General features: G+C 60.2%; 107 protein-coding genes, 1 tRNA gene and 10 pseudogenes (1 of these 118 running past the window's edge). 47 read left to right on the top strand and 71 right to left on the bottom strand.

Features of this window, described 5'->3' with window-relative positions; all coding sequences use genetic code 11:
* Positions 1-530, bottom strand: the 5' portion of a protein-coding gene (locus HJB83_RS17460; protein ID WP_207581360.1) for an NnrU family protein. Its footprint begins 55 nt before the window's first position; only the first 530 of its 585 coding nucleotides appear in the window; it begins with the start codon at positions 528-530; its stop codon lies off the left edge, out of view.
* A 121-nt stretch (positions 531-651) separates the two neighbouring features.
* On the opposite strand from HJB83_RS17460, the gene HJB83_RS17455 reads away from it, so the two are divergent.
* Complete coding sequence (locus HJB83_RS17455; RefSeq protein ID WP_207581361.1) at positions 652-1641, top strand: polysaccharide deacetylase; 990 nt, start codon at positions 652-654, stop codon at positions 1639-1641.
* Positions 1642-1854: 213 nt separating this feature from the next.
* Here HJB83_RS17455 and sbmA read toward each other — a convergent pair whose 3' ends face one another.
* Together sbmA and HJB83_RS17445 are read right to left on the bottom strand one after the other, a co-directional pair.
* The gene (sbmA, locus tag HJB83_RS17450) at positions 1855-3120 is read right to left on the bottom strand and encodes a peptide antibiotic transporter SbmA (protein ID WP_207581362.1); all 1266 of its coding nucleotides are present in this window, start codon (positions 3118-3120) and stop codon (positions 1855-1857) included.
* 217 nt (positions 3121-3337) lie between these two features.
* Positions 3338-4522 carry a YbfB/YjiJ family MFS transporter gene (locus HJB83_RS17445; protein WP_207584350.1) on the bottom strand — a complete coding sequence of 395 codons (1185 nt, stop codon included), beginning with the start codon at positions 4520-4522 and terminating at the stop codon, positions 3338-3340.
* Between the two features lie 166 nt (positions 4523-4688).
* Here HJB83_RS17445 and HJB83_RS17440 point away from each other — a divergent pair, with 166 nt between their 5' ends.
* Entirely contained in the window at positions 4689-5264 is a 576-nt protein-coding gene (locus HJB83_RS17440; RefSeq protein WP_221132482.1) for a PadR family transcriptional regulator, read from the top strand.
* Positions 5265-5335: 71 nt separating this feature from the next.
* Here HJB83_RS17440 and map read toward each other — a convergent pair whose 3' ends face one another.
* The 6 genes from map to glpK form a co-directional block, all read right to left on the bottom strand.
* Entirely contained in the window at positions 5336-6094 is a 759-nt protein-coding gene (map, locus tag HJB83_RS17435) for a type I methionyl aminopeptidase (RefSeq protein WP_207581364.1), read from the bottom strand.
* 39 nt (positions 6095-6133) lie between these two features.
* Positions 6134-7195 carry an LLM class flavin-dependent oxidoreductase gene (locus tag HJB83_RS17430; protein WP_221132481.1) on the bottom strand — a complete coding sequence of 354 codons (1062 nt, stop codon included), beginning with the start codon at positions 7193-7195 and terminating at the stop codon, positions 6134-6136.
* A gap of 246 nt (positions 7196-7441) precedes the next feature.
* Entirely contained in the window at positions 7442-7909 is a 468-nt protein-coding gene (locus HJB83_RS17425; protein WP_221159572.1) for an SRPBCC family protein, read from the bottom strand.
* A 94-nt stretch (positions 7910-8003) separates the two neighbouring features.
* Complete coding sequence (locus tag HJB83_RS17420) at positions 8004-9263, bottom strand: RNA polymerase sigma factor (RefSeq protein WP_207581367.1); 1260 nt, start codon at positions 9261-9263, stop codon at positions 8004-8006.
* Positions 9260-9634, bottom strand: coding sequence for a YciI family protein (locus tag HJB83_RS17415; protein WP_207581368.1), 375 nt, complete (start codon positions 9632-9634; stop codon positions 9260-9262). Before HJB83_RS17415 ends, HJB83_RS17420 begins: the two co-directional genes overlap by 4 nt.
* A gap of 158 nt (positions 9635-9792) precedes the next feature.
* Positions 9793-11286 carry a glycerol kinase GlpK gene (gene glpK / locus HJB83_RS17410; protein ID WP_207581369.1) on the bottom strand — a complete coding sequence of 498 codons (1494 nt, stop codon included), beginning with the start codon at positions 11284-11286 and terminating at the stop codon, positions 9793-9795.
* Between the two features lie 259 nt (positions 11287-11545).
* Between glpK and HJB83_RS17405 the strand changes: the two genes are divergently transcribed.
* From HJB83_RS17405 to xdhC, 4 genes are all read left to right on the top strand, one after another.
* Positions 11546-12322, top strand: coding sequence for a 3-hydroxybutyrate dehydrogenase (locus HJB83_RS17405; RefSeq protein WP_207581370.1), 777 nt, complete (start codon positions 11546-11548; stop codon positions 12320-12322).
* 28 nt (positions 12323-12350) lie between these two features.
* On the top strand, positions 12351-13817 hold the full coding sequence (gene xdhA / locus HJB83_RS17400; RefSeq protein WP_207581371.1) for a xanthine dehydrogenase small subunit: 1467 nt from the start codon (positions 12351-12353) through the stop codon (positions 13815-13817).
* A 103-nt stretch (positions 13818-13920) separates the two neighbouring features.
* Positions 13921-16260, top strand: a complete 2340-nt coding sequence (gene xdhB / locus HJB83_RS17395; protein ID WP_207581372.1) for a xanthine dehydrogenase molybdopterin binding subunit — start codon at positions 13921-13923, stop codon at positions 16258-16260.
* A 258-nt stretch (positions 16261-16518) separates the two neighbouring features.
* Positions 16519-17334 carry a xanthine dehydrogenase accessory protein XdhC gene (gene xdhC, locus HJB83_RS17390; protein ID WP_207581373.1) on the top strand — a complete coding sequence of 272 codons (816 nt, stop codon included), beginning with the start codon at positions 16519-16521 and terminating at the stop codon, positions 17332-17334.
* Here the strand turns inward: xdhC and HJB83_RS17385 are convergent.
* Entirely contained in the window at positions 17310-17513 is a 204-nt protein-coding gene (locus tag HJB83_RS17385) for a hypothetical protein (RefSeq protein WP_207581374.1), read from the bottom strand. The two genes, xdhC and HJB83_RS17385, sit on opposite strands and share 25 nt — an antisense overlap.
* 101 nt (positions 17514-17614) lie before the next feature.
* On the opposite strand from HJB83_RS17385, the gene gcvA reads away from it, so the two are divergent.
* Positions 17615-18511 (top strand): transcriptional regulator GcvA, encoded by an 897-nt coding sequence (gene gcvA / locus HJB83_RS17380; protein WP_207581375.1) that lies wholly within the window; start codon positions 17615-17617, stop codon positions 18509-18511.
* A 52-nt stretch (positions 18512-18563) separates the two neighbouring features.
* On the opposite strand, the gene HJB83_RS17375 is transcribed toward gcvA, so the two are convergent.
* Positions 18564-18896, bottom strand: coding sequence for a hypothetical protein (locus HJB83_RS17375; protein WP_085738009.1), 333 nt, complete (start codon positions 18894-18896; stop codon positions 18564-18566).
* A 288-nt stretch (positions 18897-19184) separates the two neighbouring features.
* On the opposite strand from HJB83_RS17375, the gene puuD reads away from it, so the two are divergent.
* The 3 genes from puuD (at position 19185) to HJB83_RS17360 (ending at position 22987) form a co-directional block, all read left to right on the top strand.
* Entirely contained in the window at positions 19185-20423 is a 1239-nt protein-coding gene (gene puuD, locus HJB83_RS17370; protein ID WP_221132480.1) for a urate hydroxylase PuuD, read from the top strand.
* Positions 20420-21730, top strand: coding sequence for a guanine deaminase (guaD, locus tag HJB83_RS17365; RefSeq protein ID WP_221132479.1), 1311 nt, complete (start codon positions 20420-20422; stop codon positions 21728-21730). Before puuD ends, guaD begins: the two co-directional genes overlap by 4 nt.
* Before the next feature lie 114 nt (positions 21731-21844).
* A complete protein-coding gene (locus tag HJB83_RS17360; RefSeq protein WP_221132478.1) occupies positions 21845-22987 on the top strand; it encodes an alpha-hydroxy acid oxidase in 1143 nt (380 codons plus the stop codon).
* A 126-nt stretch (positions 22988-23113) separates the two neighbouring features.
* On the opposite strand, the gene HJB83_RS17355 is transcribed toward HJB83_RS17360, so the two are convergent.
* The 3 genes from HJB83_RS17355 to HJB83_RS17345 are packed head-to-tail and all read right to left on the bottom strand — an operon-like array spanning position 23114 to position 26673.
* On the bottom strand, positions 23114-23554 hold the full coding sequence (locus HJB83_RS17355; protein ID WP_221132477.1) for a hypothetical protein: 441 nt from the start codon (positions 23552-23554) through the stop codon (positions 23114-23116).
* Positions 23551-24879, bottom strand: coding sequence for a phosphatase PAP2/dual specificity phosphatase family protein (locus HJB83_RS17350; RefSeq protein WP_221132476.1), 1329 nt, complete (start codon positions 24877-24879; stop codon positions 23551-23553). The genes HJB83_RS17355 and HJB83_RS17350 overlap by 4 nt, the downstream gene beginning before the upstream one ends.
* A gap of 9 nt (positions 24880-24888) precedes the next feature.
* The gene (locus HJB83_RS17345; protein ID WP_221132475.1) at positions 24889-26673 is read right to left on the bottom strand and encodes a bifunctional alpha/beta hydrolase/class I SAM-dependent methyltransferase; all 1785 of its coding nucleotides are present in this window, start codon (positions 26671-26673) and stop codon (positions 24889-24891) included.
* A 201-nt stretch (positions 26674-26874) separates the two neighbouring features.
* Here HJB83_RS17345 and HJB83_RS17340 point away from each other — a divergent pair, with 201 nt between their 5' ends.
* Positions 26875-27486: a CDP-alcohol phosphatidyltransferase family protein gene (locus HJB83_RS17340; RefSeq protein WP_221132474.1), complete on the top strand. Its 612-nt coding sequence runs from the start codon at positions 26875-26877 to the stop codon at positions 27484-27486.
* Between the two features lie 513 nt (positions 27487-27999).
* Positions 28000-28359 (top strand): annotated as a pseudogene (locus HJB83_RS17335) (flotillin domain-containing protein); the annotation flags it as partial.
* Positions 28360-28380: 21 nt separating this feature from the next.
* Here HJB83_RS17335 and HJB83_RS17330 read toward each other — a convergent pair.
* The 8 genes from HJB83_RS17330 to HJB83_RS17295 form a co-directional block, all read right to left on the bottom strand.
* Positions 28381-29121, bottom strand: a complete 741-nt coding sequence (locus tag HJB83_RS17330) for a metallophosphoesterase (protein WP_221132473.1) — start codon at positions 29119-29121, stop codon at positions 28381-28383.
* Positions 29122-29123: 2 nt separating this feature from the next.
* A complete protein-coding gene (gene uraH / locus HJB83_RS17325) occupies positions 29124-29480 on the bottom strand; it encodes a hydroxyisourate hydrolase (RefSeq protein WP_207581383.1) in 357 nt (118 codons plus the stop codon).
* On the bottom strand, positions 29477-29977 hold the full coding sequence (locus HJB83_RS17320) for an ureidoglycolate lyase (protein WP_207581384.1): 501 nt from the start codon (positions 29975-29977) through the stop codon (positions 29477-29479). Before HJB83_RS17320 ends, uraH begins: the two co-directional genes overlap by 4 nt.
* A 4-nt stretch (positions 29978-29981) precedes the next feature.
* A complete protein-coding gene (locus tag HJB83_RS17315) occupies positions 29982-30344 on the bottom strand; it encodes a DUF86 domain-containing protein (protein ID WP_207581385.1) in 363 nt (120 codons plus the stop codon).
* A complete protein-coding gene (uraD, locus tag HJB83_RS17310) occupies positions 30341-30841 on the bottom strand; it encodes a 2-oxo-4-hydroxy-4-carboxy-5-ureidoimidazoline decarboxylase (RefSeq protein WP_207581386.1) in 501 nt (166 codons plus the stop codon). The genes HJB83_RS17315 and uraD overlap by 4 nt, the downstream gene beginning before the upstream one ends.
* Positions 30841-31764, bottom strand: coding sequence for an allantoinase PuuE (gene puuE, locus HJB83_RS17305; RefSeq protein WP_207581387.1), 924 nt, complete (start codon positions 31762-31764; stop codon positions 30841-30843). Before puuE ends, uraD begins: the two co-directional genes overlap by 1 nt.
* 115 nt (positions 31765-31879) lie before the next feature.
* Positions 31880-32587 (bottom strand): DUF1045 domain-containing protein, encoded by a 708-nt coding sequence (locus HJB83_RS17300; protein WP_207581388.1) that lies wholly within the window; start codon positions 32585-32587, stop codon positions 31880-31882.
* A 114-nt stretch (positions 32588-32701) separates the two neighbouring features.
* Entirely contained in the window at positions 32702-33880 is a 1179-nt protein-coding gene (locus HJB83_RS17295) for an FAD-binding oxidoreductase (RefSeq protein WP_221132471.1), read from the bottom strand.
* On the opposite strand from HJB83_RS17295, the gene mnmD reads away from it, so the two are divergent.
* Positions 33879-34607 (top strand): tRNA (5-methylaminomethyl-2-thiouridine)(34)-methyltransferase MnmD, encoded by a 729-nt coding sequence (gene mnmD / locus HJB83_RS17290; RefSeq protein WP_207581390.1) that lies wholly within the window; start codon positions 33879-33881, stop codon positions 34605-34607. The two genes, HJB83_RS17295 and mnmD, sit on opposite strands and share 2 nt — an antisense overlap.
* A 37-nt stretch (positions 34608-34644) precedes the next feature.
* A complete protein-coding gene (locus tag HJB83_RS34165; RefSeq protein ID WP_311044117.1) occupies positions 34645-34884 on the top strand; it encodes a type II toxin-antitoxin system RelE/ParE family toxin in 240 nt (79 codons plus the stop codon).
* 2 nt (positions 34885-34886) lie between these two features.
* Here the strand turns inward: HJB83_RS34165 and HJB83_RS17280 are convergent, their stop codons facing one another.
* Entirely contained in the window at positions 34887-38288 is a 3402-nt protein-coding gene (locus tag HJB83_RS17280) for a response regulator (RefSeq protein WP_221132470.1), read from the bottom strand.
* Positions 38289-38628: 340 nt separating this feature from the next.
* Between HJB83_RS17280 and HJB83_RS17275 the strand changes: the two genes are divergently transcribed.
* From HJB83_RS17275 to HJB83_RS17260, 4 genes are all read left to right on the top strand, one after another.
* Positions 38629-38937 (top strand): hypothetical protein, encoded by a 309-nt coding sequence (locus HJB83_RS17275; RefSeq protein WP_221132469.1) that lies wholly within the window; start codon positions 38629-38631, stop codon positions 38935-38937.
* 298 nt (positions 38938-39235) lie between these two features.
* On the top strand, positions 39236-40159 hold the full coding sequence (locus HJB83_RS17270; protein WP_207581393.1) for a hypothetical protein: 924 nt from the start codon (positions 39236-39238) through the stop codon (positions 40157-40159).
* Between the two features lie 14 nt (positions 40160-40173).
* The gene (locus HJB83_RS17265; protein ID WP_221132468.1) at positions 40174-41313 is read left to right on the top strand and encodes a DNA alkylation repair protein; all 1140 of its coding nucleotides are present in this window, start codon (positions 40174-40176) and stop codon (positions 41311-41313) included.
* Positions 41314-41535: 222 nt separating this feature from the next.
* Entirely contained in the window at positions 41536-43215 is a 1680-nt protein-coding gene (locus HJB83_RS17260; RefSeq protein ID WP_207584351.1) for a DEAD/DEAH box helicase, read from the top strand.
* Between the two features lie 53 nt (positions 43216-43268).
* On the opposite strand, the gene HJB83_RS17255 is transcribed toward HJB83_RS17260, so the two are convergent.
* The gene (locus tag HJB83_RS17255) at positions 43269-44165 is read right to left on the bottom strand and encodes a DMT family transporter (protein WP_221117683.1); all 897 of its coding nucleotides are present in this window, start codon (positions 44163-44165) and stop codon (positions 43269-43271) included.
* Between the two features lie 402 nt (positions 44166-44567).
* Between HJB83_RS17255 and HJB83_RS17250 the strand changes: the two genes are divergently transcribed.
* From HJB83_RS17250 to HJB83_RS17240, 3 genes are read left to right on the top strand one after another with little or no spacing between them, the layout of a single operon-like run.
* A complete protein-coding gene (locus tag HJB83_RS17250) occupies positions 44568-45977 on the top strand; it encodes a circularly permuted type 2 ATP-grasp protein (protein WP_221117684.1) in 1410 nt (469 codons plus the stop codon).
* Entirely contained in the window at positions 45977-46918 is a 942-nt protein-coding gene (locus HJB83_RS17245) for an alpha-E domain-containing protein (protein ID WP_207581397.1), read from the top strand. Before HJB83_RS17250 ends, HJB83_RS17245 begins: the two co-directional genes overlap by 1 nt.
* Positions 46919-46930: 12 nt before the next feature.
* On the top strand, positions 46931-47749 hold the full coding sequence (locus tag HJB83_RS17240) for a transglutaminase family protein (RefSeq protein WP_221132467.1): 819 nt from the start codon (positions 46931-46933) through the stop codon (positions 47747-47749).
* Positions 47750-47800: 51 nt separating this feature from the next.
* Here HJB83_RS17240 and HJB83_RS17235 read toward each other — a convergent pair whose 3' ends face one another.
* A complete protein-coding gene (locus HJB83_RS17235; protein ID WP_259671347.1) occupies positions 47801-48334 on the bottom strand; it encodes a calcium-binding protein in 534 nt (177 codons plus the stop codon).
* Entirely contained in the window at positions 48331-48570 is a 240-nt protein-coding gene (locus tag HJB83_RS17230; RefSeq protein ID WP_246762680.1) for a cysteine peptidase family C39 domain-containing protein, read from the bottom strand. Before HJB83_RS17230 ends, HJB83_RS17235 begins: the two co-directional genes overlap by 4 nt.
* Before the next feature lie 235 nt (positions 48571-48805).
* Here HJB83_RS17230 and HJB83_RS34735 point away from each other — a divergent pair, with 235 nt between their 5' ends.
* Positions 48806-49042: a transposase gene (locus HJB83_RS34735; RefSeq protein WP_405049174.1), complete on the top strand. Its 237-nt coding sequence runs from the start codon at positions 48806-48808 to the stop codon at positions 49040-49042.
* Here the strand turns inward: HJB83_RS34735 and HJB83_RS34160 are convergent.
* The 7 genes from HJB83_RS34160 to chvE all read right to left on the bottom strand — a co-directional run bounded on the left by HJB83_RS34160 (position 49015) and on the right by chvE (position 57628).
* Entirely contained in the window at positions 49015-49143 is a 129-nt protein-coding gene (locus tag HJB83_RS34160; RefSeq protein ID WP_259671212.1) for a hypothetical protein, read from the bottom strand. The two genes, HJB83_RS34735 and HJB83_RS34160, sit on opposite strands and share 28 nt — an antisense overlap.
* 191 nt (positions 49144-49334) lie before the next feature.
* Entirely contained in the window at positions 49335-51074 is a 1740-nt protein-coding gene (araD, locus tag HJB83_RS17220) for an L-arabinonate dehydratase (protein WP_221117688.1), read from the bottom strand.
* A 62-nt stretch (positions 51075-51136) separates the two neighbouring features.
* On the bottom strand, positions 51137-52570 hold the full coding sequence (locus tag HJB83_RS17215) for an aldehyde dehydrogenase family protein (protein ID WP_207581401.1): 1434 nt from the start codon (positions 52568-52570) through the stop codon (positions 51137-51139).
* A 35-nt stretch (positions 52571-52605) separates the two neighbouring features.
* The gene (gene araD1, locus HJB83_RS17210; protein WP_221132466.1) at positions 52606-53601 is read right to left on the bottom strand and encodes an AraD1 family protein; all 996 of its coding nucleotides are present in this window, start codon (positions 53599-53601) and stop codon (positions 52606-52608) included.
* 116 nt (positions 53602-53717) lie between these two features.
* On the bottom strand, positions 53718-54929 hold the full coding sequence (gene mmsB / locus HJB83_RS17205; RefSeq protein WP_221117691.1) for a multiple monosaccharide ABC transporter permease: 1212 nt from the start codon (positions 54927-54929) through the stop codon (positions 53718-53720).
* Positions 54926-56464: a multiple monosaccharide ABC transporter ATP-binding protein gene (gene mmsA, locus HJB83_RS17200; protein ID WP_207581404.1), complete on the bottom strand. Its 1539-nt coding sequence runs from the start codon at positions 56462-56464 to the stop codon at positions 54926-54928. The genes mmsB and mmsA overlap by 4 nt, the downstream gene beginning before the upstream one ends.
* A 99-nt stretch (positions 56465-56563) precedes the next feature.
* Positions 56564-57628, bottom strand: a complete 1065-nt coding sequence (chvE, locus tag HJB83_RS17195) for a multiple monosaccharide ABC transporter substrate-binding protein (RefSeq protein WP_164015215.1) — start codon at positions 57626-57628, stop codon at positions 56564-56566.
* Between the two features lie 271 nt (positions 57629-57899).
* Between chvE and HJB83_RS17190 the strand changes: the two genes are divergently transcribed.
* Positions 57900-58907 (top strand): LysR family transcriptional regulator, encoded by a 1008-nt coding sequence (locus HJB83_RS17190; RefSeq protein WP_207581405.1) that lies wholly within the window; start codon positions 57900-57902, stop codon positions 58905-58907.
* Positions 58908-59064: 157 nt separating this feature from the next.
* On the top strand, positions 59065-59532 hold the full coding sequence (locus HJB83_RS17185) for a hypothetical protein (RefSeq protein WP_207581406.1): 468 nt from the start codon (positions 59065-59067) through the stop codon (positions 59530-59532).
* Here the strand turns inward: HJB83_RS17185 and HJB83_RS17180 are convergent, their stop codons facing one another.
* Complete coding sequence (locus tag HJB83_RS17180) at positions 59533-59817, bottom strand: hypothetical protein (protein ID WP_221132465.1); 285 nt, start codon at positions 59815-59817, stop codon at positions 59533-59535.
* 218 nt (positions 59818-60035) lie between these two features.
* Here HJB83_RS17180 and iolG point away from each other — a divergent pair, with 218 nt between their 5' ends.
* Positions 60036-61028, top strand: a complete 993-nt coding sequence (iolG, locus tag HJB83_RS17175) for an inositol 2-dehydrogenase (protein WP_221132464.1) — start codon at positions 60036-60038, stop codon at positions 61026-61028.
* Between the two features lie 579 nt (positions 61029-61607).
* On the opposite strand, the gene HJB83_RS17170 is transcribed toward iolG, so the two are convergent.
* On the bottom strand, positions 61608-62831 hold the full coding sequence (locus HJB83_RS17170) for an ROK family protein (protein ID WP_221132463.1): 1224 nt from the start codon (positions 62829-62831) through the stop codon (positions 61608-61610).
* A 228-nt stretch (positions 62832-63059) separates the two neighbouring features.
* Between HJB83_RS17170 and xylF the strand changes: the two genes are divergently transcribed.
* The 4 genes from xylF to HJB83_RS17150 all read left to right on the top strand — a co-directional run bounded on the left by xylF (position 63060) and on the right by HJB83_RS17150 (position 66856).
* Positions 63060-64100: a D-xylose ABC transporter substrate-binding protein gene (xylF, locus tag HJB83_RS17165; RefSeq protein ID WP_207581410.1), complete on the top strand. Its 1041-nt coding sequence runs from the start codon at positions 63060-63062 to the stop codon at positions 64098-64100.
* A gap of 259 nt (positions 64101-64359) precedes the next feature.
* The gene (locus HJB83_RS17160) at positions 64360-65673 is read left to right on the top strand and encodes a sugar ABC transporter permease (protein WP_221117694.1); all 1314 of its coding nucleotides are present in this window, start codon (positions 64360-64362) and stop codon (positions 65671-65673) included.
* A 14-nt stretch (positions 65674-65687) separates the two neighbouring features.
* Positions 65688-66470 (top strand): ATP-binding cassette domain-containing protein, encoded by a 783-nt coding sequence (locus HJB83_RS17155; RefSeq protein ID WP_007630865.1) that lies wholly within the window; start codon positions 65688-65690, stop codon positions 66468-66470.
* 309 nt (positions 66471-66779) lie between these two features.
* A tRNA-Arg gene (locus tag HJB83_RS17150) sits at positions 66780-66856 on the top strand.
* A gap of 690 nt (positions 66857-67546) precedes the next feature.
* On the opposite strand, the pseudogene HJB83_RS17145 reads toward HJB83_RS17150, so the two are convergent.
* The 4 genes and pseudogenes from HJB83_RS17145 to HJB83_RS17135 form a co-directional block, all read right to left on the bottom strand.
* A pseudogene (locus tag HJB83_RS17145) lies at positions 67547-68105 on the bottom strand (hypothetical protein); the annotation flags it as partial.
* 51 nt (positions 68106-68156) lie between these two features.
* Positions 68157-68582 (bottom strand): N-acetyltransferase, encoded by a 426-nt coding sequence (locus tag HJB83_RS17140; protein ID WP_221132462.1) that lies wholly within the window; start codon positions 68580-68582, stop codon positions 68157-68159.
* A 78-nt stretch (positions 68583-68660) separates the two neighbouring features.
* Positions 68661-68744 (bottom strand): annotated as a pseudogene (locus HJB83_RS34155) (DUF1515 domain-containing protein); the annotation flags it as partial.
* Between the two features lie 697 nt (positions 68745-69441).
* Positions 69442-69591 carry a hypothetical protein gene (locus HJB83_RS17135; protein WP_221132461.1) on the bottom strand — a complete coding sequence of 50 codons (150 nt, stop codon included), beginning with the start codon at positions 69589-69591 and terminating at the stop codon, positions 69442-69444.
* Positions 69592-69603: 12 nt separating this feature from the next.
* On the opposite strand from HJB83_RS17135, the gene HJB83_RS17130 reads away from it, so the two are divergent.
* Both HJB83_RS17130 and HJB83_RS34150 read left to right on the top strand, forming a co-directional pair.
* Positions 69604-69945 carry an NIPSNAP family protein gene (locus tag HJB83_RS17130; RefSeq protein WP_221132460.1) on the top strand — a complete coding sequence of 114 codons (342 nt, stop codon included), beginning with the start codon at positions 69604-69606 and terminating at the stop codon, positions 69943-69945.
* A gap of 23 nt (positions 69946-69968) precedes the next feature.
* Positions 69969-70100, top strand: a pseudogene (locus HJB83_RS34150) (CopG family transcriptional regulator); the annotation flags it as partial.
* 18 nt (positions 70101-70118) lie between these two features.
* Here HJB83_RS34150 and HJB83_RS17125 read toward each other — a convergent pair.
* Positions 70119-70619: a hypothetical protein gene (locus HJB83_RS17125; RefSeq protein ID WP_221117485.1), complete on the bottom strand. Its 501-nt coding sequence runs from the start codon at positions 70617-70619 to the stop codon at positions 70119-70121.
* Between the two features lie 198 nt (positions 70620-70817).
* Here HJB83_RS17125 and HJB83_RS17120 point away from each other — a divergent pair, with 198 nt between their 5' ends.
* Positions 70818-71096 carry a CopG family transcriptional regulator gene (locus HJB83_RS17120; protein ID WP_221117486.1) on the top strand — a complete coding sequence of 93 codons (279 nt, stop codon included), beginning with the start codon at positions 70818-70820 and terminating at the stop codon, positions 71094-71096.
* A 23-nt stretch (positions 71097-71119) separates the two neighbouring features.
* Here the strand turns inward: HJB83_RS17120 and HJB83_RS17115 are convergent, their stop codons facing one another.
* Together HJB83_RS17115 and HJB83_RS17110 are read right to left on the bottom strand one after the other, a co-directional pair.
* Complete coding sequence (locus HJB83_RS17115; RefSeq protein ID WP_221117487.1) at positions 71120-71593, bottom strand: hypothetical protein; 474 nt, start codon at positions 71591-71593, stop codon at positions 71120-71122.
* Positions 71594-71649: 56 nt separating this feature from the next.
* A pseudogene (locus HJB83_RS17110) lies at positions 71650-71990 on the bottom strand (ATP-dependent DNA ligase); the annotation flags it as partial.
* Here HJB83_RS17110 and HJB83_RS17105 point away from each other — a divergent pair.
* Positions 71951-72193, top strand: coding sequence for a hypothetical protein (locus tag HJB83_RS17105; protein WP_259671198.1), 243 nt, complete (start codon positions 71951-71953; stop codon positions 72191-72193). The pseudogene HJB83_RS17110 and the gene HJB83_RS17105 overlap by 40 nt on opposite strands.
* A gap of 55 nt (positions 72194-72248) precedes the next feature.
* Here HJB83_RS17105 and HJB83_RS34730 read toward each other — a convergent pair whose 3' ends face one another.
* Both HJB83_RS34730 and HJB83_RS17095 read right to left on the bottom strand, forming a co-directional pair.
* Positions 72249-72446, bottom strand: a complete 198-nt coding sequence (locus HJB83_RS34730) for a DUF2934 domain-containing protein (protein ID WP_221117488.1) — start codon at positions 72444-72446, stop codon at positions 72249-72251.
* A gap of 493 nt (positions 72447-72939) precedes the next feature.
* Positions 72940-73057, bottom strand: a pseudogene (locus tag HJB83_RS17095) (DUF1515 domain-containing protein); the annotation flags it as partial.
* A gap of 94 nt (positions 73058-73151) precedes the next feature.
* On the opposite strand from HJB83_RS17095, the gene HJB83_RS17090 reads away from it, so the two are divergent.
* The gene (locus tag HJB83_RS17090) at positions 73152-73478 is read left to right on the top strand and encodes a hypothetical protein (protein ID WP_221117489.1); all 327 of its coding nucleotides are present in this window, start codon (positions 73152-73154) and stop codon (positions 73476-73478) included.
* A gap of 191 nt (positions 73479-73669) precedes the next feature.
* Here the strand turns inward: HJB83_RS17090 and HJB83_RS17085 are convergent, their stop codons facing one another.
* Genes HJB83_RS17085 through HJB83_RS17060 form a run of 6 tightly spaced genes read right to left on the bottom strand, consistent with a single transcriptional unit; the run spans position 73670 to position 79209 of the window.
* Entirely contained in the window at positions 73670-74362 is a 693-nt protein-coding gene (locus HJB83_RS17085) for an amino acid ABC transporter permease (protein ID WP_221117490.1), read from the bottom strand.
* 19 nt (positions 74363-74381) lie between these two features.
* A complete protein-coding gene (locus HJB83_RS17080) occupies positions 74382-75089 on the bottom strand; it encodes an amino acid ABC transporter permease (RefSeq protein WP_221117491.1) in 708 nt (235 codons plus the stop codon).
* A gap of 55 nt (positions 75090-75144) precedes the next feature.
* Entirely contained in the window at positions 75145-75972 is an 828-nt protein-coding gene (locus tag HJB83_RS17075; protein ID WP_221117492.1) for an amino acid ABC transporter substrate-binding protein, read from the bottom strand.
* A 16-nt stretch (positions 75973-75988) separates the two neighbouring features.
* The gene (locus HJB83_RS17070; RefSeq protein WP_221117493.1) at positions 75989-76729 is read right to left on the bottom strand and encodes an amino acid ABC transporter ATP-binding protein; all 741 of its coding nucleotides are present in this window, start codon (positions 76727-76729) and stop codon (positions 75989-75991) included.
* 9 nt (positions 76730-76738) lie between these two features.
* Complete coding sequence (locus HJB83_RS17065; protein ID WP_221117494.1) at positions 76739-78214, bottom strand: NAD(P)-binding domain-containing protein; 1476 nt, start codon at positions 78212-78214, stop codon at positions 76739-76741.
* Positions 78211-79209, bottom strand: a complete 999-nt coding sequence (locus tag HJB83_RS17060; RefSeq protein ID WP_221117495.1) for a LysR family transcriptional regulator — start codon at positions 79207-79209, stop codon at positions 78211-78213. The genes HJB83_RS17065 and HJB83_RS17060 overlap by 4 nt, the downstream gene beginning before the upstream one ends.
* Before the next feature lie 158 nt (positions 79210-79367).
* On the opposite strand from HJB83_RS17060, the gene HJB83_RS17055 reads away from it, so the two are divergent.
* The 3 genes from HJB83_RS17055 to HJB83_RS17045 all read left to right on the top strand — a co-directional run bounded on the left by HJB83_RS17055 (position 79368) and on the right by HJB83_RS17045 (position 81966).
* The gene (locus tag HJB83_RS17055) at positions 79368-79850 is read left to right on the top strand and encodes a CMD domain-containing protein (protein ID WP_221132459.1); all 483 of its coding nucleotides are present in this window, start codon (positions 79368-79370) and stop codon (positions 79848-79850) included.
* The gene (locus HJB83_RS17050; RefSeq protein WP_221117497.1) at positions 79847-80422 is read left to right on the top strand and encodes a peroxidase-related enzyme; all 576 of its coding nucleotides are present in this window, start codon (positions 79847-79849) and stop codon (positions 80420-80422) included. The genes HJB83_RS17055 and HJB83_RS17050 overlap by 4 nt, the downstream gene beginning before the upstream one ends.
* Positions 80423-80589: 167 nt before the next feature.
* Positions 80590-81966: a DUF882 domain-containing protein gene (locus HJB83_RS17045; RefSeq protein ID WP_221132458.1), complete on the top strand. Its 1377-nt coding sequence runs from the start codon at positions 80590-80592 to the stop codon at positions 81964-81966.
* Between the two features lie 244 nt (positions 81967-82210).
* Here the strand turns inward: HJB83_RS17045 and HJB83_RS17040 are convergent, their stop codons facing one another.
* Positions 82211-83149, bottom strand: a complete 939-nt coding sequence (locus HJB83_RS17040) for a sialate O-acetylesterase (RefSeq protein WP_221117498.1) — start codon at positions 83147-83149, stop codon at positions 82211-82213.
* A 410-nt stretch (positions 83150-83559) separates the two neighbouring features.
* On the opposite strand from HJB83_RS17040, the gene HJB83_RS17035 reads away from it, so the two are divergent.
* Both HJB83_RS17035 and HJB83_RS17030 read left to right on the top strand, forming a co-directional pair.
* Positions 83560-85542 carry an acyltransferase family protein gene (locus HJB83_RS17035; RefSeq protein WP_221132457.1) on the top strand — a complete coding sequence of 661 codons (1983 nt, stop codon included), beginning with the start codon at positions 83560-83562 and terminating at the stop codon, positions 85540-85542.
* A gap of 345 nt (positions 85543-85887) precedes the next feature.
* Entirely contained in the window at positions 85888-86211 is a 324-nt protein-coding gene (locus tag HJB83_RS17030) for a hypothetical protein (protein WP_221132456.1), read from the top strand.
* 42 nt (positions 86212-86253) lie between these two features.
* On the opposite strand, the gene HJB83_RS17025 is transcribed toward HJB83_RS17030, so the two are convergent.
* The 8 genes and pseudogenes from HJB83_RS17025 to HJB83_RS16990 all read right to left on the bottom strand — a co-directional run bounded on the left by HJB83_RS17025 (position 86254) and on the right by HJB83_RS16990 (position 93028).
* Positions 86254-86949 carry a NapC/NirT family cytochrome c gene (locus HJB83_RS17025; RefSeq protein ID WP_311044297.1) on the bottom strand — a complete coding sequence of 232 codons (696 nt, stop codon included), beginning with the start codon at positions 86947-86949 and terminating at the stop codon, positions 86254-86256.
* An 8-nt stretch (positions 86950-86957) separates the two neighbouring features.
* Positions 86958-87461 (bottom strand): nitrate reductase cytochrome c-type subunit, encoded by a 504-nt coding sequence (locus tag HJB83_RS17020; protein WP_221132455.1) that lies wholly within the window; start codon positions 87459-87461, stop codon positions 86958-86960.
* Positions 87428-89935 carry a periplasmic nitrate reductase subunit alpha gene (gene napA, locus HJB83_RS17015; protein ID WP_221132454.1) on the bottom strand — a complete coding sequence of 836 codons (2508 nt, stop codon included), beginning with the start codon at positions 89933-89935 and terminating at the stop codon, positions 87428-87430. Before napA ends, HJB83_RS17020 begins: the two co-directional genes overlap by 34 nt.
* Complete coding sequence (locus HJB83_RS17010) at positions 89936-90193, bottom strand: chaperone NapD (RefSeq protein ID WP_221117503.1); 258 nt, start codon at positions 90191-90193, stop codon at positions 89936-89938.
* Positions 90186-90500 carry a 4Fe-4S dicluster domain-containing protein gene (locus HJB83_RS17005; protein WP_221117504.1) on the bottom strand — a complete coding sequence of 105 codons (315 nt, stop codon included), beginning with the start codon at positions 90498-90500 and terminating at the stop codon, positions 90186-90188. Before HJB83_RS17005 ends, HJB83_RS17010 begins: the two co-directional genes overlap by 8 nt.
* An 8-nt stretch (positions 90501-90508) precedes the next feature.
* Positions 90509-90700 (bottom strand): periplasmic nitrate reductase, NapE protein, encoded by a 192-nt coding sequence (gene napE / locus HJB83_RS17000; RefSeq protein WP_207581425.1) that lies wholly within the window; start codon positions 90698-90700, stop codon positions 90509-90511.
* A 341-nt stretch (positions 90701-91041) separates the two neighbouring features.
* Positions 91042-92040 carry an ABC transporter permease gene (locus HJB83_RS16995; protein ID WP_207581426.1) on the bottom strand — a complete coding sequence of 333 codons (999 nt, stop codon included), beginning with the start codon at positions 92038-92040 and terminating at the stop codon, positions 91042-91044.
* 68 nt (positions 92041-92108) lie between these two features.
* Positions 92109-93028: pseudogene (locus tag HJB83_RS16990) on the bottom strand (ATP-binding cassette domain-containing protein).
* An 80-nt stretch (positions 93029-93108) separates the two neighbouring features.
* Between HJB83_RS16990 and HJB83_RS16985 the strand changes: the two are divergent.
* Both HJB83_RS16985 and HJB83_RS16980 read left to right on the top strand, forming a co-directional pair.
* Positions 93109-94089, top strand: a complete 981-nt coding sequence (locus HJB83_RS16985) for an NAD(P)-dependent oxidoreductase (RefSeq protein WP_221117506.1) — start codon at positions 93109-93111, stop codon at positions 94087-94089.
* Positions 94090-94137: 48 nt separating this feature from the next.
* The gene (locus tag HJB83_RS16980) at positions 94138-95127 is read left to right on the top strand and encodes a substrate-binding domain-containing protein (RefSeq protein WP_221117507.1); all 990 of its coding nucleotides are present in this window, start codon (positions 94138-94140) and stop codon (positions 95125-95127) included.
* A gap of 59 nt (positions 95128-95186) precedes the next feature.
* Here HJB83_RS16980 and HJB83_RS16975 read toward each other — a convergent pair whose 3' ends face one another.
* Positions 95187-96065, bottom strand: coding sequence for a LysR family transcriptional regulator (locus HJB83_RS16975; RefSeq protein ID WP_207581429.1), 879 nt, complete (start codon positions 96063-96065; stop codon positions 95187-95189).
* Between the two features lie 190 nt (positions 96066-96255).
* Here HJB83_RS16975 and ampC point away from each other — a divergent pair, with 190 nt between their 5' ends.
* The 3 genes and pseudogenes from ampC to HJB83_RS16960 all read left to right on the top strand — a co-directional run.
* Positions 96256-97410, top strand: coding sequence for a class C beta-lactamase (gene ampC, locus HJB83_RS16970; protein WP_221117508.1), 1155 nt, complete (start codon positions 96256-96258; stop codon positions 97408-97410).
* Between the two features lie 338 nt (positions 97411-97748).
* Positions 97749-98705, top strand: a complete 957-nt coding sequence (locus tag HJB83_RS16965; protein WP_221132453.1) for an NAD-dependent epimerase/dehydratase family protein — start codon at positions 97749-97751, stop codon at positions 98703-98705.
* A 71-nt stretch (positions 98706-98776) separates the two neighbouring features.
* Positions 98777-99200: pseudogene (locus tag HJB83_RS16960) on the top strand (glycosyl transferase); the annotation flags it as partial.
* A 15-nt stretch (positions 99201-99215) separates the two neighbouring features.
* On the opposite strand, the gene HJB83_RS16955 reads toward HJB83_RS16960, so the two are convergent.
* The 4 genes from HJB83_RS16955 to HJB83_RS16940 are packed head-to-tail and all read right to left on the bottom strand — an operon-like array spanning position 99216 to position 103897.
* Positions 99216-100574, bottom strand: a complete 1359-nt coding sequence (locus tag HJB83_RS16955) for a glycosyltransferase (protein WP_221159571.1) — start codon at positions 100572-100574, stop codon at positions 99216-99218.
* A complete protein-coding gene (locus tag HJB83_RS16950) occupies positions 100567-101751 on the bottom strand; it encodes a glycosyltransferase family 2 protein (RefSeq protein WP_221132451.1) in 1185 nt (394 codons plus the stop codon). The genes HJB83_RS16955 and HJB83_RS16950 overlap by 8 nt, the downstream gene beginning before the upstream one ends.
* A complete protein-coding gene (locus tag HJB83_RS16945) occupies positions 101751-103052 on the bottom strand; it encodes an ABC transporter ATP-binding protein (RefSeq protein ID WP_207581435.1) in 1302 nt (433 codons plus the stop codon). The genes HJB83_RS16950 and HJB83_RS16945 overlap by 1 nt, the downstream gene beginning before the upstream one ends.
* Positions 103049-103897, bottom strand: coding sequence for an ABC transporter permease (locus tag HJB83_RS16940; protein WP_221117512.1), 849 nt, complete (start codon positions 103895-103897; stop codon positions 103049-103051). The genes HJB83_RS16945 and HJB83_RS16940 overlap by 4 nt, the downstream gene beginning before the upstream one ends.
* A 115-nt stretch (positions 103898-104012) precedes the next feature.
* Between HJB83_RS16940 and HJB83_RS16935 the strand changes: the two genes are divergently transcribed.
* Positions 104013-107063 (top strand): trifunctional glycosyltransferase/class I SAM-dependent methyltransferase/polysaccharide deacetylase, encoded by a 3051-nt coding sequence (locus HJB83_RS16935; protein ID WP_221117513.1) that lies wholly within the window; start codon positions 104013-104015, stop codon positions 107061-107063.
* Here the strand turns inward: HJB83_RS16935 and HJB83_RS16930 are convergent.
* Positions 107052-108101, bottom strand: a complete 1050-nt coding sequence (locus HJB83_RS16930; protein ID WP_221117514.1) for a glycosyltransferase family A protein — start codon at positions 108099-108101, stop codon at positions 107052-107054. The two genes, HJB83_RS16935 and HJB83_RS16930, sit on opposite strands and share 12 nt — an antisense overlap.
* A gap of 232 nt (positions 108102-108333) precedes the next feature.
* A complete protein-coding gene (locus HJB83_RS16925) occupies positions 108334-108486 on the bottom strand; it encodes a hypothetical protein (RefSeq protein WP_221117515.1) in 153 nt (50 codons plus the stop codon).
* A gap of 1265 nt (positions 108487-109751) precedes the next feature.
* Between HJB83_RS16925 and HJB83_RS16920 the strand changes: the two genes are divergently transcribed.
* The gene (locus HJB83_RS16920; protein ID WP_007630845.1) at positions 109752-109958 is read left to right on the top strand and encodes a hypothetical protein; all 207 of its coding nucleotides are present in this window, start codon (positions 109752-109754) and stop codon (positions 109956-109958) included.
* Positions 109959-110327: 369 nt separating this feature from the next.
* Here the strand turns inward: HJB83_RS16920 and HJB83_RS16915 are convergent, their stop codons facing one another.
* The 5 genes and pseudogenes from HJB83_RS16915 to HJB83_RS34145 form a co-directional block, all read right to left on the bottom strand.
* Positions 110328-110576, bottom strand: a complete 249-nt coding sequence (locus HJB83_RS16915; protein WP_207581441.1) for a hypothetical protein — start codon at positions 110574-110576, stop codon at positions 110328-110330.
* Between the two features lie 101 nt (positions 110577-110677).
* Positions 110678-111385, bottom strand: coding sequence for a TfuA-like protein (locus tag HJB83_RS16910; protein ID WP_207581442.1), 708 nt, complete (start codon positions 111383-111385; stop codon positions 110678-110680).
* On the bottom strand, positions 111382-112605 hold the full coding sequence (locus HJB83_RS16905; protein ID WP_221117516.1) for a YcaO-like family protein: 1224 nt from the start codon (positions 112603-112605) through the stop codon (positions 111382-111384). Before HJB83_RS16905 ends, HJB83_RS16910 begins: the two co-directional genes overlap by 4 nt.
* Positions 112606-112838: 233 nt before the next feature.
* On the bottom strand, positions 112839-113264 hold the full coding sequence (locus HJB83_RS16900; protein ID WP_221117517.1) for a helix-turn-helix domain-containing protein: 426 nt from the start codon (positions 113262-113264) through the stop codon (positions 112839-112841).
* 268 nt (positions 113265-113532) lie between these two features.
* A pseudogene (locus tag HJB83_RS34145) lies at positions 113533-113674 on the bottom strand (methyltransferase domain-containing protein); the annotation flags it as partial.
* Positions 113675-113780: 106 nt separating this feature from the next.
* Here HJB83_RS34145 and HJB83_RS16895 point away from each other — a divergent pair.
* Positions 113781-113996: pseudogene (locus tag HJB83_RS16895) on the top strand (DUF6030 family protein); the annotation flags it as partial.

The following is a 113996-nucleotide window of genomic DNA, read 5'->3' as shown; positions in this document are numbered from 1 at the left end:
AGCGCCCAGACGACGATGCCGATGATAACGGCATAGAGGTCGTATTTGGCCGAGACGAAGGGCCGAAGCACGATCTCGCCCGCCCGCTGCCGTCTTTTCAGCGAGATGCGCAGGATGACGCCCCAGGCGAGGAAGGCCGCAAACAACAGCACCGACGACGTTTCACCATTGGCGAGCAGATGGGCAAGCGCCCAGATTTTCACCGACAGCACCATCGGATGTTTGGTCTTGGTGGCGATATGCCCCGCCGGCAATAGCGAGGCGACGAGACAGATCATTGCGATCAGCATCAGCGTGATCGTGATATGCGCCATCCAGACCGGCGGATTGTAAAGCATTCCGGTTACTTCACGCGCCCGCCCGAAGCCGTAGATCAATAGGATCAGCGTCGCCAGACTCGCGATGGAATAGGCCGCCCGCCACCCCTTTTCGCCGAGGCTTGCGATCATCGAACGGCGGAAGCCGGGCGATACCACCCGCACCAAATGCACCCCGAGGAAAAGTATAATGCCGACGATAAGCAAAGTCATTGCGGGTCCCTTCCGTGCCGTTTGTCATGGCTTACCGGCTGGCGTGAAAAAATGCCAGTAAGACCGCAGCTTCGCCGCAATTCTATCGGAGGGAAATCGCGAACAAATTGTCGCGGTGTCCATGTCTCGTCATCTCCTCTCCACCTGTCTGGCTGTGTCGTTCCTCCTGCCGACGATGGCAGAGGCGGCCGACCGGCCGAAACAGCTGGTCATCATTTCGTTCGACGGCGCCCACGACAATGCGCTCTGGCTGAAGAGCCGCGAGATGGCCGCGAAGAACGGCGCCCACTTTACCTATTTCCTCTCCTGCACTTTCCTGATGAACGAGGCGGCGAAGAAGGCCTACCAGGCGCCGCATCAGAAGCGCGGCAAATCCAATGTCGGCTTCGCCCAGAGCGACGACGAGATCCGCGAAAGGCTCGGCAATATCTGGCACGCCCATCTCGAAGGCCACGACATATCGAGCCATGCCTGCGGCCATTTCGATGGCCGTCTCTGGAGCGAGGCCGACTGGTCGGCCGAATACGCCACCTTCCACGCGACGTTGAAAAATGCCTGGACAAGCGTCGGCCTCCAGGAGCCGGCCGGCTGGCGGGATCTGGTCGACCATGGCATCAAGGGTTTTCGCGCACCCTATCTTTCCGCAACGGCGGGCGCCGATATGATCGCCGCCGAAAAGAAGGCGGGTTTCAGCTATGACGCAAGCCTCGTCACCAAAGGTCCGGCCATGCCGGTCGAGGAAGACGGCATCATCCGCTTCGGCCTGCCGCTGATCCCCGAGGGCCCGAGCGAAAAGCCGATCATCGGCATGGACTACAATCTCTTCGTCCGCCATTCCAAGGGTGAAGAAGACAGAGTGGACAGCGCTGCCTTCGAGGAGCGCGCCTATTCGGCCTTCAAAGAAGCTTTCGACAAACAATATGCCGGCGGCCGCACCCCCCTCCAGCTCGGCTTCCACTTCGTCGAAATGAACGGCGGCGCCTACTGGCGCGCCCTCGACCGGTTGGTCGGCGACGTCTGCCATCGCGCCGACGTCGCCTGCGTCAGCTATTCCGAAGCGATCTCGCTGATCGAGGCCCGCGGGAAATTGCAGCAGTCGTCAGGGCTGTAATAAGTTATTTTTGGAATGAGGTGTGGTGCCGTGTGGGGCCCTCATCCGGCTGCCGCCACCTTCTCCCCGAGGGGAGAAGAGACAAGCAGCGGCGCCTCGACTCCCTCTTCTCCCCGGCGGGGAGAAGAGGGCCCGCAGGGTCGGATGAGGGGCCGCACGGCATGCCGTCATCGAATGCCCACGTGCCCTTCCCCATCCAGGCAACCCCACTCATCAACCGTCGGCGTGCACGACACCAGCATCACGCTCCAGATAACGCTGGTCGATATCCGGCAGCGGCTCATCGTCGATTGCTGCCTCGAAGGCCTTGAGGCGTTTGTGGATGGAGAGCAGTTCGATGATCGTTGTCCAGGAGTTGACGAGATACTGGAACGAGTTGCTGACCTGCCCGAAGGCGGTCGAGATCTGCTGGAAGATACCGTAGGTGATAGTGCCCGCCACGATCGTCGGCACCAGCATGAAGACCACGAAGAGTGCGTCGGCCTGGATATAGAAATAGCGGGCGACATTGAAATACATGTAGTGGAAATACATGCGGTAGTAGTTGCGGCGAACGTTGCCGAAGAGTTCGGTGACGGTCAGCGGCTGAGCCCGTTCCGCATGGTCCTCGCCATAGACCAGTTCTTTACGATAGGCCGCTTCGACGCGCTGGTTGCGGAAGTTCAGGCCCGGCAGCTTGACACCCGCGACCGCCAGCAAAACCGTTCCGAACGCCGACCAGAAGAGCGCCAGCCAGAAGAGCGAATTCGCCACCGGCCCAATGAACGGTAGTTCCGTCACATAATGCGACAGCGCCAGAAGGATCGGAAGGAATACCACGAGCGTCATCACCGAGTTGATGAGGCTGATGCCGAGACCTTCGAGCGTGCTCGAAAAGCGCATCGTGTCTTCCTGAACGCGCTGCGAGGCGCCTTCGATGTGCCGCAGCTTTTCCCACTTCGACATGTAGAAATTGTTCATCGCCGTGCGCCAGCGGAAGATATAGTGGCTGGTGAAAAAGTCGGTCATGATCGACACGAACATGCTGAGGAACGCGATCTGACAGAAGACCCACATTAAGCTATAAAAATTGTCGACGGAAATGCCTGGCTGCTTCGACAATGCGTTCTGCAGCAGGTCGCCGAATGGCCGGCGCCAGTTGTTGATCACGACGCTGATCTGGACGCCGAAATAGGTGACGAAAATAATCAGCGCCGAACCCCAGATCGACCACAGCTTCCAAGGGTGGTGCAGCGCCTTCAGATGCCATGCGCCGCAGAAGATCACCGCCGTAAGGAAGAAATAGCTGTAGAACCAGACATTTTCGGGCAGCAGGAAGAACGACAGGTCGATCGGCTGCTGTTCCTCGGCGACCGGCGCATAGCCGAGCGATGCACCGAGATTAGCGGCAAAGAGATACCAGCCGGCGATGGAAATCAGCGTCCAAACAACAAGCGAGGTAAAGAACGCCTTCGGCTGCGGAAAAAAGGAATGAAACACGGGGAGCTTTGCTTTCCTGAACTGTGAGTCTCGGGAGTGTCACGGAACACTGATTTTGCCGGAAACTAAGGCAGTTCGAAGGAAGCAGCAATGGGTTCGGCCCATTGTTACGGAGATGTAACGGGTTAGAGCAATTCCAGGAAAAGTGGGAAGCGGTTTTCCGTCCGGAATTGCGTAGAGACAAAATTATGGAGCAGTTCTGCGAAGCTGAATCGCTCTATGCGATTTTCTTGATCACCGGCATCACCAACGCTGCGCAGGCAACAAGGGCGATGGCGGCGATCACTGTTGGGGCGGTGAAATTGCCACTGCGCTCGGCGATCCAGCCGGCAACAACAGGCCCGACGATCTGGCCGACACCGAAGGCAGCCGTCATCATCGCCAGTATCCGCCGCGGGCTTTCCGGCGAAAGCTTGCGGCCGATCTGCAGCCCGTAAGCCGTGATCGCCAGGAAGGTCGCCCCGAACAGCGCACCGCCGACCAGCGGCGCGGCGGAATGCGGCAATGCCACAGTCGCAAGCACGCCGGCCGCCTCGATCAGAAGGGCTGCGACATAAACGCCGCCAAGCCCGAGCCGCCTGACAAGCGGCTTCCAGGCAAACAGCGCCACCGCCGACGTCAGCCCGGCGATGAACCAGCAAAGGAATTCGACCAAGGGTCCTGTCGCCGAAAGGCGCGCGATGGTGACGAGGAAGGTCGCGGTGATGACGTAGCCGAAGCCGAACAGGCCGTATGACAACGTTAGCAGCACCATCGGTCGGCTCCAGACAAGCGCCGGCTCCTTGCCCGATTGCGCCGATTGCGCCGGGGCTGACGGCAGCAACAGGAAGACGACGACGAGGCTTGCCGCGCAATAGAGCGCTCCGCCGATCCAGTCGGCCCGCCAGCCGCCCGGCCCGTCGTGATAACCAAGGCCGATGAGAAACACCATGACCGAGGATAGTGCGATACCCGCCCCCGGCCCGCCGAAATGCGCCGCCTGCACATGGTCATTACCGGCAGCAGCCCCGTGGCTGAGCACGATCGACGAGGTGAAGACCATCGCAAAGGCGCTGGCAAGGCCGGCGAGGAACCGGATGACAGCAAAGACCGCGACGGATTGGGTGGCGGCCATGGCCGCAAGCAGGATCGCGGTCGCCAGCAGCGACAAAAGCGCCACCAGTCGTTCGCGCCCCGCAGCCCAGCCATAGGCGGCAAACACAGCGCCGACGAGATAACCGAGGAAATTCGCCGACGCGATGAAGCCTGCATCCGCAGCCGAAAGCGGCACGCCGCTGATCATGCCGGGCAGGATCGGCGTGTAGGAGAAGCGCCCGAAGCCCATGGCGGCGGCCATAGCGACGGCGCCGGCAGCGGCGGTGGAAACGAGGTTCGGCGGGGAGTGACGGATGCGCTCGAGCATGCAGCGCTTATCGCGCCGCAGCATCTGCATCACAATCAAGTAATTCTGATCGATCGATCAATTTCCGGAAACATGAAAAATTCCTCGCTTCCCTTGAAAAAGACTATCTTACGATATATGTTTTACGACATAACCAACGATATATCTGCTGATGAAAGGAAAACTCATGAGAGGTTTTAAAGGCGGCATGTTCGGCGAAGCTTTCCGCATGGGCCGCAAGTTCGCTGCCGGCGATCTGCAGCTCGTCATCCTGGCGCTGCTCGCTGAGCAACCGCGCCACGGTTATGAATTGATAAAGTTGCTGGAGGAGCGCTCTGGCGGCTTCTATGTACCGAGCCCCGGCGTCATTTATCCCGCGCTCACCTATCTCGAGGAAACCGGTCTTGCCGAAGTGGAGGCCGAGGGCACCAAGAAGCTCTATCGTATCACCGAGGCCGGCCGTCGCCGCGTCGAGGAAAACCGCGACATGATCCTGCACACGCTCGCCAAGCTCGAGCGCATCGGCGAGAAGATGGCCTATGTGAAGCGTGTGTTCGAAACCGACCGCCACGGCGCCGACGAGGGTGATGACGGCGATTTCATGCAGGACGGCGGCGATATTCGCGCTGCCCGCATGCTACTGCGCTCGGCCCTGCGCATGCGTTATCCCTGGTCGAAACCCGAAGCCGCCCGCATCGCCGGCATATTGGAACGCGCCGCCACCGAAATCCTGCAGGGCGGCAAGCCGGAAACGCGCGGTTGAGGACGAGGTTGGTGCTCGGCCCGTCCGATGAATGCAAGGAGCAGCGTTGCGGCGTGCTTCGAGGCTGCGCCCTACGCCCGCCCATCCGGCAAGGTCAGCACCACCGGCCCGTTGCGCGTTGCAACCACCGTATGTTCATATTGCACCGTTGGCGCCTTTGGATCGGCATAGAGCGTCCACGCATCGTCGCCGCCTTCCGCCCATGTCGCGCCGAGCGACAGGAACGGTTCGACGGTGAAGACGAGACCTTCCGTCATCATGCGTTTTTCTGAAGGGTCCGGCCAGGTCGAGAGCTCGGCCGGCTCCTCGTGCAGCGAGCGGCCGACGCCATGGCTCGCCAGATTGGCGACCAGCGTGTAGCGGTTCTTCTGCGCGAACGCGCCGACGGCGGTGCCGATCTTTGCGAGCGGCTCGCCCGATTTCACCTGGTTGAGGCCGGCCCAGAGCGCCCGCTTGCCGTCGCGGCAGAGCCGCTCGATCTTTTGCTTGACGGGCGGCATCGCGAAGGAGGCACCGGTATCGGCGAAGAAGCCGTCCTTCTCAGCCGAAACGTCGATATTGATGAGGTCGCCGGCGCGGATGACGCGTGGGCCGGGAATGCCGTGGGCGATTTCCTCATTGATGCTGATGCAGGTGGCGCCGGGAAACTGGTAGCAGAACTCCGGCGCCGAGCGCGCGCCCGAATCCTCAAGCACCTTGCGGCCGATCCGGTCGAGTTCCAGCGTCGTCATGCCGGGCTCCATCGTCGCCGCCATCACCTGGATGGCGTTGGCGCAGATGCGGCCGATCTCCTTGAGCTTCGCCAGTTCGTCGTCGTTTGCGATAACCATTCGTCTATTCCGGCCTTGCGCAGAACGGCCACGGCCGCCTCACGCTGTGGCTTTCGCCCCTTCGCCGCTTTCAGTCAACGCCTTTCTGACGATCGGCGCGACTTTCGTCCCGTAGAGCTCGATGCCACGCATGATCTGCGCATGCGGCATCAGCCCGATCGCCATCTGCAGCAGGAAGCGGTCGTTCTTGAAGAGTGTATGATGGGCGATGATCTTTTCCGCGACCGCCTCGGCATCGCCGACGAAGAGCGCCCCGCTCGGCCCGCGCGACATGTCGAACTGCGCCCGGCTCGTTGCCCCCCAGCCGCGCTCGCGCCCGATGCGGTTCATCACTTCGGCCTGTGGCCCGTAAAACTGATCTGCCGCAGCCTCCGTCGTATCGGCGATGAAGCCGTGGACATTGATGCTGGTCTTCAGCTTCGCCTGGTCCTGCCCTGCCCGGCGCGCGGCCTCGCGATAGAGATCGAAGAGCGGCGCAAAACGGCGCGGCTCGCCGCCGATGATCGCCAGCGCCACCGGCAGGCCGAGCGCGCCCCCGCGCGCCACCGACTGCGGCGTGCCGCCGACCGCGACCCAGAGCGGCAGCGGATCCTGCAACGGCCTGGGATAGACGCCGCGCCCGTTAATCGCAGCGCGAAGCTCGCCCTTCCACTCCACCACTTCGCTATCGCGCAACGCCAGCAGCAGATCGAGCTTCTCTTCGAAAAGCTGGTCGTAGTCCTCGAGGTTGTAGCCGAATAGCGGGAAGGACTCGATGAAGGAGCCGCGCCCCGCCATGATCTCGGCCCGGCCGTTGGAAATCAGATCGAGCGTCGAAAACTGCTGGAAGACGCGCACGGAATCATCGGAAGAAAGCACGGTGACCGCACTTGTCAGCCGGATATTCCTCGTCCTGACGGCCGCCGCCGCCAGCACGACCGCGGGAGCCGACGCCGCGTAATCCGGTCGATGATGTTCGCCGAGCCCAAAGACGTCGAGCCCCACCTGATCGGCAAGCTCAATCTCCTCGATCAGATGCTTCAGCCGCTCGGCCCCTTCCGCGCCCTTGCTGCGGGACGGGTTGGGATTGACGTCGGCGAATGTATAAAGGCCCAGTTCCATTGTCGGCATCCTGTTGAATTCCGCCCGGAGATAAGGATCGCCGAGACGGAGCGCAAATACAAACTCTGGAACGGAATGTTCGAAAAATTCGATAGTGGCATGATGTCTTTGCCCTGCTTCGGCAGACATCAAGGGACAGAACCCACCCACAAATTCGAATCTGAATTCAACGACTTCGAAGCCACGGCGGAATCATTTTCCAAGCTGCTTCATGCCGCGCTTGAGTAGCGCCAACGCCCGCGCCGTTCACATCTTCGCCAACAGCTCCGCCAGTTGCTCAGCAGCCTTGCCCCATCCCTCGTGGAAGCCCATCTTCTCGTGCGTTTCCTTATCCTCGGCGCGCCAATGCAGCGCCTTCGCCGTATATTTCGTGCGCCCATTGCCGAGATCTTCGAGCAGGATGACGCCGGTGAAGAAAGGTTTCTCGGCAGGCACCCAGGCGCTGGCATAGGCATCGGTGAAGACGATCTTCTCGTTCTCGACGATCTCGAGATAGACGCCACGGTTCGGATACTGATTGCCCTCGGGATCTTGCATGACGATGACACTGGACCCGCCGGGGCGGACGTCGAGCGTCGCTTCCGCCACACCCCAGGGGCGCGGCACGAACCACTGTTTCATGAGGTCGGGATCGGTCCATGCCTTGTAGATCTTCTCGCGCGGCGCGTCGAATTCGCGAACGAGGACGAGTTCATGTTGCGTGCTGGCGGTCATTCGGCATCTCTCCAATTGAATGAAACCTGCTTCCCAGGTTGTAGCAAGGACGTATCGAAGTTTGCCTTTCCGACAGCGTGCCGATTTTTCCTGATTATTTTGCGGTCGGCTGCGTCGCCTCTTCCTGCATCTTGTCGATCTGCCGGCGGATATGAGCCGCTTCAGCCGCCGAATGGGCAAGCGCAATGGCGCGGTCGAAGGCTTCGCGCGCCTGGCAGGTCAAGCCAAGCTGCTTCAGCAGCCCGCCGCGCAGGCCGTGATAGTAGAAATAGCCGCCGAGTTTTTCGCCAAGCGGATCGATGAGATCGAGCGCATCCTGCGGTCCGCGCAGTTTGGAAACCACGACAGCGCGATTGAGCGTCACGACAGGAGACGGCTGGAGACGCTCCAGCGCGCGGTAGAGCAGATCGATCTCCACCCAGTCGGTATCCCCGGCACGTTTTGCCCGAGAATGGATCGCGGCGATGGCCGCCTGTAGCTGATAGGGGCCGGGTTGGCGGTGTCGCAGCGCCTTGTCGAGCAGCGCCAAAGCCTCGTTGATGAGGGGCTGGTTCCAGCGCGCGCGGTCCTGATCTTCGAGCAGCACGATCTCGTCCTCGGCGCTGAAGCGCGCCGGGCGGCGCGAGATCTGCAGAAGCATCAGTGCAAGCAGCCCCATCAACTCCGGTTCGGACGGGAAGATATACAGCATCAGGCGTGCCAACCGGATCGCCTCGTCGCTGAAGGCCGCAGCCTCATGCTTCGGGTCGGCCTGGCTATAGCCCTCGTTGAAGATGAGATAGATCATCGTGCTGACGATCGACAGCCGTTCGGCCCTTTCCCCAGGGCTTGGCGTTTCGAAAGGCACGCCGGCCTTCGCCACCCGTGCCTTGGCCCGGGTGATGCGCTGCTCCATGGCGCTTTCCGACACCAGGAAGGCACGGGCGATCTGCGGCACCGAAAGCCCGGAGACGATGCGCAGCGCCAGCGCGATCTGCTGGGTCGCCGGCAGATCCGGATGGCAGCAGATGAACAGCAGCCGCAGGATATCGTCGCGATAGTGGGAATCGTCCAGTCGCTCGGCGATGTCGCTTTCGGCATCCTCGGTATCGGAGATGACGTCCTCATCCGGCAAGGCCTGGAGCTTCGTCCGCTTACGCACCGCATCGATCCCGCTGTTTCGGCCGACGAAGATGAGCCAGGCCGCGGGATCACGCGGCGGCCCTTTCTCCGGCCATGTCCGGATCGCCCTCAGGCATGCCTCTTGAAACGCCTCTTCCGCAGTATCGAGAGTACGGAAATAGCGCAGCAGGGCGCCAAGGGCTTTCGGGCGGGCCGAGGCAAGTGCAAGGTCGATCCAGGCAATATCGGTCATGATGAAGCATCTCCCGGCCTGAAGACGTAGAAAGGCCGAATTTCGTAAGAGGTGGAACCTGGATTGACCGACGAAAGCTGTTTCGAGAAGGCGATCGCCTCATCGAGCGTTTCGAAGTCGACCACGTAGAAGCCGAGAAGCGCCTCTTTCGTTTCTGCAAATGGGCCGTCGATGACCAAAGCCTCGTCCTTGCCCTTGCGCACCGTCGTCGCCGCCGTCGTCGGCATCAACCTGCCGACGGGGCCGAGCTTGCCGGCTGCGGCAAGCGGCTCCTGCACGGCATAGAGCTTCTCCATGACGGCAGCCTCCTCCTCCTTGGTCCAGGCAAAGACGGTTTCCTCATGGGCGTAACAAAGGATTGCATAAAGCATCGGGTCACTCCTCTTTCCGAATGACGAAGGAGTAACCGCTTAGCCGACAGGCCGCATCAAAATTATTGGGGGAAATTCGTGATCTTGCAGAGCACGGCGATGCCGCAGCTGGGCATTTTGCCGGAGCGAACGAAGCTATATTGCGGCGCTGATTGCCCTCACCCTTCGCTCAGCGTTCGCTTGACCGCATTCTTCCAACCCTTGAGCTTTGCCGCCCGTACCTTCTCCTCCATGGCGGGTTCGAATCGCCGGTCCCGCTTCCACGTCGCCGAAAAGCCGTCTCTGTCCGGCCACACCCCTGCCCGGCTGCCGGCAAGCCATGCGGCACCCAGCGCCGTCGTCTCCAGGATCACCGGGCGGTCGACCGGGGCATCGAGCAGGTCGGCAAGACGCTGCATTGTCCAGTCGGAGGCGACCATGCCGCCGTCGACGCGCAGCACGGTGTCGTCGCCGCCATTCTTCCAGTCCTTCTGCATGGCATCGAGCAGGTCGCGGGTCTGGTAACAGACCGCTTCGAGCGCTGCCCGCGAGAGTTCCGCCGGACCGCTGTTGCGCGTCAGTCCGAAGATCGCGCCACGCGCATTGGCATCCCAATGCGGCGCGCCAAGCCCGGTGAAGGCGGGCACGAGATAGACCTCCTGGGTCGGATCGGCTCGTTCGGCAAGCCCGTTGGTCTCGGCGGCGCTGCCGATGATGCGAAGCCCGTCACGCAGCCATTGCACCGCCGCGCCAGCGATGAAGATCGACCCCTCAAGCGCATAGGTCGTCTGGCCGTTCAGGCGATAGGCGATGGTGGTCAGCAGCCGGTTTTTCGAGCGCACCATATCGGCGCCGGTGTTAAGCAGCGCGAAACAGCCGGTGCCGTAGGTCGATTTCAGCATGCCCGGCTGAAAACACGCCTGGCCGATGGTGGCCGCCTGCTGGTCGCCGGCGACACCGAGGATAGGGATTGCAGCACCGAAGATCGCGGGATCGACCGTGCCGAAATCGGCGGCACAATCCTTGACCTCCGGCAGCATGGCGGCGGGCACCCTCAGAATATCGAGCAGATCCTCGTCCCACGCGTTTTCAGCAATGTTGAACATCAGCGTGCGCGAGGCGTTGGTGGCATCGGTGACGAAACTCTTGCCATTAGTCAGCCGCCAGATCAGGAAGGTGTCGATCGTGCCGAAGCAGAGGTCGCCCCTTGCAGCACGGGCCCGTGCGCCCTTCACATTGGCGAGCATCCAGGAAAGCTTGGTGCCGGAAAAATAGGGATCGAGGATCAGGCCGGTCTTCTTCGTGAAAAGCCGCTCCAGATCCTGTCGTTTAAGATTATCGCAATAGCTTGCCGTGCGCCGGTCCTGCCAGACAATGGCATTCTGGATCGGCCGGCCCGTCTCGCGCTCCCAGACGACGACAGTCTCGCGCTGGTTGGTAATGCCGAGCGCCGAAATATCCTTGGCGGTAATCCCCGCATCGCGCAGTGCCATATTGACGGTGGAGACAACCGAATCCCAGATTTCCTCAGGATCGTGCTCGACCCAGCCGGAGCGCGGATAGATCTGGGTGAATTCCTTCTGGCCCTTGCCGGCGACATGCATGTCGCGATCGAAGACGATCGCCCGCGTCGATGTCGTTCCCTGATCGATCGCCAGTACAAATCCACCCATGAAAATCCCCCCGCTAAAGCAATTCCAGCAAAAGTGTGCAGCGGTTTTGCGTCCGGAATTGCGTGAAAAAAGAGATAGAGCATTTCCGTGATTCGAAGAAAAACGGAAATGCTCCGGCATATGATTATCGTGACAAATCAATAGGACACCGATGCGGGCGAGAAAAGCGAATAAAGCGGAATTGCCAGCCCGCCGGCTTTGGGCATAACCTCGCCACTAACGTTGCAACGCAGCATCGCGCCTTTCACGGGAGAACAGCATGAGCAGAACAGTCGTCGTCACCGGGTCCACCAGCGGCATCGGCCTTGCGATCGCCACTGCATTCGCCGACACGGGCGACAACGTCGTCATCAACGGTTTCGGAAAGACTGATGAAATCAAGGCGATCGTCGAGCGGCTTGAATCATTGTCTAAAGGCCGGGCGCTCTATCATCCGGCCGACATGACCAAGCCCGCCGAGATCGCCGACCTGATTGAAACGGCGGCGAAGTCCTTCGGCACCGTCGATATCCTCGTCAACAATGCCGGCATTCAGCATGTTGAGAAGATCGAGGATTTCCCGATCGACAAATGGGACCAGATCATCGCCATCAACCTGTCGAGTTCCTTTCATACGATGCGCGCCGCCATCCCGCTGATGAAGGCGAAAAAACACGGCCGCATCATCAACATCGCCTCGGCCCACGGCCTGGTCGCCTCTCCCTTCAAATCCGCCTATGTCGCGGCAAAACATGGTATATTGGGCCTCACCAAAACCGCGGCACTGGAGCTTGCCGAATTCGGCGTGACGGTGAACGCCATCTGCCCCGGTTACGTGCTGACGCCGCTCGTCGAAAAGCAGATACCGGATACCGCCAAGGCCCGCGGCATGACCGAGGAACAGGTGAAGAGCGAGGTCATCCTCAAGGCGCAGCCGACCCGTGAATTCGTCAAGGCCGAGGAAATCGGTGCGCTGTCGCTTTACCTCGCCAGCGACGCCGCCCGCCAAGTGACCGGAACGCACATCTCGATTGACGGTGGCTGGACGGCGGCTTAACCATTTGGAAAAAACAACCGGGAATATCATGAACGACAGCATCCGCTTCATCCTGAATGGCCAGGACATCGCACTCACCGATGTCGGGCCGACCGAGACGCTTCTCGATTTTCTGCGGGTGAGGCAACGGCTGACGGGCACCAAGGAAGGATGCGCCGAAGGCGATTGCGGCGCCTGCACCGTGCTCGTCGGGCGGCTCGCGGACGGCAAGCTCGCCTATGAATCGGTCAATGCCTGCATCCGTTTCTTAGGTTCGCTGCATGCCACACACGTGGTGACCGTCGAGCATCTGGCCGGCCGGGACGGCGCACTGCACCCGGTGCAGCAGGCGCTGGTCGACTGCCACGGCTCGCAATGCGGCTTCTGCACCCCGGGCTTTGTCATGTCGCTCTATGGTCTGTGGTTGACGAAGGAAAAGCCTGGCCGCCAGGAAATCGAAAAGGCCTTGCAAGGCAATCTCTGTCGCTGCACCGGCTACGAGCCGATCGTCAAGGCTGCCGAGCAGGTGAGCCTGATGCGGCCGAGCGCGCTCTTCGACCCGCTGGAGCGGACACGTTCGGAAATCGTCGCGCGGCTCTGGGCCATGCAGGCGAGCGGCACCATCAGGATTACCAGTGGCGAAGACCGGCTGATCGTGCCTGCTTCCATCCAGGCGCTGGCCGAAGTCCTCTCGCAGGAGCCCGACGCGATCGTCGTCGCCGGCGCGACCGATGTCGGCCTCTGGGTGACGAAGCAGATGCGACGGCTGAACCCGGTCGTCTTCATCAATCATCTGAGCGAATTGCAGTCGGTCACGGAAGGCGAGGACGGCGTCACCATCGGCGCCGGCGTTAGCTACAGCAGGGCCTTCGCGGCGATTTCCAAGAAAATCCCGGCGCTTGGGCGGCTGATCGACCGCATCGGCGGCGAGCAGGTGCGCAACATGGGGACGATCGGCGGCAATATCGCCAACGGCTCGCCGATCGGTGACAGCCCGCCGCCGCTGATCGCGCTCGGCGCGACGCTGACGCTGCGGTCGCTGCAAGGCCAGCGCAGAATGCCGCTCGAGGATTTCTTCATCGGCTATGGCAAACAGGACCGCGAGCCGGGCGAATTCGTCGAGAGCATCTTCGTGCCCTATCCGGCCGATGCGAGCCATTTTGCTGCCTACAAGATCACCAAGCGCCGCGACGAGGATATCACCGCCGTGCTCGGCGCCTTCTTGCTGACGCTCGACGAGGCCGAGATGATCACCGAGATCCGCATCGCCTTCGGCGGCATGGCGGCAACACCGAAACGCGCCAGCACGGTCGAGGCCGCGCTGATCGGTAAACCCTGGACCGAGGCGACCATCGAGGCCGCCCGCCCCGCCTTCGACACCGACTACCAACCGTTGACCGACTGGCGCGCCACGGCAGAATACCGCCAGCTGACGGCAAAGAACCTGCTGACGCGGTTCTACCTGGAAACGGTGGGCGCGCCGGCTGAGCTGAAGCGGTTCGAGGAGGTGGCGTGATGGATACACTGATTAGCACGCCCGGAATGCAAGCTTTGATGGGAACAGCCGCGATCTCCTCCCCTCCCTCATTCCGTGTGGCTACGCTTGGAGGGCTGATCTAATGGATAAGTCCACCTTCGAAGATCGAAAGGTCATCATTTCAGGCCCGATGCACGGCTCGCTGCGGCATGATTCGGCACATAAGCATGTCACCGGAACCGCCGATTATATCGACGATATCCCCGAACCCGCCGGCCTGCTGCACGGCGCCCTCGGCCTCTCGGACCGGGCGCATGCCGAAATCGCCGGCATCGATCTGTCCGCGGTCGCCGCCTATCCCGGCGTCGTCTGGGTCCTCACCGGCAAGGACGTGCCAGGCGTCAACGACGTCAGCTCCAACGGCAGCCATGACGAGCCGCTGCTCGCCGAAACCAAGGTCGAATTTCACGGCCAGCCGATCTTTGCCGTCATCGCCGAAACGCGCGAAGCTGCCCGCCGGGCCGCACGGCTGGCGAAGATAGACTATCGCGACCTGCCGCACTGGAGCGATATCGACGGCGCGCTCGCCAACGGCAGCCCGCTGGTCATCACCCCGATGACGCTCCAGCGCGGCGAGCCTGAAGTGGAAATGCCGAATGCCCCCATGCGGCTGAAGGGCCGGATGCGCATCGGCGGCCAGGAGCATTTCTACCTCGAAGGCCATATTGCCATGGCCATCCCCGGCGAAGATGATGAGGTCACCGTCTGGTCATCGACGCAGCATCCGAGCGAGATCCAGCACATCGTCGGCCACGTGCTCGATATCCCTTCCAACGCCGTAACCGTCAACGTCCGCCGCATGGGCGGCGGCTTCGGCGGCAAGGAGACGCAGGGCAATCAGTTCGCAGCGCTCGCGGCGATCGCCGCCAAGAAGCTCGGCCGCGCCATCAAATTCCGCCCCGACCGCGACGAGGACATGAGCGCCACCGGCAAGCGCCACGATTTCCTCGTCGATTATGAGGTGGGCTTCGATGCCGAAGGCCGCATCCATGCGGTTGACGCCACTTACGCGGCGCGCTGTGGTTTCTCCTCGGATCTCTCGGGACCGGTGACCGACCGCGCCCTCTTCCATGCCGATTCCAGCTATTTCTATCCGCATGTGCATCTCCAGTCGAAACCGCTGAAAACCCACACCGTCTCCAACACCGCCTTCCGCGGCTTCGGCGGACCGCAGGGCATGCTCGGCGCCGAGCGCTTCATCGAGGAGATCGCCTATGCCCTCGGCAAGGATCCGCTCGATATCCGCAAGCTGAATTTCTACGGCCAGCCGGGCTCCGGCCGCACGCTCACGCCCTACCATCAGGAGGTCGAGGACAATATCATCGCCCGCATCGTTGAGGAGTTGGAGGAAACGGCCGAATACCGGGCGCGCCGCAACGCCATCATCGCCTTCAACCGCGACAGCCGTTACATCAGAAAGGGCATCGCGCTGACGCCGGTCAAATTCGGCATCTCCTTCACCATGACCGCCTTCAACCAGGCCGGCGCCCTCGTCCATATCTATCAGGACGGCTCGATCCACTTGAACCATGGCGGCACCGAAATGGGCCAGGGCCTCTATACCAAGGTGGCGCAGGTGCTGGCCGACAGCTTCCAGGTCGACATCGACCGGGTGAAAATCACCGCGACGACGACGGCCAAGGTGCCGAACACCTCCGCCACCGCCGCCTCCTCCGGCTCGGACCTCAATGGCATGGCGGCCTTCGACGCCGCCCGTCAGATCAAGGAACGGCTGGTGGCGTTTGCCGCCGAGAAATGGGATGTTGGCCCCGCCGACGTCGTCTTCCTGCCGAACCGCGTGCGCGTCGGCGAAATCGAGATCCCCTTCCCCGATTTCATCAAGCAGGCCTATTTCGCCCGCGTCCAACTTTCCGCCGCCGGCTTCTACAAGACGCCGAAGATTCACTGGGACCGCAAGGCCGGCCGCGGCACGCCCTTTTATTATTTCGCTTACGGCGCCTCCTGCACCGAAGTCTCGATCGACACGCTGACCGGCGAATACCTGATCGACCGCACCGACATCCTCCACGATGTCGGCCGCTCACTGAACCCCGCAATCGACATGGGCCAGGTCGAGGGCGCCTTCGTGCAGGGCCTGGGCTGGCTGACGACGGAAGAGCTCTGGTGGGACGACAAGGGCCGCCTGCGCACCCATGCTCCCTCGACCTACAAGATCCCGCTCGCCTCCGACCGGCCGAAGATCTTCAACGTCCGCCTCGCCGAATGGTCGGAGAACACTGAGGCCACCATCGGCCGCTCCAAGGCCGTCGGCGAACCACCCTTCATGCTGGCGATCTCTGTGCTGGAAGCGCTGTCGATGGCGGTCGCAAGTGTGGCGAATTACAAGGTCTGCCCAAGACTCGACGCCCCGGCGACGCCAGAGCGGGTGCTGATGGCGGTGGAGCGGATGAAGCGGGTGTAGGATGAGTCCGGCTGGTTTGTTGTTTAAACAGGACGGACGGAGTCAATGTTACCCCCCTCTGTCCTGCCGGACATCTCCCCCACAAGGGGGGAGATCGGTAAAAGGTTGGAGCATCGCTCCCCATCTGCCCCGTTGGAGTAGCAGCGCTTTAGTTGTTTGGCGAAGCCGTCAACCCCATCCAATCTCCCCCCTTGTGGGGGAGATGTCCGGCAGGACAGAGGGGGGTAACACAGCCACTTACCTATCGGCCATCTCCCTATGACCGACCTCCCCACATTCCTCACCGCCCATCCCGACAGCATCCTCATCGACATCACCGGCACACAAGGCTCCACCCCGCGTGAGGCCGGCGCCTTCATGCTCGTCTCGCAAACAGCTCTATGGGGCACGATCGGCGGCGGGCAGTTCGAGTTCATGGCGATCGCGAATGCGCGGGAGATGCTGGCTGGCTCGGGCGGAAAGGCCATCATGGATATCCCGCTCGGCCCCGAGATCGGCCAATGCTGCGGCGGCCGCACGCAGTTGCGGTTTCGCAGACTGACGCAGGCGGTGAAAGGTGAGTTGGAGGCAAAACTTTTGGGCGAGATCGAGCGTCTACCCGAAGTCTATCTCTTCGGTGCCGGCCATGTCGGCCGGGCGCTGGCCGCAGCCCTTGCGCCATTGCCGTTCTCGGTCACCGTCGTCGAAACGCGGCAGGAGGAACTCGCCAACCTGCCTGCTCGGACGAAGACCCGCCTCGTCCCGATGCCGGAAGCACTGGTGAACGAGATTGCGGCTGGCGGCGCGGCCGTCATCCTGACGCATGATCATGCGCTCGACTTTCTCATCGCCCGCGAAGCGCTGGCAAGGAGCGACCTTGCCTATACCGGCATGATCGGCTCGGCGACCAAGCGCGCCACTTTCGCAGGCTGGCTTTCCCGTGAAGGCGGCGGGGAGCGCGACTGGATCGAGCGGCTGACGCTGCCGATCGGCGGCGCCGTGGTTAGGGACAAACGACCCGAAGTGATCGCCGCCATGACCGCCGCCGAGATCCTGACGGCGCTTGGCGCCTACCGCATACGCTCGTCCTCGTAGTAGGGATCGCGTCCGTCGAGGAAACCGAGGTCGCGTTTGACGCGGTCTGGCGTGGCGGAAAGATCCAGCCGGGGCAGACGGCGGAAACGGTCGGCACCACCCGCCAACCAGTCGGCAAGGCGCCGGAAAATCTGGATTCTCTGCTGCGGCCGGCGCTCTTCGATAGCATGGCAGTCCATGGCATCACCTCGGTGGATTGATGGTATGAGTTGCAGTTTGCCGCCGAAAATGCTGCAATTCCAATCGAACAACCGTCTGCCTGCATCAAGAGAACTTATCCATGAAGCTTTCGAAGCAATTTCCGTTGAATGCGCTGCGCGTCTTCGAGGCCGCGGCCCGGCTCGGGAGTTTCACCAAGGCGGGCGACGAGCTCGGCATGACGCAGACAGCCGTCAGCTACCAGATCAAGTTGCTGGAGGAGAATGTCGGCGAGCCGCTCTTCCTGCGCCGCCCCCGTCAGATCGCGCTGACGGAAACCGGCGAGCGGCTGGCGCCGAAGGTGACCGAGGCCTTCGCCATACTGCACGACGCGATGGCGACGGCACGCGACAGCGTCGAAGGCACGCTGGCCATCAGCTCAACCCACACTTTCGCCTCGAAATGGCTGGCGCCGCGCCTCGGCTCTTTCCACTTGAAACATCCGGCGATCGCGGTGCGCTTTCAGGCGAGCTCGGATATCATCGATTTCGCCCGTGAGCAGATCGATGTCGGCATCCGCTGGGGCGACGGCAACTGGCCGGGGCTGACGCTGCACCGGCTGATGGGGCTGGAGTTCACGCCGATGCTGAGCCCGAAGCTGGCGGAATCGGCAGGCGGCATCAAGGAGCCGCGTGATCTGTTGAAGCTCGATCTCTTCGACGCCGGCGACATCTGGTGGAAACAATGGTTCGAGGCAGCCGGCATCACCGAGACGGACCTCGATCGCCGCCCGCGCAACCAGCTCGGCTCCCAGGCGGTGGAAGCCGATGCGGCGATCGCCGGCCACGGTGTCGCCATCCTCCATCCGGCCTTTTATGCAGCCGAGATCGCGCTCGGCCGGCTCTATCAGCCATTCGAACTGACCCGCAGCGACGGCAAGGCCTACTGGCTCGTCTACCCCGAAAACCGCCGCAACGTGCCGAAGATCAAGGCCTTCCGCAACTGGATCCTTGAGGAAATGAAGGCGGCCGGGAATTAGTTCATCGGGTGTCCGGGCTTGGTTCCGACCTGTCCGATCTGTTAGTCCGGCTTCAATATCCCATCTCCGGCGCATAGAAACAGCGCGGCGTATCCTCGTTTGGAAACAGACAGAGATGATAGTCGTTGTCACCCGATTGCATCGCCTTCGTCATCGGCAGCAGAAAGACGTGAGCATGCGTGACCAGCCGGTGGTCGCCCGGCAGCAGCGTCACTCGATATCCGCCCGGCGTCACCGCCACGCTTTTCGAAGGGATCATCTGGCAATCGCCATTATGACTGTCGCCGTTGCAACAATAGGGGTCATAACTCCACCCCGTAGGTGCGTCGTGAGCCGTCGCCAGCGACGCATACGCAATCATCACACACGTCAGAATGCTGCGCATGGGCATCTTCTCCGTCGATGAATGCGCCGCCGATGATCTAACGGTCCTTATTTTATTCCGGCGGCCTGCAAATAACTGTAATCGAACCATCGTAGTTTCAAGGTCCGCTGAATTAGCGTATTCCGTATTAGAGACAGATAATGCACAGCCTTCTCGGCAGCTTTTAGGCACGCGACCGCAGATCTGCGATGCGACTGCGGTCGACGGCTTCGGCAAAACCGAATCTCCTCTTCCCTCCCCGCCAAAATTTCAGCAATGTCACGAGTCGGAGGAAGACAGGGGAACTCGATGTATGAATATGCCATAGCATGGGAATGGCTCGCCTTTGCGGCGCGCTGGTTCCATGTCGTCACTGCGATCGCCTGGATCGGATCGTCCTTCTATTTCATCGCGCTCGATCTCGGGCTGGTGAAACGCCCGCACCTGCCGCCCGGCGCCTATGGCGAGGAATGGCAGGTCCATGGCGGCGGCTTTTATCATATCCAGAAATATCTGGTGGCGCCCGCCCAGATGCCGGAGCACCTGACCTGGTTCAAATACGAAAGCTATTTTACCTGGATTTCCGGCTTCCTGATGCTGTGCATCGTCTATTATGGTGGCGCCGACCTCTTTCTCATCGATCGCCATGTGCTCGATATCAGCCCACTCGTCGCGATCCTGATCTCGCTGGCGTCGCTCGCCTTCGGCTGGATCGTCTACGACCTGCTCTGCAAATCGCCACTCGGGAAGAATACCTGGGGATTGATGGCGGTGCTCTATGTTGTGCTGGTCGTCATGGCGTGGGGCTATACGCAGCTTTTCACCGGCCGCGCCGCCTTCCTTCATCTCGGCGCCTTTACCGCGACGATCATGTCGGCCAACGTCTTCATGATCATCATCCCGAACCAGAAGATCGTCGTCGCCGATCTCATCGCCGGGCGGACGCCCGATCCCAAATACGGACAGATCGCCAAGCAGCGTTCGCTGCACAACAACTACCTGACCCTGCCGGTCATCTTCTTCATGCTGTCGAACCACTATCCGCTGGCCTTCGGAACGCAATTCAACTGGGTGATCGCGGCCTTGGTGTTCCTGATGGGCGTCACCATCCGCCATTGGTTCAACACCACGCATGCCAGGAAGGGCCGGCCGACCTGGACTTGGATCGTCACCGTCATCCTTTTCATCCTCATCATGTGGCTTTCCACAGTGCCGAAACTGCTGACCGGCAAAACGGATGCGGCAGCCGTAGCACCGGCCTTCCAGCAATTCGCCGGTGATCCGCATTTCCCCGCCGTCAAGCAGCTGGTTTCGACGCGCTGCTCGATGTGCCACGCGGCCGAGCCCGTCTATGAGGGCATCGTCCGGCCGCCAAAGGGTGTGGTGCTCGAAAACGACGCAGAAATCGCCGCCCATGCCCGCGAAATCTATATACAGGCGGGCCGCAGCCATGCCATGCCGCCCGGCAACATCACCGACGTCACGCCGGACGAACGCAAGCTGCTCGTCGCCTGGTTCGAGAGCGCAGTCGAAGGCAAGAAACAATGACGACGACACTCCTGCGCGGCCGCCTGCTTTCCTTCCATCGTGCGCCGCTAAGCCTCGCCGACAGCCAAAGCTATCGCTACGAGGAGGACGGCGGCCTGCTGATCGAAGACGGGCTGATCGCTGCGGTCGGCTCCTATGCCGACGTCAAGGCAAAAGCAGCCGAGGGCACGGCCGAGATCGACCACCGCCCGCATCTGATCCTGCCCGGCTTCATCGACATGCACCTGCATTTTCCACAGATGCAGGTGATCGCCTCATATGCCGCCAACCTGCTCGAATGGTTGAACACCTATACCTTCCCTGAGGAATGCCGCTTCGTCGAAAGCGCGCATGCTGAAAGGATCGCCACGCATTTCTACGACGAGCTGATCCGCCATGGCACGACGACGGCGGTCGCCTATTGCTCCGTGCACAAGACCTCGGCCGACGCCTTCTTCGCCGAGGCGATGAAGCGCAATATGCGCATGGTCGGCGGCAAGGTGATGATGGACCGCAATGCCCCCCAGGGCCTGCTTGATACGCCCGAGATGGGCTATGACGAGACCCGCCAGGTAATATCGGACTGGCACGGCAAGGGCCGCAACCACGTCGCCATCACCCCGCGCTTCGCCATCACCTCGACGCCGGCGCAGATGGAAGCAACCTCAGCCCTTGCCCGCGAATTTCCCGACCTGCACATCCAGACGCATCTTTCGGAAAACCACGACGAGATCAAATTCACCTGCGAACTCTATCCCGATGCGATTGACTATACCGACATCTATGCCCGTTACGGCCTGCTCGGGCCGAAAAGCCTCTTCGGCCATGCCATTCACCTGTCCGATCGCGAAGCCGATGTCATGAGCGAAGCGGGGGCCGTTGCCGTCCACTGCCCGACCTCGAACCTCTTCCTAGGCTCCGGCCTGTTTCCCCTCAAGGCGCTTGTCCGGCGGGAAAAGCCGGTCCGCATCGGCGTCGCGACCGATATTGGCGGCGGCTCCAGCTATTCGATGCTGAAGACGATGGACGAGGCCTACAAGATCCAGCAATTGCTCGGCGAGCGGCTGAACCCGCTCGAAAGTTACTACCTGATGACCCGCGGCAATGCCGAAGCCCTGTCCCTAACCGACAGGATCGGCACGCTGGAACCCGGCACCGAAGCCGATCTCGTCGTGCTCGATGCGGCGGCAACACCGGCGATGGCGCTGAAGTTGGAGGTGGTAAAGACACTGCCCGAGGAACTCTTCCTGCTGCAGACGATGGGCGACGACCGGGCGATTGCCGAGACCTATGTTGCAGGTGTCGCCCTGAAGGCGGCGCTTCGCTGACACGCCCATTACTCCAATCGGCCGTGCGAAGCTGCCTCACCCGCCCATTTCCCGCAATACTGCTGCGAAACCATGTTACCACCGACAGCTGGAATCAGATTGAAGGTTCAATTCATGGCCACTCCGCTCACCATCGCCGACCTGAAGAAACTCGCACGGCGCCGTGTGCCGAAGATGTTTTTCGATTACGCGGATTCGGGCGCCTGGACGGAATCCACATATCAGGCGAATGAGAGCGACTTCAGCCAGATCAAGCTGCGCCAGCGGGTGATGGTCGACATGACCGACCGCACGCTGGAAACGACGATGATCGGTCAGAAAGTGTCGATGCCGGTGGCACTCGCCCCAACCGGCCTGACCGGCATGCAGCATGCCGATGGTGAGATGCTGGCGGCGCGCGCGGCGGAAGAATTCGGCGTTCCCTTCACGCTCTCGACGATGAGCATCTGCTCGATCGAGGACGTTGCGTCGGTGACGACGCGCCCCTTCTGGTTCCAGCTCTATGTGATGAGGGACAAGGATTTCGTCCTCGACCTCATCAACCGCGCCAAGGCCGCCAAATGCTCGGCGCTGGTGCTGACGGCGGATCTGCAGATCCTCGGCCAGCGCCACAAGGACCTGCGCAACGGCCTGTCGGCGCCGCCGAGATTCACCCCGAAGCACATCTGGCAGCTGGCGACCCGGCCCTTCTGGTGCCTGGATATGCTGCAGACCAGGCGCCGCACGTTCGGCAACATCGTTGGCCATGCGAAAAATGTCTCCAACATCACCTCGCTGGCCGCATGGACGCACGAGCAGTTCGACCCCCGGCTCTCTTGGGCCGATGTCGCCTGGATCAAGGAGCAATGGGGCGGCCCGCTGATCATCAAGGGCGTGCTCGATCCGGAGGATGCGAAGGCCGCCGCCGACACCGGCGCCGATGCGATCGTCGTTTCCAACCACGGCGGCCGCCAGCTTGACGGCGCCCCCTCCTCGATCAGCATGCTGCCGAGGATCCTCGATGCCGTCGGCGACCGCATCGAGATCCATCTCGACGGCGGCATCCGCTCCGGCCAGGACGTGCTGAAGGCGGTGGCACTCGGCGCCAAGGGCACCTATATCGGCCGCCCCTTCCTTTACGGCCTCGGCGCCATGGGCAAGGAAGGCGTGACGCTGGCGCTCGGCATCATCCGCAAGGAGATGGACCTCACCATGGCGCTCTGCGGCAGGCGCGATATCAACGATGTGAATTCGTCGATTATATCGGGGCGGCAGTGACCTGCTTGAGAAGCCAGCTTAGAAGACACGAATCCCGGAATTGCCGTCGCGATTGCTGAGTCATTGAGTACAAGACCTGCCAGACACGTGCCGGAGAGCGTTTGCATCAATCGCCTGCGGTCGTATTCAGCAGAGCGGCTGCCCATCGGTCGCATCGAGCAGAAGGATCGCGAAAATCGCGAGACAGATGGCGAGCGCAAAACGCTGCTGCCAGACGATGCGACGCGATCCGGCAATCCGCCTCTCGAGGCCAGGCGGTGTCCTGTCAAGCTTGCGAAGCTGCATGCGGGACAACAGGTCGTCGACGGCTGCAAGACCGGCCGTCTCGGTGTCGTGGGTCGATGCGAGGCGAAACAACAGCGCATCGAAAAGGAGATGGATCGCCAGCGCAAGAACAATGACGCAGAAAACGAGCATCAAGAGCCAGCCAAGCGGTGGAGCGAAGCCCCGATATTCCGCGGTGATCGGGCCGACAATCAGTGGCAACAGCGCTGTCAGCCCGCAGAAGATTGAATTGCGGCCGAGATTTCGCGCAGCCGCCGAGGCTTTGGCATTCCATTGCGTCATTGTAAGCCCTCCGCCACGGAATGGAGACTTTCCACGGGCAGATAAACACGCCACCCCGCCCGTTCGATCAGCCGCAGCGCTTCAGCTGGATTTTCACACCGTCGGCTGATGAGCAGCCAGCGCACGATGACGCCGGCGCTCCGCTGGAAACCTAACGCACAGCAGACGAGGACCGGTCCCCGCTGGCGCGCAACCTCGATAAGGTTCGCCGCAGCTCGGGTCTGGATCTTGTTGAGGCCGGTCAGATCAAGGGTTGGAAAGCTGGACCAGCCCGCCAGCGTCCCTTTCGGCCGCTGAAGTTCGCCGGTGATGTCGATCACCGTGGCAAAACGGTTGGCCTCGTGGCAACGCGGAAAACGACCAAGATGGACACCATCAGCGATCGCCACGGATGCCGGCATTCTGCGGGTCCAGAGCCAAACGTTGATGACAGCGCCGAGCCGGTAGGGCGCCAGTAGCCAGCGACTGGCAAGCGTGGCCCGGCCATCGACGCGTTTCTGGAATATCTGCGGGCCGGCGCCGAAATATCCGACTGCGACGATCGCCAGCGCAACAGCCGGCCAGAGCAACAGAAGCGCTGCGGCCGATAGAGGAGTGCAGAGCGCTCCAAGGCCGAGAAATGCGACGGCACCGCACAGATAATAGATGCCGAGACGGCGCGACCTTGGGTCGCCGCTCATCGCAAAGTTCGCGAGAGGCGAACCGGCATCGCGCGGAAAAAGCCAGGCGGCAAACAAACCGAGCAGCATGCCGGTCGGTATGTCCATGATCTGATGCTGCCACGTCGTCAGCACGGAGGCTCCAATCAGGAAGCACCAGAAGTGCCAGATAAGCCGTGCCTTCCGTGGCAGCCGGCCGCGCAGATGATCCCAGATCACCACCAGGAGCGCGATATGCAGCGACGGCGCCTGGTTGAACGGCTTATCGAAGCCACCGAGGACGGCGAACATGAAACCAGGCAGGCCGCTCGTTGCCGGCCGCACGAAGATCGCTTCGAGCGGAAACACGACGAAGCAGGCGACGGCTACTATCTGGATCGTCAGATAACGTCTCGCGAGCATATCCACATCGCGCGGCGTCGTGTTGATGAACAGGCAGAGCGCATAGAACAGATTGATCGACCAATATGGAATGATGGTCCATCCGAGGAACGGAATGGCGCTTTCCCATGCGAAGGCAACGTTTGGCACATGAGCGCGTTGCGATGCCAGCCAATTGGCGCCGCCATAGCTCAGATAGAAGAACGGCGCCAGGAAGACGAGCCAGAGCGCCGCCCGCTTCGGGACCGGTGCTGCCCGGGAAAAAGTAGAACGTGCCTTGTCCACGGTTTGCCCTCAGACTCTCTCGGCCAGCGAGACGGTGAAAATGCCCCACTGATCGATGCGCTGTTCGATCTTGCGGAAACCGGCTGCGGCGACCAGCTGGTCCATTTCCTCTTGCGTCCGCCGCCGCATCACCCACGCCTCGCCGCCGCGGTGGGAGGTCAATGCGCGGGCGATCATCTCCAGTTGTGGATGCCATGGCTGGTTGGTGTAGACAAGCAGACCACCGGGCCGCATCGCCCGGGCGATCCCGTTGAGCGATGCGGCGATCATCGCATTGTCGGAAAACAGCTCGTAAAGGCCGGAGACGATCGCGAGATCCGGGGCCGGCGTGATTGCAGCCAGCCCCTCGCCGTCAAAGGCATCCTGCTGGCGGAAGCTCACGAAATCACTCAGTCCCCGCGCGGCAATGCTGTTGCGGCCGGCATCGACGTTGATGGAGGAATAGTCCTGCAACCGCGCACTATCGGGACGCACGGCAGCCGTCTCGATCGCATCAAGGACATAACGGCCGTGCCCGGCCGCTATGTCGAGCAGGTGGGTATTGCGGCCGGCTGCTTTCAGGCGCTGCAGCGCGCGGTCGATCAGATCCTGCAAGTGCAGCTTGCGCTGCCTGATGCCGCGCCAACCGATCGCCTCGAGGAACACCTTGTCGATCAAACGCCCGCCGGGACCGAGCCCGCGCGGCATGTTCTCGTAGACGTAATCGAGCGTCGAGCCGGAATCAAAACCGGTCTTGACCCCCGTCTTTATGCCTTCGGACACCAGGGCGCCAATCTTGATGTTGAGGCGGCTGAGCGCCCAGTAGATGCCGCGTGGGGATGTGGCGTCCAACGGGCTCGCGAGCCGGTCGGCCTCGTCCTTTGTATAGCCCTGGATATGGGCGGTGCGAAGGTCGGCAGGCGCCCGGGGCTCGGCAAAACGCGCGTCTATAAAACGGCGAACCTCGGCGAGGGCAATCGCGCGGTCCTTTTCGCCAAGCGTGTCATGGTAGAAGCCGGCAAGCACATGCCGTTCCTTGATACGGCTGCCGAGGTTTTCGTAAAACCGGTGCTGCGGGGCGTGTCGCACCACCCAGTCGCTGCCGGACATAAGCAGTTGGGTCGGGACGGTGATGGCGCGGGCGTCACCGACGACGCGGGCTGCCGCCTCATAAAGCTGCAACAGGATGTTGGAGGCAATTGGCCGGGTGATCAATGGGTCGGATTCGTAGGAGGCGATGCGCTCGGGGTCATGCGTCAGGAACCTCGCCTTGACATAGGAATTGACGAAGAATGTCCCCTTAAGCTTTTCCCAGAGCGCAATGCCTTCTTTGGCAAAAGGCACGTAGAGCTTGACGCTGAAGGCCGGCGAGGCAAGCACGAGCGCACGGATCGGCGGCGCATAGTCGTGCACCCAGGTGGTGGCGAGGACCGCGCCGACGCTCTGCGCAATGACGGCGATGTCTTCGACGGCAGTACCGCTTGTCTCGCTGACATGGCGCACGAAGCAATCGAGATCATGCGCCGAGGCAGCAAAGGATGGCGAATAGCCGCGCTCTCCCGGTGAACGCCCGTGGCCGCGTGCGTCCCAGGCGTAGAAGGAAAAATCATCGAGGCCGAGTTCGGTGGCGAGATGGGCGACACGGCCGCTATGCTCGTGGCCGCGATGGAGAAGAATGATTACGCCCTTCGGTGCAGCCCCCGTCGCAGGCCACGCCCGATAAAAAAGCCGTGTGCCATCATGCGATGCGAATTCGGATTCATGCATTGGTCTGGCCGTCGAGGACGGTTGCCCGCTATCGGCAGTTTGCAGCACGGTCTTCTCCAATTCTGATTGGTGGGTGGATTGCAACCACTGGCGGGAACAGTGATTTGTCTTCATTGCAAAAGTCTAGTCGCAAATGTAAGCCCTTTGCGAGAACCGATATGAAGTGTGGCCTTCCTCAAAAATACAACGATCTGCACCGCCAAAGCCGGGATAGACCTTTCCGATGCCACGAAATTCCACTGAGGTAGCATGTCTGTCTATCAATTGAAGTCCCGATTTCAGAATATTCTCCGCCCTCTGGTGCGCTCCCTCGCCGCGCGAGGCGTCACCGCCAATCAGGTGACTTCAGTTGCCGCCGCCGTCTCGGTTGCATTGGGCGTTTTTCTGAGCGTTGTTCCGCTTCCGCATTGGTTCCTGGTGGTGCCCGTATGGTTTCTCCTGCGCATGGGCCTCAACGCCATCGACGGCATGCTCGCGCGCGAACATGGGCAGAAGAGCATTTTAGGCGCGTATCTGAACGAGATCGGTGATGTCGTGTCGGATACCGCCTTGTATTTGCCGTTTGCGCTCATCGATCCGAACGGCTTGGTGCCGGCGATGGCCGTCATATTCCTCTCGGCGCTGACGGAATTTACCGGCGTTCTGGGTCAAACGGTCGGGGCAAACCGGCGTTACGACGGGCCGCTGGGCAAGAGCGACCGCGCGGTGCTTTTTGGCGCGCTCGGCACCTTTGTCGCGGTTGGTGGTACGTTTGCAGCATGGACTTCGTGGCTTTGGGCGGTGGTGGCTCTACTTCTCATATGGACCATCATCAACCGTATCAACGCCGGTATTCGCGAGGCGCACACGGCCGCCCGATAGGGAGCGGAGCCGATCTGTCGCCTATGCTTCCATCGGCAAATGTGATCCGACAATCGACGCTGCCTCCGTCCTCCTAACGGTATGTTAAGCTTATACCGCTCCCCATGATTAGTGCTCATCTGCCCACTTCAGGCTGCGGGTCCAGTAGCTTCAGAAAGCCGTCGGCGGCTCTCGACCGCGAGCGGCGGCGGGTCCGCTTTGCGCACACGCCTAAGACGGCCCGCGCCGGTTCCATTGGGATGGGAGGCCCGGAACTTGTCAGCCGGGCGGCGGCCGAGTCTTTTCAGGCGGGAATCAGGCCGTGCCGCAGCATGATCTCTGTAAGCCGCGCCGGATCAGGCTCGCCAGGACCGCTCACAGCCTTCGCGATTTCCTCGAAATAGGCGCGGCCAATCGAACCTGGGTTCAACACGATTAGGGCGCGCGGCCTCGCTGTGCAGATTTTCGGCGTGATGGGCGGCGCTCGATGACACGATAGTCGCCTATCGCAGGATGATCGACATCCTGATCGAGCTCGCCGAGGCGGTCAAGCCGATCGAGAAAATCTCTGACATCAGGATCTTCGACACCGGCGGCATGCTGGGCCGCGGGGGCGCGAACGGCGAAAGCGGCATCGGCCTCGGCGAAGGCTTGGCCGGCCAGCTCCTCTCCTATCAGGCAAACAAGCCGATCCTCGACAAATTGCTGAAAGAGGCCGGCTTCGACGGCGACAACGCCATCTCATCCCTCCTTGGAAATCTCGATGGCGCGAAACCGGCAAAGCTGGTTCCGGCTCCGGTAAAGCCGGCAATACCGGCCGCGCCTCCGGTAGCGCCGGCAGCGGCCGCAGCCCCGGCAAAGACGATCGCCCCTGCGGCGCCGAAGAAGGAATGATCGCGTGCAGGCGGGTCTGGGCTATCTCACCCAACCCGCCGCCAGCGCGCTCTCCCAGTCGCCACGGCCCCTTTCGGCGGCCAGTGCCGACATCGCCATATGGTCGTAGGCGACATTCCTGAACTGCCACGTCCATCCCGCCGCCGTCTTTTCCAGAATGGCATAGCCGGCCAGCGGATGGCCGGCTTCGATCTTGTGGTAATAGGGCCGGTCGTCGTCATAGGCGGGGCAGCCGACGCTGCCGGGATTAACGATCAGGCGGCCGTCGGAGAGACGGACGGCGCGGGGAAGGTGGCTGTGGCCGCAGAGGATCAGCGGCAGGTCTATGCCCTCGGCCAGCGCCTCGATCGCTTCGATCGGCTTCAGGAAGACGACGCCATCCGCCGAGACCGATTCCAGCCAATAGAGATTATCGTCCTTCGGCGTCGCATGGCAGAGATACACCTCGCCGCGATAGACGGTGTTGAACGGCAGGCTGCGAATCCAGTCGAGATGGGACGACGTCAATTGCCGATGGGCTGAAGCATCCGAGGCATGCATGGAGGCCGGATCCTGCTCGATCAGATAGCGATCGTGATTGCCGCGAACCGAGGTCAGGCCAAGCGGCATCAGCAAATCAGCGGTCCGACCGGCTTCCAGCGGCCCGCTGAAGAAATCGCCGAGATTGACGATGTCCTCGATGCCCTCAGCGCGAATATCCGTAAGCACGGCTTCAAGCGCCAGATGGTTGCCGTGAATGTCGGCGATCGCGGCAAAACGCATTTCTAACTCCCTCGATAGGTGGAATAGCCGTAGGGCGAAATCAGCAGTGGCACATGATAATGCGCCGTGACATCGGCAATGCCGAAGCGGATCGGCACCAGATCGAGAAAGGACGGATGCGGCAGCGGCGTGCCGCTGGCCCTCAGATAATCGCCGGCGTGGAAGACCAGTTCATAGGTGCCGGCTCGGAAATGTTCGCCAGCGAGGATGGGACCGCCGTCGACTCGGCCGTCGGCATTGGTCTCGACCGTCTTCAGATGCCTGCGGATCTCGCCGTCGAGCTGGAAAAGATCGATCCTAAGGCGTTCGGCCGGCTTGCCGAGGGCGGTGTCGAGAACATGGGTGGTCAGTCCGGTCATGGGGCTGGCTCTTTGATGATGTAGGGGGTTTCGAAGAAGAACTCTTCCAGATTGTTGCCCGGCCCGTCGCGGTCGACGACCAGGAAATCGGAGACTTGGCCAAGCGCCATCAGCGGATGATGCCAGACATTTTGGCGGTAGTTCACTCCCTGGTCCCCGCGCGCGCAAAACACTTGCGGTCTGCCCGGGCGTCCGCCCTCGTCCTCGGAGACGACGACGAGGAAGGGACGGCCGGAGACTGGCGAGAAGCTCTGGCTGCCGAAGGGATGGCGCTCCATCATGTCGATGTCATAGGGAAAGCTGCGCGGCTGGCCGCGAAAGAGATTGATGATGACGCGTGCGCCTTCGCCCGTCGCTTGCGCCGCGGCCAGCGCATGGAAACGCTCCGTCGTGCCGCCATTGATGAGCCGCATCGCGGCCGGATCGGCTTCGATCACCTCACCGAAGAGAGCGAAGGCGGAGTTGGTGAGAGGACGAATGTCGAGAAACCGAGACATCGCGTCACTCGCCTTGGGCATGCCAGTATCGGACGGCATCGATCTCCCGAAGCAGCTCCGGCAGCGTCCGATACGTCGCCTCCCAGATTTCGGAGGGATCGAGATCGAAGACGTCGTCGAGGATGCGATTACCGGTGCCGCAGATCCTGGTCCACGGCAGATTGGGATGCTCGGTGGCAAATTCCGGATGGGACACCAGCAGACGGGATGCCGCAGCACCGATGGTGAAGTGGCAAAAGGCAACGGCCTTGAAGGTAAGCTGGTCCTCGGCGAAAGCCGCCTCATCCATTCCGCCGATGAAGGACAACGCTTGGGATGCCGCCTTTTGCATGTCATTGAGATAGTCGATAGCGCGCCTCTCCTTCATTCAGCCTCCGGCAACATCGATGTCAGACGCAGCAGCGCGATCTTTTCGACCTGTGCCGTCGCGGTCGAAAACTCCTCGTCCCGGCCGTTGCCGATCCGTGTTTCGAAAGCTTCCAGGATATCCTCCTTGCCGAGCCCCTTGACGGCGATGATGAAGGGAAAGCCATATTTTTCGACATAGGCCGAATTGAGTTCTGTGAAGCGGGCGTGCTCGGCAGGGCTCAGGCGGTCGAGACCGGCGCCGGACTGCTCCTTGCGGCTGTCTTCGGTAAGTTCACCCGATATGGCGAGGCGCCCGGCAAGGTCGGGGTGGGCGCTGAGCACGCCCAGACGCTCCTGTCGGCTTGCCGCGCGGAAGACGGCGGCAAGCGCCGCATGTACGCCGGCCGCCGTCAGAGGCTCGTTCACGCTGCCGGCGTCATAGGCGCGCTCGGCGATGAAAGGCGAATGTTCGAAGACGCCGCCGAAGCGGGAAACGAAATCCTCGCGCGACAGCATCAGATCGCGTCCGGCTGATGGTGCTTGTGCCAGTGCTCGGCAATCTCGATGCGGCGCGGAATCCAGACCTTGTCATGCTTCAGCACATATTCGATGAAGCGCTTCAGCGCCGCCGCCCGGCCCGGGCGCCCGACGAGGCGGCAATGCAGGCCGACCGACATCATCTTCGGGCTGCCCGCCTTGCCTTCCTCATAGAGCGTATCGAAGGCATCCTTCAGATAGGTGAAGAACTGATCGCCGGTATTGAAGCCCTGCGGTGTGGCAAAGCGCATGTCGTTGGTTTCGAGCGTATAGGGGATGATCAGGAAGGGTTTCCCATCGACGCCCTTCACCCAGTAAGGCAGATCGTCGGCATAGGAATCGGAGGAATAGAGGAAGCCGCCCTCCTCCTGCACCAGCCGAAGCGTCTTGTCGGAAGGCTTGCCCTGATACATGCCGTATGGCCGCTCGCCGGTAAGCTCGGCGTGCAGGCGCACCGCTTCGAGGATGTGCTTGCGCTCCAGATCTTCCGGAAAATCCTTGTATTCCAGCCAGCGGTAACCGTGGCTGGCGATCTCCCAGCCGGCATCCTTCATCGCAGCGACCGCTTCAGGATTGCGCGCCATCGCTAGCGTTACGCCGTAGACGGTCGCCTGCACCTTGAGATCGGTGAACATCCGCCAGAGCCGCCAGAAGCCCGCGCGCGAACCGTATTCGTAGATCGATTCCATGTTGAGATTGCGCTGTCCGGGCCAGGCGGCCGCGCCAACGATCTCCGACAGCAGATTTTCAGAAGCCGGATCGCCGTCGAGGATCGAGCTTTCGCCGCCCTCCTCATAATTGATGACGAACTGCACGGCGACGCGCGCCTCGCCCGGCCACTTCGGATCGGGCGTCTGTCGCCCGTAGCCGACGAGATTGCGCGGATAAGTCTCGGATACCATCAAATCACCTTCTGAAAAGACGGCGAACGGTAGCATCCGCAGCCGGAATGTCGAGAAGGAAACTGCTCAATCCGATTTTGCCTTTGCAGTACAATGGCTTAGCCCATCGGCACGCTCAGGCGATCTTGCGCGCGCTGACCTTGCCCATCGGGTGCAGCGAATGAACGCGGAAAGGACCGCCCGTGCCCTCCTCGATCATGAGCGCCACGTTTGAAACCGTCACCGGGTCACTGAGGGCAGGCGCGAAAATCGTCCGCAGGGCCGGCTCGATGCGCGCCATGTCGATCGCGTTGACGGGTCCTGTCACCGGCATATGAAAGCGGAACTCTTCCATCACATAAGGATTGCCCCAGCGATGCAGGTTTGAAAACTGCGCTGCCGACAGCCCGTCCGGATCGCTGCGCTCGATCTCGGCTTCGCTGAGCGGCGCGCGGAAACGATCGAATTCCTGGACGATCGCCGAAGCGAGATACTGGATCCGCTCGCAGGGGGCGCTCGGCAGCAAGCTGTAGAAATTGCCGAGCCGTGCGACTTCGATGCGCGGAATCTGGAAGGGGACGAAGGTCCCGGAAAAACGCATCAGATCGCGCAGGAGTTGCGCTTCGGACATATTGTGACCCAGGTGAAACGGCGCCTTCAGAACGCCGTGAAAACCATAGCGCCGCGGCACGGCGGTATGGAAGGCGATCTCGTGAATGCCAAGGCCACGAACTGCCGGCGGCTCCACCATATCGCCCGAAAACACGTTTCGGCCAAGCCAACTGGCAGCCACAAGCGACAGCGGGTCGCTCGCCGGAGGCGTGAAGCAAATGGCATAGCGCATGCAATTTCCTCCATCAAGGAACTGAGCGCCGATCAAATCCGGCGCTGTCGATGCGCAAGCAGATAGGTGATTTGCATGACAGAATAACGAAACGAAGCGGCGTCGAATTCACGTTTAACGTGAAGCTGCCGCGATATGGCTTGAAATTGCGAAGCTTTCCGGCAGCAAAAATCCGCAATCCGTATCGCCTGCGATACATATCGCCGCTTCCGCCAGCCGGTGGGCCAGGCCGAAGCTGACCTTAAAGCCGCCGGTCAGCGCGATCAGGCGCGGATGATCGGGGTGGCGGCCGATCATCGGATCGCGGTCGATCGCCTTCGGGCGAAGCCCCGCCCAGCGCTCGACGATAGGGGCGTCGCGCAGCGCCGGCACGATCTCCCGCGCCGCGGCGATCAGCGTATCGAGCTGAGCGTCGGTCGATGTGGAATCGTCGAAGCGGTTTTCGCTGGTGCTGCCGATCGCCACATGCCCGCCCTCGTGCGCGACGACATAGAGCCCGTCGAGGAAGATCGTCGGCAGCGCGGGGTCGAGATCGGCTTTCAACAGCGCCGCCTGCCCCTTGACCGGTTGACCGAGCGGTCGCTTCAGCCCGGCGGTCAGCGCCTGCAGCAACGGAAAAGACTGGTGACCGGCGGCCAGGATGCAGTCGCTGAAAGTGATGGTTTCGCCCCCTATGTCGGCCGTGCCGCAGTCGGGATCGACACCGGTCACCGCCGCGTGTTCCATGATCCGCACATGTTTTGCCTGTCGCAAGAAGGCAATGAGCCCCGCAGTCAGTGAGCGGGGCGCAACGCGGGCGGCGAGCGTATCATGCACGAAACCGCTCTCGCCGGCGGATGCCTCGATCCAGCCGTCGACCGGCGGGCTGTCGAGCACGTGCCAATGGAAGCGGCGCTCGCCTGCGCACCAGTGGCGCTCGGCATCCTCGGAGTGAGCGCGCGCTATCTTGTTGAGATGCGGCTTCGGCAGCGGGATCAGCCGCCCGGAACGGCGGTAACCGGCCGAAAGCCCGGTTTCGGCTTCCAGCATGGCGATCTCGGCTTCGAGCGAGACCAGCGCATCGAACTGGAACTGCTTTTTCTCAGACCACCGATCCGGCATATGCGGCATCAGCGCGCCGAGCAGGCCGCCGCTCGCACCTCCACCCAATTTGCCGGCGTCGACGATAAGGGTAGCGACACCACGGCGCTCGGCATGGACGGCCGCCCAGAGACCCATGATGCCGCCGCCGACGATCAGCAATTCGCAGGACGATTGACCTGAGACCGGCTGAGGATTATCGGCTTTTTCCATGACAGACGTGAACCCCGATCAGATTGGCGCGGGCGCGCCGCAGCCGCTCGAATGGCGCGACGGCGATATGCCCTATTCCCTCGCCTTTGGCGACCATTTTTATTGCCAGACCGATGGGCGGCTGGAATGCGGCCATGTCTTTCTCGCCGGCAACGGCCTGCCGGAGCGTTGGAACGGGCGGCAGGAATTCGTGATCGGCGAACTCGGCTTCGGCACCGGCCTGAACTTCGCCGAGACCTGGCGGCGATGGAAGCTGTACAGCGTGCCCGGCCAGCAGCTGCATTTCATCTCCTTCGAGCTCCACCCGATGCGCGGCGAAGAAATCAGCCGTGCGCTCTCCCACTGGCCGGAGATCGATGCCGAACGCGAGGCGCTGACGGCGGCCTGGCCGCCAACGCCTGCCGATACCGTCTCGCTCGACCTCGACGACCAGATGAGGCTCAGCGTCGTCTGCGGCGCAGCACTCGACGGCGTCGCAGCCGCAAAGCCCGGCTTCGACGCCTGGTATCTCGACGGCTTCGCCCCTTCGCGCAACGGCGATATGTGGTCGGAAGAACTGATGCGCCGCGTCAACGAAAAAACCGCGCCCGGCGGCACTTTCGCCACCTATGCCGCGGCCGGTTTCGTACGCCGCAACCTCATCGCGGCGGGCTTTACCGTCGAGCGCCGCCAGGGCTTCGCCGGCAAACGCGAAATGCTCTGCGGCATCAAGGCGCCCGACAGGTAACGTTTGCTGCTTCCAGTCCACTGTTGCTAACGATTATATCGCAAAGTACAATCCGCAGCGGGCGGTAAGCTTTATTCATGAACTGATGGAACGATGTGAACGTCTGGCGGAAACGCCGAACGGTTTTTTACTGGTCCCGCGCGGTGAACACGCCGGCGTCCGTCGCCGCCCTTACGGCAATTATTTGATCTTTAATCGGGTTGGCAAGGATCGCATCCAGGTCCTGCATATCTTGAACGGAGTTCAGGATTTCGAGAGCATCCTGTTTTCCGACTGAGATCAGTAGCTGGTGCGCCCCGGCTGCTGCTCGTCCTTGAGGAGCCATTGCCGAATCTTCTCTTCCAACAATTCGGGGCTGATCGGTTTCGACATATAGTCGTCCATGCCGGCGTCGAGACAGAGGTCGCGGTCGCTTTCGAGCGCATGGGCGGTGACACCGATGATCGGCACGCGATGCCCCTGCCCTTTTTCGCGCGCGCGGATCGTCCGGGTCGCCTCATGGCCGTTCATGACGGGCATCGAGACGTCCATCATGATGATGCGCGGCGTGTGTCGCTCCCAGGCGGCAACCGCCTGCTCGCCATTGTCGACGACGAGGAAGGAGAGGCCCGTTCCTTGCAGGATCTGGGTGAAGACGATCTGGTTGACCTCGTTGTCCTCGGCGACGAGCACATCGACGAATTCAGGCGCCCGCTGCTGCGGCATCGGCTCAGGCGGCGGTGCCGGCACCACCGCCTGCGCCTGCAGCCGGGCGATCTCGGCTTCTGAAACCTGCTTCACGCGGCCGGCGCGGACGACCTCGACGACGGTATTGCGCAGCACGTTGGCGCGCGCCGGCTTCATCAGATGCGCATGACCGTTCAGTGCCGCGAATTCCTTTTCTGTGCCTGAAATATCCATCGACGTCAGAAAGATGATCGGAAGCTCGACGAAGCGGGGATCGGCGCGCAGCCGGCGCGCGACATCGGCGCCGTTCATATCGGGCATGTGATAATCAAGCACGACGGCATCGACGGTAATGCCGAGATCCGCCGCCGCCTCCAGGATCGCAAGACCGGTGCCCCCGCCCTCGGCGGCCACGCCGTCAAAGCCCCAGAGCGAAAGCTGCTCGGTGAGGATGCACCGGTTCACATCATTGTCGTCGACCACGAGGACGCGCGCGCCCTGCACATTGATTGGCAGCGGTTTCGGCTCGAGGCGGGCTGCAGCCACCGCAAAGGGGAGATTGACGGTGAAGACCGAGCCCTTGCCCCATTCGCTCTCGACATTGAGATACCCGCCGAAGAGATCGACAAGGCCGGCGGTGATCGCAAGCCCGAGACCCGTTCCCTCATGCCGCCGGGTCGAGGAGGCGTCGACCTGCGAGAACTTGTCGAAGACCGATTCGAGCTTTTCGCGCGGGATGCCGATACCGGTATCCTCGATGCGGACGCTCGCCAGGATCTCGCCGCCGGCAACCGTCTGAAAGCCGACATCGACGAAGACGTGGCCGCGCTCGGTGAATTTGACGGCATTGCCGACGAGATTGGTGACGATCTGGCGAAAACGCCCGGCATCGCCGATCACCGCGGCGGGCAGATCCGGTGCGGCCCGCACCAGGAGCTCGATGTTCTTCTCGGCAGCATGCGAGGATAGGAGTGTCGCCACGTCCTCCACCGCTTCGGTGATGTCGAAGGCGGCTTTGCGCAGTTTCATCTGCCCCGCATCGATCTTCGAGAAGTCGAGGATGTCGTTGATGATCGTCAACAGCGCATTGCCCGACTTGACGATGATGTCGATGAAGGTTTTCTGGCGCGTGTCGAGATTGGTCTTGGCAAGCAGTTCCGCCATGCCGAGCACACCGTTCATCGGCGTGCGGATCTCGTGGCTCATATTGGCGAGGAATTCGGATTTGGCCCGGTCGGCGGCTTCGGCGCGCGACAAGAGCTGGCGCAGGTCCTCCTCGCGGCTCTTGAGCTCGGTGACGTCGGTGAAAAGCGCCACCCAATGCTGCCCCTCGCTGACCGTCGCCTCCATGTTCACCCAGCGTTCGCCTGCTACATGGAAGACCGTGGAGATCGGTTGCTTCGATGCGATGTTGGCGCGCCAACCCTGCAGGATCTCGGCGGCTGCATCATGGAAATCGCCGCGCGCCGCGCAGAAATCGAAGAGCCCGATCCAGCCCTCGCCTGGCTCGATATGGGAAGCTGGAATGCGCAGTATCTCTGAAAGCGACTCGTTGGACAGCTTGATGATGCCATCCTGGACGATGGCGAGCCCTTGCGACATGGCATGCGTCGCATCGCGCATCATCTCGCCGAGCCGCTCCAGCGCGGCGCGGGCCTCGTGGATTTCCTTCTCCCGCTCGCGAACAGCCGTGATGTCGGCATAGGAGAGCAAGATACGGTCGTTGGAAATACGGCGACTGTCGAAGATGACGGATTTACCGCCTGCCCAATCGAGCTCGATCGGCTCGGGGGCATCGGTCTCGAACAGGTGCTTGCGGAAAGCGTAGATCTCATCCGGCGTCTGCGTGCCGTCGTAGCGGCCGAGCTCGGAATTGCGGCGGATGACGTCGATGAAGGGGCGGCCGTCGAAGGGATCGTCGGGTGGCAGATCCCAAATGCTGTAGAATTCGTCGTTGACGTAGAGAATCCGATGGTCGTTGTCGAGGATCAGCACGCCGACCGGCAGCGAGCGAAGGATGCTTTCGATATCCCGATGCAGCACCTCTTCCTGCTTCTTCGCCTCGATCAGTGCCGTCTCCCGCTCCTTGAGCGGCGAGATATCGGAAAAGGAGCCGACGACATAGGTGCGCCCATCCGGCGTCACGACGCGGTTGACCCGCGAGATGAGCGGATGAATGCGGCCATCCTTGCTCGGCATCTGGCTTTCGATCTCTTTCGACAGGCCGTCTTCCAACGCCAGGCGGTTTTCCTGGTAGATCGCCTCGCCGTCCTCTGGCCCGAACATTTCGTGCTCGGTCATCCCCAGCACCTGCGAGCGGTCATAGCCACCGAAGGTCTCGTAATACTGATTGGCATAGACGAGGCGGTGCCTATCGTCGCGCACGAAAACCGCGACCGGCAGGTCCTCCATGATGATGCGCAACAGATCGCGTTCGTTGACGCTTTCGTGCCAGCCCGTATCGCTGGGAGCAGCCGGCTTTGCGCTGTTGCGATAGGCGGCGTTGACGATCAGGGGTCGCCCATCCCCGGCAAAGATGCCGATCGGATGGTCGAGCTTTTCCAGCGCCTCGCGCACGCGGGCAAAATCGGCCGAAATCCCAGGATCGCCAGCGATCCTGGGATCGCTAGCAACCCGCCCGCCGTCAACCGCGCGACGCGCCGTCTCGCGCACTTCGAAGATACCGAGCACATAGGCCCGCTCAGGCGACGGTGAGAAGCTTTCGATCTGGATGCGCTCATGGCCGAGACCGGCTGCATCGAAGCAGATGGCGTTTTCCTCGCTACCGAACACCAACGCGCGGCGTTCCCTATCCTCGCGCTCCTCTTCCTCGGGACGGTCGAACAGCTCGCGGCTGCGCCGGCCGATGAAATCGGAAATCTCGCGGCCCAGGAAATCGGCATAGGCCTCGTTGACGGCGACATAGCGCAGCTCGCTGTTCTTGACATAGGCCGGGGTGTCCAGATCAGCGATCCGGCGGCAAGCCAATTCCAATAGATCCCCGGCTGATTTCAAGAAATTGTCGCTCCCGCAATGAATGAAATATCAACTACAAAGACTGTAACACCAAGGCTTTTAACAAGGTTTTAACCATAAATTTTAGCGGGGGAATTTTACGAGCCCGCTCACCAGGCTGAAACTGCCTCACATTGGGAGCCCGGACTTGCACGAGACTGAAAAGCGGCGATATCGGCGGCAATGCCACCCTATGCATCATTCCACCCCCTGCCGGGACCCGTTGGAATCATGACGAAAATTTAATGCGGGAAGCGCTTGCGCGGCCATTTCGCCGCCGCGATCCGGGCGGAGTCTGGACATGGCTTTATCGAAGCCAGTCTAAATCAAGGAAAACAGCATGTCCGTTCTTCATAAGACCATGGCGACGGGCCTGATCGCGCTGACCCTTGTCAGCGCCTCGCTCGCCACCGCCACCACCGCCGATGCCCGTCCACGCGATGCCTTCTGGGGCGGGCTTGCCGCCGGCGTCGTCGGCGGCGCTCTGCTGTCCGAGGCCGCACGCCCGGCCTATCCTGCCTACCCCGCCTATCCCGCTTATCGCCCCTATCCGGTCTACCGGACCTACTACCGGCCGTCGTATTGCCACCTCGAATGGCGGCGCGACGATTGGGGCGATCCCTACCGCGTCAAAGTCTGCACCGAATAGCTGAAACCGCAACCGGCGCCACTTGACCTCCCGGCGGCGCCGGGCCAACAGCAGCTTCGGCATCAATGCCGATGGCGCAGTGTCCGCAACATCGCTCGATCCGATGAAGCGCTTTGGCTCCACAGTATCGGAGCACCAATTGCGCGCTGCATCCTCGATAAGCGATCTATTCGTCACTCTGTTAAATATCGCAAAAGGCAGCTAGTAATCCCCTCGAAGCGTTCGTGCTTTTCGCTTTCGCTATCGATCGAATTTCGAGCATCAGCCGGATATTTAACATGCGGAGGGCAGAGGCGGAATGGCCTTGAAAATCCCGGCTGCCGGTTGGGCGGCAGACGTAGTCGGCTTCCTATCCCGAAACATCCCGCGCGGCGATGGGGAAGAGGGCTGGAACCATATGTTCCTGACGGCCTATCAGATCGGTTGCGAAGCTCTGGTGGCACTCGGACAGGCCGATGAAACCCGCGGGGGCACAATCCCGCGTAAGAATGCTCAGCTACCTCTCGAACTGCCACGCTGGGACGATCTGTGCGTCTCGGTGCTTCGGCTGGCGGCACAACAGAGGCTGCTATCTTATCGCCTGCCTGATGGCAGCGTGCCTCTATCGACGGGCGGCTTTCTCGTTTACCGGTTAGGCGCACCACCTCCGCCTCCGCCGAATATCGCGGCTGCAAACGGTCTTGGTCCTGCGTTCGCAACATCCGAGGTCTTGCCTGTCATTCGGGCATTGGGGCTGCTTGCCGAAGGCCGTTGGACGGAGATTGCTGAAACCGTGTTCTGGCGGGACTGGCCAGAGGAATGGGAAATGAGTTTCACCTCCGATCCCCGTTTCTCTAACGCATTGGAGCAAGCTCTTGTCAGGATACCGGCTGATATCCGCGCCGAAATGGACAAACTTGTCACCATCACCGATGCGCAGGTGACAGCCGAGATGCAACGAAGTGCGGCAGCTTTAGAGGAGTCACGCGCCAAATATGGGCCGAACGCCAACATGATAAGTTCATCCGACACTCCGGAACGGGCACGAAGTAGCTTGGAGTTTATATCCCGGCACGAGCTTGACTGGCTGTTCTTCCGTCGCTGGCGCCTGACTGACGGGTGGCTCACGCCGAAAGACGCAGGCAAAGCGCTCGAAATCTTTCACGACGATCTCGCTATCGCCATGCGGTGCGCCGTCATTGAACGGCTCTATCCGAACTTGGTGTTTGCGGCCACCAGATAGGTAGGAGGATCAGCATGCCGGAACCGCTCAAGAACCTGCTGCATCAGGCGCTGGTCGGCGACATGGCCGATCGCATCGCCGCCCATGCGCCCGCCTTCGACAAGGGCCGTTTCGTGACGCTGGCGACCGATGGCCTCGGGGCGATGGAGTTGATGGAACGCTCGGCCCTGATCCGCGACGCGCTGTTTGCCACGCTTCCCGATGATTTTCCTGGGGCGGCCGCTATCCTGAAGGCGAGCCTCCCTGCATCAGGCAGGCCCGGTCTATCAGGCTGGATGCTGCTGCCGGTCAACCAGTTCATCGCCACACGCGGCCTTGATCATTTCGAACTCGGTCTCGATCTCCTGAAGGCGCTGACGCCGTATTTCACCGCCGAATTCGGCATCCGCCCGTTCATCCACCGCGACCAGCAGCGTGCGCTTGCCATCATTTCCGGCTGGGTCGACGATCCCGATCGGCATGTGCGCCGGCTGGCGAGCGAGGGAACGCGGCCACGTCTGCCTTGGGCGATGCGCCTGTCGCAACTCGTGAAGGATCCGGCGCCGATCCTGCCGATCCTGACCGAATTGATCGACGATCCGGAGGATTATGTTCGCCGCTCCGTCGCCAACAGCCTGAACGATATCGCCAAGGATCATCCGGACATGGTCGCCGCCTTCATCGCCGGCCACATCGAAAACGCCACCCGCGAACGCCGTTGGCTGCTGAAGCACGCCTCCCGCACGCTTTTGAAGAAGGGCCATACGCAGGCGCTCGCCAATTTCGGCTTCGGCGCGGCTGCCTCGCTCGCATGCGAATTGCGGCTCGCAAACAGCGAGGTGCTCTTCGGCGAAGGGCTGGATTTCGAAATCCGCGTGACGAATGCCGGCGAGACCCCGCAATCGCTGATGATCGACTACGCCATCCACCACGTGAAGGGTGACGGTTCGCTCTCGCCCAAGGTCTTCAAGTGCAAGACGATCATGCTCGCGCCGGGCCAAAGCCACGCGATCGAGCGCCGCCACGCCATGCGGCCGATTACCACGCGGCGCTATTATCCCGGTAAACATCGCATCGCCATCCTCGTCAACGGCGCGGAGACCGCATCGGAAAGCTTCGTCCTCGTCATGCCTTCTCTTGAGCCTGGCGGAGGCTTTCTTGTGCACTGCACTTGACTTTGTGAGAGAACTAGCCCAAATGCGGCTCAGCTTTCACCCTTCCGGCCGCCGCGTGAGCGTGCCCCTGCTAGAAAATACGGACGCAGGAAGAAGGGACAAAAGCGCATTTCGATAGAGCGCCGCACTCCCATGAGCGGCCAGAAGCGCTGGAAAGCTTTTTCCAACTCACAAGTTCCCACTTCACGCGGGGTTCTTGACGCCAGAATGAAACCGGATCGCATGGTGCGTTCCGGCGATAGTCGTTGTGGCGCCCCGAAAGGTTATGCCTTGACTAATTTTGAATCGCTTGGTGTCTCCAAGCCGATCGTCGCTACTTTGTTCCAGCTCGGCATCGAAACGCCGACGCCGATCCAGGAACATGCCATTCCCCTCCTTCTCGAAGGCCGCGACCTGATCGGTCTTGCCCAGACCGGCACCGGCAAGACGGCCGCTTTCGGCCTGCCGCTCATCGAGAAGCTGCTTGCCGACGAACGTCGCCCCGACAACCGCACGACGCGGACGCTGATCCTGGCGCCGACCCGCGAACTGGTGAACCAGATCGCCGAGAGCCTGAAGAAGTTCATCCGCAAGTCGCATCTGCGCATCAACGTCGTCGTCGGCGGGGTTTCGATCAACAAGCAGCAGCTTCAGCTCGAAAAGGGCACCGATATCCTCGTCGCCACGCCCGGCCGCCTGCTCGACCTCATCAATCGCCGGGCGATCTCGCTGACCACAGTCCGCTATCTCGTGCTTGATGAAGCCGATCAGATGCTCGACCTCGGCTTCGTTCACGATCTGCGCAAGATCGCCAAGATGGTGCCGAAGAAGCGCCAGACCATGCTTTTCTCGGCCACCATGCCGAAGGCAATCGCCGATCTCGCCGGTGACTACCTCGTCGATCCCGTCAAGGTCGAAGTCACACCGCCCGGCAAGGCTGCCGACAAGGTCGAGCAATACGTCCATTTCGTCGGCGGCAAGAACGACAAGACGGAACTGCTCCGCAAGTCGCTGACCGAAAACCCCGATGGCCGCGCCATCGTCTTCCTGCGCACCAAGCACGGTGCGGAGAAGCTGATGAAGCATCTCGAAAACATCGGCTATTCCGTCGCCTCGATCCACGGCAACAAGAGCCAGGGGCAACGTGAGCGAGCGCTGAAGGCCTTCCGCGACGGCAGCATCAAGACACTGATCGCCACCGACGTTGCCGCCCGCGGCATCGACATCCCGGCCGTCAGCCATGTCTACAACTACGACCTGCCCGAAGTGCCCGACGCCTACGTTCACCGCATCGGCCGCACGGCGCGCGCCGGTCGCGACGGCATCGCGATTGCCTTCTGCGCCCCCGACGAAGCCAAGTTGCTGCGTGACATCGAGCGCCTGATGGGCATCGACATCGCAGTCGCAAGCGGCGAGCCGCCGGCAAATATCAGTGGCGGCCCCCGCCGCGCTAACGGCAATGGCAACAACCGCAATCGTGGTGGCGGCCAAGGTCAGGCGCGCGAAGGTCAGGGTCGTGGCGAAGGCCGTGGCGATCAGAACCGTTCGGAGCATCGCGGCAGCCACCAGGAGCGCCGTCCGCGTCCCGAACGCACCGCTCGCAACGAGGATTTCCGCGGCCAGCGCCGCGGCGAAGCCACCCCGAATCTTGGTCCCGACAACGATCTGGCCTCGACCTCCGACTTCCGCCCCTCGGCAAAGCCGCAGCGTCCCGCCCATGGCGGCCATGCCAATGGCGAGCCGAGCGGTCATCATCGTGGCAACGGCCGCCACGCCCACGGCCGCCCGGCTCGCAAGCACGGTGAAGACCGCGGCCCACAGCAGGCCCAGGGCGGGGAACCACGTCGCGACGGCAACGGCGGCGACCGTCGCGGTGGCTCCGGCTCCCGCAATGGCGGCGGCCAGCGCCGCGAACGCGCCTAAGCATCGATAGACTGAAAAGCAGAAAGGCCGGGATTTCCCGGCCTTTCTGCTATCTACGCTTCCGCAGGCTCGCTGAATGCCCTGCGGTTCGTCAGGTAGACCCCCATCACGACCACCACGGTGCCGACGATCAACGGCAGCGTCAGCGGTTCCCCAAAAGCGATGAAGGCCTCAAGGGCGACGGCCGGCGGCATCAGGTAGATCAGCGAGGCAGCTCGTGAAACCTGGCCGCGGCGGATCAGATGAAGCAGCAACCCGACGCCACCCATCGACAGCCCGAAGACCGACCAGGCGAGCGCGCCATAGGCCTGCGCGGAGCCATCGAAATGCTGTTGCTCGAAAATGAGCGAAAGCGGCAGCGTGAGCATCAGCGCGCCGATATATTGCAGCGTCGCGATGGTCCTGAGGTCGCCCGATTGCAGGTGCTTCTTCTGGTAAAGCGTGCCGTAGGTAACGGACCCCATGGCAATGAGGTTGATCGCCAGCGGCAGAGCGGCATGTGTGAGATCGGCGGTTGCCGGATCGAGGAGCTTCGGCGAAATGGCGATGGCAATGCCGATGAAGCCGAGGCCAAGCCCGAATTTCTGTGCCTGTTGCAGCCGCTCGCCGACCAAGAAGGGAGCTGCCATTGCCGTCAAAAGCGGCTGCAGCGCCGCGATGATTCCCGATATGCCGGCCGGCACGCCGTTGGCAATCGCCCACCAGAGGCCGGCGAGATAGAAACCATGCAGGAAGAAACCGGAATAGATGGCGCGTAGCCACGTCGCCCGGCTTGTCGGCCATCGCGCCCGCGCCGCCAGGCAGAGCCCCAGGAAGGCCGCCGCCGACAGCGCGTAGCGGATCGAAAGAAAGGTGAAGGGCTCGGAATGCAGCGAGGCGTATTTCGCCACCACCCAGCCCGTTGACCAGAGCAGGACGAAAACGGCGGGGGCAAGGCGATCGAGGGACATGGGGATGCTCGCGAGAGAAGGGCTGGTCGCGCTGATAGCCGCACCCGGCCGTTCAGTCAAAGTCGAAGCGTTGATGCTTATTTGTAATTGCGCTGATGGTTGGGATTGCAGGACGAATCTGCCGGCTTTCCCCACTCTTCTCATCCCAGTGACAGGCACAGGATGAGGAGAGTGGGGTTCTGTCGGCACCCAACAAACCACGGCGACCGAACGAAAAACGATCAAATGCTCAGATTTTGCGCAAGCCTGCAGATCGATTATCCGGCATGCCGCACCGCACCACTTTAAATGCCCGGATTTTCACCCGTTTCCCGCAGCGCAAAATCTTTTCCTCGAACTGCGCATGGTTCTTGCATTGCCATTTGCGTTGTATTCAAATGAACGAAAAGGGGAGCTGCACTTTTGGCATTTGATGAAATGATTATCGGGGACGAAAATCCTCGCCCGCCTTATGAAAAATACTTCGAGTGGTACAACAGCCAAGACCGGGCGCATCTGATTGCCAAGTCCCGCGATGCGGAAAACATTTTCCGGAAGACCGGCATCACCTTCGCGGTCTATGGCCATGCCGATAGCTCCGAAAAGCTCATCCCCTTCGATATCATTCCCCGCATCATCTCCGCCCGCGAATGGCGCAGGCTCGCCCAGGGCATCGAGCAGCGGGTGATCGCACTCAACGCCTTTCTCGACGATATCTACCATAAGCAGGAGATTATTCGCGCCGGCCGCATCCCGCGCGAGCTGATCGAGAACAACGTTACCTTCATCCCCGAGATGGTCGGCTTCCGCCCGCCCGGCGGCGTCTACACCCACATCGTCGGCACCGACATCGTGCGCACCGGCGAGGACCAGTTCTACGTGCTCGAGGACAATGCGCGTACGCCTTCCGGCGTCAGCTACATGCTGGAAAACCGGGAAACCATGATGCAGATGTTCCCCGAGCTCTTTCATGAGAACAAGGTACAGCGCGTCGAGGACTATCCCTACCTGCTGCGCCAGAGCCTCGCGTCCCTCGCTCCTCCCGGCTGCGCCGGCAAGCCGCGCGTCGCGGTACTGACGCCCGGCATCTACAATTCGGCCTATTACGAGCATTCCTTCCTCGCCGACATGATGGGCGTCGAACTGGTCGAGGGCTCGGATTTGCGCGTCATCGACGGCAAGGTGAAGATGCGGACGACCCGCGGTTACGAGGCGATCGACGTGCTCTACCGCCGCGTCGACGACGACTTCCTCGACCCCCTCACCTTCCGAGCTGATTCCGCGCTCGGCATTCCCGGCATCATGGACGTCTACCGCTCCGGCAATATCACCATCGCCAACGCACCTGGTACCGGCATTTGCGACGACAAGGCGATCTATTCCTATATGCCGGAGATCGTCGAATTCTACACCGGCAGCAAGGCGCTGCTGGAAAACGTGCCGACCTGGCGCTGTTCGGAGGCGAGCAGCCTGAAATACGTGCTGGAGCATCTGGAAGAGTTGGTGGTCAAGGAAGTGCACGGCTCGGGCGGCTACGGCATGCTGGTCGGCCCGACGGCTTCGAAGAAGGAGCGCGCCGATTTCGCTGAGAAGCTGAAGGCCAAGCCGAACAACTACATCGCCCAGCCGACGCTGTCGCTCTCCACCGTGCCAATCCTCGTCAACAAAGGGATTGCGCCGCGCCATGTCGACCTTCGCCCCTATGTGCTCGTATCTGACAAGGTTCAGATCATTCCGGGCGGGCTCACCCGCGTGGCGTTGAAGCAGGGATCGCTGGTGGTCAATTCCAGCCAGGGCGGCGGCACCAAAGACACCTGGGTATTGGAGGACTGATGCTCGGAAGAACCGCAAACGGCCTCTACTGGATGTTCCGCTACATCGAGCGCGCCGAAAATATCGCCCGCCTTGTCGATGCCGGGCTACGCATGTCGCTGACCCGCAGCAGCGCCGGCGACGACAACTGGGATGGCGTGCTGCAAAGTGCCGGCGTACGCGAGGCCTATGACGAGGGCCATGCGAAGCTGACCAACGCCGACGCGATCGACTATCTCCTGCGCGATCGCGCCAACCCGTCGAGCGTCATGTCCTGCATCGACTCCGGCCGCAACAACGCCCGCATGGTGCGCACCGCGCTGACGCGGGAGACTTGGGAAGCGACCAACGAATGCTGGATCGACCTGAAGTCGCTCCTCGAAAAACGCGTCAAGCCGGCCGAAATGCCGGAGGTGATCGACGCCATCAAGCGCCGCGCCGGCCTGATCCGCGGCGCTTTCCATGGTTCGACGCTACGCAACGAACTCTATAATTTCGCCCGCATCGGCACCTTCATCGAGCGGGCCGACAATACCAGCCGTATCCTCGACGTGAAATATTACGTGCTGCTGCCCTCGGTCTCGGCCGTCGGCTCCTCTCTCGACAACGTGCAATGGGAATCGATCCTGCGCTCGGTCTCCGCCCACCGCGCCTATAGCTGGGCCTATGACGGCGAATACCGCGCCATGAACATTGCCGACTTCCTGACCCTGAACGTCCAGATGCCGCGCTCACTCGCCTATTGTTACGAGAAGATCGTCAGCAATCTCGGCTATCTCGCCCAGGATTACGAGGAGCGGCTGCCTGCCCACGATACCGCCGATGCGATCCGCACCACGCTGCAGACGCGGGCGATCCGCGATATCATGGATCAGGGCCTGCATGAGTTCCTGGAGGATTTCGTCTCGCGCAACAATCAGCTCGGCGCCGAGATTTCCAACGGCTACCGGTTCTACGTTTAAGCGGATCAGAACATGAGACTGAAAATCAGCCACCTCACCGAATATCGCTACGACGAACCGGCGCAGTTCTCGCTGCAGCGGCTCAGACTGACGCCGCCGACGAGCCCCGCCCAGAAGGTGCTCGGCTGGTCGCTGAACGTCGAGGGCGCCACCCCCGAGGTGGAATATGACGACCAGTACGGCAATCACGTCAACCTGGTCTCGCTGGAAGGCGAGCAGGACGTGACGCGCATTCTGGCCGAAGGTGAGGTCGAGACGGCGGATAACAACGGTGTCACCGGCCCGCATACCGGCTTCTGCCCACTTTGGCTTTTCCTGCGCGAAACGCCGCTGACCAAGGGCGGCAAGCTGGTCAAGGAACTGATCAAGGACGTCGGCGGCGATAATGCGCTGGCCCGCATGCATGCGCTCATGGAAGCAATCCACCAGACGGTCGATTATAAGCCCGGCACCAGCAACACCGAGACGACGGCCGAACAGGCCCTTGAGAAAAAGAGCGGCGTCTGCCAGGACCATGCCCACATCTTCATCGCCGCCGCCCGCGCCCTGCAGGTGCCGGCGCGTTATATCTCGGGCTATCTTATGATGGCGGAAAAGGTCGAACAGGCGGCGACCCATGCCTGGGCCGAGGCCCATATCCCCGGCCTCGGCTGGGTCGGTTTCGATCCAGCCAACGAAATCTGCCCGGATACGCGTTATGTCCGCGTCGCCTCCGGCCTCTGCTACCGCGACGCCGCGCCGATTTCAGGCATGCGCATCGGCACGCCGGGCGAAACGCTGTCGGTCACCGTGAAGGTCGAGAACGGCGGCCAGATGCAAAGCCAGAGCTGAGCGGCATCAGCCCACCCCGGCAGAATTTGTGCCGCAAGGCCCAAGCGAAGGTCACGCAAACAAGAAGTCCCACGACTGAAGGCTTGAAACAGCAACATTCTTCAGCGTTATGGTGTTGTCGGAATCGGCTGTAATAATTGCATCACTCCCAGACTGCTGGGTTGCCGCAAAAAGCGATGCCCAGTCGGCGAAAATGCTGTCATCGATCCAGATCGCGTCATGTGCGGAGCCGATTGCCACGAAGTTTGTGATCGTATCGTGGCCCCAGTTCGGCGAATAAACGAAGACGTCGGCTGCCGCTCCACCAGTGAGGATATCGTTGCCGGCGCCACCCGTTAGCGTATTGGAACCACTGCCGCCGACGATAACGTTGTTCAGCGCATTCCCTGTTCCGGCAAACACCCCAGTGCCGGCAAAGCTCAGGTTCTCGACATTGTCGGCAAGCGTATAGCTCGCCAGGTTCGTCCGAACCGTGTCGATCCCATTATCGGCGGCTTCGGTGACGAGGTCGCCGGCATTGTCGACGATATAAGTGTCGTTGCCCGCACCACCGATCAAGGTGTCAGCACCTGCCCCGCCATTCAGCGTGTCAGTGCCGCGGGCATGACACGAAGGCGTTGCTCCGTGACGTTCTCCACAACACGCGCCTTCAGGCCGATGATTTTGGCTGCTCGCTGAATATCGGCGGCCTGGGAGGTCCGTCCTTTCAACGCCAAGTCGTGCTGCAGCTGGGCCGGGTCGGCGGCAATTCGATAGAACCCAGCAATGCCGCACAGCGCACGAAGACCGGAGTCCAGATGCTGCGAAAGGATGCCATCCATGCGCGGGAACTTTCCCCCTCAAGTTGCGGATTGTCGCAATTGCCGAACTCGTTCCGGCTGTTTGCCGACATGTAGCTCACGCAGAAGTTTGGCACCATCGGGATTTTTGTACTCGGTGTATTTTCGAAGTAGTGTGACTAATAAGTAGCAAATCCATGCTCCCGTGAGCGATGCATCGATCGTGAAGACGACACGGCTCGAAGCTGATTCAACATCATTCACAGCGAAGAGGTGGATGATGTCGCCTAGCCTTCAAGCGGGTGATGCCGTGGTCATCGACAACCTACCGACCCACAAGGCAGCAGGGATGCGAGATGCCATCGAGCGTGTAGGCGCCTACCCGATGGTCCTGCCGCCAGGTAGCCCTTACTTTAATACCATCGAGAACACATTCCCGACTTTGGAAACCATGATGCGAGCGCGGCCGAACAAAAGAGCGATGCTCTATGCCGGGGACAGCGGATCGTCATAACGCAGGGCATTGCCCTTCATCGCACCGAGAATACTCTTGCGTTCGTTTGTCCCGAGTGTCGGCGAAAGCACGGTAACTGCTCTGCCGCGCTTGGTGATCACGATGGATCCATTGTCGCTCTGCATTTGATCGATAAGGTTCAGGGACCTTGCCTCGAACTCGGCTGCGCCAACCGTCTTGGCATGACCACATATCCTCAACACTTGTAGGAATATCGGGCCATCTCTTCATCGTATAAGGGCAAGAAAAAGGCGGGGTAATGCCCCGCCTTTCAATCTTGAAATTCGCCTTGTTAGTGGCTGTCCTTGCCGACAGCGTTTCCGCGACATCCCTTGAGAAAGTCGAGGTCGGCGCCGGTATCGGCCCCTTCGACATGCTGCTGATGCAGGAAGGCATAGCCTGATGTGGGCAGATCATGGTTCGGCTGCCATTCGGCCAGCCGCCGCGCCAATTCCTCGTCGGAAATGTCGAGATGCAGACGACGGTTCGGCACATCGAGCTCGATCATGTCACCGTTTTGCACGACCGCGAGCGGCCCGCCGACCGCCGCTTCCGGCGAGGTGTGCAGCACCACGGTACCATAGGCCGTTCCGGACATGCGGGCGTCGGAAATGCGCACCATGTCGAGGATGCCCTTCTTCAGCACCTTGGGCGGCAGCCCCATGTTGCCGACCTCGGCCATGCCTGGATAGCCCTTCGGCCCACAGTTCTTCATGACCATGATGCAGGTCTCGTCGATGTCGAGGTTGTCGTCGTTGATCTTCGCCTTGTAGTCGTCGATATCCTCGAACACCACAGCCCTGCCGCGATGCACTAACAGATGCGGCGAAGCGGCCGAAGGCTTCAACACGGCGCCCTTCGGTGCTAGATTGCCGCGCAGCACAACGATGCCGCCCGAAGAGGTCAGCGCCTTCTCAGCCGGCAGGATGACGTCCTCGTTCCAGTTGACGACGTCCTTGACCTCGTCCCAGACGGTTTCGCCGGAGACCGTCAGCGCATCCTTGTGCAGCAGGCCCGCCTCGCCGAGCCGCTTCAGCACCACCGGCAGGCCGCCGGCATAGAAGAACTCTTCCATCAGGTACTTGCCCGACGGCATCAGGTTGACGATGGTCGGGACGCCGCGGCCGCAGCGGTCCCAGTCGTCGAGCGAAAGATCGATGCCGACACGGCCGGCAATGGCGAGCAAGTGGATGACGGCGTTGGTCGATCCGCCGATCGCCGCATTGGTGCGGATGGCATTCTCGAAAGCTTCTTTCGTCATGATCTCGGAAGGCTTCAGGTCATCCTTGACCATCTGCACGATCCGACGGCCGGTCAGCTGCGCCATGACCTTGCGGCGGGAATCGACACCCGGGATCGCGGCATTTCCGGACAGCGCCATGCCGAGCGCCTCGGCCATGGAAGCCATGGTGGAGGCGGTACCCATCGTGTTGCAAGTGCCCGACGAACGGCTCATCGAGGCTTCCGCCTCAAGGAATTCGGCCTGCGTCATCTCGCCGGCCTTCACCATTTCGGAAAATTTCCACAGATGCGTGCCGGAGCCGACGCGTTCACCGCGGAAATAGCCGTTCAGCATCGGCCCGCCGGTGACGACGATCGAAGGCAGGTCGCAGGACGCAGCCCCCATGATAAGCGACGGTGTGGTCTTGTCGCAGCCGACCAGCAACACGCAGCCATCCATCGGCTGACCGCGGATTGCCTCCTCCACCGCCAGCGCGGCAAGGTTGCGGTACATCATCGCGGTCGGGCGGAAGGTATTTTCGGATGCCGAGAACACCGGCACCTCGAGCGGGAAGCCGCCGGCCTCCCAGACGCCCGCCTTCACCTTCTCGGCGAGCTCTCTCAGATGGCCGTTGCACGGTGTCATATCCGACCATGTGTTGAGGATGCCGATCACCGGCCGGCCGTCGAACAGGTCGTGCGGGTAACCCTGGTTCTTAAGCCAGCCGCGGTGGTAAATCACGTCGCGGCTCGTGCCGCCGTACCATTCCTGCGACCTCAGCCTGCGCGGCCATTCGGCTTTCTTCTTCATTGTCTCTGTCCTTCAGGTGATTGCCGGGCCGCCTCGTACGGCCCGGATCATCGCGCTTTGTTTTAAGCCAGCGTGTAGGCGGTTTTGACGGTTGTGTAGAATTCGCTCGCGTACTTGCCCTGCTCACGCGGGCCATAGGACGAGCCCTTGCGGCCGCCGAACGGCACATGGAAATCGACACCCGCCGTCGGCAGGTTGACCATCACCATGCCGGCCTCGGCATTGCGCTTGAAGTGCGTCGCATGTTTCAGGCTGGTCGTGGCGATGCCGGCCGAAAGGCCGAACGGCGTGTCGTTCGATGTTGCCAGGGCCTCATCGTAATCCTTGACCCGGATCACCGAGACCACAGGTCCGAAGATCTCTTCGCGCGAAATGCGCATCTGGTTGGTCGCTTCGGTAAACAGCGTCGGCTGCAGGTAGAAGCCGGGCGTGTCGCGGGAAACCACTTCACCGCCGAAGGCGAGTTTGGCGCCTTCCTTCTTGCCGATCTCGATATAGTCGGTATCGGTCTTCAGCTGCCGCTCATCGACGACTGGGCCGATATGAGTGCCTGCCTTCAGCGCATTGTCGACGACCAGCGTCTTCAGCTTGTCGGTCAAAGCAGCAACGAACTTGTCGTGGATGCCTTCGGTGACGATCAGGCGCGAGGATGCCGTGCAGCGCTGGCCTGTGGAGAAGAAGCCGGAATTGGCGGCGGCCTCGACGGCGACGGAAAGATCGGCATCATCGAGCACGACCATCGGGTTCTTGCCGCCCATCTCCAGCTGGAACTTGCGGTTATGCTCGATGGAAGCGGCGGCCACGCGGCGGCCGGTGCCGGTGGAACCGGTGAAGGTGATGCCGTGAACGTCCGGGCTTTCGAGCATGGCCTGGCCGACGACCGAGCCCTTGCCCATGACCAGGTTCAAGACGCCCTTCGGCAGGCCGGCGCGATTGAGAATGTCGACGATCGCCCAGGAACAGGCGGGCACCAGTTCGGCCGGCTTGAAGACGACAGTGTTGCCGTAGCAGAGTGCCGGCGCGATCTTCCAGGCGGGAATGGCGATCGGGAAGTTCCACGGCGTGATGATGCCGATGACCCCGAGCGCCTCGCGGGTGATCTCGACACCGATGTTCGGGCGCACCGACGGGATGACCTCGCCGGCCAGCCGCAGGGCTTCGCCTGCGAAGAATTCGAAGATCTGCGAAGCGCGGATGACTTCGCCGGTGGCTTCCGGCAGCGTCTTGCCTTCCTCGCGGGCAAGCAGCGCGCCCAGCTCGTCCTTGCGCGCCATGATCTCGTCGCCGGCCTTCTTCAGGATGACGTGGCGTTCCCAGATGCCGGAGCGCGACCAAGCCGGGAAAGCGGCCTTGGCGGCGGCGATGGCGTTCTTGGTGTCTTCGGCGCTGCCGTCGGCATAAAGGCCGACGACTTCGTTGGTATCCGACGGGTTGATGTTCTTCGTCGCGTTCGAGCCGACCCATTCGCCGGCGATCAGATTTTGATAAATGGTCATGGGCTTAACAAGCCTCCTTTACCGTCTATGAGAAATCAGAGTTGCTTGACGGCGATCTCTTCTTCGGCGGCCACCTTCAGCGGATTGCGCAGCGGCAGACCGAATTCGGCGACTTCGATTTCGAAGACATCGCCCTCTTCCGCCTTGATGCCGTCGGCAAAAGACAGCGTCGCCGTGCCGAACATATGGACATGGACATCGCCCGGTGCACGGAAGAGGCCGTATTTGAAGTGGTGATATTCCAGATTGGCGAAGGTGTGCGACATGTTCGCTTCACCCGACAGGAAGGGCTTTTCGAAGATCACCTTGTCGCCGCGCTTGATGCGCGAGGTGCCGCGAATATCGTCGGGTACGGGCCCGATGCGGATTTCCGGACCATAGGCGGCCGGGCGCAGTTTGGAGTGGGCCAGATAGAGATAGTTGATCCGTTCGGTGACGTGGTCCGAAAACTCGTTCGACAGGGCAAAGCCGATGCGGAACGGCGAGCCGTCGGTGGCGATGACGTAAATGCCAGCCATTTCAGGCTCTTCACCGCCGTCGAGCGCGAAGGACGGCGAGATCAGCGGCGCGCCGGGGGCAGCAGCGCCGTAGCCGTTGCCCTTGTAGAACCATTCCGGCTGCACGCCCTTTTCGCCGGATTTCGGCTTGCCATTCTCGAGGCCCATCTTGAACATCTTCATCGAGTCGGTCAGCGTTTCCTCGGCCGCCTCGGTGGTCTTCTTGTGCATGGAATCGCGGGTGGCCGCCGATCCGAGATGCGTTAGGCCGGTGCCGGTCAGATGCAGATGGGCGGCGTCGGGATGGGTGATCGGCGGCAGGAAGCGGCCGTCCGCATAGGCCTTTTCAAGATCGACGGCATCGCCGTAACCATGGGCCTCGATAACCGCGGCAAGCGACTTGCCGCCGTCGGCGGCTTCCATCGCCAGCGCATAGACGCTGCCGGCATTGTTGACGGACTTGGCCGCGCCGCCCTGCTCGCGCACGGCGACGACGATCTCTCCGTTGGCACCCTTGATCTGGGAAATAAGCACGACTTCGATCCTTCTCGTTCCGGCGAAGACTAAGAAAAGCTCCGCCTGTCCGGCTCCATCAGGAGCCGGAATCCATCTTTCTTATGACTGCGAATGCCTGGGCTGCGCTCTGGCGCTCAGCCCTTGTTCTTGTTGTAGACGTCGAAGAACACGGCAGCGAGAAGCACCGCGCCCTTGACCATCTGCTGCGAGTCGGTGCCGAGGCCGTGGATCGACATGCCATTGTTCATGATGCCCATGATCAAGGCGCCGATGACCGCACCGGTCACCTTGCCGACGCCGCCCTGGGCCGATGCACCGCCGATGAAGCAGGCGGCGATCACGTCCAGCTCAAGGCCGAAGCCGCCCTTGGCCGTCGCCGAATTGAGGCGCAGCGCGACGATCAGCCCGGCGAGGCCGGCAAGCAGGCCCATGTTGGCGAAGGTCAGGAAGGTCAGCCGCTCGGTGTTGATACCGGAAAGCTTGGTCGCCTTCTCATTGCCGCCCATGGCGTAGATGCGGCGGCCGATCGTCGTGCGACGGGTAATGAAGGCGTAGGCGACAACCAGCGCGAGCATGATGACCAGCACGTTCGGGAAGCCGCGATAGATCGACAACTGCCAGCCGAGCCCGAGAATGGCAAGACTGACGAGGGCGTTCTGGGCGAGGAAGAAGCCCAAAGGTTCGACGTCATTGCCGTGCATCTCGTTCGACAGCCGCTTGCGCCACGCCAGATAGAACAGCGCGACGGCGCCGACGACGGTCAGAATGATCGAGGTCGAATTGATGCCGCCCAGTGCGACAAGGTTCGGCAGGAAGCCGATGCTGATCAACTGGAACTCCGGCGGGAAAGGACCGATGCTGGTGCCGGTCCCCGAAGCCGTCATTACGAACAGCGTCAGGCCGCGGAAGACCAGCATGCCGGCGAGCGTGACGATGAAGGCCGGGATCTTGTGATAAGCGACGAAATAGCCCTGGATGCCGCCGACAAGCGCGCCCATGGCAAGACAGACGATCGCCGCGACGACATAGTTGACGTGCCATTGCACCGTCATCACGCCGGCGATGGCGCCGATGAAACCGACGACGGAGCCGACCGAAAGATCGATATGGCCGGCGACGATGATGAGCAGCATGCCGAGCGCCATGATGACGATGAACGAGTTCTGCAGAATGATGTTGGTCAGGTTGAGCGGCCTGAAGAGAACGCCGCCGGTCGAAATCTGGAAGAACACCATGATCGCGATCAGCGCGATGAACATGCCGTATTCCCGGATGTTGCCGCGAACGTAGTCTCCGATCGAGACGACACGCCCTTGCTCAGCGATGGGTTGGTTGATCGGCGTCATTGTTTCTTCTCTCCTGAGCGCATGATGGCGCGCATGATGGTTTCCTGGCTCGCTTCTCCCTTCGGCAGTTCCGCAACGATACGCCCTTCATTCATGACGTAGATGCGGTCGCAGGTGCCAAGAAGTTCCGGCATTTCCGACGAGATCATCAGAACGGCTTTGCCGTCAGCCGCGAGCTGATTGATGATAGTATAGATTTCGTATTTTGCACCCACATCGATGCCGCGCGTCGGCTCGTCAAGGATCAAAACATCGGGATTGGAGAACAGCCACTTCGACAGCACCACCTTCTGCTGGTTGCCGCCGGACAGATTGACCGCTTCCTGGAAGATGCTGGAAGAGCGGATGCGCAACTTCGAGCGATAGTCGGACGCGACCTTGGATTCCTTGACGCTGTCGATGACCGACGCATTCGACACGGCCTTCAGATTGACCAGCGTCGTGTTGTGCAGGATCGTGTCGTTGAGCACGAGGCCGAGCTGTTTGCGGTCTTCGGTGACATAGGCAAGACCTGCGTCGATCGCCTTGCGCACGGTGCTGACGTCGACCGGCTTGCCGTGCATCAGCACGTCGCCCGAAACTTTGTGCCCATAGGCCTTGCCGAACAGGCTCATGGCGAATTCGGTGCGCCCTGCACCCATCAGACCGGCGATACCGACGACTTCGCCCTTGCGGACGGTGACGTTGATATCGTGCAGGACCTGACGGTCGCGGTGCTGCTGATGATAGCAATTCCAGTTCTTCACTTCGAGGATGGTTTCGCCGATCGGCACCGAACGCGGGGGATAGCGATCCTCGAGATCGCGGCCGACCATGTTGCGGATGATGATGTCTTCGCTGATTTCGTCCGCGTGACAGTCGAGAGTCTTGACGGTCATGCCGTCGCGGAGCACGGTGATCTGGTCGGCGACCTTGCGGATTTCGTTCAGCTTGTGGGAAATGATGATCGACGTGATGCCCTGATTGCGGAATTCCATCAGCAGCGTGAGCAGCGCGTCGGAATCGCTTTCGTTGAGCGAGGCGGTGGGTTCGTCGAGGATGAGCAGCTTGACGCTCTTCGACAGCGCCTTGGCGATCTCGACGAGCTGCTGCTTGCCGACGCCGATGTCGGTGACCAGCGTGTTCGGAGATTCCGAGAGGCCTACCTTCTTGAGCAGCTGCTTGGTGCGGTTGAACGTCTCGTCCCAGCTAATGACGCCGCTCTTGGCATTCTCGTTGCCGAGGAAGATGTTCTCGCCGATCGACAGCAACGGCACGAGCGCCAGTTCCTGGTGGATGATGACGATGCCGATTTCTTCGGAATTCTTCAGGACCTTGAAGTTGCGCGTCTCGCCTTCATAGACGATGTCGCCTTCATAGCTTCCTGTCGGATAGACGCCTGATAGCACTTTCATCAGGGTCGATTTGCCGGCCCCGTTTTCGCCTACCAACGCGTGAATTTCACCCTTGCGAACCTTGAGGTTCACATTCTCCAGCGCCTTGACGCCTGGGAACGTCTTGGTGATGCTCCGCATTTCGAGGATGGTATTGTCCATAGTCAAAGTTCCAGCGTCTTGAGCCGCCAAGCGGTTTGGCGATCATAAAATCGAAGACCGGAACCCGCAAGCGCGGGCTCCGGTCTCCTGCTTAACTGATTACTTCAGCTTGTCTTCAGAGTAGTAACCGCTGTCGACGAGGATCTGCTTGTAGTTGGTCTTGTCGACGGCAACCGGCTTCAGCAGATAGGACGGAACGACCTTGACGCCGTTGTCGTAGGTCTTCGTGTCGTTGACCTCAGGCTCCTTGCCGGACATGACGGCATCGACCATGGCAACAGTGACCTTGGCGAGTTCGCGGGTGTCCTTGAAGATCGTCGAATGCTGTTCGCCAGCGATGATCGACTTGACCGACGGGATTTCAGCGTCCTGACCGGTGACGATCGGCAGCGGCTGGGCAGCCGTACCATAACCAACGCCCTTCAGCGAGGAGATGATACCGATCGACAGACCGTCGTAAGGCGACAGAACGGCGTCGACCTTGGCGTCGGTGTAGTTAGCCGAGAGCAGGTTGTCCATGCGGGCCTGGGCCGTTGCCGGATCCCAACGCAGCGTGCCGACCTTATCCATGCCGGTCTGGCCGGACTTCACGACGAGCTTGCCGCTGTCGATGTAAGGCTGCAGGACGGACATTGCGCCATCATAGAAGAAGAAGGCGTTGTTATCATCCGGCGAACCGCCGAACAGTTCGATGTTGAACGGGCCCTTGCCATCCTTGAGGCCGAGGCCGTCAACGATGGAGCCAGCCTGCAGAACGCCGACCTGGAAGTTGTCGAAGGTCGCGTAGTAGTCGACGTTGCCCGAATCGCGGATCAGGCGGTCATAAGCGATGACCTTGATGCCGGCGTCATGAGCCTTCTGGAGAACGTCGGAAAGCGTCGTGCCATCGATCGAAGCAATGACGAGAACCTTGGCACCCTTGGTGACCATGTTTTCGATCTGCGAAAGCTGGTTCGGAATATCGTCGTCGCCATACTGCAGGTCGGTCTGGTAGCCGGCAGCCTGGAGCTGCTTGACGATGTTGTTGCCGTCGTCGATCCAGCGAGCCGAAGCCTTGGTCGGCATGGCAATGCCGACGGTGCCCTTGTCGGCAGCCATTGCCGGTGCAACGAACGAAGCGACGCCGAAGGCAGCCGCAGCCATCAATGAGATAATGGACTTCATTTCTCTCTCCCTTTGTTAATAAGCAGCGGACGAAAAATCGCCCGCCCCGAAACTGTGGCAGGTTCCGTATTGGATAGATACTTCAGATGGTGAGAAACGAAGTAGGTCTCCTCCACGATCTCACACGTGTTGAGTGCCAACCAGCACACGGCGGCAAACTGGTATGGATTCCTATAACTGTCAAATAGAATAAGTGGTAACGTGCATAACAATTTTGGTATATCGTTAAAAAGTATTACTTTTGATGGAGCGCAGCGAGGAGGCTGCAACCATGACGATTATTTCAGAGCCCATTTTGATGGATCACGTCGATATCCACAGCGATAGTTTCGGCGATGACAACCTTTTACGTGCAGGACTTAAGCTGAATCACCTGCGCATGATCGTCGCAATCGAAGATAGCGGACAGATTTCCGCAGCTGCGGAAGTCTTAAACATCTCGCAGCCCGCCGCATCGCGCATGTTGTCCGAAATGGAATCAATCATCAAGACGCCGCTCTATGAGCGCGTCGCCCGCGGCGTGGTGCTGACGACCTTCGGCGCAGCCCTTGCCAGACGGGCGCGAAAGATCCTCTTGGAGCTGCGCGAGGCAAGCCGCGAGATCGGCGAATTGAAGAGCGGCAAGGGCGGCCCAGTGTTCATCGGCGCGGTGACGGCGCCGGCCATGAGCCTCGTCGTGCCAGCGATCAACAGGGTGCGCAAGGCCTATCCCGGCATCGAGATCAATATCCAGGTGGAGACCAGCAACGTGCTGGCCCGCGAGCTGCTCGCCGCCCGCCACGACTTCATCATCAGCCGCATTCCCGACGATCTCAATCCGCGCCTGTTCGAGGTGACCGAGATCGGCATCGAGCGGGCCTGCCTGATCGTGCGCAACCGCCATCCGCTGCTGAAAAAGAAAAAGACCAGCAGCCTTTCCGACATCAGGGATTACGACTGGGTGTTCCAGCCGCCGGGCACGCTGCTGCGCCGGACGATTGAGGACATTTTCCTGTCGCGCGGCGTGGCGCTGCCGGAAAATATCGTCAACACCTCTTCGCTGCTTTTGACCTGCGCCATCGTCTGCGGAACCGACGCGATCGCTCCTGTTGCCACCGACGTCGCCCAGTTCCTGGCGAGCCAAAGCGCCAAGGCCTCGGACGTGCGCATGCTGCCAATCGACTTCGATATCAACGTCAAACCCTATAGCCTGATCACGGCGAGGGAACGGGCGCTGCCGCCGAGCGCAAGGCTGCTCTACGACATCATCCTCGAGGAGAGCCTGAAGCAAGCGGGCTGACGCGGCCCGCAAGCCCTGCGCCATCTTGCCCGCCTTTAATGGGTGCTGGAGCAATTCCAGCAAAAGTGGACGGCGGTTTTTGCGTCCGGAATTGCGTTTGAAAAGATAGAGCACTTCCGTGTTTCGTAGAAAAACGGAGGGCACTTAAGGAAGGCGGATGCTGTTCGGACAATCAGTATTTCAATCAGTCCTCGAGCGGCTGAAGGCGGAGGACGAGACGGATGAAGACGCTGAGGCGCCCGCTGCCCATCGCGTGGCCGGCCTCGGCACCGGGCTTGCCTTCGATGTCATGGAGGGTGTCTCGGTCGCCTCGCAGCGCGTCGGCCAGGCCTATTTCGACAATCTGGAACACGAAGCGGCCGCTGAGATCGTGGACAAACCAACGCCTTTGCCGGAACCTGAGCCCGTCATGCCGGATCATCTGACTCGGACAACACCGCAGGAGGTTGCCGCCGAGCTGGCGATCTCGGCTGCCGACACGCCGCTGACGCTCAGCGAGAAGCGCCGCGCCTTCGCCCGCGCCAATCACCCCGACGGCGTCGCCCTGCCCTTTCGCGACAATGCGACGAAGCGGATGATGCTCGCCAATCTGCTGATCGACGAGGCGCTGCGGCGATTGCGCTGATTACTCGGCCTTACCGTCCTTCGAAGGATTTTCGGTGGATATCTCCGCCGGCTCCTCCTCTTCACCAACGTCAGGCTCCGCGGTCGTCTCGGCGACCTCTGGCTGCGGCTTGAAGGTCCAGAATAGCATATAGAAGGAATAGGCGCCGGCCGCAGCCGAGAGCACCGCCCAAAAGGGATCACCGCCGACAATCTCGAACGCCGCCCAGCCGAAGCAGACGGCAACGATGGCAACACGCACCCAAAGGCGCCGGTATGCCGGATGGTTCGGATCAATCAGTTGCATCTCTACCCCGCGGTCGCATATGTCACACTGCGCTTAGCATGTGTCGCACTGCTCTTTGTATGTGTCACACTGCCGGTGGCATGTGTGGCGCTTGTCTTTAGTTTGAATCTTGCAAATGTGAAAGAGCCGCGGGCTTGACGCCGCGCACAGATAATGGAATGAAAATTCCAGATTTTTGGCAATTCGGTTTGTTTGTTCCGAATTCAAGGGAGGTTGCTATGACAGTGAGATTTGGTCTTCTCGGCGCCGGCCGCATCGGCAAGGTTCATGCGAAAGCCGTCAGCGGCGACGCCAATGCAAAGCTCGTCGCCGTCGCCGACGCCTTTCCGCAGGCGGCCGACGCCATTGCTTCGGCCTATGGCTGCGAGGTCCGCACCATCGAGGCGATCGAGGCCGCCAAGGATATCGACGCCATCGTCATCTGCACGCCGACCGACACCCATGCCGACCTGATCGAGCGCTTCGCCCGCGCCGGCAAGGCGATCTTCTGCGAAAAGCCGATCGATCTCGACGTTGCCCGCGTCAAGGCCTGCATGAAGGTGGTGGAAGAGACCGGCGCCAAGCTGATGGTCGGCTTCAACCGCCGCTTCGATCCGCATTTCATGGCCGTGCGCAAGGTCATCGACGAGGGCAAGATCGGCGATGTCGAGATGGTGACGATCACCTCACGCGACCCCGGCGCCCCGCCGGTGGATTATATCAAGCGCTCGGGCGGCATCTTCCGCGACATGACCATCCACGATTTCGACATGGCCCGCTTCCTGCTCGGCGAAGAGCCGGTCTCGGTGCTGGCGACCGCCGCCGTGCTGGTCGACAAGGCGATCGGCGAGGCCGGCGACTATGACAGCGTCTCGGTGATCCTGCAGACGAAATCCGGCAAGCAGGCGATCATCTCCAATTCCCGCCGCGCCACCTATGGCTACGACCAGCGCATCGAAGTGCATGGCGCAAAGGGCATGGCCGCGGCCGAAAACCAGCGCCCGGTCTCGATCGAAGTCGCAAACGGCGACGGCTACACCCGCCCGCCGCTGCATGATTTCTTCATGACCCGCTACACCGAAGCCTACGCCAACGAAATCGCCGCCTTCATCGCCGCGATCCAAAAGGGCACGAAGATCTCGCCCTCGGGCGCCGATGGTTTGGCAGCACTAGCGCTTGCCGATGCGGCGGTGCAGTCGGTGAAGGAAAGCAAGCTGGTCAAGGTTGGGTGACGGCTCGCTTTCGATCGGGTGATATGTGTGGGATGGCCGGGTGTTTGCCCGGCCGTTTTGCGTTTGGGGGTAAATGCGCCTAGACCGGCCTGTCATCCCGACTGCCACAACGCACCGGGATCGAGCCGCGACCTCTCCCTCCCTCATTCCTGTGCTCGTCACAGGAATTCATTCACCGCGCGTCTGCGCGGTGAATGAACCCATCGGCCTTGAAGAGCGTCTCCCGCGCCCAAAGACTTGGGCGCACTGGATTCCTGTGACAAGCACAGGAATGAGGGAACAAGAGGAAATGCGACCCTGCCCATCCTCGCCGGAGGCTGCGGCATGGGTCCTCGGCTCAAGGCCGAGGATGACGGAGAGTGGGAGGACGCGACTGGCAGGAGGCGAGATGCTGAGGCAATTCAGCAGCGTGCGGGTGCGGTGAGGTTGGGTGGGGTGACCTCCGCAGCAGAACAGCGATGGATGGCCAGATACGAATGCAGCGGCGCTCCTGCCAGTCCGCGCCTCCTGCCGTTCCCTCTCCTCAACCTCCGTCATTCCAATCCACGGCCGCAGCCGAAGCGCCAGCAGGATCTCTCACTAATCTCCACCCTGTCCCCCCGAAATTACAATATCCTGGTCGATCACCGACAGTGCCCGGTTGAGATGGCCTTCGAAGACGAGGATCTGCTCATCGGCGACCACCCGGATTTCCGGCATGCCCTCCATGCGCACGATATGCGACTGGCCGAGACCCTCTTCGATCCCCTGGCGCAGAAGGTCGTAATAGCGCGTACCGGGGCCGGTGATGGCGATGGGCATGCGCTCGGTCAGGCTGAGCATGCGCGACAGGCCGTTGCCAAGCGCTAGGCCCGCCTGGCGGAAGGCGAAGGCGGGGATGCGGTGGCCTTGGCGGGCCTTGGCGGCGATTTTGTCGAGTTCGGCGACGGGCACGAATTTTGCGGGAATGGTATCGAGCGGCACTTCGAAGGCGCCGCGCAGGATGGCGTAGAAGCCGGCATAGGCCTCGATGCAGCCGCGTGTGCCGCAACGGCAGAGGCCGCCACCCGCCATGTGCAGCATGTGCCCGAAATTCGGCGCCGAGATCTCCTGGCCGGTCTGGTTGCCGCGCCGGACGATGCCGAGCCCGACGCTGTGGCCGAGCGAGAGGGCGGCGAGCGAGCGGAAATCGGCGCCCTTGACGATCTCCTCGCGCGCGCCGAGGGCGGCGGCGACCAGCAGCGTCTCGTTGTCGAGGATCACCTTGGCCTGCCATTCCGGCCGCAGCGCTGATTCGAAATCGATCTGCTCGCTGCCGAAGATCGGCGACCAGACGAGCACCGGCTCTGTGGAATTGACCAGCCCCTTGCTGCTGATCGAGATCAACAGCACTTTTTCCTGTGTGATCCTCGAACGATCGAGAATTCGCAACAGCCCGGCGCGCACCGCCTGAACGAAGCGGGCCGCGCCCGAGGGATCATGCGAGCGTTCCTCGCTGAAACGATCGATCAGCTTGCCCGCATAATCGACAAGCGAATATTGCACCGCATCCGATGAGATGATGACGACGATGAGATAGCCGCAATCGCGCCGCTGGCGCAAAAGCACGCGCGGCCGGCCGCGGCCGCTGGCTGCCTGCTGCTCGGATTTTTCGATAATCTGGGCGCGTTCCAGATCGGCGGTGATCGCCGAGATGGTGGCCGAGGAAAGTCCGGTGGAATCGGCTATTTCTGTATGGGCGAGCGCGCCGTGGCGACGCAGCACGGACAGCACGAGCACGCTGTTTCTCTGCCGGACCAGCTCCGTGCTCGACTTGGTCAGCATGAATGCCGCCCTCTCCCCCTGCTAGTTCCGCCCGCGGTTCTCACTGCATCTCCGGCCGCCGTTCCGCAAGGGAAATTAAGCCGGCAGTGCAGTGTTGACAGTTGAAAAAATCTCTGACACTAAATTTCTCGACTGTCGAGAAAATAATCCGAATTTTTCTGGACAGCTTTTCGCGGTGGCCGGAGGAAGCATGGGCTGGGCCGGTCGCAACTCACTCGGGAGGATATTATGAAGTCTATTTTGAAGCTGATGGCCGGGGCGGCCATTCTCGTTTCCGTGCATACCGTTGCCATGGCTGCCGATCTCGTCGTCGGCGTTTCCTGGTCGAATTTCCAGGAAGAGCGCTGGAAGACCGACGAAGCCGCGATCAAGAAGGCTCTCGAAGCCAAGGGCGCCAAGTACATTTCCGCTGACGCGCAGTCCTCAGCCGCAAAGCAGCTGACTGACGTCGAATCGCTGATCTCGCAGGGCGCCAACGCGCTGATCATTCTCGCCCAGGATTCCGACGCCATCGGCCCGGCGATCGAAAAGGCCGCTGCTGAAGGCATCCCGGTTGTCGGCTATGACCGTCTGATCGAAAACCCGGCTGCCTTCTACATCACCTTCGACAACAAGGAAGTCGGCCGCCTGCAGGCCCAGGGCGTCTTCAAGGCCAAGCCGGAAGGCAATTACGTCTTCATCAAGGGCTCGTCTTCCGACCCGAATGCTGACTTCCTGTTCTCGGGCCAGCAGGAAGTGCTGAAGGCCGCGATCGACGCCGGCAAGATCAAGAATGTCGGCGAAGCCTATACCGACGGCTGGCTGCCTGAGAATGCTCAGCGCAACATGGAGCAGTTCCTGACCGCCAACAACAACAAGGTTGACGCCGTTGTTGCTTCGAACGACGGCACCGCCGGCGGCGCGATCGCAGCTCTCGACGCCCAGGGCCTTGCCGGCTCCGTTCCGGTTTCCGGCCAGGATGGCGACAAGGCAGCGCTGAACCGCATCGCTCTCGGCACGCAGACGGTTTCCGTCTGGAAGGACAGCCGCGAACTCGGCACCCGCGCTGCCGAAATCGCTCTCGACCTCGCCGGCGGCAAGGACATGAGCAAGATCGACGGCGCCCAGACCTTCAAGGGCGGCCCGAAGGGCGTGGAAATGCACTCTGTCTTCCTGAAGCCGCAGGCAATCACCAAGGAAAACCTCAACGTCGTCATCGACGCCGGCTGGATTTCCAAGGCTGAAGCCTGCCAGGGCGTCAAGGCCGGCGCTGTCGCTGCCTGCAAGTAAGCACGCTTCGAACGAAATGCCGGCGCCGCAGCGGAGACACCGTTGCGGCGCCGGATGCGGATGAGAGCTCCAACCACGAAGTTTTCTCCGCCCGCCGCACCATCGCGGACTTGCATTCCCTGCCGGAAGGGTGTCGCGACGCCACGCCACGGTTTCCGGAAGCATCGCGATGGTCAGTTGAAGAACAGACGAATGACGCCGCCAACGGTTTTGGGCACGCCGGCGCACCGTCCAAACATAATGGGGGAACGGCAAACCCATGGCCGAAATGGTAAAATCAACGACATCGAGCGGACCGCGAGCGGCGGAAGCCAGTCCGGTGACCCGCTTCTTCCGGGCGACCGAGATCGACACACGCCTGCTCGGCATGATCGGCGCGCTTGTTATCATCTGGATCGGTTTCCACATCATCACCGGCGGCCTGTTCCTGACCCCGCGCAATCTCTGGAACCTTTCGGTCCAGACGACCGACATCGCCGTCATGACCACCGGCATGGTGCTGATCATCGTCACCCGCAACATCGATCTTTCGGTCGGTTCCGTGCTCGGCCTCTGCGGCATGATCATGGGCGTGACCCAGGCGAAAATCCTGCCGGAGTATATCGGTTTCGACAGCCCCTTCACCTGGGCGATCACGCTGCTGGTCGGCATTGCGGCAGGCTGCCTGATCGGCGCCTTCCAGGGCATCATCATCGCCTTCCTGAACGTTCCCTCCTTCATCGTCACCCTCGGCGGCCTGCTCGTCTGGCGCGGCGCGACCTGGCTTGTGACCAGCGGCCAGACGGTTGCGCCGATGGACCAGACCTTCCGCATCATGGGCGGCGGCGCAGAGGGCTCGATCGGCGCCACCTGGAGCTGGATCGTCGGCATCGCCGCCTGCCTCTTCGTCGTGGCCAGCATTATCGGCTCGCGCCGGCAGCGCCGCCGCTTCGGCTTTCCGCGCCGGCCGATATGGGCTGAATATTTCCTCGCCACCCTCAGCTGCGTGCTGATCCTCGGCGCCGTCTCTATCGCCAACAGCTATTACTGGCCGATCAACATCGCCAAGAAATATGCCGAGGCCAACAATATTCCCTGGCCCGAAACCGGCCTGGATATTCCCTACGGCATCGCCGTGCCGGTGCTGATCGCCATCGTCGTCGGCATCATCATGACCTTCATCGCCACACGGCTGCGCTTCGGCCGCTATGTCTTTGCGATCGGCGGCAACCCCGAGGCGGCGGAGCTCGCCGGCATCAAGACCCGCTGGGTGACCGTGCGCATCTTCGCGCTGATGGGCATTTTGGCGGCAATCGCAGCCGCGATTTCCACCGCCCGCCTCAACGCCGCAACCAACTCGCAGGGCACGCTCGACGAGCTTTACACCATCGCCGCCGCCGTTATCGGCGGGACGTCGCTGGCGGGCGGCACCGGCACGATTGCCGGCGCCATGCTCGGCGCGCTCGTCATGCAATCGCTGCAATCCGGCATGGTTCTCGCGCATGTCGACACACCGCTGCAGAGCGTCGTCGTCGGCACCGTCCTCGTCGTGGCGGTCTGGCTCGACACCGTCTATCGCTCCCGTGCCAAGTGAGAGGAGCCCTAAACATGGCTGATCAACGCACTCCCCTCGTGGAACTGAAAAACATCTCGATCTCCTTCGGCGGCATCCATGCCGTGGACAATGCCTCGGTCGATCTCTACCCCGGCGAAGTCGTGGCCCTTCTCGGCCACAACGGCGCCGGCAAATCGACGCTGATCAAGATCCTCTCCGGCGCCTACAAGCGCGACAGCGGCGATATCCTGATCAACGGCGAGCCGGCCGATATCCGCAATCCGCGCGATGCCAAGAAATACGGCATCGAGACGATCTACCAGACGCTTGCCGTCGCCGACAATGTCGACGCCGCTGCCAACCTCTATCTCGGCCGCGAGCTGAAAACCCGCTGGGGCACACTCGACGACGTGGCGATGGAAGCCTCGGCGCGCGAGGTGATGGGGCGGCTCAACCCCAACTTCAAGCGCTTCAAGGAGCCGGTGAAGGCGCTTTCGGGCGGCCAGCGGCAATCGGTGGCGATCGCCCGCGCCATCCTCTTCAACGCCCGCATCCTGATCATGGACGAGCCGACGGCGGCGCTCGGCCCCCAGGAGACGGCGCAGGTGGGCGAGCTGATCAAGCAGCTGAAGAAGGAAGGCATCGGCATCTTCCTGATCAGCCACGACATCCACGACGTCTTCGACCTCGCCGACCGCGTCTCGGTGATGAAGAACGGCCAGCTCGTGGGCCACGCCCGCACCGAAGATGTGACCAAGGACGAAGTGCTGGGCATGATCATCCTCGGCAAGGTGCCGCCCAAGGCAATCCCCGGCCCCGGCGCCATGCAGATCTGAGCGCCGCTAAAGCGCGTCGCGTCGAATTTGATTGATGCGACGCGCTTTAGCCTTTTGTTTGATGCATGTCGTTCTCCCGGAACCGCTGCACACTTCCGGGCGACATGCATGAAGGCGCCCTGCCCCCGACAACCCCGCTCCGCCGCCCGCAAGGCCGGCGGAGTTTTTATATCAGCTCCCATAGGTGACGAATAAAAACACCCTGCAAATCGCAAGCATCGGTATTTCTGAGAATTTCGCGATTGAAGCCGGCCGCAAGCTAGGCTAAGAACCACCCATCGGACAGGCGATTCAAACCGCCTTCGGCATGCACCCGTAGCTCAGCTGGATAGAGTGTTGGATTCCGATTCCAAAGGTCACAGGTTCGAATCCTGTCGGGTGCGCCATTCTTCTTAGGGTCCATTCTGGACACATAGTTACGGTTTATTCCTGAGACACAGGTAACACTTTCGAGCCGAAAGGGTTCGGCAGCGGTTCGAGCCTGCATGTCTCGTCATCGAAGTGTCCCAGGTCGTAATCCATGAAGCTTGCGAGCCAGATACGGTCTTCGACCTGTTTGATGCCGACGGCCTGCCCGGCAAAGACCAGGCTGAGGTTGATCTTCTTTCGCTTATAGCAGATGCGGCCGCATGTTGTGACGGTAACGGTCTATCGTGGAACGGATAGTCGAGCTCCGGCAGGCTGCGATGCGGGTAGCCGGAGGGCGGCAAATCGTCGGCGTTGGGTCTCATGGAAGGAGCACGGGGGGAAACTCGCCGCCGCTGCCACGTGGATGGCCTCTGAGATATGTGCCCCCGGTGTACTTGGGGATTGCGTTAGCTTCCTCTTGCTCGCTCGCAGCCCGGAATAGTAGAATTAAGCATCTTTCATACCGGATCTTCGGACATCATTATGGATAACAGCGCGCTTACAGCTGGTATTGGTACGTTATGTCCATTATTTTCTACAGCAAGAACGGTTTCGATTTCAGCCAGGATTTCGGATTCGATGTTTATTTTTCAAGCTTCGCCCATAGGCGGTTTTTAGCGACGCCGAAAAAGCTCTACTTCGCTATGCCTGTCGTGCTGGCTGTCACCTCATTCATGTCGATCTTTATCGTTTTGGGCCTGTTGGGAAGCATCAAAGTCATGCATTGATTGCTTACAGTACGTTTTGCCAATTGAGTCCAACTGATAGCCCCCGACTTTATCCCGCTCCTCCCGAAGGCACTTATAGGAGGCGTGGCGCAGTTTCCAATCGTGCGTACAGGCTCGATATTCGATCTCGGCAACGAGGCGCGGGTTAACGAAGACCGCGTTTCGCTTCCGCCCAGTATCGACCGTGGCCTTGCCGATGATCAGCTTGTCCATCTTCTCATGGAGCTGGCTCGCGGAGCGCTCTTTGAAGCCGCTTCCCACTCCCCCGACATAGACAAGCTCGTTTCCTTTGCGCGCGGCGAGGAGTAGCCGTTCGATGCCGCCGAACGATGCCGTCGACTTCTCACAGCCGATGATCGCGAAGGCATCGCTCTGGATGCATTTGATCTTCAGCCACTCGTTTCGTCTTTGCGATGATGCCTTCGAGCCCATGCGCGCAAGCGATGCGCAGGATCATTTCTCCATCCGCTTCGCTGTGGGCGCCAGCCCTGATAACTCCCACCAGCCTATGAGTGGACGGTTTGGTGCGGAAAGCGAACGCGGCGGCAGATCAGAGTTTATAAGAGAACATCACGATCGGCTCGGCTGCGGCCCCACGACTTTCGTAGAGGGCGCGAGCGGCATTGTTCTCGGTGTCTGTAACGATCCACGCCTGGTGACATTCCAGCGTTCTGCCCCACGCCAAGACCTCGTCGACGAGGCGTCGCGCAACACCACGCCGCTGGAAAGGCGGAGCCACACCCAGATTGTCGATGTAGACATCCGATGCTCGATCGGGGTGGCTGTGAACGTAGGCCGCGATCTGGCCGATAACCTGCTTTCCGCAAACCGCGATGATCATCAGGTGCCCCGGCGACTTCAAATAGGTTGCAAGCCGCTGGGCGTTAATCTCCTCGTCGAAAACATCGTCCGCGATATTTTCAAGCAGAACAGCAGTATCTCGCGTGAGCCGACACGTTGTGATCACTTCCGGCATCGCTCATTGAATCCAGATACAGAGGGCAGCAAGAGGTTAAACAATATCGCCTGATCGAGTTAGTTGGCAACGTGGAGTTCAGTTGATCTTCAGCCGATGCCGCAGCCACGCCACAGCGCCATCGCTCGCATAGGCCATGATACCGCCCACTGTGAGACCGGCCGACGTTTTCTGGAGCGTTATACGGCTTTTCCCAAGTCGATTCCCGACAGTTTTTCGCGATTCGCCGAACGATCTCTCGGAAATATCCGGTGGCGCTGGAGAAGCGATACGGGCCGGTTGTCGACAAGATGGCGAGGACGCTGAGGGTGCCGAAGAATGCGAGTGACGCGGCGAGACCACTACTTCCGTCGAATTTTAGCATCGCGAGCGGCATGAAGTTGCTCGCGCGGGGGTCTGACATTTCCACAATGGCAGCTCCGACGCGAGGTTCTCCATTTGCACGACATGACCAACCGAAGAGGTTCCTGAACCCCAGGGCAAAGTCTTATCCACCGATGAACCGCGTTTGCCGTTTTTCGATACGTACGAGCAGGCCAAGAAGGACTCCCGCGACCGGATTGCCCTTTAGCTGTAAGCGCAAAAGCCGCCCACGGCGCATAAGCCATCCACCATTTGAATTCGATCGTCACTCAATTAAGCTTCTCCGGACGGACTTCACCGGTTTTTCTCGGCAAGAGGCTGCCCTGAGCCGAAAGCGAAGTTCTACGTCGCCATGCCTTTTGTGCTGGTAGTGACCTCCTTCATATCGATCTTCATAATTTTGAGTCTGGTGGGAATTATCAAGCCTTGCATCGGCTGCGGGCGGTAAGCGCCAGGAAATTAATCCAGATCATAAACTGCGGTGTCATCCTGCTCATCACGTCAGCTCATAAACCTCGGCCATATCCTGCTCCTCCCGCAGCCCGCTGAAGGTCGCCGCCGGACTATTGATTACCTTATGGAATTTTATAAGCTGCCCCCTCATTTCCGAGAGCGGTTTGAGGACGCTCCAAAGGGCATCCAGCATGAGGAGCATCCGATGATCCACGAATTGCGCATCTATACATGTCTGCCAGAGAGGCTGCCGGCACTGCAACAGCGTTTCGAGACCGCGACGCTGGCGATCTGGGAACGTCTCGGCATTCGCTCACTCGGCTTCTGGACGACGATGATCGGTTCTTCCAGCAACGATCTGACCTACCTGCTCGAATGGCGGTCGCTGGCGGAGCGCGGGCAAAAATGGGCCGAGTTCATCGCCGATCGTGAGTGGAAAGAAGCGAAGGCGAAGAGCGAGGCGGATGGGCCGATCGTGGCCAACATCGTCAGCTCGCTGCTGCAGCCGACACGCTTCTACCGCGGCTTCTCCAAACCGTCGGAATGACGGTTACGGCCGCCCGAGACCCCATGACCATGCCCGACACCGTCACCCTCCTTGAAGACGCCGCCAGCCGGATCGCACATATTTCGCGAGCTGATTTGCAGATCATGCTCCGCCGCGCCGCTCTTCTGTTGCGCAACTCGGGATCGATCGCGATCGGGCGATATCGAGAACCGCTATTCAAACACTTTTTTAGATGCGGGCTGTTTTTTGATGCCGGCCGCGGCGATTAACCAGAACAGTCCACCGGCGGCAATTCCGAATACAGCTATTTCTGTGAGCAATTCGATTGCTTCCAGCAATCCCCACCACGTCATCATCCCGTTTTGGTAGGTCATGTGATCATTCGTGTAAGCCTCGTCCGGGCCGAAAAATATAGCTAGGCAAAACCACGGGAAGGTCGCAATGGAGGCACCGACCATCGCACAATTTGCAAGGGATGCCCGTATTCGTCCCTTGAAATAGAGTATCAATGGTATTCCCAATACAACAGTTGGCGGATACGCACCGAAGAACGCGACCACTGCAGTTGTTTGGACAACGCGCTCCATCATATCCGGCAGGCCCTGATAGGCGGGGCTGTAAACCGCATATGCCAAGGATGCCACCAAAGGCACCACAATTAGTGCAACTGCAATTCTCCACCAGGGTGGAGATGCGAATGTTGTTACCGCCATGTACACCTTGCCTAAACAGCCTACGCGACAGAATTGCACGCGGAGGTGCGTAATGACAACGGTCCGGCTCCCACCTCTTCCTCGGATTAACGACGTGTACGCTTTTGACGACAGGCAGTAGGTTAGCATATTCTGTAGGTGCCTTCGCCACTCTGATATGCTAATCGGCTCAGAAGGACCACAGGCGGCCGAGAAACCATGACCATGCACGATAGGCCCGCCCTCCTCGATGACGCCGCCGATCGCATCGCCGAGATTTCCCGGGCAGATCAGATTATGCTCGCCCTGTTGGTGCGGAATGCCGGGTCGCTCGTCATCGACGACGATATGGAAGAAGCCCTTCGCAATGTCTCGAGTGAGCTGGTGCTGACTCGGGAGGACGCCATCAGGTATATCGTCCGGGAGTGGATGGAGAAGAACACCTATCTGCCGGTGCATGACCTGGACAAAGACGGCGATGTGAAAGGGAATGCATGAATGCAGACCGGGTGATCCATCGATCAACGGGGACCGACGTCCAGTTCCGGGAACTTGTGATAGATGCAGTCATTCATCCTGAAAAATGCCATTCCTGCACCCATGTCAAAACGCGCAAGTTCCCATTCGAACGTGTCACGACCCTCGAAACCGTAGATTAGTGCCATCGCGGCCAACTTATCGAATGGCCCAGGAGGAAACGCGGTGCCGTATACTATCGCCTCCTTTTCAGCGAACCTTCCTTTGATGACTTTCTTGATCTCCAAATCCGCTCTAACCAGCTGGCCCGGGAAATCTTTGTCAGCCGCTATCAAACCAGAAGGGCCGATAGATAGTGATTTGACCCGAGCCTCCACCACGACCTCCGCCTTCGCAAGCAGTTCCTTTTGGCCGGGGCATGGCGCCATTGCAGCAGCCTGCCGCAGACCATTAACTGACAGAACCAAAACTGCTGCGCAAAACAATCGCGCGGGCGCGTTAAGCAACGCTTTCAGCATACTATTCCTCACACCGGTGTAGGCGTCTTCGATCAGACGAGGATAAACGCAAATCCTCATTTTACCGTATACACCGCTGCGTTATCTTGCTCTTCGCGTAGCCCCTTAAACGACGCATGGCGCAGCTTGCCGTCATGCGTCCAGGCCCGATATTCGGTCTCAGCGACAAGCTTCGGATCGACGAAGACTGCGTTCCGCTTCCTTCCGGTATCGACCGCGGGCTTGCCGATGGTCAGCTTGTCCATCTGCGTCCGGAGCTCATTCGCGGAACGTTCGTTAAAGCCGGTTCCCACTCCCCCGACATAGACGGGCCCGTTCCTTTGCGCGCTGCGAGCAGAAGCCGGCCGATGCCCCCGAATGCCGCGCTGGACTTCTCATACCCAAAGATCACGAAGCCACCGCACGCTGACGGCGGTCGACGGCGACACGGTCAAACGCGACGGGCAGAATATGCGACTGCTGAGGGAAGGTGTTCCGTTCGTCTCGGGCATCGATACGCCGGAGATCGGATCGCACGCGAAGTGCATCAAGGAACGGAAGCTGGCGCTGATCGCCAAAGGCAGGCTGAAAGAGCTTTGGCTGAAAAGGCATTGCGGGTGATGTTCAGCGGCGCGGTGGACAAGATACAAACGCACCGGCCGCTGCCCCTCCCGCGCTAGCCTTTCGGGTTTTGCGGACGGTATTCTTCCTGTGGTCTGGGAAACGGCGCTTCGGGGACCTGTGGCGGTGCTTGGCCGCTCATCTCCTTCACCGCCAAGTCCCAAATCTCGATGTCTTTCCCGTTGGGACAACCTTGGCGTTCCCAAATGGCATAGGCGCGACGGCGCAGTTGCTCTTCATTACTAAGTTGCACGTTTGATTACTCCACGGATCGGGGCTACTGGCCGAGGAGCCAGTTCCTATAAATGCGGCGGGCGTCGGCTGGTTAGGCGCCGATGAACATGTGAACTACGATCGCTATCGACACCGCCATTCCCACCAATACGGCTATCTTGATCACCCAGGATTTGAGAGGGTATTCGGAGACGGAGCGAATGAAGTGTGCCGGATAAAAGCGACGACGTAAGTAGACGACATGACGTCCTCCTGTTGTCAGGCGGCAATTAGTCGTTTGCGACGCCTGACTTGCGGCTGCAAGGCCAAAGGCACTGCGCGCTTTATCTTGGAGAATGTCAAACTAACAGGAAAAAAATACTTCAAAGAATCTACGGAACATTATCGGAGAAGCGAGTTTGCTTGCCGATGTAAAGAGGCTTATTCACCCCCTGAAGTCCATTGCTAGAAATTTGCCCAGTTAATACGGGTTTTTTCGGTTGAGGCAAAGCAGCGAGTCGAGTGGCGAGAGTTCAGTTGATCGTCAGCTGATGCCGCAGCCACGCCACAGCGCCATCGCTCGCATAGGCCATGATACCGCCCACTGTGAGACCGGCGAATAACGACCAGCCCTGATATGCCGTAGCCGATGACGATGCCTGGTGTGGCCGGTCACCCTTATGGATAGATATTCGCCGTGCTCTAACGCGGTTACAATCTTCGCTTTGGAAGAAGGGAGTGAACGATGAAAGCGATCACGGTTTCTGGCCTCATTATGCTAGCCTTCGCATCTGGTGCATATGCCGCATCCATGACGGCGGAGCAGTTGAAAAGCGAGTTGGTGGGCCACCCAATTCACTGGAAGTCAAAGACGCAATCGGGCGTCACAACTTACAAACCAGACGGAACGATTGAAGCGACTGTCGACGGGGACAAGGCCACCTACAATGGCACATGGAGCATCAAAGACAACAAGATGTGCGAGAAGTTCGATAAGGAAAAATGTGCAACGATCAAGTCGCTTGGAGGTAAGAAATACTCCAAAGGGGCCGGAACATTTACGGTGGAATAGCGCCTGTTTTGGTTTTCGTCACCAGGCGGCGCGTAAGCCGCCTCGCTTCTCAGTTTGGCCGCCGGCATTCTGAGCGTCCTCGTATTTGCCGCTTTGCTTCTTCGCCTCGGACCTGACCTCGTGATCCTGGCCTGCCGCCACGCGAGCACGATCCTGTGGGCAGCCCCGTCTCCGCAGTCATCCTTCGCAAGTCATGTCCGCACTCGGAGCGCACGCTCCGATCTGTCAGCGATCTGGGTGACGACATAGGCGATTACCATGTAGATCACGACGGCGACGAGAAAGGCTTCGAGGTAGTAGAAGTTCAGCGCGGCGGTCAATTGAGACTGAGCGAAGATATCCACGACCTCGATCGCGAACCCAAGCGACAGCGCTTTCATGATCACCATGAACGAGTTCGCCAGATCCGGGATTGCCGCCACGATCACCTGAGGAAGCATCACCCGCCTGAAGAGCTGGCTCTTCTTGTAGCCGAGCGAATACGCGGCCTCGGCCTGCCCGGTGTCGAACGAGTTCAAGGCGCCCTTGACGACTTCTGCCTGGAATGCCGCGACGCAAGCCGTCAGGGCAACGATCAGCGTCACCCAGTTCGGCATCGAATGACCGTTGTACTCGACACCGACAAGCGAGGTGAGGAATTGAAGCGTCGACGGGAGACCGTAATATGCGAGGAAGATGACGACGACCATCGGGACGCCCTTGAAGGCGATCTTGTAGGCGACGACGAGCTGGCGGAGTACCGGGATCCGGCGATATTCGACCATCGCGAACAGGCTGCCGATGATCGTCGAGAAGGCGAAGATCACCAGCGCCATCGCAAGGGTCAGTGGAACCGCTCCCAGGATGTCCCAGAGATCGGGAAGAAGAACTTCGATATCGAACATTTTGCGGTCTCCCCTTCGATCAGACGCTCGCCATCAGCGGCGCTTTGACGGGCGTGCCGCTTGGCGCGAACGTCGCCGAACGAAGTTCGAAGAAGCGGACGACGAGCCATGCGGCCAGGCACAGAACGGAGTAGAGCACCGCCAGAACCAGATAGGTTTCGAACTGGTACTGATTGTAGTCCCGCTCCATGACGAGGTGGGCGGTCGCCATCACGTCTGCCGCGCCGATGTACATGACGAGGGCAACGTTGTGGATGAGGTAGATGATGGAGTTGCCGTAGCCGGGCAGCGCGATGTGAACCGCCTGCGGCGCAACGACGCGCGCCAGCTTCTGGCGGAACGTATATCCCAGGCTGTCGGCGGCGTCGTGCTGACCGCGCTCGACGGCGAGATATGCCGGCCGCATGACTTCGGACAAGTAACCGCCGTGGTAAAGGCTGAGGCCAAGCATGGCGGCGATCGTCGGAGAGACGAAATCCTCGATGCCGAATACGCCGACGAGCACCGGAAGTCCGTAGAAGGCGACGAACAACTGGAGCACGACGGGGACGCTCCGCGCGTAGGACACGTATAGATCGGCCAGCTGGCTGATCACCGGGATCCTGCGCACCCGGAACGTCGTCGCAATCAACGCCAGCACGAAGCCGGCGACCATGGCCGTGAACGTGATCGCGAGCGTCAGCGGCAACGCCGAGAGCAGCTCGGGGATCAGTATGGATAGGTCCACTTGGGAACACTCCTTCTTTCAGTCCTGGGCATGGTCGCCGGCATCGAAGCCGGCGTCACTTCATGTAGGTGGTGATGTCTTCGCCGAACCACTTCTGTGACAGCTTGGCGAGCGTGCCGTCGGCCTTGAGCTCCTTCAGGGCCTTGTCGATGCCATCGGCGAGCGCCTTGTTCTCCTCTGAACGATGGATGAGGACGAAAGTGTTGTTGATCGCGACCGGCTCGCTCGCCTGGACGTTCAGCTTCTGCTGGTCGATCACCGTCTGCTCGCCGAGATTGGATGGCAGGACCAGTGCGTCGTACTTGCCGTTCTCGACTTCCTTCAGGCGGTCCGGATACGGGATGCCTGCGCTGGAAGCCGTGATTTCGATCTTGGAGTCGGGATTCTGCTCCTGCCACGCGGTGGCGAACTTGTAGATGCCGCCGCCTGCCGTGACCGGGACGATCTTCTTGCCGACGAGGTCCTTCATCTCCTTGATGCCGCTGTCCTTGCGGCTGTAGATCTTGATCAGGCTGGCGCCGATTGGAGCTTCCGGAATGAGGAACTGCTTTTCGCGTGCGGGCGCTCGGTAATAGCCGCCGGTCGCGATGTCGTACTTGCCGGTCGCAAGACCCGTCTCCTGCGCGATGTCGGCAGCACCTTCCATCACGAACTTGTACTGAGGCAGCTTGGCGTCGATTGCCTTCAGGACATCCGGCTCGTAGCCCTGCGGCTCCACGCCGATGGCGCCCCAAGAGAGCGGTTTCGATTCCGCCGCGGTGGCGATCTTGATCGTCCGGACGGCGTCCTCGGCGAAGGATGCGCCTGCGCTCGCGAGTGCAATGGAAACGCCGGCAAGGGCGGCGGCGAAGCTGCGGCGGGAAAGTGAACTCGAAGACGTCATTTCTGGTATCCTTTCTCTATTGGATTGCACGTTCAGAATTGAGGAACTGGGCAAGTCGTGGGTTGGAAGGCGTGTCGAAAATCTCGGCCGGACTGCCGTCGGCTGCGACGACGCCGCGATCCATGAAGACGATGCGGTTCGAGATGTTCTTCGCGAACTGCATCTCGTGGGTGACGAGCAGCGAGGTGATCCCCGATGACGTGACGTCCTTGATCACCTTCAGAACCTCGTTCACGAGCTCGGGATCGAGCGACGACGTCGGCTCGTCGAAGAGCATCACGTCCGGCTTGACCGCCAGCGCACGCGCGATGCCCGTTCTCTGGAGCTGGCCGCCGGAGAGCTGGGACGGATAGTTGTCAAGCTTGTCTGAAAGGCCCACCTTTTCGAGTTCCTGCAGGGCGATGCTGCGGGCCTCGTCCTTCGACTTGCCCTGCACGACGACGAGCGGATCCATGACGTTCTGGATCACCGTCATGTTCTTGAAGACGTTGAACTGCTGGAACACCATCGCGGTGCGCAGGCGGATTGCCTGGACTGCAGCCTTGTCCGGGCGCGCGAAATCCATCCTGATATCGTCGAAGGCGATCGTTCCGGATGCCGGCTTCACCAGATGGTTGATGCACTTCAACAGCGTCGTCTTTCCTGTCCCGCTCGGGCCGATGATGGACACCACGTCGCCTCGCTTCACCGAGAGGTCGACGCCGTTCAGGATCCGGGTGCTTCCGTACGACAGCTTCAGGTTCTTGATCTCAAGCATTTTCGGGTCTCAGGTCCTTTCGGTGGAAAGTGCAGGCAGCGCTTCGGTCTCGGGGTCGGCCCACTCGTCGCCGAGAAGTTCGGGCGTGTCGAAGGCCTGGAGGTTTGCGAAGTGCGTCTCGCGGTCTTCGACGAAGAGCGATCTGACAATGCCGCGCGCCAGGCGGTCTGCCCCTTCGCTGATTGCCGGGATATCGCCCGTGAGCTTGCCGTGACTGAGCGTCGCCGGGAAATTGAAGCAATGAATCTTCGAGAGCGTCGGGCACGAGCCCGGCGCCCTTTCGAGGAACTCGAACGCGTTGCCGAGATCCGGCGATCCCTCGAGTTCACCGTTCGCCATTCCGGGGGGCGTCGGGAAGCGGTCGCGCCAGAGACGGATGTGCGGTTCGAAGGCGGCGAGTTCCGGCCGATTGGCAAGATCGATCCTGAAACCCGTACCGAAGATCAGGAAGTCGACCGGATAGCTGCGGCGCGGTGTGGCCACGACGACATGGTCGCCGTCCTGCCGCAGGATGTTGATCGGGCTCTCCAGATGAAGGTGAGCGTGCTCGAACGAGCTGACGCGCAGGACGCTCGGCCGCGGTGGCGGGGTCTGCTGGCCCATCGCATAGTTCAGGAAGCGCCATTTCCATTCGTCGGGCAGCCCAGCAAAGCCATGGACGACGCCCTGGCTGCCGATGCCGGTGAACTTGTTGATCCGAGGCAATTCCTTGCGGCGGACGAACAGGTCAAGCCTTGCGACGCCTGCTTCGAGAGCGGTTGCCGCATTGTCCATCGCCGACGCGCCCGCACCGATCACTCCGACTCGCTTGCCGCGCAACGCCGAAAAGTCGATCTCGTCGGAGGTGTGCGCCCAGAACCTGCGGTCAATGCTGCTCGCAATATCAGGAACGAAAGGACCGCCGAGACCATCGCGTCCGGTTGCCAACACCACATGGCGGGCGACGATAGTTTCCTTGGAGCCACCCTGCGTACACACCAGATCGAGCATACCGTCTTCTCGCGGGAGCAGCGCGTCGACGGAGATGCCGTTGCGAACGGGAAGCTCGAGTACCTTCCGATACCAGACGAGGTACTCCATCCAGGTCTGGCGGGGCGCGCGGTCGAGCGCCGCCCATTCCTCGCGGCCGAAGCGCGCCTCATAATAGGCCCGGAAGGTGAGTGCCGGAAGACCCATGGCCGGGCCTGTGAGCTGCTTTGGAGAACGAAGGGTGCGCATCCGGGCGAAAGTGACCCATGGTCCTTCCCGTCCCGCAGGGGCCTTGTCGAGCACGATATGGTTGGAGACCCCGAGGCGCTTGAGCATCCCGGAGGCGACAAGACCCGCCATGCCGCCACCGATAATGACGACGTCCACGACAGGCTGGCCATCGACAACACGTAGCGGAACCCACGATTTGGCGGGCAGCTCCAGCCACGCAAGATCCTGACGCAGGCGGACTTCGAGGGCGTCGAGACCATCCGGGAAGGTGGAAAGGCCGCTCATGCGGACGCCCCCTCGGAAATGACGACTTGCCCGTAGACGCTGTCTGCCAGCGCGTCCGTCCCATTTGCCTCGAGAAGGCGGCAGCCCGGAATAGCCAAGGCCTCCGTGCGTGCCGCCTCGATTACGGCCGAGACTGTCGGCGTAAGGGGCAGCGCGGCAGCAGAGATGGCGCCAAACAGGAAGGGAATTGCCTGGTCGACGCTGCGCATCACAATGCCATCCAATGGAACACCATAGACAGTGGCGGGTTCGACGATGGCGACGCCCAACCCGGCGCGGACCAGCGAGAGAGCCGTTAGCGAAGCATTCACATCGATGATCCACTGAGGAGCAACGCCTTCCCGCTCCAGAGCCTCGTTGATCCGATGGCGGAGACGATATGGATTGGCGAGCGTGATGATGCGTCGGCCGGCGAGCTCGGTCAGGCGCACAACTTCGCTTGCCGCCAGAGGATCGTCAGCGGCAATAGCGACAACGCAGGGCGCTTCCGCGATCCAATGAATTTCGAGGCCGGGATGTTCGAGTGGAAGGCTCGATATTCCGAGATCCGCCGAACGGGCGACCACCGCCTGCACCACATTCTCCGCCGCGAGCGCCTGGATGTGGAGATGACGGGGAATGAGATCCCCCGGGATGGCCGCCAATGCCTGCGGCAGTATCCCTGCAGCAAGGGACGGCGTCGCGGCAACTGTCAGCGTCGCCGGCTCTTCACGACCGATCGCCTCCGCCCGCTCGCGAATATGGAGGAGGCTGGCGAGGTGACGTTCGACCTCGGCATGGAAGCGCAGACCGCGCGAGGTCGGCTGGATGCGTCCGCTGCTTCGATGAAGAAGCGCGTAACCCAGTTCTGCCTCCAGGTCCTGTATCAGCCGGGTGACCGCGGGTTGCGACCGTCCGAGCAGGCGGGCCGCTCCGGTTACGCTCCCTGCGGACATCACCGCCGCGAAGGCTTCAAGCTGTCGAATGTCGATCGAATTGCTATGCATATATGACATCAACCATTGTCCTTCATGTTATTAAAGCATGAGTTTTCTATAAAATCACTGGAGAATAGATAATTATTTCGCATGAATTCCGCGACCCCATGCTAATTTAACATAGATTACCACGAGACCTACCTGGTGCTCTCCAGCGAAATGCAAAGGAGCTTCTCTTGACACTCATCGAAACTCTTGCCGCCGTGAAGCCGGGCTCGGCGCTCGCCGAAGCCATGGAGAAGCGTGCGGAGATCCTGCGCCTGAGCGAGGCCGCGCACGACGCTGTGCTCCTTCCCCGTGATCCGGGCGGCCTGTCGCATGGCCTGCGAGCAGCTCTCGCCGCGCGCATGGCGCGACACAACGGCAACGAAGCGCTGGCTGGCCACTACGACGGACTGGTGCTACGCGCCGCGGAAAATGCGACGGCATTGCTCGCTCAACCCGGCACGAACGTGGACGACGAGCGTACCGCAGAGATCGTTCGTCACGCCGATCGACTGACGGTGGCCCCGCGCGAGTCTACCCGTGGCCATATCGAAGCATTGCGAAGCGTCGGTGCCACCGATGCCGACATCGTCCGGCTCTCGGAGCTTGCGGCCTTCGTGAACTATCAGGTGCGTGTCATCGCAGGTTTGGCACTGATCGGAGCAAGACAATGAGCGAAGTCGTCCACAGCTTCACCACCACCGTTCCGCGCTGGCAGCCTTACGTCGTTCCGGTCGACCTTGAGACCGCGACCGAGGAACAGCGCGAAGCGATGCAGGTCACGCCGTCCAACAAGGGCATATCGACATACGTCCTGACGCTCGCACACGACCCGGAATCGCTTGCGGTCCGCTCTCCCCTGTTCAACCTGATCATGTACGGGAAGGACGGGCTTTCATTGGGCGAACGCGAACTGGGCGCCACAGCGGCATCGGTCGTCAACCGCTGCGTCTACTGTGCCGCCGTTCATGCGTCCCGGTTTATCAACTATACAAAGAGGACTGACGTCATCGACGCGATCTTCGCCGATGGGCTCGACGCGGAACTCGACGAGCACCTGCAGGCGATCTTTGACTTCTCCGCACATCTGTCAACGACGCCTCCGCAAGCAACCCGGGCGGATGCCCGGGATCTGGCCGACGTCGGTCTTTCCGAGCTTGAATCCCTGGATCTTGTTCTGTCTTCCGCAATCTTCGGCTGGGCCAACCGCCTGATGCATACGCTCGGCGAACCCGTCAAGGACTGAAGCCCGACGGGCAAGGCTTCGCATACCGTGCAGTCGTCATCGACCACATCTTCAACTCACGGAGCTGCCGCATCCGCTCGTTAGCAATTTGTTGACCATAAGCTGGCTTTACTGAGCGCGATGGATGCGGAGGTACCGCCCGTCGTCGAGTGTTTGTGTGGGCGGGATTGTTCGTGTTGAAGTATTCACTGCAAGGTCTGTCGGCCGGAGCCTTGGGCGGAATTGCCACTCTCCTCTCACGTGCGGAACGCTTCGCAGCGCAGACCATTCTGCCGGCTCTGTTTGCGCTGCCGGCACTTGTCGGTTCTGCATCATTTGCCTCGGCGGAAGATCGGGCGCTCAAGCTGTTCTTTACCCATACGGGCGAGAAGGCGACGATTACCTACAAGCGGGATGGAAAGTTCGATCCAAAGGGCCTTGCCCAGATCAATCGGTTTCTGCGCGACTGGCGACGGAACGAGCCGACCCGGATGGATCCCCGGCTGCTCGACCTAGTCTGGGAGGTGTACAAGAAGAGCGGCGGCAAGGACTATATCCACATCGTCTCCGCCTATCGCTCCCCAACGACCAACAACATGCTCCGCAACCGCTCGCGCAGCACGGGTGTCGCCAAGAAGAGCCAGCATATGCTGGGCAAGGCGATGGATTTCTACGTGCCCGGCGTGAAGCTTTCGACGCTGCGTGCGCTTGCCATGCAGATGCAGGTCGGCGGCGTCGGATATTACCCGACCTCGGGATCGCCCTTCGTGCATCTCGACGTCGGCAATGTCAGGGCCTGGCCACGCATGTCCCGGCAGGAACTCGCGCGAATATTCCCGAATGGGCAGACGATGCATCTACCGGCCGATGGCAGGCCGCTGCCGGGATACAATCAGGCGGTTGCGAACTACAAGAAACGCGGCGGCCCCACCTCGATCCAGATTGCCAGCACCGCTGGAGAAGACGAAGACGCGGGAGCGCCGACCGCGCCTGGCGGCGATACCACAGACGGCAAACTCGTGACGGCGCTTCTGCCGACGCCGAAAAGCCGAGCGTTGAATGCGCTCGCGCTGCAGACCGGCGCGGCCGGGCGGGATGACAAAGGCTCCGCTGGGGATGTTTCATCCTTGCCGATTCCGATACCGGCGATGCGCCCGCCCGCCTTTGCGCACGACGCCGGCGCGGACGACAAACTGGAGACTGCATCGATCGGCCCGATTGCCGCCCTTCCGGAGAGACAGACGCCAGCATTGCCGGCCCACGCCCGCTTCCATCCCCTCGTTGTTGCACGGGAGACCTCCAGGCAGGGCGCTGATATGATCGCCTCTCTGCCGATGACCGCCTCCTGGGAAGAGGCAGATTTCCTCGGATCGACCTCCGAAGCGGCGCTGATGAAATGGGCGCTGCATTCTCCCGGCGAGGCGATGGGATTGAGCGCGCCTCGTCTTTCCCCCCGCACGGTTCATCGTGAGGCTGGTGTCAGGGCATCCGATGAGGATTTCATCCCGGTCGCCGCCAGAGGCCCGTTCGAGGCCAGCCGGTTTGCGTCTCCCCCGGAGGGTTGACCTCGATCATCAAGGCTTGATTCCGACGGCAATCGCGGCCGAGATCCGCAATGCAATCCTCTGCTTCCTTTTCAGTCATAGCGTGTCTGGTGGCGGATAGATGGCGCGCTGGACGACGTCATCTTCGTCACCGTCCACCCCGCCAGGGAGCGAGGTGAAATCAATGACAAGTGATAAGGGGCCGAATACCGGACGGGAGCCGAGGCCGAAGCGTGCGAAGGTGCGAAAACCGGTTCAGCGATGACTATCCCGAGGTTTCCAGCCGGCTATCGCCGCGCAGAAGGCTCAGCCAGGCTCGCGACACTTTCTCCGCGCCTGTGCCCCCGATATGGCAATCGTCGTAGCGGTCATCCCCATCGAGTAATGCGTCAGAATTTACGCCTTCTCGGATACCGTGGCCGCTTTTTGACAGGGCCAGTTGCGCCCGTACGATCGCATTGTCTGGAATATGCTCCTTGAAGCCGCCGTTGCTCGGTTCGAGGCATTTCGATGCGATCGAAATGTAAACCGGTGCTTCGACGCCGTGCTGACGCAATGTGTCAACCATCGACATGAAATGATCCCGATAGGCCTCCGCGGTGGTGCCGATAACGAGGTCCTTCTCTCCCTGGACCCAGAGGACGCCCGTTATCCGATAACCGGAATCCTGAAGCTGTTTCATTGTATCGACCAGCACAGGATTGAGGTCACCGCCGGTCGCCCAGCGCGCGACCTCAGATCCGGAATATGCGAGAGGCGCGAGGATGACGCTGTCATACTGTCCCGATGCAATCAAATAATTGCCAAGCAGCGTCCAGTACTCTCCCTTGGTATCGGTCGATCCAAGAAGTGGCGACGCCGCGATGAAGCACCGTTTGTCAAAGGCGTTGACAACGCGAGCGCCATAATTTGACCGGTGCCGTTGTCCTCCGTCGTTGGCCGCGTTCGATTGGCCAAGAATGAGTAAGACAGCCGTTCGAGCAGTTTGAGTCGGGCAGGTCACAGGCGATTTCGATTCATCCCCGATGAGTCGTTCCTTGTCGTCGAAACTATATCGGCTTGGGGCCGCTGCCTTCTCGCCGCCAACCATTTTTCTCAGCGCGGAAAGTTGTGGCCAAGGAAAGATCTCATGTCTCGCGCTCATGCCGCCGAGAAAGTACATGGCAATCAAGACGGCCCCGCCGACTGCTAGCGTTTTACGCATGGCGTCACCTTTAATCATCACCCGATGACATGGCCTATTGGACCAATCGAGGCTGCTGCAGCCACGAAGGTTCCTTTACACCAGCCACATCGGCTTGCTCGGGCATGATCTTTAGAAAGAGTTCGTCGTGAAGATCGAGCCCTGTCGCTGGTCTCAACTATAGACCGGACCGGTGATTACAATCATCCGGTTGGGTGAGAGATCGTGCCTGCTCGTAATCCCGTCGCTCGTCCACGGAAGGATATCCCAGATTCGGCCGGCGAGGACGACGTGGGAGCGGAGCACGGGCTCCTCCTTTTCGCTGACCGGATCATTTGGATCGACGGGCGCAGGATCTCTGTGTTAGGGAGCCCAAAAGCGCCGCTCTTGCGCGCGACAACGTTACGCTCTCGATATCGAAGGCAGGCGCATTGAAGGCTTATAGACCAGAGATCGATGGCTTGAGGGCCATCTCGGTGATAGGCGTTATTCTCTATCACGCCGAGTTCACGGTTGCCGGCCACACGCTGCTTCAGGGCGGATACATTGGCGTCGACGTATTTTTTGTGATCAGCGGCTTTCTGATTTCCCAAATCTTGTTGACGGAAATCGAAGCAACGGGGCGTATTGATTTCCTTAGATTCTACGCGCGGCGCGCGCGAAGAATTCTGCCTGCGTTGTTCGCAGTCATTTTCGCGACAATACCCGTAGCCTATTATCTTTTATTGCCAGCTGAACTCATAGACTACGCGAACTCCCTAGGTTCGTCGCTGCTCTTTGGATCGAATATCTATTTCTATTTCACTGCGGCTCAGTACGGGGAGCCGAATGCCCTTCTCAAGCCTTTTCTGCACACCTGGTCATTGAGCGTCGAAGAGCAATTTTATATCGGGTTTCCGTTCCTGCTGCTGATCGTGCGCCGGTACTTGAAATCAAGATTTCTGCCATGCGTGTTGGTCGTGGCAGCCCTCAGCTTTATCTGGTGTGTGATAATCGTACGGCATGATCAGCAACAGGCCTTCTACTCGCCGCTCACCCGGGCCTGGGAACTGCTGGCCGGAACACTTCTCGCCTATTACGAGGTGCGGCGTGGACGGCCTCGCCCCCAGCCGTTCCTTGCGGCGGCCGGGCTTGTCCTCGTTCTTGGTTCACTGATCCTGTTTAAAAAGAACACGGTTCATCCTGGCCTGCTCACTATGATCCCTGTCATTGGGACCTGCCTGGTGCTCGCATTCGCCAGCCGTGAGAACGCAATCGGGCGCCTGTTGGCGTCGCGGCCTGCGGCGCTCACCGGAATAGTCTCCTACTCCTTGTATTTGTGGCATTATCCGGTCTTCGCCTTCTGGCGGTCGACAAGCCTGAATTTCGACAACAGCGACAAGTTTCTCGCCATCGCTGCGACGGTCCTGGTCGCGGTCGTCAGCTTTGTCGTCATCGAAAAGCCCCTTCGCCACACCAGGAGAAGCCGCGCTCTCTGGATCACCCTCAGCTCATCCGTTGTCACCATCACGGCTGCTGTCCTTTCAGCAATCACTATGGCCGGTTTTCCTCACAGATTGGATGAAGTCTATCCACCTCTCGCGCAGGCGAACGAGGCGCAGCTCGAAAGCACTTTTCTAGGCTTGAACGACAACATTCAAGCTGGGAAACCGATTATCTTCATCATTGGGGATTCGCACGCCAGAAACTGGTCAATCGCGCTCAAAAATTACATCGATACCGACCGATATCAAGTCGTGGCGCTCAGCTACTTGAACTGCATGGTGGAGATCAAGAACGATAGTGTGAAGGCCCCCTCTCGCGCCAGCATTTACGATAAATACTGCATTCCCTTTGAAAAATATATCAACGACAAATCATTGCTCAGCCGAACGAAAGCGATCTTCCTCACGAGCCTTCGGCCTTTTGAGTACTCCGTCAACCCCTTCCGGTTCGAACTTCTTTCCTGGATGAAAAGCCACTCGGATGACGCGCGCATTTTCGTTTTCGGGAATTATTTCCAGCTCGACGAATTGCACTCGTGCCTGGGGCTGATGTTTCAGAGAAAATCCGATGCCTCCATATGCCTGCGGGAAGCGGCCTATCCGCCGGCCAACCAGCCTTTAGCGCAACTGCCATTTTTCCCATCCGATCTTGCGTTCACCTACGTCGATATCGTCAAGCTTCACTGCGATTACGACAAGGAGAAATGCCTCACGAGCAGCAGGGGTGTTCCGTTCATCACAGACTGGAACCATATGACAGCAGAATTTCTGACGACCTTGATCGGTGACATTCTGGAAAAGCGAACCGCCGATCTACGGAGCGACGGTCTCCTCGATTTCCTGGTACCGCCGCACGCCACGCAAGCCGAACGAACGGCAAGTTCTCAGCCGAACGCTGGTCCCACGCCTTCCGCTTCTCCATCAAATTAAGCGGCCAGACGCCGGGAACGACGATGAACCTGGTGTTCAGGTCCGGACTTTCTGCACGCCCCATCGTCTCGACGAGTTGGTTCTCATCACGCATCGCAAAAGTTCCAGCGCAGCCATATTATCGAACGGCTTGATCCACCTGCGCCACCGCTGCCAGAGCATTTCCGTTTTCTCCGCCTGGCAGCGTACGGGGCGACATCATCTCGTTGCCGCTGGAGCCGCGTTAGCACCATGTTAGCGCGCACCATCTACTGTGGTGACAACAAGGGAAACCCGGTTATCCATTGCAACCGGGACAAGTCGAGTAGCACGAGCCCTGAGACGCCGACGGCTGACGGAGGATACATGAAACTGGTTCTAGGCAGCTCGATAGTGTCGTGTGCCATCCTGCTATCCAGCGTATCGGGATTCGCCGCCTCTGGCGGATGGCAGTCGGATGGCCAAGGCACGAGATACTGGCACATCACTCCACGGCCCGGACAATGCAACGTAAGCCAGGCAAAAAACCTGGCGCTCCGGGCCGGCATCTATCGCAGCGAGATTATACAGCAGGATGACAATGTCATCGTGCTCAGAGGTCTGGATCAATCGGGCGACCGGCGGGTGATCGGCTTCGGCAACATCAGGGGATGCCCTGAGTTGGATGGCTATGAGGATGCGCATCCCTGAGGGCATGGTCAGCGCGTCCAGCGCCACCTTCAGACGCCTCATTCAGAACTGCTGCGTATGGATTTCGGCCATAGCGCGCCTGAGGTCGTCGATGGGGTCGCCGACCGACGTCTGCGTCCCTTCAAGCTCCTTTGGCATCTTCCAGCCGGGATCAATTCCCTGCATGTTGGGCAGCTCGTGCGCAATGCCCTTATGGCAGTCGATGCAGGTCGCCTTCCCCGGAAGCAGATATTGCGTGTGGATCGCCGCGGCTCTCGGCGTCTGTTTCTGCAGGTCCATTGCGACTGCCGAATGGCAATTGCGGCATTCGAGGCTGTCATTGGCCTTCATCCGGGCCCACTCGTTCTGCGCCAGGCCGAGACGGTGCTCAAGAAACTCCGACCGGGTGTCGATGGTGCCGAAGATTTTGCCCCACACTTCCTTCGAAGCCTGCATCTTGCGAGCAATCTTGTCCGTCCAGTCATGAGGAACATGGCAATCCGGACAACTGGCGCGCACGCCCGAGCGGTTGGAGAAATGGATTGTCCGGGTCAGCTCCTCATACGGATTGTCTTTCATCTCGTGGCACGACACGCAGAAATTCTCGGTGTTCGTCAGTTCCAGGGCGGTGTTGAATGCACCCCAGAACATGACGCCGCCGATAAAGCCGCCGAGCGTCAGCACGCCCAACCCGATCGTCGCGGCCGGTCTCGTCAAGACTGACCATGCCCACAGAATGAGGCGCTTCACCCAAGCGATCATCGTCGTCACTCGCTTCCCGCAGGCTTGAAACCAAGTTCGCTCATATCCTTGAACATGCTTGGCACCAGCGGTTTGATATCAGCCTGGGGAACGTGGCAGGCCGTGCAGAAATAGCGCCGGGGCGAGACATCAGCGATCATCTGGCCGTCCCGCGTCATGTAGTGGGTCACGCTGATCATCGGAGCGCCGGAGCCCTGCGTGAACTCCCGCTTGTGACAGGAGAGGCACCGGTTCGCGTTGACCGAAAGCTCATAGCCCTCGATCGAATGCGGGATGACAGGGGGCTGGTCGGGATAGGCGCGCATCTGGCGGCGGTCATCGACCACCCATCTCGGGAGGACGGCGGCAGGCTCGGACTGCATGGCCTCAGGCGGCCCCTGAAGCTGGGGGACATTCTGGGTGAGTACCTCGGCGATCGATGCCGTCGTGACGAACACCAGCAAACCCGCTGCAATGGCTGTCCATTCGGGTCGCCTCAACCGACGACGGGGAGAATCTTGACCGCGCATTTCTTGAAATCCGTCTGTTTCGAGATGGGATCGGTGGCGTCGAGCGTGACCTTGTTGATCAATTGGCTGGCGTCGAACCACGGGACGAAGATGACGCCGGATGGCATCCGGTTCCTGCCGCGGGTGTCGATCCGGGTGCGGATTTCACCACGCCGCGAGACGATACGGACCTCGGCCCCCTGGTTGATGCCGCGTTTTCGCGCGTCGTCGGCATTCATGAAACAGCGCGCGCCGGGAAACGCCTTGTAGAGCTCGGGAACCCGCATCGTCATCGAACCGGAATGCCAATGTTCAAGCACCCGTCCCGTCACCAGCCAGACATCGAACTCGTCGTCGGGCGATTCTGCGGGAGGCTCGTAGGGCGCCGCCAGGATGACGGCCTTGCCGTCCGCCTGGCCGTAGAAATTCAAACCCTCGCCGGGTTTCACATAAGGATCGTATCCTTCGCGGTATCGCCACTTGGTTTCCTGCCCGTTGACGACGGGCCAACGCAGGCCTCGAACCTCGTGGTAGACGTCGTAGGGCGCCAGATCGTGGCCATGTCCGCGTCCGAATGCGGCGTACTCTTCGAAAAGTCCCTTCTGGACATAGAAGCCGAAGGCCTTTGCCTCGTTATTGTCGTAGTCGGCGCTGATTTCCTCGACAGGGTACCGATCAACCTCGCCGTTGCGAAACAACACGTCGAAAAGCGTCTTGCCGCGATAGGTCGGATTGGCGTCCAACAGCTCCGCCGGCCAAACCTCGTCGGTGGTGAAGCGCTTCGAGAACTCCATCATCTGCCAGAGGTCGGAGCGAGCCTCGCCGGAAGCCTGCACAAGCTGGTGCCACACATGCGTCCGGCGTTCGGCGTTGCCGTAAGCGCCTTCCTTTTCCACCCACATGGCGGCGGGCAAAATCAGGTCCGCACTCATCGCGGTAATCGTCGGATAGGCGTCCGAGACGACGATGAAGTTTTCAGGATTGCGATAGCCGTTATAGGTCTCGTTGGCTGTATTCGGCGCAGCCTGAACGTTGTTGTTGACCTGCACCCAGTAGAAATTCAGCTTGCCATCCTTCAGCATCCGGTCCTGCTGCACCGCGTGATAGCCGGGTTTCTCCGGGATCAGGCCGTGAGGGACACGCCAGATCTCCTCGGCGTGTTTGCGATGCTCGGGATTGGTGACGACCATGTCGGCAGGCAGGCGATGGGCGAAGGTTCCGACCTCGCGCGCCGTGCCGCAAGCCGAAGGCTGACCGGTGAGCGAAAACGGACTATTGCCCGGCTCGGAGATCTTGCCTGTGAGAAGATGGAGATTGTAGACCATCTGATTGGCCCAGACGCCTCTGACGTGCTGGTTGAAGCCCATGGTCCAGAGCGACATGACCTTCCGGGCGGGATCGGCATAAAGCTCGGCCAACTGCTCGAGAAACTCCGGATCGACGCCGGTCATCGCAGCCGTCTTCTTCAGCGTGTAGTCCGAGACGAAGTCCTTGAAAGCCTCGAAATTCATCGGCTCGGTCTTGCCCGGATCGGCCGAGTTTGCGGCCTTGACCTCGATCGGATCATCGGGGCGCAGGCCGTAGCCGATATCGGTCGCGGCGCGGGCAAATTTGGTATGCTTCTGGACGAATGCCTCGTTGACCCGCCCGGTTTGAATGATGTGGTTGGCAATGTAGTTCAGGATCACCAGGTCCGTGCCGGGCTTGAAGACGATGGGTATGTCGGCCAGATCCATGCTGCGATGGGTGAAGGTGGACAACACCGCGACCCGGACATGCGGTTGGCCGAGGCGACGATCGGCGACACGCGTCCACAAGATCGGATGCATCTCCGCCATGTTGGAACCCCAAAGCACGAAGGCGTCGGCATTCTCGAAATCGTCGTAGCATCCCATCGGCTCGTCCATGCCGAAGGTTCGCATGAAGGCGACGGCGGCAGACGCCATGCAATGGCGGGCGTTTGGATCGAGATTGTTCGACCGGAAGCCGGCGCGCATCAGTTTCGTCGCGGCGTATCCCTCGAAGATCGTCCACTGGCCGGAGCCGAACATGCCGATGGCGGTCGGCCCCTTTTCCTTCAGTACGCGTTTGCACTGCGCGGCCATCACGTCGAAGGCCTCATCCCAGCTCACCGGCTCGAACTCGCCTTCCTTGGCGTAGACGCCGTTCTGCTTGCGAAGCAGCGGCGTCTTCAACCGGTCCTGGCCGTACATGATCTTCGAAAGAAAGTAGCCCTTGATGCAGTTCAGGCCCCGGTTCACTTCTGCCTGCATGTCGCCGTGGGTGGCGACGACCTGGCCCTGCTTGACCCCAACCATGACGCCACAGCCGGTCCCACAAAACCTGCAGGGCGCTTTCGACCACTTTATCTCAAGCGCGTCGATGCCTCCAGGCACCTGCTGCGCGGCGGCGGGAAGCGCAATGCCCGCGGTCGCCGCGGCTATCGCTGCTGCGTGCGCCTTCAGGATGTCACGACGGGTCAGTTCACCGGTCATCTACGCCCCCTCCGTTTCGACATGTTCGAAAACCATATTCGCGGAGATGACCCCATCGAACAGCGATATGCGCGACAGGCATTCGCCCATCATGCCTGTGCTTGTCCCTTCGATGACGATGACAATCTTGCCGCCGCCATCGCCGTGGACTTCAACGTTTTTCATCATCGCAAGCTGGCTGAGAACGCTAAGCGTCGCGGTAGGCAGCGTCGCGACGACCGCGCTCGATATGTGATAGAGCGATGGAGTTTCAGGCATTGCGACCCTCCAGTTCATTTGTGCGGGTCGCGATTGCGCCGACCGGACAGACCGCAAGGCAGGCGTCGCATCCGGTGCAGAGTTTTTCGTCGATTTCGGGAAAGAACGGCCCGCCGATCCGCGGCCGGAATCGAATTGCGTTGTCGGGACAGTTTTCGTCGCACGACCGGCAGGCGACGCCCAGCTTGGACAGGCAGGCTTCCGTCACCATGGCCGTATGAGGCACTGATGTTGACGCGTCCGCTTCGGATGCCGGGTCGGGACAGCCAAGGAACAGTTGTCGGCGCGAAAGCGCTTTTGTCTGCATGGAGCGCCTCAATGACCTGGAGGCCCGGGAGGTCCAAAGACGATCTGCCACATCCAGACGGCGAACCCGTAGCTACCGACGACGCCGACGGCGATCACCGGCCAGATGCCGAAGGCAAGTGCGAAGAACGTCACAAGCTCGATCTTCCTTCTGTTCGGAGGCTGCGCGCCCGCAGAGCCGCCTTGGACCGGCTGCAACATCTCACTTCCTCTCCGCATGTCATCGCCGGCATTTTGATGCTGGCACTGCCGTGCTGAGAGTTGCATACACCGTGCCTTTGGGCACGTATGTTACGGTAACCAACGGAGCGGGTTGCCAATATGTGGCAAGTCGGGAACTGGGGCTTCGATGGACAGAGAACGCGAGCATGACGACCTGACCGCCGGGATTGACCGACCGATCGTTATTATTCTCCCCAAAGGTGGGTATATCGGCGTCTTCACGGGAGACCCATGAGGCTCATGCAGAGGGATCCATATCTCAGCAAGTTTGGACCACCCGCACCCTTCGGTGCGCCGCGGACTCCTTGTCCAGCCCAACCCTACTCGCTCTGCCGCAGATTCCGTATCCGATCAAACAGCACCGCCAGCACGATCGCCCCGCCAATAAACGTCCCCTGCCAGAACGCATTGATGCCGAGCAGGCCGAGGCTGTTGCGGATCACTTCGATCAGGGCCGCGCCAACCAGAGCGCCGAAGGCGGTGCCGATGCCGCCGGCGAGGTTGGCGCCGCCGATGACGGCGGCGGCGATGACCTGCAGTTCCATGCCGGCGCCGATATTTGTGGTGACGGCGCCGAGCCAGCCGGTCTGGACGATGCCGGCAATGCCGGCCGACAGCGCCGAGATCATGTAGACGGCGACCTTGATGCGGCGGACGGGAACGCCGGTCAGCGTGGCGGCATGTTCATTGCCGCCGATCGCGAAAATATAGCGGCCGAAGCGCGTCCAGCGCAGCACGAAACCAGTGATGAGCGCCAGGATGACCATATAGAGAACCGGATTGGCGATCCCGAAAAACCAGGCGCCGCCGCCAAGCGCCAGCAGCTTGTCATGATCGGGGCCGAACTGAAAGACGACCGTGTTGTTCGAGGCGACCATCGCCAAGCTCCGCGCAATCGACAGCATGCCGAGCGTCACCACGAAGGGCGGGAAATTGAGATAGGCGATCAGCACGCCGTTGAAGGCGCCGATCGCCAGCGCCGTAACGATCGCGGCCGTTATGCCGACCTCGATGGAATAACCGGCGTTCATGGTGACCGCCAGCACCATGCTGCAGAGGCAGAGCACCGAGCCCACCGACAGATCGATGCCGCCGGTGATGATCACCAGCGTCATGCCGAGCGCGATGATGGCGACGAAGGTGACGTTGCGGGTGATGTTGTAGAGGTTCTTCGTCGTCGCAAAGGAATCGGTGGCGAAGGACAGGAAGAGGCAGGCGAGAAGCACGGCGATCAGCACCCAGAATGTCTGGCCGCCGACAAACTCCGCAAGCCGGCTGCGCTGCTTCTGTGCAATCGTCTGGTCCAATGTTACTGCCATTTCGACCTCTCACTCCAGATGGGGCATTCCCGTCAGCGGTATTTCTCCCGCGGGATAAGCGGCGCGGCTCAAACCTGTTCGATGGCGCCGGTGATCAGACCCGTGACTTCTTCAGGCGAACTTGCCTCGATTGCCTTGTCGGCGACTTTCCGGCCGCGGCGCATGACGATCACCCGGTCGGCCACGGTGAAAACATCGGGCATGCGGTGGCTGATCAGCACGACCGCAATGCCGCGGTCGCGCAGCTCGCGGATCAGATTGAGGACCTCGGCCACCTGTCGGACCGAGATGGCGGCGGTCGGCTCGTCCATCAGCACGATCTTTGCCTCCGACAGCATGGTGCGCCCGATCGCCACCGCCTGCCGCTGGCCGCCCGACATCTGCTTGACGAGATCGCGCGGGCGGGTTTCCGATTTCAACTCCCTGAAGATCTCGCCGGCGCGCCGATACATCGTCCCGTAATCGAGGATGCGAAACGGACCGACGCCGCGGCGCAGCTCGCGCCCGAGGAAGACGTTTGCCGCCGCCGTCAGATTGTTGCAGAGCGCCAGATCCTGGTGCACGATCTCGATGCCGTGCTGGCGCGCCTCGATCGGGCGATGCATGACGATCTCCCGGCCCTCGAGACGCATGATGCCCTCGCTCGGCCGAAAGTTGCCGGCGATCATCTTGACCAGCGTGCTCTTGCCGGCGCCGTTATCGCCCATCAGGCCGACGACCTGGCCGGCTTCGAGCGCGAACGACACGTCGTTGACCGCCTGGATGGCGCCGAAATGTTTTGAAATATTGGTGAGCTCGAGAACCGCGACCAGCCGACTACCCTCCCCTTAACTGCAGGCCTGCCTTCGCCGCCGGTTGCCGATACCCGGTTGCCAGTCAGACGCCTACGATCTCGCTCAGCCGATCTCCTCCCGGAAAAGCGATTGCGCTCATTAATGCAAAAGCGCCAGGAATCGTCAATCAATAGTCCGCTAAAACGTCCCCTCATCACAAAAATCTATTTTGTACGATAAATACAGATTGACGCCGGAAACGCATAGATATTAGCTGTTACTGGGGGAGAGAAGTATGCTGATCCTTGTCACCGGGGCTACGGGCAAGGTCGGGCGGCGCTTTATTACTGGGCTGCTTGACGAGCCACAATTTTCCAACGCACGCATTCGCGCGCTTTGCCATAATCGTGTGCTTGGTGAAACCGGCCGGGTCAGTGTGATCAAGGGCTCGATCGCCGATAGCGATGTCGTTGCAGCGGCGATGGACGGCGTCACCCATGTCGTGCATCTCGCCACCTGCAAGGAAATCCCCGCCGATGTGATGGATATCACCGTCAAGGGCCTGTTCTGGCTGCTCGAGGCGTTCCGCGCCAGCCCCACGGCAAAGCAGTTCATCCTCATCGGCGGCGATGCCGGCATCGGGCATTTCTTCTATCGCCATGACGGGCCGGTGACCGAAAAGACGCCGCATCGCGCCTATCCCGGCTGTTACGCGCTGTCCAAGGTGCTGGAAGAGGTAATGCTCGAGCAATTCGCCATCCAATACGGCATCAACACCTGCTGTCTGCGCGCGCCGTGGATCATGGAGAAGGACGATTTCAAGTTCACGCTGTCCTTCGGCGAGGATGTCTTCGGCGGGCCGGACTGGAAGACGCTGGTGCCGGCAGCCGATGCCGAGCGTTATTTCCGCGATGGCACGGTGCCGCTGCTGCGCGACGCCGATGGCCGGCCGCTGAAACGCAATTTCGTCCATGTCGACGATCTCGTCTCGGCGATCCTCGCGGCAATCGACAATCCGCGCGCCAAGGGGCAGCTTTTCAACATCTCGATGGATCGGCCCGTCGATTATGGCGAGGTTGCCGCTTATCTCGCCCGCACGCGCGGGCTCGGCTCGGTCAATATCGAAAGCCAGTTTCACTCGAACTGGATGGACAATAGCAAGGCCAGATATCTGCTGGACTGGAACCCCGTCTACGATCTGGAAAAGCTTATCAATTCGGCTTGGGAATACCAGCGATCGAAGGAGGAGCCTCGGGTCGTCTGGTATCCAGGTTGATGACGCGGCGGGTGCAGAAGCGTCCGTCTTTTTCAATGGGAGGAAGCTATGAGGAAGGCATTATTGCTTACAGCTGCAGTCCTGGCGCTGACGGCCGGACAGGCCCTGGCCGCCAAGAAGCAGCTGGTTATCGTCGTCAAAGGCCTCGACAACCCGTTCTTCGAGGCGATCAACCAGGGTTGCCAGAAGTGGAACAAGGAAAACGCATCCGCCGAATATGAATGCTTCTACACCGGCCCGGCATCGACCTCCGATGAAGCCGGCGAAGCGCAGATCGTCCAGGATATGCTTGGCAAAGCCGATACCGCCGCCATCGCCATCTCGCCGTCGAACGCCAAGCTGATCGCCCAGACGCTGAAGACGGCCAATCCGAGCGTTCCCGTGATGACGCTCGATGCCGATCTTTCGGCAGATGACGCCGCTCTCCGCAAGACCTATCTCGGCACCGACAACTATCTGATGGGCGCCAAGATCGGCGAATACATCAAGAAGGCCAAGCCGAAGGGCGGCAAGATCTGCACGATCGAAGGCAATCCCGGCGCCGACAACATCCTGCGCCGCGCCCAGGGCATGCGCGATACGCTGAGCGGAAAGAAGGGTCTCGCGGCCTTGAAGGGCGAAGGCGGCTGGACGGAAGTTGCCGGCTGCCCGGTCTTCACCAATGACGATGGCGCCAAGGGCGTTCAGGCGATGACCGACATTCTCGCCGCCAATACCGACCTCGATGCCTTCGGCATCATGGGCGGCTGGCCGCTGTTTGGCGCACCGCAGCCCTACCGCGACCTGTTCAAGCCGCTGGCCGACAAGATCGGCAAGAACGAATTCGTCATCGGCGCCGCCGACACGATCGGCGACGAGGTGGCGATCGCCAAGGAAGGCCTGGTCACCGCGCTCGTCGGCCAGCGGCCGTTCGAAATGGGCTACAAGGCGCCAACCGTGATGATGAACATGATATCCGGTAAGAAGGTCGAGGATCCGGTGTTTACCGGCCTTGACGAATGCACCAAGGACACCGTCGACACTTGCATTCAAAAGTGATCTTGGCATTCCAAAATTGATGCGGCTCGGAGCGCCCACGTCCGTGGGCGCTCCGATGTTTATGCAGCGCTCAGCTGCGCACCGATCCAATCCGAGAATGCCTGCATGGCCGCCGTGACCGGCCGCGATTGCAGGCGCGTCAGCCAATAGCTGCCGAGCGATATGGCGGTGGCGAAGGGCTGGACGATCGCGCCTGAGGAGAGGTGCCTTGTGAACATCGATGGCGGCGCGAGCGCGACTCCGAGCCCCTGAAGGGCCGCCTCCATCATGCCGACGGAGGAATCGAAGACGATGCCGGCATGGACCTGCGCTGTGGGGGGAACGCCGGCGGCCTGAAACCAGGTGCTCCATTCATCCGTCCGGTAACTGCGCAGCAGCACCGCCCCGGCAAGATCCTCAGGCGATTGCAGATGTTCCGCCAGTTTGGGGATGCAGAGAGGCGAGAGCGGCGCTTCGAACAGGCGTTGCGCCTGCGTTCCGTGCCATGAACCGCTGCCGAAGCGGATGGCGAAATCCAGCCCTTCGGCGGCCGGATCGACGCGGTTATTGTTGGTGGACATGCGGAGATCGATAAAGGGATGCCGGCGCTGGAAATCCGAGAGCCTCGGCAGCAGCCAGCCGACCGCAAATGTCCCGACAACGCCGAGAAACAGCAATTCGCGCACCTGCCCGGCTTCGATCCTGTCCAGCGTCGTCGCCATCTGGTCGAAGGAGGCCGTCACCGTCGGCAGCAGCGCCTCGCCTTCCGCAGTGATTTTCAAGCCGCGGGGAAGACGCTGGAACAGCGCCACGCCCAATCGGGTCTCGAGCCCTTTGACCTGCTGGCTGACGGCCGCCTGGGTGACGCAGAGCTCGATCGCGGCGCGGGTGAAGCTCAGATGCCGTGCAGAGGCTTCAAAGGCGCGCAGGCCGTTCAAGGGGAGGAATTGCCGAACCATTTGAGCCCTTTGTTTTGATGCATGTCGTTCTCCCGGAACCGCCGCCCACTTCCGGGCGACATGCATTAGATTTTCTTGTGGCTGCTGCGAGATATCATCATTTGTGATTGCAAAATAGCGCGAGTAAACGTCGTCCCCATGCGCTTTTGCGCTTGTTTTGGTTGCCCTGCCGATGTGGAGGATGACGGTTATGAAAAGCATTGGGATAAGAATTTTATCGGCCGTCTTGCTCTCGGCCTGCGCTGCCACAAGTGCTTTTGCCGCCGACGAGACCAAGTTGAAGGCGATCACGGATGCCGCGATCACGCCGATCATGGAAAAATACGCCATCCCCGGCGTTGCCGTCGCCATCACTGCCGACGGCCGGGACCACATCTTCACCTATGGCGTCGAATCCAAGGACAGCGGCAGGCCGGTGGCGCCGACGACGCTGTTCGAACTCGGATCGATCAGCAAGACCTTCACGGTGACGCTGGCATCCTACGCCGAAGCAAACGGACAACTCTCGCTGTCGGACAAGGTCGGCAAATTTCTGCCGGCGATGAAGGGAAAGCCGTTCGGCGATATCGCCCTGATGAATCTGGCCACCCACACGGCGGGCGGATTTCCCTTGCAGCTTCCCGATGAGATCAAAACCGAAAAACAGCTGCTCGGATATTTCAAAGCCTGGCAGCCCTCCTATGCGGCCGGGACTGAGAGAAGTTATGCCAATCCCAGCATCGGCATGCTCGGCTATATCGTGGCAAAAGCCATGCACGGCAATTTTACGGCCTTGATGGAGGGCAAGCTGTTTGCCGGGCTCGGATTGAAAAGCACTTATATCGATGTGCCGAAAGCGCGGCTGGCCGACTATGCTCAAGGCTATAAGCGCAGCGGCGAGCCGGCCCGGATGACGCCGGCCGTTCTCTCATCCGAAGCCTATGCCGTCAAATCCACCGCAGGCGACATGATCCGCTTTGTCGACGCCAATATGGGCCTGATCAAGCTGGACGAAAAACTGCAGCAGGCTATCACCAACACCCACATCGGATATTTCAAAGCAGGGGTGATGACCCAGGATCTCATCTGGGAGCAATATGCCTATCCTATAAGTTTGAACGACGTGTTGGAGGGCAATTCGCCCGCGATGCTGAAGACCATGCCGGTTTCGGAACTGCGGCCAGCGATGCAACCGCGCGACGATGTGTGGATCAACAAGACTGGCTCGACCAATGGCTTCGGCGCCTATCTCGCCTTCATCCCCAGACAGCGGCTCGGCATCGTCATCCTGGCCAATAAGAACTACCCCAACGAGGATCGTGTCGCTGCAGCCTATCAGATATTGACCGCGCTCTCGGCCGACTGATCGGAAAACAGGCCTGGCCGGGCGTGAGTGCACGCCGGACCGGGGGGCGTCAACGGCAAACGGCATCACTTGAATTCTGCTTCGTGCTTCCGAAAATCGGGTCAGACTTTAGCCCGATGCCGGACTGGCGTCCTCGTGATACAAACCGGTGCGATCGACGGACGCGCCGCGCCCGCAGTCGTTCCGATGCCGAATCCGGCGACACTACTTTAAGTAAGACATATGAATAATTAAGATTAATAAGGGAGTATTTTCTAGAATACTTCTAATGAATTGCCACGCCTTAAAGGTGATGCTAATAAACAAACCACATTCTCAAAGTCACAAGGCGCAATCCAATGAAAAGCGTATTGATTTCTGGCGGAGCTGGATTTATCGGATCGCATTTGTGCGACCGGCTTTTACTTAGATCCGACGTCCAGAAGCTGGTTGTTGTTGACAATCTCTGGACCGGACTTTTCGACAATATCGCCCACATCAGGGATCCCCGCTTTCACTTCGTGAAGTCGGACGTCGAGACGCTGCAGACGTCGGAGAAGTTCGATGAAATCTACCATCTCGCCTCCCCGGCATCACCGCCATGGTATATGAAGGAACCGAAAAGGACGATTTCCGCCAATCTTCTCGGGGCATTCCGGCTGCTGGAGCTCTTGAAGAAGGGTGGGCGTTTCGGTTTCACCTCGACCTCCGAAGTCTATGGCGACCCGCTGGTGTCGCCGCAGCCGGAGACCTACAAGGGCCAGGTGGATTGCACCGGACCGCGCTCGTCCTACGACGAGAGCAAGAGGTGCACGGAATCGCTGCTGTTCGAAATGCAGCGCACCGAGGGGCTCGACCTCAAGGTCGTCCGTCCCTTCAACATTTACGGCCCCCGCACACGGCCCGATGACGGCCGCGCCGTCTCCAACTTCATCACCCAGGCGCTGGCGGGACGGCCGATCACCGTGTTCGGCGACGGCAAGCAGTCGCGCAGCTGGGGTTATGTCGATGACGTCGTCGACGGTTTCGCACGCTATTTCTGGATAAATGAAACCGACTATAAGGGACCTCTGAACGTCGGCAACGATCGCGAGATTTCGGTGCTCGAGGTCGCGCAATATGTGTCCAAGCTGGTCGGCGGCGTGCCGATCGTCTTCGAGCCGTCACCGCCGCAGGACCCGACCAACAGACGGCCGGACCTGACCAACGCCAATTACGTCATGCCCGAGTGGTCGTGCAAGGTCAGCTACGAACAGGGCGTCGCCATGACGCTCGACTGGTTCAGGGACCAAATGAAGGCGCATGCTGCAGAGTAAACCATCTCAGCTTTCGAGACTCGTGTCCTGAGTGCAGGTGGCGTATTCACGGTGCGATTGAGAGAGTGACGATGCGAGAACCAATTCCGTCCGATCTGAAGGATATAGGTTTTCCCGTACCGATTCATTATCTCGATCTCGCCACCTCTCACCTCGATGCCGTTTCGCCCCTGATCTCTGATGGGATGGTCTTCCCGTAGGATAATCCTATATCGAAAGGCCCGAGACGGGCGCCGCCCTGGCCGAGGGTGTCGTGCGACCTGAGGCCATCGAGCATGCGCGTCATGTCGCGCAAACCGCTGTGCGCAACCGCGACGCCAGCATTTTGATTTGCACCAAGGACCGCCGGAGGAACTATGCCGTTGCCTGGCCTCGATGCCCAAACAGTCGCTCAGCCCGTCGAGATCATCGTGGTTGGATAATGGCTCTGCAGGCGAGGCAACGCGCCGCGTGGTAGAGGAATCGGGTGCAACCTATGGTGCTTCTCCGCGGCTGCAGCAGCGTCGGCCGCTACGATTTCCTCGTATTGTCATAGAGTGCTGAACGCAGTTTCGCCTGCATCCACTGGACGTGCTGTTCGATCATATGCGCGTGGAAACTGGGGTTATTAAGAGTATTCAATGTGAAGTCGGACAAACGCGGGGGGACGTTGATCGGCTGCCCCTGCCATTCGGCAAGCGCCACAGGAAGATATCTATGTATTGCCTGGCGGTTCAACCACGGACGGAAATGCCGTGCGTCCCACGGTTCGGCGCCGATCCGGTGACACATGTCGCCGATGTGTACGGTCCCATTCACGATACGAGCAGCGAGGGGTCGGCGTTCCGCCAGCATAGCTTCGGCTGCGTCAAGGCCTTGGTCCAGATTGATCTCGAGCACGTCGATTTCATCAGTGGAAGCTGTCGGAAGCCGCCAATCCTTACCCAACACTTCCGCGGCGCCGCGAAGATAATGATATCCATTGAGCTGTCGCTCTACCTTCTCATAGAGCCTGCGAAGGCCAGCCTTTTCCAACATTTGGAGGACGCGAGGGCCAGCCTTGACGAGGGGGTCAAGGACAGAACCGGCGCGGGTAGCGATGGCCCTTTGCAGACGCCTCTTCCGCCCCTTTCTTCCGGCAAACCGATGGATCGCAAGCAGCCGCTGTATGTCGGGGTGCTTACGAGCCATCAAGGCATCGGAGCGTCCCTCTTGATGCCTGCGCACCATCTTTCCGGTGAGTGTCGTCGTTTGATGTTCGAGATGATAGCCCAATGCGTCAGGAGCAAAACGAATTGGAACTCCTCTTTTGATCAGACGCAGACCAAATTCGAAGTCTTCTCGTGCACGGGCGAATTGAGGATCGAGCCCGCCCATTGCGTGAAATAGTTCTGCATCCAGCGAAAGGTTTCCTGTCAGCACATCGGTAAAGGCGAACTGATGTCCAGGGCGGGACACACGCTCGAAGTGCCTCGTCCACCACGCGCGCGCGCTGAGGCGGAAGCGATCCTTTGCGATGTGCGGAAGTGGCGGGTAGGGCCCCATCACTACGCCCCCAGGGTGGCGCTGATGTTCAACGACGTGCGCCCGAACGAAGTTTTCCCCGGGCTCAATATCGTCATCAAGGAAGATCAATAAACGGCCGCTCGCGACCTGCGACCCAGCATTGCGGGCGAGTGCCGGACCGACGCCCGGCAACGTCAGGGTACGAAGCGGAACGCGGGTACCAAGCGACGAGAGCATTGTCGACGTGTCGTCCTCACACCCGTCCGCCACAACCAGGACTTCGAACGCTGGGGTCCCATCTCGCTGAGCGTCAAGCTTGCTTAAAAGCGATCTCAGCATGGCAGCACGATTATGCGTTGGTATGATAACGCTGATGTCAACCACGCTTATGCCCTGCCTCCCCTGCTCGCGCCCGCGCCCTCAGATAACGAACCGGGCCGCTCACAGCACCTCTGACCTGCGTTAAGGCGTCGTTGTAAGGCAGGCTGAATTGGTGTCTCCGTCGAGGTTGAAACAACCGCCGAAGAAGCCTGAGATACGAACGAACCATGCGAGGGAGCGCACGCGGGTTTCCCTCGAACAGGAGGGCCTTCGTCAGGATGGCGAACGATGCAACCTCGTAGCCATACATCTGCTGCTGCAGTTCCTTGCTTGAGCGACGATGGCGGTGCCAGTTCAGAGCCTCGGGATCGTAGATGATCCGATATCCGGCTTCGAGCACACGCCGGAACATGTCTGTGTCACCACCAGCCAGACTTAGCGTTCCAGCGTCAAGAGCCTCGTCGAACCACCCCACCGCATCAACGATCGTTCGGCGCAACGCCATGTTGACACCGGCACCCGCATGCCATCCCATGAATGGGTCCAGGTTATGGGCATCATAGACCTGACGCCTGAAACCACGGCAAAAACCGCCAAAATGCTGAAAGGCGATCTGCGAGTCCGTTTCCAGCTCTGCCGCCATGGTAAGGCCGGTTACGGCCAGCACTAGGGGGTCCTCGAAATTGCGAAGCAAGGTTCTAAGCCATAGCGGGTCGGGGACCGCATCGTCGTCGATGAAGGCGACGACGTCTGCTTCTGTGTTGCGAAGGGCAGTATTGCGCGCGACGTCAAGACCAGGACGCGGTTCGCGCAGATATCTCACAGTGTCGAAGCGCCCGACTAAATCGCGCGTGGCCTCGTTCGATGGGGCATTGTCGACGACGAGAATATCGGCCTTATCGGGCATAGCCAAAAGCCCGGTGAGGCAGCGCTCCAGATCTTCGGTACGATCGCGCGTGCAAATCACCACGGAAGCTTTCGGCAGCTGACTTGGAGTCGGCGACGGGTCAGGGAGGGCCAGCCGATGCCTCAGCCAAGCCTCGAACACCGACGAACTGGCCGCAGACAGAATCCGGTCTTTAATTGGCGTCTTGCCGCCATCGGTGTCGAAGGCGATCACAGCTTGGCCGCACGGACGACCGGCGACCCGGATCAGCACAAGTGCACCCTGATAGTCATCGGTCGGTTCAAAATCTGGCGGAAGGTAAAGAATGTCGATGTCTCGAACCGCAAGGCGCATCAGGAGTTCCGATCCAAGCTGCGCTGACCCAATGAGCCGTGGTCCGGCGAGGTCGCGGTGGGGCGCGACTGCACCTGCTCCCACTGTGTCGGAGGATTCAGCATACCCTTTCTTGGGCCGGGGCCGGTCACGGCGAGAGGATAGACTTCGGCGTGATAATCGTAAACCTGCTGCCAGTCTGCCGAAAAAAGGCCTACAGTAACGCGATAGTCGCCGGGCGCCAGGTCGATACGATTGAGTGATGTTTCGATGCGCACCGTGTCCGTGTCTACGACAGGGGCGAATTCGGCCAACTTGCTGTCGGTCTCGAAGCAGCACGTATCGTCCGCCGCGTAGATGCCGATGACGATAACGGCGTTGCGATCTCTAGTGGCGCCAACATAGGTCAGTGAAATCGACAGCCGGTCGCCCGCAACGATGGTACTTGTCGGCGTGCTTTGCTCGTTCAGCAACACTACGGCTGTGATCTGGAGTTCGCCATTGCCGAACCGGCTGACCTGCGGCACAAGTTCGACGGGCAGTTTTGTAACGGCGAACGGTTCGTGCGGAACGCTGGCGACCTTCGCCTCGACAGCCGAGGTATAAAGCGGGAGCATTTCGTCGATTGGTCCGTAGCCCACGACGCGTCCGCCTCTCAGGAACAGCACGTGATCGCAGATTTCTCTTACCTGCGAGACGTCGTGTGACACGAAAAAGATAGTGGCGCCGTCCTTCAGTATCTCCTTCACTCTTGCAATGCACTTCTGCTGGAAGGCTTGGTCGCCTACGGCGAGGGCCTCATCGATAAGCAAGATGTCCGGGCGCACATGAACTGCCACGGCGAATGCCAGGCGCATACGCATCCCGGTGCTATAACTGCGAACCGGATTCTCAACGGCCGCCTCCAGCTCGGCGAAGGCTACAATCTCGTCAAACCGCTCGGCAACCTCGGTCCGCCGCATTCCCGCGATAACACCCAGCAGGAAGATGTTCTCGCGCCCCGTCAAATCGTCGGTCAGGCCCGCCCCGATGTCGAGCAAGGCGCCAATTCGACCCATCACCTTGATCTGCCCTTCGTCCGGACGACCAACACCGCCGATCAGACGCAGCAAAGTGGACTTCCCGGCCCCGTTTAGCCCGACCACGCCGACAGCTTGCCCTGGCGCAACCGCGAAGCTGATGTGGCGCAGGCCCCAAAAGCTTGTCGACTGTACCACGGACCGTCCGGACAAAAGGTAACCCTTCAGGGTGGTAGAGCGTGCACCCCCTTGCGCACGGTAGCGCTTGCCGACATCGTGGACGGTGATGGCGCCTTGTCTCATAGGTCGTCCACTAGGCGTGCGCTGCCACGCTCGACCAGCCAAATGCCAGCAAATAGCATCGGCAAAGAAATCAGCGCAGTCTTCCAATAGATATCAACGGGAGGCCACGCGTGTTCGACGAAAATGGCGCGGTACCCCTCGAGAATCCAGGCCATCGGGTTCCAGGTGTGAATTAAGGCCATCGGCTCACTCGCCTTGAGTGGGCTGTAGAACACGGGTGTCAGGTAGAAACCCAGCATCAAAACTACGCCTACCAAATGTTGAGTATCCCGGAAGTGGACATGCGCAACCGCAACAAGATAGGACAGGCCCATCGTGAACAGCGCCTGCGCAAGGAAGACGAGTGGAAGTGCGACGACGCTCAAAGTCGGGCCCCCGGTCTCGATAAACGAGATGATGAAGAGGAGTGGCAGAGCGAGCAGAAGGTGAACTGCCTGTGTGATGACTGCGACAACAGGAAGTATCCCGATCGGAAAGCCCGGCCGGCGCACCAGTTCGCTGCTGCCGGTTATGGAAGTCGTCGCTGCGGGCACCGCAGTGCTGAGCCAACCCCAGGCCAACACGCCGGAAAAGACGAAAGTGGTGTAATGGGGAATATCTAGGGGCAGGACCTTACGAAAGATCAGCGAAAAAACCAACAGCTGGCTCAATGGCCGCATCAAGGACCAGCCGAGGCCAATTGCGGACCGTTGATATCTCATCTTCAGATCGCGTGCCAGAAGTTCTAACAGCAAATCGTTCCATTGCAGACAGACGTGGATCAAGGGCTTCCACTGATCACGACGCCAGCATTGGTCCCGTCGCTTCGCGCGATCAAGCGCATCATCCTTGAGATGTTCAGGCATTTCGGCTCACTTCTGCCACCGGTTAAATACACCTTGCCTCAAAGTAGTAAAGATCATCATACTCGCGAACTGACCCGGTACACTAGCGTGATCGTTATCGTAGGAAGCAACAATTATGCCGATGGTTTCCATCATTACACCGGCGCATGGAGCGGAAACAACGATTTCTTCGACTTTGGAAAGCCTGATAGCGCAAAGTCATGCCGACTGGGAATGCTTCATCATTGATGATGGTTCAACCGATCGGACCGCTGAGATCGCGGACCGTTTCGCGGCTCGGGATACGCGCTTCCGTGTGCTGCGGCAGGAGCAGCGCGGCGTTTCAGCTGCTCGCAATGCGGGACTGGCACAGGCGAAAGGCGACTGGGTCGTCTTTCTCGACTCAGACGACGCGCTGGCACCCTTCCATCTCGAAACCATGCTGAATCACACTCGAACTTTGCCGCAGGCCGACATTCTGCATTGCGGTTGGCGCCGTCTGAAAAATGGTGCTCCCTGGTGGCAGTCTCACCCGGCAGTGAAAATGGACAATCCGTTTGCCGAAGCAGCGCGCTATTGCCCCTTCGCGATCCACGCCGCCTTGCTTCGCCGGTCCCGGCTTGCAGAACTCGGCGGCTTCGATCCGGAGATGGCAATGTGCGAGGACTGGGACCTGTGGCAGCGCCTCGCTCGAGTTGGCGCCGAATTTGCGCCGGTCGAAGGCCTGATGGCCGACGTTAGCGTAGAGGCCGGTTCGCTGTCGTCAAACAGGGTTAAGCATCTCGATTTTGGTCTTAAGGTGATCCGGCGCGGCCACCATTCCGATCCGCGCATCGCCTATCCGGTGCCGGCGCTCGCCCAGGGAATAACAAAAGCTGCGTTGGGAACGGCGTGCTGGTATCTCGCGATCTGGCTTGTCGGCGCCTCAATAGGTCAGGGCGACAATCCTGGCGAACTGCTTGAGCGGGTGGCGGAGCCTATCCCACCTGACGCTGACGCCTACGCGCTCAGTGCAATAATAATGGACGGGATTGTGGTCGGCGCCTTCCCCGACGAGCCGATTTGGCCCGGACTTTGGTCGAAGATCCAGGGCAAGCTTCCGGACCTAGAGGCTTGGTTTAATCGGCATGGTCCCCAAGAAGCTTTTGGTTCCCTGTTGATTCGTTCACTGGAGCGAAAGGTCGCGGACCAGCTGCCGACCGACGTGCCCAGCACGATCGGAACAACAAAAATAGAGCCAATTGATTTGGATCGACCTATCGTTGACCTTATCTTGCCCGGCATTGAGCGGTTGCGCTGTTGCATCTGGCGAGGTTCGACGCTGCTGGGGCAACTGGAGTTTGTTGTCTTCGGAGCAATCGAAGCGGATGCTATCCGAAGTCGACTTAGGACGGTATTCGGCCCGGAGTTCGACGATCTGAAGCACCCAACAGCGGTTTTGTTGGCAGAAGATGGCTTCGTCAATCTTCCTGATCAGGATGACGGGCGCGCCGCCTCCGCCAGCATGGCAGCGCCAAGCTACAGCGGAGTAGCTCAACAGGTGCTGAAGCTCATGGCGAAAATATCAAATTGGGCCGAAGCCAAGACAGTAACGGGTTGGTGGAGCAAGAAGGAGCCGACACCAACACGTGTCGACTCGATATCAGGCATGGCGCATACCGGGCGCGCTGAATTCGATCGAATCGTTGAAGAGGAAACCCAGCGGGCGGTTGCAGCCTCAACGCAGATGTCCAAGGAGACGCCGTCGAAAAAAACCGGCCCAGCGGGCGATGAGGTGCCGAGATACGATACGGAGGCGTACTGGGAGGAGCTGTTTTCCCAGGTCGACCCTTGGGACTACCGAAACAACTATGAGACCGTGAAATATCTTCAAACACTCTCGTTGTTGGACGATCGGCGCTTTTCAAACGGCCTTGAGCTGGCCTGCGCGGAAGGAACCTTTACACGGATGTTGGCCTCCCGCGTCGACAACCTGCTGGCGACCGACATTTCGGCGTCGGCAGTCGCTCGAGCGGCCTCGCTTCAGGACCATGATTCCGCGGTAACCTATCGGCAGTTGGATCTTTTGAGCGACGAGCTAGAAGGGCCTTACGATCTCATTGTCTGCAGTGAAGTTCTGTACTATTTCGAGAACAGAGAAAAACTCCAGCAGATAGTCGATAAGATTGCGGGCAGTCTTCGCATTGGTGGTTGGTTCGTTACTGCCCACGCCAACCTCCTGATTGATATGCCGCATGAGACAGGATTTGGGTGGCCGCATGAATTCGGTGCGGTCGGCATAGGTGAGATGTTTGACCGGCATCCGGATTTAACTCTCTCGGTCGAAGCCAAGAGTCCGCTCTATAGAATCCAAAGGTTCGAGAAGGTGGAGCACGGGGGTTTCCTTGAGCCGACACGCGTGGAAGTAAACACGGCGCAGCCTTTGCCTCTTCAGGTCGCTAGCCAAGTACGCTGGAGAGGGGGGCAAGTTGTGGAAGCGGCCGCCGACTGGAACGATGTCCCGATCTTGATGTATCATCAGATTTCGGACGACGGTGTGGAACAGCTTGCTCGATACCGCCAATCTCCGGAGGCCTTCGAAACTCAACTGGCCTTCCTGCGCGACGCCGGATGGCGCGGGATGACTTTGGACCGGCTGCTTGCTTGTTTCGATGAAGGTGCCAAACCGCCAGAAAAGACATTAGTCCTGACCTTCGACGACGCTACGCGCGATTTCATGACGCATGCCCTCCCACTGCTACATCGATACGGCTTCCCATCCTCACTCTTTGTCCCAACCGATAGGGTCGGCGGCTCCGCAATATGGGATTCGGCCTATGGATCGCCGGCTCCACTGCTAACTTGGGAGGAACTTGCGGCAGTCGCGAACAGCGACGTGACGCTGGGCGCCCACGGTGTCCGGCACGTGCGTTTACCTGCCCTGGCACCGGAGAGCCTATTGCGAGAGCTTGCTGGCTCCAAAGCTATGCTTGAAAAACGCCTAGGTCGAGAAGTGCTGGCGGTCGCTTATCCGTACGGCGACTTCGACCCCGCTATCCGGGACATAGCCGAACAATGTGGTTACCGGATCGGGTTAAGCTGCGTCGGCGGCACGGTGCGGGCGGATGCCGATAAGCTCGCATTGAAAAGACAGGAGGTTTTTCGCGGGATCACCCAGTCAGAGTTCGCAAATCTGCTATTTGGCTGAGACAAGAATGGGGGGGTCCACCGTCCAACCCGCATCGTACTTTGTTCCTAGAGCAAAGCGATGATTGGGATTTGGAGAGAAATTAGGTTCCTGCTTCAGCCATGATCGGGCCTTTTTTTTGAGGCTCGTCATTGCCTTTGATCTCGCGTCAACCACAAGCATCTCGGCGGCAATTGGCTTGTTATGTCGCGACATGGTAGCCACAAGTCCGATGAGCGCGCGATATTGGCCTTGTTCAACAGCCCTCTGGGCGAGCCACCGGCCACAGCGGCGTAGGCCGGCCCGGATTGCAAAACCCTTTTCCGGGTGTCTCGTTAGCATTTCATCCGCGACCAGAATCCAGGACCGAAGCATTCGCGTCAGATTGGCTGACATGTTGTCGGGGGTTTGGCGATAGCCGACAAGATGATCCGGCACCACTACAAAATGCGAGAGTTCAGCGGCCAGGCAGTAGAAGAAATAATCTTCACATCCCTGCGCCTCGCGCTGTTGGAGTGAGGAGTCAAATCCTCCGGTCGCCTCGAGGACATTCCGCCGTACGAGTGGCGAGCTTCCATTTCCAATGAAGTTTTTGGCAAGTACTTCGTCGAGCACATCTCCCTCGACGGAAATCTCATTGCTCCGGTAAATGACGTAATTCTTATGGTCGATCATCGCATACCAAGTGTAGACTAGCCCGACTTGTGGGCCGCCTGTCTCCAATGCCACCAATTGTCGCTCAATTTTATCAGGTGACCAAAGGTCATCAGCATCTAGGAATGCCACTAGGTCGGCAGGGGTAGAGCGCCAACCCGCATTTCGAGCAGCAGCGACGCCTGAATTTCTTTGCTTCAATACTCGCACGCGCGGATCAATTTTAACGATTTCTTGCGCAATGGCCAGGGTATCGTCCTTGGAACCGTCGTCCACCACGACGATATCGAGCGCATGATGCGTTTGATTGCGAACGCTGCTGATTGTTTCAGCCAGAGTTCGTTCCGCGTTGTAGGCCGGGATTACAACAGCAACAGTTGCTTCACTTCTTGCCGATTTCTTCAAGCTCTCAACTCCACACGATCGCAAAGAAGTTACACCAAGATGGACGTTTGAGTTTCAATAGATGGAGTAATGGTTATTCGACAAGATATTTCTAGCCAGCAGCTGTTCGTAGTCGACAGATTGCCGGTGCAAAAGCGACGCGCGCCGCCAAAAAGACGGTCACCATCTACCTATGAGGAAGCTGATCTGTATCCATCCCGCCTTGCGCTTCAGCACCGTGGCGGGAAGGAGATTATTGCTCGTCATTGCTCGCCTCCTTCGCCGCGACGCCGGCCGCGGCCATCAGAAGGTTTGCCAGCTTGGCGGCAACGGTACTCCGTTTCGCATCGCTCAGGCCTCGCATCTGCGGTGGATCGAACGGTATGCTCAATTGCTTGATCGGCATTCTCGCCGGCTGCGGCCGCCCGACCGCGCGCAGCTAAGACACAGTCGCCGCCTGGTCCTAAAAATTATAGATGGTTGAAAATGCTCGTCGGAGTGAGCTCTCCATTCGGCGACCCTTGAAGGATACTACGCCGGAGAACCATAGCTAAAGTAATAATTTACATAAATTATAATAACCCCAATAATAATCTTGGACAAGATCGAATTTAACTGCAATCATACCTACGCACTGTGCAAGCGTTTCCTACCGGAGGACCCGTCACCCACCCCGACGGGTCCTCAACTTTGCTTGCGGAAGATTGTCGCAAGCGATTGCTGTTGCCTCTATGTCGGCATCGCAAAATATTGCATCGGACAGTGATGTCGCGCGGAAGAGATACGCTCAATGAGACAACCTCACATTTTCGAATGAGGATGGCAGGTGCGTCGCTCGTCAACCCGCATCAGAAGCTATACTTTCTGTCGGTAACCGAATTATTTACGCATGAACGTAACTTCCTCAATCCGATCATGTAACATGGTCGACATAGGCGCATGATAGAAACTAATAAAATTATTGAGACTATTAATAGATATGCCATGCGATTATTGCATTTTAGAATTTAATTCGCCTTTTGATTGATGCTTAAATACAACCTCTGTCTGAAACTTATTATTTAACCTTTTGATAAAAATTTACTTGATAACTACGATGACCAGTCGCAGTTTGTTTTATCCGTCGGCCTCGGTTTCGGTTTCCCAGAGAGCAGAAAATCGACCGAAACCGTTCCCCCGCAGCCGCCCGACAACCTGCCGGGCATACCGACGGCAGGATCACAATTGACGGCCCTGACGGTCATGGAGATGATGACGCGCCCGAGAGGTGCCGGTGCAGTTTAGGACCGCCGGATGAAGGCAGCGGAGATGTACGATGGTTCAATATATCGCAGAATCAGGCGGTTACACAGCACGACATGGAACAATTGCGCCGCTCAAGCCGGCAACAACCGATCCGTTGATTTCGCAATCCGGTGCAGGGATTCCGGCACAGCTGATTGAGATACCGGTGCCAGGCCGATGCGTCGGCCTCGTGCGGGATCCTTTCGACACGACACGCCCGGCATCCCTAGACCCGTCTCGTTTCAACACGCCGGAAGGTCTGATGGTATGCCAAACCTGTGTCGAAATGGCCGCACCTCGAGAGGGAATTAACCCTTCATAAAGCATTTGCTTGCTCAACTTGTAATTTGTGTCATGGTCACTGTAAGTAGTGAGGGAGCCGACCTGATGAGTGATATGGCATCGCATATTCCGGAATTTGGTTACGATGAACGCGTGATGATCTGCCGGAAGCAGATCGAGAAGGCGGTTTATCAGTTCATTGCAAATACGAGGGTCGAGGGGTGCGATCCGGCGGAAGTCGCGATGGCCATCGCAGACATTGCCGACGATTACATTTTACTGCTGGCCCAGAAGCGCAATCTGACCCATTGAGATCAGGGACCGGCCCTCGATCGGCCGGTCGCGCAGTAGACATGTAAACGCGAATTCGCGCCGCTTCCCTACCCGGAAGCAACGTCAAGAAGATCGTTTGTCGTTCGCTTGAAACTACCCATGTGACGGGAACCGGCAAATCCTAACGCGCCGACCATCAGCGACCTGCAACTAGCCGGGCTTTCTCTTAGCCGCAATTGGTCGATTGCCAACGCGCGGGTTCGGCTTCAATCCGCTATTTCCCCCGCGACGGGATCGAAGGGCTCTGCTTCGATCGACGAGTGCTCACATACGCATAACCGCGAAAATCGATGTTGATTTTCGCGGTTATGCGTGGGTTCGAAGGTGTGAAGTCGCGTGATCGACGCGTTAATGACATCTCACGCTTACTTGCGGGACCGGCGAACTCAATTCGGCCAATTCCTTGGTCAACCCCTCCCCCACCTCCTGCTTCACGGCCTCGAGCGCCAGATCGAGGCAGTTCGTCGCGAGCTGCAGTTTGACATCCTGAGCGACCTGCCGTGCATAGGCGATCATTCGCGCCAGCGCGATGAGTTCGTCGGGACCGTCTTCCGCCGCGCGGTCTGCGTCTCTCTTGGCAGCCAATGTCACGCCCATGTGCATTTCTCCCTTCAATTGAAGGAATGATACGCGCGCTGACGTGATCCAGCCCGTGAAAAAAGCGTGACACAACCCCCGGTGACATTGCCGCCTTCGATTCACGGGGCAGGTCGAGTCCGGAATGAGGTCTCATGCAGTGTCCAAGGCAGATCGGCATTCGAGCGAATGTCGCGGGCGTCCTGCACGGCCTTCAGCAATTCCAGCGCGTCGATACGTTTTTGATCGACGGAATTCGAAGCAAGGGCCGCCAGCAGTTGCGGACGGCCGGGCTCGGCCATGTCAGCACATTGCTCGACGATCGCCCGCCAGGTCCGCTTCTTGAAAAAGATCGCGCTTGCGGCATCTTCGAGCTTTTGGCGCAACCCGGCTGCCAACAGCCCGCGATCCTCCATCGCATCGAGCGTGGCGCTGACATTGACAAGCGGGATCGTCAGTGGCTTGCTGCTCAGTGCGCTCGGCGCGTGGATGAGTGCGACGGCGGCATCGTCGACCAGCCGGCCGGAGCGATAGTCCTCGAAAATGCGGCCGATCCCGATCATCCCAAACGGATGACATTCCGCGGCCCGCAAGGCGCCCATGCTTGCTGCCCCAAGGACGGCCACGCCAAGCGAGAGTGCATGGAGAATTTCCTTGTGCCAAACCGGTGCGGCATATTCGAAGCAGCCGTCGATCAAGCCGATGACATTGGCGCCCTGCTCCACCTGAGCCAGGACATCGCCTTGCATGGCAGGCGACAGGACGCGGATCGCCTCGCCGGCAAGCAACGCCGCATCGGGAAGACTGGGACCTGCGAAAATGATCTTCAAAGCCCTATCGCCTTGGCCAGTGCCCTAGTCCCAAATCGCCGGGCGCGTTCCCCCTCTGGATTTTCGAGTTCAGGGATAACGACTTTGACGACGCTGAAGGGAAGCGTGTCGTCGCTGAGGCGCACTGTGATGACCGAAGCAATCCCTCTGCTGCGCAGCGCGTCAAGCACATGTTGCAGCAGATGCGTCAGATCCTGTTGCTGGCCTGCCGCACCGTCACGATGGAGGGTGGCAGGCGGTGCGGCAACCGCATCGAAGGCTCGCCGCATCAGCGGCGGGAGGGATCTCGAGAAAGTTGCAGGCGAAATATCGTCCCTGGCGCCGCTAATATGGGTCAGCCGGGATTGCACGGCTTCCGTCACCGCGCGAATGGCCGCGCGCACCGGGAACGGATGCGCCCCGGTGCCGCCGGTTACCTCGACAAGGCGAATGTCCCTCTTACGGCGAAGATCCCTGCCACCGCGAAGATCACTCCTGACGTGAAGATGCCTGGGGGCCGGAACAAGCTCCCCGGGGGCCAGCATGGCGGTGAAGCAGGGGATTGCGATGTCGCTGGTAATATCGAACAGCCTGAGCGCCAATCCCGATGCTTCGATTTTGTCGATCAGCCCGTTGAGGGCGCCATCCCCAAAACCGCGGGGATCGACGCAGCGGGCATAAAGATCGGCTTCCCCGCCGACCTGCCACAACACATGGGCGTCGCGCTCGATACGCTCCAGTACGCCATGAAAGATTGCCTCCTCGGCATTGTTTCCCGAAGCCAAGCCATCCGACGACATCCAGTATCGCGCATTACGCGTCCGGTCGAGCACCACCGCTTCGAAGGGAATGTGGATCTCGCCGCCGCTGAGGATATTGACGCCGGCAACCCATTCCGTCTCGTCGTCCGGCCCGAGATCGGGTTTATGGACGGCGGTCAGGCAGCTCAACCTGTCGACCTCGCAGCCCATCGCCTGCAAGCGAGAAGAGGAACCGTGAACGAGCTTGACGAACGGCTCGCCGGCGACCGCCCGTTCGAGGGCTTCCATGACAGTGGATACCTTGGCGTCCAGATCGGTCAGGCCCTTTCCCTGCGCAATCACGATCGACCGCGAATTCGGGGTATATGCGCACCAGACAGGGATTCCGATGTCGTCCAATCCGGTATGTCGTGCAACCCTGGTAATGCCGAATCTGGCCAAAAGAGGTTCGACGCGGGAAAGAGTTTCCCCCGGCGACATGATCCTGTCGGAATAGTGGGCGCGGTGTGTCAGGACACCGCCTCAGCCATCGACGTAGCCGAAGGCACCTGCGCCGACGAACGACGGCGCCTGCCTCGCCAGGTATGCCTATAATGGCCGGCAAAAATACAGGCTGTCGTCAACAGCCCTTTGATCCGGTAGCGAACCAAGTCGCCACTCGTCTCGATCAACCGCAGATCGCCGAATGCCTGCAGATGAAGCACGATCCGTCCTTAGCCGTTTACAACCGGATCATGCAACTCACCGTCGATCTCAGAGAATCCCGCGACCGCCAGACTTTTGGCCAATGCCACCAGTTTTTGCCTGATATTCGGATCCTCGATGGCGATGAATGCCTTGTTGAGCGCCAGCCCCTCCTTCGAGGACAAAAACTTGTTCAATTCGCTAGTCTCGCCTTCGATCGGTCCAGAACCGCCGTTCTCGAAGAAAAAGCCGATGGGCACGCGAAGAATCTCGGATATGCGCTGAAGACGGCTGGCGCCTATTCGGTTCGTGCCTTTTTCGTATTTCTGGATCTGCTGGAAGGTAATGCCCAGAAGTTCGGCCAGACCATGCTGGGTCATCCCGAGCGTCTTTCGCCGGATCCTCACGCGGTTGCCAACATAGACGTCGATCGAATTCGGGGATTTAGCCTTCATGTGAATAAGTCTCCCACCTCATCAGCACGCCCAGCTGTATAATGGAGAGTTTAAGCAAAAATGCAACTAAAAGTAAATATTTGGTAAGGACTTTTTTTCAGCACTGCACCCAGTAAAAAAACAACCTGTGGATTATTGCAGCGGATGCCCTGGAGAGGCTGCATAAAGCGCTCTCTCTCGCTCTGCCGCACCCCTCGAAATTGACGAATGCTGTTCGAAATCGGCGCCACTTCGACGCCGTCTCTAAAGAGGCTTTTGAGCGACGAGCGTCATAGGCCGAGCCGATATTCCGCGGGAGGTTGGGATAGTTGATATTGGCCTTGGCAATACCATCGCCGGAAGATCGACGCCGACGACATAATAACCCTTGTCCGCGGGAGCAGCGGCTGCCCGCCAGTACCACATCCCAAAGGCGTCCAATTGCCGACACGAAGCCAAAGATATTTAACGGATAAATGTATACTGCTGGATTTAGACAGCCCGATCGAAACCCTTCTCGCACCGGAGAAGACAAGCTTGCCTGAGAATTCATCGTCCGCAAATGCGAAACTGCCGGTGGGAAAACGGAAGATTCCCGTGGTCTTCTGGTTGCTGCTGACGATTTCCCTCTCGCTGGTCATGGGAACGGTGCTTCTTTCCAACGATATGAAACACTTGAAGACGGTGGGCCATTACTTTGGCTTCGATCTCTTTCCTGCTGACGTTAAGCCGCCTCCCCCCAAACCCCTGCCC

Origin of the sequence: Rhizobium sp. NZLR11 (assembly GCF_019685115.1) — a bacterium.
In the GTDB taxonomy this organism is placed as follows: Bacteria; Pseudomonadota; Alphaproteobacteria; order Rhizobiales; family Rhizobiaceae; genus Rhizobium.
This window is presented reverse-complemented; position numbering and strand designations above follow the sequence as displayed.

Coding starts and splice junctions, on each gene's coding strand:
- HJB83_RS16915 (WP_207581441.1), bottom strand. CDS start 110,576: ATGGGCGTGACATTGGCTGCCAAGAGAGACGCAGACCGCGCGGCGGAA.
- gcvA (WP_207581375.1), top strand. CDS start 17,615: ATGAAGCTTTCGAAGCAATTTCCGTTGAATGCGCTGCGCGTCTTCGAG.
- xdhB (WP_207581372.1), top strand. CDS start 13,921: ATGGATAAGTCCACCTTCGAAGATCGAAAGGTCATCATTTCAGGCCCG.
- HJB83_RS34735 (WP_405049174.1), top strand. CDS start 48,806: ATGATGTCGCCTAGCCTTCAAGCGGGTGATGCCGTGGTCATCGACAAC.
- HJB83_RS17425 (WP_221159572.1), bottom strand. CDS start 7,909: ATGACCGCCAGCACGCAACATGAACTCGTCCTCGTTCGCGAATTCGAC.
- HJB83_RS17260 (WP_207584351.1), top strand. CDS start 41,536: ATGGTGCGTTCCGGCGATAGTCGTTGTGGCGCCCCGAAAGGTTATGCC.
- HJB83_RS17075 (WP_221117492.1), bottom strand. CDS start 75,972: ATGACGTCTTCGAGTTCACTTTCCCGCCGCAGCTTCGCCGCCGCCCTT.
- HJB83_RS17155 (WP_007630865.1), top strand. CDS start 65,688: ATGGCTGATCAACGCACTCCCCTCGTGGAACTGAAAAACATCTCGATC.
- HJB83_RS17275 (WP_221132469.1), top strand. CDS start 38,629: ATGTCCGTTCTTCATAAGACCATGGCGACGGGCCTGATCGCGCTGACC.
- HJB83_RS17375 (WP_085738009.1), bottom strand. CDS start 18,896: ATGCGCAGCATTCTGACGTGTGTGATGATTGCGTATGCGTCGCTGGCG.
- HJB83_RS16945 (WP_207581435.1), bottom strand. CDS start 103,052: ATGAGACAAGGCGCCATCACCGTCCACGATGTCGGCAAGCGCTACCGT.
- HJB83_RS17085 (WP_221117490.1), bottom strand. CDS start 74,362: ATGTTCGATATCGAAGTTCTTCTTCCCGATCTCTGGGACATCCTGGGA.
- xdhA (WP_207581371.1), top strand. CDS start 12,351: ATGAACGACAGCATCCGCTTCATCCTGAATGGCCAGGACATCGCACTC.
- HJB83_RS16985 (WP_221117506.1), top strand. CDS start 93,109: ATGCTGATCCTTGTCACCGGGGCTACGGGCAAGGTCGGGCGGCGCTTT.
- HJB83_RS17455 (WP_207581361.1), top strand. CDS start 652: ATGTCTCGTCATCTCCTCTCCACCTGTCTGGCTGTGTCGTTCCTCCTG.
- HJB83_RS17360 (WP_221132478.1), top strand. CDS start 21,845: ATGGCCACTCCGCTCACCATCGCCGACCTGAAGAAACTCGCACGGCGC.
- HJB83_RS17420 (WP_207581367.1), bottom strand. CDS start 9,263: ATGACCGATATTGCCTGGATCGACCTTGCACTTGCCTCGGCCCGCCCG.
- guaD (WP_221132479.1), top strand. CDS start 20,420: ATGACGACGACACTCCTGCGCGGCCGCCTGCTTTCCTTCCATCGTGCG.
- HJB83_RS17065 (WP_221117494.1), bottom strand. CDS start 78,214: ATGAGCGGCCTTTCCACCTTCCCGGATGGTCTCGACGCCCTCGAAGTC.
- HJB83_RS17070 (WP_221117493.1), bottom strand. CDS start 76,729: ATGCTTGAGATCAAGAACCTGAAGCTGTCGTACGGAAGCACCCGGATC.
- xylF (WP_207581410.1), top strand. CDS start 63,060: ATGAAGTCTATTTTGAAGCTGATGGCCGGGGCGGCCATTCTCGTTTCC.
- napA (WP_221132454.1), bottom strand. CDS start 89,935: ATGACCGGTGAACTGACCCGTCGTGACATCCTGAAGGCGCACGCAGCA.
- HJB83_RS17295 (WP_221132471.1), bottom strand. CDS start 33,880: ATGGAAAAAGCCGATAATCCTCAGCCGGTCTCAGGTCAATCGTCCTGC.
- HJB83_RS17120 (WP_221117486.1), top strand. CDS start 70,818: ATGACCATGCACGATAGGCCCGCCCTCCTCGATGACGCCGCCGATCGC.
- HJB83_RS17020 (WP_221132455.1), bottom strand. CDS start 87,461: ATGCGCGGTCAAGATTCTCCCCGTCGTCGGTTGAGGCGACCCGAATGG.
- HJB83_RS17040 (WP_221117498.1), bottom strand. CDS start 83,149: ATGCGTAAAACGCTAGCAGTCGGCGGGGCCGTCTTGATTGCCATGTAC.
- napE (WP_207581425.1), bottom strand. CDS start 90,700: ATGTTGCAGCCGGTCCAAGGCGGCTCTGCGGGCGCGCAGCCTCCGAAC.
- HJB83_RS17105 (WP_259671198.1), top strand. CDS start 71,951: ATGCCGCGCTGGACTTCTCATACCCAAAGATCACGAAGCCACCGCACG.
- chvE (WP_164015215.1), bottom strand. CDS start 57,628: ATGAAGTCCATTATCTCATTGATGGCTGCGGCTGCCTTCGGCGTCGCT.
- HJB83_RS17190 (WP_207581405.1), top strand. CDS start 57,900: ATGACGATTATTTCAGAGCCCATTTTGATGGATCACGTCGATATCCAC.
- HJB83_RS17180 (WP_221132465.1), bottom strand. CDS start 59,817: ATGCAACTGATTGATCCGAACCATCCGGCATACCGGCGCCTTTGGGTG.
- xdhC (WP_207581373.1), top strand. CDS start 16,519: ATGACCGACCTCCCCACATTCCTCACCGCCCATCCCGACAGCATCCTC.
- HJB83_RS17215 (WP_207581401.1), bottom strand. CDS start 52,570: ATGACCATTTATCAAAATCTGATCGCCGGCGAATGGGTCGGCTCGAAC.
- HJB83_RS17355 (WP_221132477.1), bottom strand. CDS start 23,554: ATGACGCAATGGAATGCCAAAGCCTCGGCGGCTGCGCGAAATCTCGGC.
- HJB83_RS17330 (WP_221132473.1), bottom strand. CDS start 29,121: ATGCGTTTTGCCGCGATCGCCGACATTCACGGCAACCATCTGGCGCTT.
- HJB83_RS17245 (WP_207581397.1), top strand. CDS start 45,977: ATGCTCGGAAGAACCGCAAACGGCCTCTACTGGATGTTCCGCTACATC.
- mmsB (WP_221117691.1), bottom strand. CDS start 54,929: ATGACGCCGATCAACCAACCCATCGCTGAGCAAGGGCGTGTCGTCTCG.
- HJB83_RS17440 (WP_221132482.1), top strand. CDS start 4,689: ATGAGAGGTTTTAAAGGCGGCATGTTCGGCGAAGCTTTCCGCATGGGC.
- HJB83_RS17385 (WP_207581374.1), bottom strand. CDS start 17,513: ATGGACTGCCATGCTATCGAAGAGCGCCGGCCGCAGCAGAGAATCCAG.
- HJB83_RS17050 (WP_221117497.1), top strand. CDS start 79,847: ATGAGCGAAGTCGTCCACAGCTTCACCACCACCGTTCCGCGCTGGCAG.
- HJB83_RS17300 (WP_207581388.1), bottom strand. CDS start 32,587: ATGCGCTATGCCATTTGCTTCACGCCTCCGGCGAGCGACCCGCTGTCG.
- HJB83_RS16905 (WP_221117516.1), bottom strand. CDS start 112,605: ATGTCGCCGGGGGAAACTCTTTCCCGCGTCGAACCTCTTTTGGCCAGA.
- puuE (WP_207581387.1), bottom strand. CDS start 31,764: ATGGTATCCGAGACTTATCCGCGCAATCTCGTCGGCTACGGGCGACAG.
- araD (WP_221117688.1), bottom strand. CDS start 51,074: ATGAAGAAGAAAGCCGAATGGCCGCGCAGGCTGAGGTCGCAGGAATGG.
- HJB83_RS17415 (WP_207581368.1), bottom strand. CDS start 9,634: ATGCTTTATGCAATCCTTTGTTACGCCCATGAGGAAACCGTCTTTGCC.
- mmsA (WP_207581404.1), bottom strand. CDS start 56,464: ATGGACAATACCATCCTCGAAATGCGGAGCATCACCAAGACGTTCCCA.
- HJB83_RS17005 (WP_221117504.1), bottom strand. CDS start 90,500: ATGCAGACAAAAGCGCTTTCGCGCCGACAACTGTTCCTTGGCTGTCCC.
- HJB83_RS16925 (WP_221117515.1), bottom strand. CDS start 108,486: ATGCCGATCAAGCAATTGAGCATACCGTTCGATCCACCGCAGATGCGA.
- HJB83_RS17135 (WP_221132461.1), bottom strand. CDS start 69,591: ATGCTGGATGCCCTTTGGAGCGTCCTCAAACCGCTCTCGGAAATGAGG.
- HJB83_RS16900 (WP_221117517.1), bottom strand. CDS start 113,264: ATGAAGGCTAAATCCCCGAATTCGATCGACGTCTATGTTGGCAACCGC.
- HJB83_RS17430 (WP_221132481.1), bottom strand. CDS start 7,195: ATGGAACTGGGCCTTTATACATTCGCCGACGTCAATCCCAACCCGTCC.
- mnmD (WP_207581390.1), top strand. CDS start 33,879: ATGACAGACGTGAACCCCGATCAGATTGGCGCGGGCGCGCCGCAGCCG.
- HJB83_RS17125 (WP_221117485.1), bottom strand. CDS start 70,619: ATGGCGGTAACAACATTCGCATCTCCACCCTGGTGGAGAATTGCAGTT.
- HJB83_RS17320 (WP_207581384.1), bottom strand. CDS start 29,977: ATGTCTCGGTTTCTCGACATTCGTCCTCTCACCAACTCCGCCTTCGCT.
- HJB83_RS17405 (WP_207581370.1), top strand. CDS start 11,546: ATGAGCAGAACAGTCGTCGTCACCGGGTCCACCAGCGGCATCGGCCTT.
- HJB83_RS16950 (WP_221132451.1), bottom strand. CDS start 101,751: ATGCGCCTTGCGGTTCGAGACATCGACATTCTTTACCTTCCGCCAGAT.
- iolG (WP_221132464.1), top strand. CDS start 60,036: ATGACAGTGAGATTTGGTCTTCTCGGCGCCGGCCGCATCGGCAAGGTT.
- HJB83_RS17160 (WP_221117694.1), top strand. CDS start 64,360: ATGGCCGAAATGGTAAAATCAACGACATCGAGCGGACCGCGAGCGGCG.
- HJB83_RS17340 (WP_221132474.1), top strand. CDS start 26,875: ATGTCTGTCTATCAATTGAAGTCCCGATTTCAGAATATTCTCCGCCCT.
- HJB83_RS16980 (WP_221117507.1), top strand. CDS start 94,138: ATGAGGAAGGCATTATTGCTTACAGCTGCAGTCCTGGCGCTGACGGCC.
- HJB83_RS16920 (WP_007630845.1), top strand. CDS start 109,752: ATGAGTGATATGGCATCGCATATTCCGGAATTTGGTTACGATGAACGC.
- HJB83_RS17255 (WP_221117683.1), bottom strand. CDS start 44,165: ATGTCCCTCGATCGCCTTGCCCCCGCCGTTTTCGTCCTGCTCTGGTCA.
- ampC (WP_221117508.1), top strand. CDS start 96,256: ATGAAAAGCATTGGGATAAGAATTTTATCGGCCGTCTTGCTCTCGGCC.
- HJB83_RS17230 (WP_246762680.1), bottom strand. CDS start 48,570: ATGGATGGCATCCTTTCGCAGCATCTGGACTCCGGTCTTCGTGCGCTG.
- HJB83_RS17185 (WP_207581406.1), top strand. CDS start 59,065: ATGCTGTTCGGACAATCAGTATTTCAATCAGTCCTCGAGCGGCTGAAG.
- HJB83_RS16965 (WP_221132453.1), top strand. CDS start 97,749: ATGAAAAGCGTATTGATTTCTGGCGGAGCTGGATTTATCGGATCGCAT.
- HJB83_RS16940 (WP_221117512.1), bottom strand. CDS start 103,897: ATGCCTGAACATCTCAAGGATGATGCGCTTGATCGCGCGAAGCGACGG.
- HJB83_RS17090 (WP_221117489.1), top strand. CDS start 73,152: ATGAAAGCGATCACGGTTTCTGGCCTCATTATGCTAGCCTTCGCATCT.
- HJB83_RS16975 (WP_207581429.1), bottom strand. CDS start 96,065: ATGGTTCGGCAATTCCTCCCCTTGAACGGCCTGCGCGCCTTTGAAGCC.
- uraD (WP_207581386.1), bottom strand. CDS start 30,841: ATGCTGTCGCGCGAGGATTTCGTTTCCCGCTTCGGCGGCGTCTTCGAA.
- HJB83_RS17170 (WP_221132463.1), bottom strand. CDS start 62,831: ATGCTGACCAAGTCGAGCACGGAGCTGGTCCGGCAGAGAAACAGCGTG.
- puuD (WP_221132480.1), top strand. CDS start 19,185: ATGTATGAATATGCCATAGCATGGGAATGGCTCGCCTTTGCGGCGCGC.
- HJB83_RS17140 (WP_221132462.1), bottom strand. CDS start 68,582: ATGCCGGAAGTGATCACAACGTGTCGGCTCACGCGAGATACTGCTGTT.
- HJB83_RS17115 (WP_221117487.1), bottom strand. CDS start 71,593: ATGCTGAAAGCGTTGCTTAACGCGCCCGCGCGATTGTTTTGCGCAGCA.
- HJB83_RS17265 (WP_221132468.1), top strand. CDS start 40,174: ATGCCGGAACCGCTCAAGAACCTGCTGCATCAGGCGCTGGTCGGCGAC.
- HJB83_RS17445 (WP_207584350.1), bottom strand. CDS start 4,522: ATGCTCGAGCGCATCCGTCACTCCCCGCCGAACCTCGTTTCCACCGCC.
- HJB83_RS17270 (WP_207581393.1), top strand. CDS start 39,236: ATGGCCTTGAAAATCCCGGCTGCCGGTTGGGCGGCAGACGTAGTCGGC.
- HJB83_RS17130 (WP_221132460.1), top strand. CDS start 69,604: ATGATCCACGAATTGCGCATCTATACATGTCTGCCAGAGAGGCTGCCG.
- HJB83_RS17060 (WP_221117495.1), bottom strand. CDS start 79,209: ATGTCATATATGCATAGCAATTCGATCGACATTCGACAGCTTGAAGCC.
- uraH (WP_207581383.1), bottom strand. CDS start 29,480: ATGACCGGACTGACCACCCATGTTCTCGACACCGCCCTCGGCAAGCCG.
- glpK (WP_207581369.1), bottom strand. CDS start 11,286: ATGGGTGGATTTGTACTGGCGATCGATCAGGGAACGACATCGACGCGG.
- HJB83_RS17315 (WP_207581385.1), bottom strand. CDS start 30,344: ATGAAGGAGAGGCGCGCTATCGACTATCTCAATGACATGCAAAAGGCG.
- HJB83_RS16995 (WP_207581426.1), bottom strand. CDS start 92,040: ATGGCAGTAACATTGGACCAGACGATTGCACAGAAGCAGCGCAGCCGG.
- HJB83_RS17240 (WP_221132467.1), top strand. CDS start 46,931: ATGAGACTGAAAATCAGCCACCTCACCGAATATCGCTACGACGAACCG.
- HJB83_RS16935 (WP_221117513.1), top strand. CDS start 104,013: ATGCCGATGGTTTCCATCATTACACCGGCGCATGGAGCGGAAACAACG.
- HJB83_RS17030 (WP_221132456.1), top strand. CDS start 85,888: ATGAAACTGGTTCTAGGCAGCTCGATAGTGTCGTGTGCCATCCTGCTA.
- HJB83_RS17010 (WP_221117503.1), bottom strand. CDS start 90,193: ATGCCTGAAACTCCATCGCTCTATCACATATCGAGCGCGGTCGTCGCG.
- map (WP_207581364.1), bottom strand. CDS start 6,094: ATGGTTATCGCAAACGACGACGAACTGGCGAAGCTCAAGGAGATCGGC.